This window comes from Mesorhizobium sp. DCY119 (genome assembly GCF_003590645.1).
Lineage (GTDB): Bacteria > Pseudomonadota > Alphaproteobacteria > Rhizobiales > Rhizobiaceae > Mesorhizobium_M.
On record NZ_CP031834.1, the window covers coordinates 2,882,831 to 2,996,135 of the forward strand.

Consider the following 113,305-nt stretch of genomic DNA (forward strand, 5'->3'; position numbering starts at 1 on the left):
ATTCGCAACGCGAGGCGGTGTAACACGCCGGCAAAAGCCATGCTGTTGCCTCATTTAGCCAACAGGTAGCGGTTACGAACGGCACCATGAGCCGGTTCCGGGAACATTTGAGAGGAAATTGATAGATGACGAGCTTGAAAACCGACACTGCCCGTCTTTCGGTCATGGCCGCAGGCGTGGTCGGCATGCTCGCCGCTGGTCTCGTGCCGGCCGCGGCACAACAGCAGCAGCCGCAGATTCCGCAGGGCTGGTTCAAGGCTTGTTCCAAGCAGGAAGACGTGGACATCTGCAATGTGCAGAACATTTCCACCGCCGCTTCGGGCCAGCTCGTCACCGGCATCAGCCTGATCGAGCTCAAGGGCAAGGTGAACCGCAAGGTGTTTCAAGTCACGGTTCCGACCGGCCGCCTCGTGCCTCCCGGCATCGGCCTGCAGATCGATGGCGGCAAGGCGCAGAAGCTCGACTACGTCATCTGCTTCCCGGACCGCTGCGTTGCCGAAGCCCAGCTTTCGGACCAGCTCATCGCATCCTTCAAGAAGGGTTCGGAGCTGACGCTGACGTCGGTCAACTTCCAGAACCAGCCGAACCCGATCAAGGTTTCGCTGTCCGGCTTCACCGGCGCCTATGATGGCCCGGCGATGCAGCAGTCCGATCTCGAGGATCGCCAGAAGAAACTTCAGGAATTCGTGTCCAAGAACAACGAGGACTTCGCCAAGAAGCTCAAGGAAGAGCAGGACAAGGCGAAGACGGCTAATTGATCGCCGTCACTCTCTGATCAGAAAAAGCGGGGTTTTGGCCCCGCTTTTTTATTGTGCCGGATTAGAAGCCGATCGGCATCAATGGCGCGCGTGATGTTTCGGCGAATAACGGCCGTCCGCGGTCTTGTCGAAGAGTTCTCGCAGTTGCGGATGCCGAACAGGTTCGCCGGATTCGTCTTCGAGCAGGTTCTGCTCCGACACGTAGGCGATGTATTCGGTTTCCTCGTTCTCGGCGAGCAGATGGTAGAATGGCTGATCCTTGCGCGGACGCACGCCCGCGGGGATGGCCTCATACCATTCCTCGGTGTTGTTGAACTGCGGATCGACGTCGAAAATGACGCCCCTGAACGGGAACAGACGGTGACGCACCACCTGGCCGATCGCAAATTTTGCTGTCTTCATTTCAATCACGCTTTCAACTCTCACACATTATTTGGCGCAGGCTGAGGCGCAATTCAATCCCAAACGGGTTGACGCATTGAGGAACAACGGGTTAGCGCGGGCCTGAGTTTCGGATAAGCAATCATCATGTCGGATGTCGTCGGTCTGGTTCTGCCCTTTTTCGGGCTGATATTCATGGGGTTTCTGGTGGCGCGGATAACGCGCCAGCCCCTCGAAGCGCTCGGCTGGATGAACACCTTCATCATCTATGTCGCGCTGCCGGCGCTGTTCTTCCAGCTTCTAGCCAAGACGCCTGTCGAGAAGCTGACGGAGTGGAGCTATATCTTCGGCTCGGTCTTTTCGACCTATCTCGTTTTCTCCCTGATGTTCGTCGGATCGCTGATCCTTTCGCGTGGAAAGATCGCGGAGGCGACGATCAAGGGGCTCGCCGCTTCATACGGCAATATCGGCTATATGGGGCCGGGCATCGCACTTCTGGCCTTCGGCGAGGAAGCGGCGGTGCCTGTCGCGCTGATCTTCTGCTTCGAAAACACCATTCACTTTGCCGTCGCGCCGATGATGATGGCGCTGGCCGGCAGCGAGAAGGTTCCGCCGCTGCAACTGGCGTTCGGCGTGGTCAAAAAGATCCTGCTGCATCCGTTCATCATCTCGACCATCATCGGTGTGGCGGCTGCTTACGCCGAGTTTCGCCCGCCGATGCCGATAGAGCGCTTCCTCGACTATCTGTCGCGCGCGGCCGCACCTTGTGCGCTGTTCGCGATGGGCGTGACGCTGGCATTGAGGCCGCTGAAGCGGGTTTCGACGGAAATAGCACCGATCACCGCGCTCAAGTTGATCCTGCATCCGTTGATCTGCTACGTCGTGCTGAGCTGGGTCGGGAATTTTTCCGAAGTCTGGCTGTTCTCAGCGGTTCTGCTTGCCGCCTTGCCGACCGCCACCAACGTCTTCGTTATCGCGCAGCAGTACAACACCTGGGTCGAGCGCGCTTCGGCCAGCGTGCTGATTACCACCTGCTTCTCTGTAGGGACGGTGACGGCGCTGCTCTACATGATCAAGACCGGAATGCTACCGCCGGATCTGTTCCCGTAGCGAAGACGCGAGGGACGAAAGACCGCTTCCGGGGCGCAGGCCTTCCCGCATGAACAGCGTGCGAAGGGGGGCGAAGCTTCCGAGAATGCTAAGGCCGGCGCTGCGCAGAAGCTGTGCCGGAATGATATTCGACAGCAGCGACTGGTTGAGCAGGCTGACGGCGCCCGACCGGGCCAGGATATCCGGCCGACGCTTCGCATCATAGGCCGAGAGTGCATCGGTCGAGCCCGGGTCGGAACGATTAAGCGAGGCGATCTCAATGAGTTGCTGGATATCCCTGACGCCGAGATTGAGGCCCTGCGCGCCGATTGGCGGGAAGACATGCGCGGCCTCTCCGACCAGCGCCACGCGATTTTGCGCGAACCGCTTCGGCAAGGTCGCTGACAGCGGATAGATTTGGCGGCCCGGCTCGACCGAAACCCGACCCAGCATCGATTGCATGCGTTCTTCGACACGGCCAGACAGCGCTTCGTCATCCAGCGCCGCAAGTTGTTCCGCCGTTTCGGGCTCGACGACCCAGACCAGGCTTGACCGGTCGCCGGGCAGGGGAACCTGCGTGAACGGGCCGGTCTCTGTGTGGAACTCGGTCGAGGTGTTGGCATGGCCGCGCGTATGGCCGAAATTGATCACCAGCGCCGCCTGCGGATAGGCTTGTGTCGAGGTGGAAATGCCGGCTGCTTCGCGGGCAGGCGAGGTGCGGCCATCGGCGGCGACAGCCAGTTTTGCCGCGATTTCCGTTCCGTCGGACAGAGTAGCCAGCACACCATCCCCATCAATCTGCCAGCGCTCGACCAGCGAGCGATGCCAGGCAATGCCCGCATGGCTCGTAACAGCGTGCTCCAGCGCCTCGTTGAGGTCGCGATTGGGAATGTTCAGCCCGAAAAGTGCCTCGCCGATCTCGCTGGCGTGGAAGGTGACGATCGGGCTTCGGATCAGTCGCCGCGTCGCGTCGATGATGCGCATGATGCGCAAGGGCGCGGCCTTCGGCTCGATTGCAGCCGTGATGCCAAGTGTGTCGAGGAATTTCAGCGCCGGCGTCATCAAGGCCGTGGTCCGGCGGTCCTTGCCGCTCACGGCGGGGCCGACGAGGCTTACCGCGAAACCAGCATCGGCAAAGGCCAGTGCTGCAATCAGCCCGGCGGGTCCGGTGCCCGCGACGATGACGTTGACTTGATCAGTTCGGTTCAAGGCTGCGATCCGGCTAATTGCGCGCTGCCGGCAACGCGCCGGACGTTTTCATATAGAGCAGCGCCTCGGGCTTGATCAACGTGGCGATTCAGCCCATCGCTTTGCCATGAGCACCAATCAGGACGGGTTCGACCATCTCGACCGGGCAGGGCGCGCGGCAGCAATCGTCGCGAAAAGTCCGCGCTGGGCGGTCTATGCAGTGCTTGCCGCTGGCATCGTCCTGTCATGGCTGGTGATCGCGGCCATGGCCATTCGCGGCGCCGAAAGCCGCGATCCGGGCAGTGCCGCGCCGGGCGACCGTGTCCTGCGGATGCTGCCCGACATTTCCCTGCCGAACTCTGTCGAGCGGTTTTTCGCGCTGTGCATGACACCTGCGCCGCTGGATGGAGCAGGATTCACCGCCTATGCGGCGCTTACGCTGATGTGGTTCCTGATGGCGCTGGCGATGATGCTGCCCTCGGCGGCACCTATGATCCGGACCTATTGCGAGATTGCCGATACCGCGCGGCAGAAGCGCGAGCCGGTGGTTCATCCGCTGGTGCTGGCCGCCGGTTATCTCACCGTCTGGCTCGCCGCATCGGCATTGTTCGCCGGCCTGACGCTTGCCGTTCAGGCACTGGCGGCAAGCGCTCAACCCCTGGACCCTGTCCGTGGCATTGCCGGCGCCTTGGCGCTGGGCATCGCCGGGCTTTACCAATTCAGCAGCCTTAAAGAGGCCTGCCTGAAGAAGTGCCGAAACCCTTTTTCGATTCTTTTCGCCCGATGGAGTGCGAAACCGTTCAAGATATTCAGGCTCGGCATGGAGCAAGGCGTCTGGTGCCTGGGCTGCTGCTGGGCGCTGATGCTGGTGATGTTTGCCGTTGGCACGATGAATTTGTTCTGGATGGCCTTGATCGCGGTGTTTACCGTGGTTGAAAAACAAGGGACAAAGCGTTTTCCAACGCGCCTCGCGGGTGCGATACTGCTTGTCTGGGCTGTGGCGCTTCTAGTAAGTTCCGCCTGACCGGGAAGGGGACGTTCCATGGCCGACCAAAGCTGGGCAATGAAAGGAGAGCTTGTACTCTCCTGCAATTGCACGGTTTTTTGCCCTTGCGTGCTTTCGCTTGGGGGGCATCCGCCAACGGAAGGCTATTGCCAGACATGGGCCGGCTTTCGCATCGATGCCGGTCACTATGGCGATGTCGATCTGTCCGGCCTCAACCTCGGGTTGATCATGGAGATTCCCGGCTATATGAGCCGCGGCAACTGGACGGCCGGATTGTTCATCGACAGGCGCGCTTCCATCTACGCCACAAAGGCCTTCACCAAGATTTTCACCGGCAAGGCCGGCGGCACGACCTCGCTGCTGTCGATCCTCGTCGGAAAGTTTCTCGGGGTCGAGCAGGTGCCGATCAGCTACGAGACGCAGGACAAGACGCGTATCTTCCAGATACCCAAAATCATCGACGGTGCGGTGACGCCTATCCCCGGCAAGAACCGGGATGGCGACACGGTGATCACCAATTCCGAATACTGGATCGCGCCTGAAATCATCGTGGCCAAATCCGACAAGAGCAAGATGCGCGCCTTTGGCCGAAACTGGAATTTCGCCGGCCGTTCGGCCGAAATCTGCAAATTGGACTGGCGCGGCCCGTGAAACGAAAAAAAGTCACCTGGCCGCAAGCAAAGGCCTTTTCCGTCCATCTCCTCACCGCATCCGGCTCGTTCCTGGCCTTTCTATCGCTGGTCGCGGCAAGCGAGGGGCGTTGGACGGCCATGTTCTGGTGGCTGGGGCTGGCGCTTTTCGTCGATGGCATCGACGGTCCGATCGCGCGCAAGCTCGAGGTCAAGGAAGTGCTGCCGACATGGTCGGGCGAACTTCTCGACAACATCATCGACTACGTCACCTACGTGCTGATACCCGCTTTTGCGCTCTACCAGCGCGGTTTCATGGGCGATAATCTGTCATTCATCTCAGCAGCCCTGATCGTCGTTTCCAGCGCCATCTACTATGCCGACACGGGCATGAAGACGAAGGAGAACTTCTTCAAGGGTTTCCCCGTCGTCTGGAACATGCTCGTGTTCACGCTGTTCGTCATAGAGCCGGGCGAATGGGTGTCGTTCGCCGTAGTGGTGATCGCTGCGATCATGACGTTCGTGCCGATGAATTTCCTGCATCCGGTGCGGGTCGAGCGCTTGCGCGATCTCAACCTCGCCGTGTTTCTCGGCTGGTGCGCCTTCGGCGCGATCGCACTGGCGCAGACCATGCATGCCAGCGAGTGGGTGAAGATCGGCATTGCCGTGACGGGTGCCTATCTGTTCTTCATCGGCGGCGTCATGCAATTCTTTCCCAATCTCGGTGCCAAGAAAGCCTGATCAATGTCCAAAGCCATTCGAGTCCATGCCCATGGCGGGCCGGAAGTCCTGACTTATGACGATGCTCCCGCCGGCAAACCCGGCGCAGGGCAGGTGTTGATCCGGCATACGGCGATCGGCCTGAATTTCCTGGATACCTATTATCGCAGCGGGCTCTACCCGGCGCCGGCAGGACTGCCGTTGATCCCGGGCGGCGAGGCGGCCGGCGTCGTGCTGGAAACGGGCGACGGCGTTGAAGGCCTGAAGAAAGGCGACCGCATCGCCTACTCGACCCCCTTCGGCGCTTATTGCGAAGAGCGCGTCATCCCGGCGGAAAAGCTGGTCAAAATCCCCGACGGAGTGAGCGACGAGCAAGCCGCCGCCATGATGCTGAAGGGCATGACGGCGGAATATCTGCTGCGCCGCACCTTCCCGGTGAAAGCCGGCGACACGGTGCTTTACCACGCTGCCGCCGGCGGCGTCGGCCTCATCTTCGGCCAATGGGCAAAGCATCTGGGCGCAACCGTCATCGGCACGGCAGGCTCCGCCGACAAGATCGCGCTCGCCAAGGCAAATGGCTTCGACCACGTCATCAACTACCGCGACGACGACTTCGTCGCGAAGGTCAAGGAAATCACCGGCGGCAAGCTCTGCGACGTGGTGTACGATTCAGTCGGCAAGGACACATTTCCTGGCTCGCTCGACTGCCTGCGCCCGCGCGGCATGTTTGTCAGCTTCGGACAATCGTCAGGACCGATCCCGCCTTTCAACATGGCGCTGCTCTCGCAAAAGGGCTCGCTCTATGCAACGCGGCCCACGCTGTTCACCTACATTGCCAAGCGCGAGGATCTCGAAGCGTCTGCCGCTGCCTTGTTCGACGTGGTTTCGAGCGGCGTGGTCGACATCAAGATAAACCAGCGCTACGCGCTGAAGGATGCCGCCAAGGCGCATGCCGATCTGGAAGGTCGGCGCACGACGGGAACGAGCATCCTTATCCCCTGATATCCCCCTGAAATTCTTGAAGCTCTTTCAAGTTCAGCGCCGCTTTGCGTTGTGCGTCGCACGCGCCTACGATACTCGTGGGAACATAAAAGAATAATCATCAATGGGGGCGTTGTGACAGCAACCCTTGAGACGCATGGCGCGAACCTGCTTGAGGTGCGCGGCCTGACCAAGATATTTGGCACGCTGAAAGCGTGTGACGGCATCGACCTGACCGTCGGCAAGGGCGAGATTCATGCTCTGCTGGGTGAGAATGGTGCCGGCAAATCCACGCTCGTGAAGATGCTGTTCGGCTCGCTGGAGCCGAATGCCGGCGAAATCCGCTGGAATGGCGAGCCCGTTCGGATTGCCAATCCGCATGCCGCAAGAAAACTCGGCATCGGCATGGTTTTTCAGCATTTTTCGCTGTTCGATGCGCTGACCGCCGCTGAAAATATTGCCCTGTCTCTGGACGACGACACGCCGATCGCCACCATTGCAGCGAAGGCCAAGGCGCTGTCCTACAGCTATGGCCTGCCGCTCGATCCTTATTCGCTCGTCGGCGATCTTTCCGTTGGCGAACGCCAGCGCATCGAGATCATCCGCTGCCTGCTGCAGACACCCGAACTCATCATCCTGGACGAGCCGACCTCCGTGCTGACGCCGCAGGAGGCGGACAAGCTGTTCGAGACGCTGGAGCGGCTGCGCGCCGAGGGTAAATCGATCCTCTACATTTCGCACCGGCTGGAAGAGGTCAAACGCATGTGCGACCGTGCCACCGTGCTGCGGCACGGCAAGGTGGTCGGCCATTGCGACCCGCGCAAGGAGACCGCATCCTCGCTGGCGCGCATGATGGTCGGCAGCGAGGTGCTGTCGGTCGTCCGCCCGCCGGCCGAGGGCGCCGACAAGGCGGCCACGCTTCTTGAGATTCGCAATCTGACGCGAAAGCCGGCAACGCCGTTCTCGATTCCGCTGCGCAACATCAACCTCTCGGTCAAAGCCGGCGAAGTGATCGGCATTGCGGGAGTGGCCGGCAACGGGCAGGGTGAGTTTTTCGAGGCCGTATCGGGCGAGGCGACACAGCCGGACGCCGTTACCGTGCGCATTCGCGACAAGGATGCGGGCCATCTGTCGATCACCGGCCGCCGGATGCTGGGGGCAGCCTTCGTGCCGGAAGAACGGCTGGGGCATGGTGCTGCGCCGCGCATGAAGCTTTCTGAAAACCTGCTGCTGTCACGCTATGCCACGGACCGCAAGGCATTCCTGGGCAGCTTTGGGCTGGTGCAGGGCTCCGCGATCGTGAAAGCCGCACAACGCATCATCGAGGCCATGGATGTCCGCAAGAGCGCGCCCGATCCCGAGGCTGCAGCACTTTCCGGCGGCAACCTGCAAAAGTTCATCATCGGCCGCGAGCTCGACCGCCAGCCGGCGGTGATGGTGGTCAACCAGCCGACATGGGGCGTCGATGCGGGTGCTGCCGCACGCATCCGCCAGGCACTGATCGAGCTTGCCCGCAGCGGTTCGGCCGTGCTGGTCATCAGCCAGGATCTCGACGAACTGTTCGAAATCTCCGACTCGATCGCCGTCATGCACAATGGCGAGTTGTCGAAGCCGCTGCCGATAGCCGAGGCAACACTCGAGAAGATCGGCTTGCTCATGGGCGGTGCCGAACCCGGCCATGTCGAACCAGTGGCGGAGGTGGCGTGATGCGCATCGAACTCGTCAAGAGGCCGCAGCAATCCGCTCTCTACAGCGCGCTGTCACCGTTCTTCGCGCTGGCGCTGACGCTTATCGCCGGCGCGATCATGTTCTCGCTGCTCGGCAAGAACCCGCTCGATGCGCTGTATTACTATTTCATCGATCCGCTGCGCGAAATGTGGTCGCTGCATGAGCTGGCGGTGAAGGCCGCGCCGCTGATCCTGATCGCGGTCGGGCTTTCCGTCTGCTTCCTGTCCAACAACTGGAACATCGGCGCCGAAGGACAGTTCATCATCGGCGCGATGGCCGGCTCGATCCTGCCGGTGATGTATCCAGACTTCCAATCATGGATCGTGCTGCCGCTGATGCTGATCATGGGAATGGTCGGAGGTGCTGCCTATGCCGCGATCCCGGCCTTGCTGAAGACCCGCTTCAACACCAATGAAATCCTGACCAGCCTGATGCTGGTCTATGTCGCGCAACTGTTCCTCGACTGGATGGTGCGCGGGCCGTGGCGCAATCCCGCCGGCATGAACTTTCCCGAAACGCGCAATTTCCACGAATACGCCATCCTGCCGGAAATCTGGCCGGACTCCGGCCGGGCGCATTGGGGTTTCGTCTTCGCGCTGGTTGCCGCGCTCCTTGTCTGGTTCATGCTGTCGAAAACCTTGCGCGGCTTCGAGGTCAAGGTCTTGGGGCAAAGCCCGCGGGCAGGGCGCTTTGCCGGCTTCTCGGCATCGAAGATGGTGTTCTTCGCATTCATCGTGTCTGGGGCACTGGCCGGTCTTGCCGGCATTTCCGAAGTCTCCGGGGCAATCGGCCAGCTTCGCCCGACCATCTCGCCGGGCTACGGCTTTGCCGCGATCATCGTCGCCTTCCTCGGCCGGCTCAATCCGCTCGGCATCGTCGCCGCCGGACTGGTTCTGGCACTGTCCTATCTCGGCGGCGAGGCGGCGCAGATTTCGATCGGCGTCTCCGACAAGGTCGTGCGCGCCTTCCAGGGCATGCTTTTGTTCTTCGTGCTCGGCTGCGACACACTCATTCACTATCGCATCCGTATCGTTCGTTCGGCGCTGAACAAGGCGGAGGTTTCCCATGGGAATGCTTGAAGCCATCCTGATCACCATCGCGACGGCAGCCACACCGTTGCTGATCGCAGCCGTGGGAGAACTGGTCGTCGAGCGCTCCGGCGTGCTCAATCTCGGCGTCGAAGGCATGATGGTGATGGGTGCCGTCACCGGCTTCGGGGCCGCTCTTGCCACCGGCTCGCCGTGGCTCGGATTCCTGGCGGCAATCGTCGTCGGCGCCTTGTTCTCGCTGCTGTTTGCCTTCCTGACGCTGACGCTGGTCACCAACCAGGTCGCGACGGGCCTGGCATTGACGCTTCTAGGGCTCGGCCTTTCGGGCATGCTTGGCGAGGGCTTTGTCGGCTTTCCGGGCGTGAAGCTCGCCAATATTTACATTCCGGTGCTGACCGACATACCGGTCGTCGGAAAACTGCTGTTCGGCCAGGACCCGATCTTCTACCTGTCGATTCTGCTCACAGCCGGCGTTGCCTATTTTCTCTTCCGCACCCGTGCCGGTCTGACTTTGCGTTCGGTTGGCGACAATCATACATCAGCCCACGCGCTCGGCATCAACGTCGTCCTGATCCGCTATCTGGCGGTGATGTTCGGCGGTGCCTGCGCGGGTCTTGCCGGCGGCTATCTCTCGATCGTCTATACGCCGCAATGGGTGGAGAACATGACGGCGGGGCGGGGCTGGATCGCGCTGGCGCTGGTGGTCTTCGCCTCCTGGCGGCCATGGCGGGTGCTGGCGGGCGCCTATCTTTTCGGCGCTGTGACGATCGGCCAGCTCCACGCGCAAGCGCTGGGGATAGGCGTGCCGTCGCAGCTACTTTCTTCGCTTCCCTATCTGGCAACCATCGTCGTTCTTGTTCTAATCTCACGGAACCGGCGACTGACGATGGTAAACACACCGGCTTCTTTGGGGCGGCCGTTTGTGCCTGATCGCTAACTATAAAAAACGGGGTATTGCCCCAGGCAACCTAAGAGGATGAACTCAATGAAGAAAACCATTCTGTCGATCGCCACGGCAGCCGCAGTGCTGTCGTTCGGCACCCTGGCTGCCGAAGCCAAGGTAAAGGCCTGCTGGATCTATGTCGGGCCGATCGGAGACTTCGGCTACTCCTATCAGCATCACCAGGGCTTGCTGGAGGTGCAGAAGGAACTCGGCGATCAGGTCGAGACCGCCTATCTCGAAAGCGTGCCGGAAGGCGCGGACGCCGAGCGCGCGCTGGAACGCTTCGCCCGTTCCGGCTGCAACATCATCTTTGCGACCTCTTTCGGCTTCATGGACCCGACCAATAAGGTCGCCGGCAAGTTTCCGGACGTGAAATTCGAACACGCCACCGGCTACAAGCGCGAGCACCCGAATGTCGCGACGTACAACTCCAAGTTCCACGAAGGCCGCTATGTGCAGGGCGTGATCGCGGCCAAGATGTCGAAGGCGGGTGTCGCCGGCTACATCGCCTCGTTCCCGATCCCGGAAGTGGTGCTCGGCATCAATGCGTTCATGCTCGGCGCGCAGTCGGTCAACCCGGACTTCAAGGTCAAGGTCGTTTGGGCCAACACCTGGTTCGACGCCGGCAAGGAAGCCGATGCTGCCAAGGCGTTGATCGACCAGGGCGTCGACATCATCACCCAGCACACCGATTCGACGGCACCGATGCAGGTTGCCACCGAACGCGGCATCAAGGCATTCGGCCAGGCCACCGACATGATCAAGTTCGGCCCGCAGACGCAGCTCACCGCGATCGTCGATGACTGGGGTCCGTATTATGTTCAGCGCGTCAAGGCTGTCATCGACGGCACCTGGAAGCAGCAGGACGTTTGGGACGGCATGAAGGAAGGCAACGTCGTCATGGCGCCCTACACCAACATGCCCGACGACGTGAAGAAGCTTGCCGAAGAGACCGAAGCCAAGATCAAGTCCGGCGAATTCAACCCCTACACCGGCCCGATCACCAAGCAGGACGGCACCGAGTGGCTGAAGGCAGGCGAAGTGGCCGACAATGGCACGCTTCTTGGCCTGAACTTCTACGTCAAGGGCGTGGATGACAAGCTGCCGCAATAATGGCGCAAGCCGATATCGGATAAGGGAAGGGCGCCAATTGGCGCCCTTTTCGTTTAAGACTTGAAGCTGATGATGCCTCACACGGCCGAGCCGTAGAGATCATAGGCGTCGGCGCTGTCGATCTTGACGGTGACGATATCGCCGGCACGCAGCGGACGGCGCGACTGGATGTGGACCGAGCCGTCGATCTCGGGCGCGTCGTATTTGGTCCGGCCCTTGGCGGACGTGCCGTTGGCTTCGTCGATGATGACGGGCAGGCGCTTGCCGACCTTCTTCTGCAACTGTGTTGCCGAAATCTTCTGCTGGCGCTGCATGAAGCGGTGCCAACGCGCGTCCTTGACCTCGTCCGGCACCTGTTCCAGGCCCAGATCGTTGGAGCGTGCACCCTTGACCGGTTCGTATTTGAAGCAGCCGGCGCGATCGATCTTGGCCTCGTCGAGCCAGTCGAGCAGCATCTCGAAATCCTCGTCCGTCTCGCCGGGAAAACCGACAATGAAGGTCGAGCGCACCGCGAGATCGGGGCAGACCTCGCGCCAGCCGCGGATGCGGTCGAGCGTCTTTTCGCCATGGGCCGGCCGGCGCATGTTCTTCAGCACCTGCGGCGAGGCGTGCTGGAACGGGATGTCGAGGTAAGGCAGGATTTTTCCTTCCGCCATCAGCGGAATGACATCGGCAACATGCGGGTAGGGGTAGACATAGTGCATGCGCACCCAGATGCCCATCTCGCCAAGCTCCTTCGACAGGTCGAGGAACTTTGCCCGAACCTCGCGATCCTGGAACGTGCTGGTCTGGTATTTGATGTCGATGCCGTAGGCGCTGGTGTCCTGCGAGATGACGAGAATTTCCTTGACGCCGGCCTTGGCCAGCTTCTCGGCTTCGCGCAACACGTCGGCGGCCGGCCGTGAGACGAGATCACCGCGCAGGTCAGGGATGATGCAGAAGGTGCAGCGGTTGTTGCAGCCTTCCGAAATCTTCAGATAGGCGTAGTGGCGTGGCGTCAGCTTCACGCCTTGCGGCGGCAGCAGGTCGACATAAGGATCGTGCGCCGGCGGCGCTGCCTCATGGACGGCGGCCATGACGCTCTCATAGGCCTGGGGGCCGGTGATGGCGAGCACGTTGGGGTGCGTTTCGCGGATCAGCTCTGGCGTTGCGCCCATGCAGCCGGTGACGATGACCTTGCCGTTTTCCTTCAGCGCGGTGCCGATGGCGTCGAGTGACTCGGTGCGTGCCGAATCGAGGAAGCCGCAGGTGTTGACGACGACCAGATCGGCGCCGTCGTGCTTGCGCGAAATCTCATAGCCCTCGGCCCGCAGCCGAGTGAGGATGCGCTCGGAGTCCACAAGGGCTTTGGGGCATCCAAGGCTGACAAAACTGACGCGGGGCGCTGACATAGGTAATTTCCGAATTCTGCAGCAGAGCCATCATGGGGCAGGCCCCGCATATGGCAATCGTGCTGAAACGACAAAAGAGCCTGCACCGACCGCCTCCGGCAGCATCAGGCTCACAAGTTGCGGCGCAATATCACAGTTTTTGCCGATTGGATATCGGCGTCGTGCGACGCCGATATCATCTGCGGTCCTTGCTGCCGTTACAGCGGGTCCGGCAGGAGAGGCGACACTTCCATATAGCCGCGATAGATCATGTCCACCGCCACATAGAAAATGATCGCAAGGCCGATATAGGCGATCCAGGGATAGCGATGAAGCACTCTGGCGATAAAGCTGGCGGCAAGGCCCATCAGCGCGATCGAGAGCACCAGGCCGATGATGAGCACGGTGAAATGATCACGCGCGGCACCGGCAACGGCCAGAACATTGTCCAGCGACATGGAAACGTCGGCGATCACGATCTGGATCGCCGCCTGCATCAGCGTCTTGCGCGGCGCACCCTTTGCCACTGTGCCGTCGGCATTCAAATCCGAATTGGACAGCGCTTCGTTGGCTGCGTCCTGTTCCGCATGCGACGTGCGCAGTTCGCGCCACATTTTCCAGCACACCCACAGAAGGAGAATGCCGCCTGCAAGCAGCAACCCGACGATGGCCAGGAGTTTCACCGTGACGGCCGCAAACCCGATGCGCAGCACGGTTGCAGCGATGACGCCGATCAGGATCGCTTTTTTTCGCTGTTCGGCGGGCAATCCTGCAGCCGCAAGGCCAATGACAATGGCGTTGTCGCCGGCAAGCACGAGATCGATGGCAATGACCTGCAACAGCGCAGCAAAACCCGCGGCCGTGAAAATTTCCATCCGTCGGCGCCTTTCGCTTATAAGCTTTGGTGAAGCACGCCCCTAGCGTGTGTAACCCTTATGCGTCAAGGGCTCAACGGGCGTGGCTGCATGAGCTGGCTTGTGGCGGAGGGAGTGGGATTCGAACCCACGGTGAGCTTGCACCCACGCCGGTTTTCAAGACCGGTGCCTTAAACCGCTCGGCCATCCCTCCAAACCGTTGAAACCATTGCAATTTTCTCTATCCCAATTCGCGGAGTAGATACTTGCAATCCAGTTTGCAACCATACGGTCAGGCGGGCTTGCTTATAGCCTTCTTTGGCGTGCCGTCAACTTTCCTGTCAGCGTATTTCAGTGGCAGGCCCGGCTCTTCGCGCGGGTTTGGCAAAAGTCACCCCGTCAGCCACATCATTGAGAAAGTCACAGAGGGACGCTGCTTCTTCGGCGTGCAAACCGATCAGCGGCTTGCCGGAAAGGGACATGATCTGCTGTCTGTCGTGGTTCCATATCATCCAGGTATCCAAAGGTTCACGCACGCACTCAAAACGCTCTTTCACCGTCGACATTACCAAACCCGATGCTCTGCCCGTCATCAGATTGAAACGCAGGAAAGGGACGCAAAGTTTCACACGCCGAGAGTGAAACTTTGCAGATCACTCCGCCGCGCGTGGCCAGGACACGCAAAGACTGGCGGCGGTTCATCGAGATCAAGCCGGGGGCAGGCCAAGGCAGCCTCTGTTCCCCGGCGAATGTCTATTGCTTGTCTTGCCGCAAATAGACCCTGCCGAGGAAGGCCGGCTCGCCCGAACGCCGACCGCTCAATGAGCCCGCTACCAGCACGACAAGCGTCAGCAGGTACGGCAACGTCATCATGAGATAGACGGGAACGTCGGCACCTATGGCTTGCAGCCTGGGCACAAGAGCATCCGCACTTCCGAAAAGAAGCGCTCCCCAGAGAGCCCGGGCCGCATTCCAGCGCGAGAAGATGACGAGGGCGACCGCGATCCAGCCGCGCGAGGCGACCATTCCCTCCACCCAGACATGGCTTGTGGCGACCGAGAGATAGGCTCCGGCGAGACCGCAGAGCAGGCCGGACGCCAGGACAGCCCCGAACTGCACCAGCTGCACGTCGATACCCGCGACGTCTGCTGCGGCCGGATTTTCCCCGACCGACCGCAGCCTGAGACCATGTCGGCTTTTGGAAAGCCACCACCAGACGGCGCCGACAAGTATCGGCAGCGCCAGCGTGACAGGGTCCTGCACCGCGAAAATGCGACCCAATGCCGAACTGCGATCTATCCCGAAGATATCGCCGAGGGTGGAAATGCCAGAGAAGGTCTTCTGCACGTAGGGTCGCCCCACGACGCCGGTAATGCCCAGTCCGATCGCGACGACGGCGAGACCGGCGAGCGTATGATTGGCACGCAAGGCGACGGTCGATATTCCAAACAGCAGCGCCAGAGCCATTGCCGCCGCTGAACCGGCGGCAAGGCCGAACCAGGGATCAGCCCCGGAAAGTACAGTCACCGCGCCGGTCATGGCGCCGACCGCCATCAACCCTTCCGCTCCAAGATTGAGAACGCCCGCCTTTTCGCAGATGATGAGGCCGAGACTTGCCAGCAGCAGCGGCGTCGCATAGCTCGGAATGATGGCAATCCAGCCAATCAGAAAATCCATCCAGCCACCCTTCCTTAGTTCGGCCGCTTGAGCGAGTAGGTGCTGAAGAACTGCGCCATCAAAATCGACATCAGTACCGCGCCTTGCATGAGCACGATCATGGCTTCCGAGATCGAGTAGAAAACCTTCAGCACGTTTCCGGCGGTGAACACCGCGCCGAGCGCGAAAGAGACCACGACCACCCACAACGGCTTCGCGCGGGCCAGATAGGCGATCACGATCGCGCTGAAGAGATAGCCGTTGCCGACGGACTGGTTGAGGCGGTGCTCCGTTCCCGCCACGATCATCATGCCGGCAACGCCTGATAGGGCGCCGGATAGGAGCACGAGCCCCACGGCGGTGCGCAGCACCGGCAGGCCGGTGGCGAGCGCGGCCTTGGTGTTAAAGCCTACCGCATCCGCGTAGAAGCCGACCCGGCTGTGTTCCATGATGAACCAGACGCACAGTGCGATGCCGGCGACCAGAAAGATCCCGGTGTGCAACTGCCCCCAGCCCAGAACAGCAAACCAACTCGCCTCGGGAAAGGTGGCGGTCACCGGAAAGCTGTTGGCGGGGTCTCTCCAGACGCCGAACAGAAGATGCTGCACGAGCAGAAACGCGACGCTTCCCAGCAGCAGTGTCGAGATGACTTCGTTGACGCCCCACTTGAGCTTCAGGAAAAGCGAAATCGCTATCCAGGCGGCTCCGGCAAGCGCCGCCAGCACGAACATCGTTGGCAGCCTCAGCGCTTCAGGCCCGATCCCGTTTAGCGCGACCCAGGTCGACGCGATCGCACCGAGCCATAGCTGGCCCTCCACGCCGATGTTCCAGAACCGCACGCGCATGGCAACGGCGGAGGCGAGACCTACCAGCACCAACGGCAAAGCGGCCGTCGTCGTCTGGGAGAGACCGTCCGTGGTGAGAAACGTGGCAATCAGGAACTCATCGACAAGGGCGCTCGCCGGCACGCCAGCATGCACGAGCAGCAGCGCCGAAACCGTCAGTCCAACAAGCAGCCCGCCTGCATAACTGAGACTGGTCAAAAGGAAGCCGGGATTTTGCCTGCGAACAAGGAAAGCTGTATCAAGCATGGCCTGCTAAAAGGCCTCCGATCCATTCAGACGTGACATCGCCGACCTGACGGCAGCCGACGATCCTGCCCCTGTTCATGACGGCCACCCGGTGGGACAAGGACATGACCTCCTGGAGATCCTCGCTGATCAACAGGCAGGCCGCGCCGGCTTCCACAGCGTTGCGGATCGACGATCGAACGAACTCGGTCGCCTTCATGTCCAGCCCGCGGGAAGGGGAGTGCGCGATGAGAACCTTCAGGCCGTGACCCAGTTCCCGCGCCAGCAGCACTTTCTGCGCGTTTCCTCCCGAGAGCAAAGAGGCCGGTCGGTCTGGCGTCGCTCCGCGGATATCGAACGCGTCGATGGCCTCGGCCGCCTTCTCGCGCATCGCTCGGCGTCGCAGGAGAAACGGCCCACCGAAGCTGCCGCCCGGGACGGTTGTGAGCGCTAGGTTGTCGGCAATGGAAAGCTCCCGGATCAACCCGCTGTCAAAGCGGTCAGAGGGGATGACGCGCAGGCCGGCCTCACGGCGCTTGCCTGGCCGGGCGGCGGAAATGTCCTCGCCATCCAGCAGGATCGCGCCGGTATCGGTTCCTTCGAGCCCGAGAAGGCAGGCAACAAGTTCCTCCTGTCCGTTTCCGCCGACGCCGGCAATGCCAAGGATTTCCCCGGCATGCAGCTCGAACCCGAGATCGTTCAGGTTCTGCCTGTGAGCGATCGCCCGTGCAGAAAGCCCTTCCACGCGCAAACACGCATCGCCCGGCCGGGATGACGGCCTGCCGGAAACCGTCAAGGTATCGCCGACCATCAACCGCGCTACCTCGGCTTCGGTGACGTCCGCGACACGCGCTCCGTCAAGCACCGTCTCGCCGTGCCGCATGATCGTGACCCGGTCGCAGAAGGCGGCAACCTCGCGGAATTTGTGCGTGATCAAAACCACGGCGTGACCTTGCCGCGACAACCGTTGGGCAAAGGAGAGGAGCGTTCGCGCTTCCTCGTCGGTCAGCACCGCCGTCGGCTCGTCCATGACCAGAATTCGTGCGCCCAGAAGCATGACCTTTACGATCTCGGCACGCTGGCGCTCGGCGATCGAAAGGTCTGCCACCAGCCTATGCGGATCAACGGGCAGGCCGATTTCGCGCGACTTGGCGGCAACGATCGCCGCCGCATCGGCCAGCGTTTTCACGGCAGCCTTGCGGCCGAGGCCGAGGAGCACGTTCTCGGCAACGGTAAAACTCTCGACCAGCCGGAAATGCTGATGGACCATGCCGAGACCGGCGGCAGCGGCCTCCAGCGGACTGCGCAAGCTGATTGCCTCACCGTCGATCGACTGATCGCCACCGTCAGCCACATAGACGCCGGCGGCCACGTTCATCAAAGTGGACTTGCCTGCGCCGTTCTCACCGACGATGGCATGCACTTCCCCCCATTCGAGGCAGAAGGATGCATCACGAAGTGCTGCCTTGCCGTCAAACGACTTGCCGATGCCGCGCATTCGCAGAGCCGCCGGTGCACCCGGCGGTCGTTGCGTATGGTCGCCTGCTTGCTGCAAAGCTGTCGTCATTACTTTGCCGGCATGGTTCCGATGACACCTTCGACGAAATAGTCCATCGACCAGAGTGCTGCATCGTCAACCTTCCCGCCGGCGTCGACGACGGCGGTGCCGTCCTGCTTTTTCAGGGGACCCTGGAACGGATCGAGCTTGCCGGCGATGATCTCCTGCTTTGCAGCCTCGATCTTTGCCTTGGTCTCCTCGGAAACCGTGGGGCCAAAAGGTGCAAGCTCGACCACGCCGGTTTCGAGGCCTTCGAAGGCACCGAATTCCTCAGGCTTCCAGCTGCCATCGATGATTTCCTTGATCGTCGGCACCAGATATTTTTCCCAGCGGAAGACGACCGAGGTCTGGATCGTCTTGGGCGCGGCATGCGCCATGTCGAGCTGGAAGCCTATCGACGGCACGCCGGCCTTTTCGGCGGCATCGAGTGCGGAGGTCGCGCTCAGATTGGTGGCGAGCACGTCGGCCTTCTGGTCGAGGATCGCCTGGGCGATCTGCCCTTCCTTCACCGGATCCCACCAGGAGTTGGCGAAGACGGCGACCGTTTCGATCGCAGGATCGACGGAACGGGCGCCGAGCGCGAAACTGTTGATATCCCAGTTCACCACGCCGACGGGAAAGCCGGCGAGGATGCCGATCTTCTTCGTTTTCGTAGCCTGACCTGCCGCGATGCCTGCAAGGTACCAGCCCTGGTAGGTGCGGGCATAGAAGCTTTCCATGTTGGGCCCGTTCTCCGTGCCCGAGGCGCTGAGAAACGCCACGTTCGGATAGGCCTTGGCCGCTTCGGCCATCGGGGCGCTATAGCCATAGGTGGTACCGATAATGATGTTGAAGCCGCGCTTGACATAGAGGTCGATCGCTGCACGCAGCTTCGTGGCTTCTTCCGGAATGTTTTCCGTCACCGCGACGGGCACCTTTAGCTGTTCCTCCACGGCCTTGCGGCCGGCCTCGAGGGCCTCGTTCCAGCCGCCGTCTTGCGCCGAACTTGCGTAAATGAACGCGACCTTGGGCGAGCCTTCCAGAGTAAAGGCATAGGCGCCCGAGGCGGCGCAGGAAGCAAGAACTGCGGCCGTCGCGGCGAACAGACGAGCTGAAGCGGACGGCTTCGTTTTGCGCTCTTTCATTTCGTGGTTCCCCTTTGTTTTTATTTGATTTTCTCAGCCGAAAGCATGCCGCGTCCGCGCGGCTTCCCTGCACGGTGACGGTTGCCGCCGGAGCGTCTTTTTTGATTTGGCAAAAGCGAATTGGCTCTTGTGCAGCGCATAACAGCCGATTACGTTCGTTCATGCAACAAAAATAATCATGCCTGTTTTTTGGGCATTTTGTACATAAATGTGAACGATCAAATGAACACCGATGCGCTGGCATCATTTGTCAAAATTGCGGAACTGCGGTCATTGTCCGCCGCGGCGAAGCTGTACGGTTTGCCGAAATCCACGCTCAGCCTCCGGCTCAAGCAGCTTGAAGACGATCTGAAAGTCGCTTTGTTCGAACGATCGGGCCGCGTGCTGTTGCTGACTGACGCAGGACAGACCCTGCTCGGGCATGCCCGGCAGATCCTGCAAGGCTGCGATGCGGCGCGTGCCGCCGTGACGGAACTGAGCGACGACGTGACCGGAACCTTGCGGATCGGCGCAACGGGCGAGTTCGGCACGGCCTATTACACGCAGATGCTGATGGCGTTCAGAAAGCTCTATCCCAAGGTGGAGATCGAACTCACCTTCTTTTCGCCGCACGTTCTCTACGCGCCTGAGAGCCTCGACATGCTCGACGCCGTGATTTCATGGGACGAGGGCATCGAAGGTGGCGAAACGCTCTCGACCGCGAAGTTCGCACTCTTCGCCAGCAAGAGCTATGTCGAGCGCGCCGGGATGCCGCGAAAACCTGCCGATCTGGTGGACCACCAGGGCATCGTCTATCGCACCTCTGCGGGCCTGCAGCACTGGCGGCTGCAGAAGGGGACCGCGCAGGAAAGCATCCTGCCGCGCAGCAACCTGATCGCCAACGACTACTGGACGATCAAGTATTTTGCCGTCGCGGGCGAGGGGATCGCCTATCTGCCGCACTTCTTCACCACGATCGAGTGTGAACGCGGCCACCTCATTCCGCTGCTCGATACGTGGGAATCTGCGGAAAAGCGCGTCAGCATCCGCATATCGCGCCCGCACGCTCCGTCGCGCAAGATGGCCGCCTTCATGGATGTCTGTGGCCGCTACTTCTCGCCCGGCTTCGTTTTCACGGGGCCGCGCTACTACGTCGAGACAATCTTCGATGCAAACATCCAAAAAAGGGAACAGAAAAATGAAGGTACTTGAAACCGGCAACGGCGCGCGTGCAATGAAGGGGGGAGGGCTCGACCCGCAGCGTGTCAGCTTCGACAAGATCCCGATCATCGACCTCGAACCCATGTTCACGGGCGACGAGTCCGCCCGGCAAAAGCTCGCGCAGGAACTGCGCAAGGCCTGCACGGAAGTCGGCTTCCTCTATATCAAGAACCATCACGTCCCAAAGGACGTCATAGACGCCACGTTTGGGGTGGCGGAGACGTATTTCGCCGAATCCGACGACGTGAAGATGGAGAACCACGTTTCCAAGTCGAAGAACAATCGCGGTTATGCGGCGCTGCTTGAGGAGAATACGGACCCGACCGCGCGCGGCGACCTGCACGAATCCTATGATATTGCGCTCGACGTTCCAGCCGACGATCCGGACGTGAAGGCCGGCAAAGTGCTTTACGGTCCCAACCAGTGGCCGGCGGGCAAGCCGGAGTTCCGAAAGGCACTGGAAACCTACCATGCCGAGATGCTGACGCTGAGCGGCCGTCTGCTCCATGCCTTTGCTCTGGCTCTTGATTTGGAGGAGACATATTTCGACCAGCTGGTGGGCAAACCGCTCGCGACTTTGCGGGTGCTGCACTATCCGCCGCAGTTTGGCGAGATCGATGACCGCCAGATCGGCATCGGGGCACATTCGGACTACGAGTGCTTCACGATCCTGGCCCAGAAGGAAGGTATTTCAGCCTTGCAGGTATTGAATGCGTCCGGCGAATGGATTGCGGCCGATCCGATTCCCGGCTGCTTCGTGGTCAACGTGGGGGATCAGATGGCCCGCTGGACCAATGACCTTTTCGCCTCGACCGTCCACCGCGCGGTCAACCGCTCCGGAAAGGAACGCTATTCGATCCCGTTCTTCTTCGGTCCGAACTACGATGCCCTTATTGAGGTGCTTCCCAGCTGCATCGACGAGGACCATCCCGCGAAGTACCCGCCGATTACGTCGGGCGAGTACGTCAACGGCCGTTTCATGGCGACATTTGCGCACTATGCCGCGCAAAACGAGGCCAACGCCGATACTGCCGTCTAAAACTAATACTGCTGGTATGCGCGGCCATTCCTATGGCCGCGCATCGAAATCTACCCTTAAAAATAGCGCTCAAGGTTCGCGCGGATGCGATCCAGCACGGTGTGCCCGGAAACGTCCGGAACGAATTTATTGCCTGTGATCGCCTCATAGGCCTGCGTGTAGACCGCCGAGGCTTGCTGAACTATCTCGTCGGGAATCTTCGGGATCGGCTCCTTGTAAGGATCGCACCGCGCCGAGACCCACGACCTGATGAAATCCTTGTCGAAGCTCTCCGGCCGGCTGCCGCTTGCCAGGGCCTGTTCGTAGCTCGCCGCGATCCAGTAGCGGCTGCTGTCGGGCGTGTGGATTTCATCGGCCAGGATTATGTTGCCGTTCTTGTCGGAGCCGAATTCATATTTGGTGTCGGCAAGAATGAGGCCGCGTTCGGCGGCGCGCGCCTGGCCCCGGGCGAACAGCTGCAAGGCATAGTTCGACACGGTATCCCACTGCGCTTGCGTGAGAAGACCCTGCTCGATGATTTCGGCCTCGGACAGGGGCTCATCATGACCGCCGTCGAAAGCCTTGCTCGTCGGCGTGACAATCGCTTCCGGCAGCTTCTCGTTGTCGCGCAACCCGTCCGGCAGGGTGATCCCATACATATCCCGTTCGCCCTTCCTGTATTTGGTCAGGATCGAGGTGCTGGTGGTTCCCGCCAGATAGCCGCGCACGACGATCTCGACCGGCAGTATGTCGAGCCGTGTTCCGACCACAACGTTTGGGTCGGGGTATTCGAGGACATGGTTCGGGCAAATATCAGCAGTTTCCTCGAACCAGTATCGAGCCGTCTGCGTCAGGATTTCTCCCTTGAACGGGATCGAGGTCAGAATGGTGTCGAAGGCGCTGAGACGGTCCGTGGCGATGATGATGCGTCGCCCGTCTGGCAAGTCGTAGTTTTCGCGGACTTTACCCTGATAGCGGCCCGGCAATTCGGGGATGAAAGCATCGGACAGGACGCGCATGTGATTTTCTGCCTTCCGGAAAGCGGGGAACGCCCGTCGCATACACCTTCGGTCGTGATCATATCAATCGGGAAAAGCACCGCGATGAATTTGCGGGGAATGACCAGCCATCCACCACCGGGCAATCTTGCCACGTTCATCCAGGTCGATATGGGAGTAGGTGCGTCTGATAACCCATTGAAATCATTTGCATGTCGCACTTGAAAATAGAATGTACCCGGCAATATGCATAAGTCGCATAAGATAGATTATGGAACTGACCTATAGCTGAATAGCTCGTTTTCCGGCTTTCAGATGGTCTTAGCCCGACGTCTGGTCGTCTCAGATCTCAACGGAAATCGCGACCAACGCATCCCTCAGACGATCATTGAGTGGCTTCGGCCGGCGCGTTTGCCTGTCGACGTAGACATGGACGAAGAAGCCTTCGGCTGCGGCCAGATCATCGTCGTTGCGGAACAGTCCGACTTCGTAGCGCACGGACGACGAGCCGAGCTTTGCCACGCGAATGCCGGCAGTCACCATGTCGGGAAATGCAAGCTCTGAAAAATACCGGCAGCCGGTTTCGACCACCAGGCCGATCTGTTCGCCAGCATGAATGTCGAGCACGCCGACATCGATCAACCAGCCATTCACAGCGGTGTCGAACAGCGAATAATGCACGACATTGTTCATGTGGCCGTAGATGTCATTGTCCATCCAGCGCGTGCCGATGATGCGGAACGCCTTGTATGAGTCTCGCGAAGATGGTGAGGCTCGTTCGCTCATGCTGCTCACCATGCCGCCCGGTAGATCGTCAGCGCGTCGGTCTCGCTGACTTCGCGCGGATTGTTGACCAGAAGCCGCTGCTGCTTCATCGCGTCCGACGCCATCCTGGCAAGATGTTCTTCGCCAATGCCGACATCGCGCAGACGCGGCTGAAGCCCAAGTTTGTGCGAAAGCGCTGCCAGTTCCTCGATGAAGCCCATACAACGGGTCTGCGTGCTTTCCTCGCGTGCCAGATGAGGAAATGCCTCGGCAGCGATCTCGGCATAGAGATGGGCTGCCTCCGGCGCGTTGAAGCGCAGCACGTGCGGCAGCACCAAGGCGTTCGAAAGCCCGTGCGGAACGTGAAACGTGCCGCCGATCGGATAAGCCAGCGCATGAACGGCAGCCACCGGCGAGTTGGCGAATGCCTGTCCGGCAAGCATGGAGCCAAGCAGCATTGCGCCGCGGGCCTCGACATTCCCGCCGTCGAATACCGCTCTTTCGATATTGGCACCGAGCAGCTGAAGTGCCTGTTTCGCCAGCATTTTCGATAGCGGATTGTTGTTCGCGTTCTTCGATGCATAGGCCTCGATGGCGTGTACCATCGCATCGATGCCGGTTGCAGCCGTGATTGCCGGCGGCAGGCCGAGCGTCAGCTGCGCATCGAGCACGGCGATGTCAGGCAGGATGACCGGACTGGAAACGCCGCGCTTTTCTTCATCACCGACGGTGATGATGGAGACCGGCGTCACTTCCGAGCCGGTGCCGGCTGTGGTCGGTACCAGCACCAGCGGCAGCCTTGGACCCTTGGCATTGCCGACGCCCCAGGCATCGTCGATGTCTTCGCCGGAACCGATCAGCAGCGCGGCCAGCTTGGCGACGTCGAGCGAAGACCCGCCGCCGAAACCGACGACGCCGGTAGCACCAACTGAGCGTCCAGCGTCCACGGCCTTCATCACCGTCGCCAGCGACGGATCGGCCTCGACCGCGTCAAAAATGGCGACTGACGTCCCCTCTCCCTGCAACGAAGCGATTGCCGGGTCGCACAGGCCGAGCTTGCGCAGGCCCGGATCGGTCACGAACAGAACGGAGCCGCCCAACTTCCTGCCGGCGATCTTTCCCAAACGCGCGGCCGAGCCGGGTTCAAAGACAATGGAGGCCGTCGTGTTGAAAATAAAGGGAGACATTACAATGACCTCGGCTGCATTTCTCACCCTTTACATGCCTGCTTTGCTAGCCCGCCGCAAGGTCGGCAGTGGTTGCGCGTGCAGCAGTCAGCAAGGCCTCTGGTTCGGCGGCGAAGACGGCATCATGCGCGCCGGCTGCTGCCCAGACCTGGCGGAAGGACAACAGTGATCTGTCGGCAAATGCCGGGATTGCCGCCTTGTGGCCGATCGGCGAAACGCCACCAATGGCAAAGCCGGTTTCGTCGCGAATGTAGCGTGGATCGGCGCGTTTGAGTGGCTCGGCGGCCAGTACAGCCGCCTTTGCAAGGTCAAGCTGGTTGGATCCGGAAAGCAGGAAGAGATAGAGCCGCCCGCTGTTCTCGCCCTGGAAAATCAGCGATTTGACGATCTGCGCAACGCTGCAGCCGCATTGTTCGGCGGCTTCTTCCGCCGTGCGCGTGGACGCGCCCATGCGGCGGACTTCGATCTCGAGTCCGGCGGCAGCAGCTGCCTCAGTTACACGTTCGATGCTGCCGGCCATGTCAGGTTTCTCTGCCTTCAGTTTGATTCCAAAGGAATTTCCAGTTTCATGCCGTCATATGCCGGCTCGATGTGAGCCGGTGTTTCGGCATTGACCGTTTCGTAGTCCAGCGGCACGTGCATATGCGTAAGCACCGCGCGTCTCGGCGCCAGCGTCTCGATCCACTCCAGCGCCTCGGCGAGCGAAAAATGGCTCGGATGCGTGCGGTATTGAAGCGCGTCGATCACCAGCAGATCCAGCCCTGTCAGCCGCTCGGCGGTCGCCGGCGGAAAATGGCTTACATCGGGGCAATAGGCCAGATCGCCGATCCTAAAGCCCAGTGAGATGATGTCGCCATGGATTTGCGGCAACGGCATGAAGGTGAGGGCACCCCCCTCTCCTTCGATCACCACTGGGTCGGAATGCTCGATCTCATGCGCGCGCAGGATCGGCGGATAGGAACTGCCCGCCGGTGTCTTGAAGCAATAGCCGAAAGCCTCGTAGAGGCGGTCCAGCGTCGGCTGGTCGGCATGGATATCCATGAGCTTCCGTTGCTCGAGGACATAGCCGCGCAGGTCGTCGATGCCGTGGATGTGGTCGGCATGGGCGTGGGTGTAGATCACGCCGTCGATGCGCTTCACGCCGGCCATCAGCATCTGTTCGCGAAAATCGGGACCGGTGTCGATCACCACCCGCGTCGTGGCGCCATCCGGCCTGATACGCTCAACCATGGCGGCGGTGCGCATGCGACGATTTTTCGGATTCTGGGGATCGCAGTTACCCCAGTCTCCGGTGATCCGCGGCGTGCCGGGCGACGAGCCGCAGCCGAGGATCGTCAGGCGAAGCGTATCCGCCATGCGTCAACCGCCCAGCGCGGCTGGCCGCGGCATTTTCGTGAACAGCCGAAAGAAGTTATCGGTGGTGATCGCCGCGATTTCTTCGCTATCAACGCCGAGCGTTTCGCCAAGAACCTTCGCCGTATGCGCCACGTAAGCCGGCTCATTGCGCTTGCCGCGAAACGGGATTGGCGCGAGATAGGGCGCGTCGGTTTCCACGAGCAGACGGTCGTGCGGTACACCGGCCGCGATCGCCCGCAATTCCTCGGATTTCTTGAAGGTCAGAATGCCCGAGAATGAGACGTAGCCACCAAGCTTGACGCCAGTCTCGGCAAGCGCTTGGCCTGATGAAAAGCAATGGAGAATGAAGGGGAAGGCCCCCTTCCCTGTTTCCTCTTCGAGGATCGCCGCCATGTCCGCATCGGCATCACGCGAATGTATGACCAGCGGCAGGCCGGTTTCGCGCGCCGCTGCAATGTGATTGCGAAAGCTCCGCGCCTGAGCGTCGCGCGGCGCCTTGTCATAGAAATAATCGAGACCCGCCTCGCCGATGGCCACCACCTTCGGATGCGCCGACAGCTTGACCAGCTCTTCGGTGGTCACGTCCTGCTCTTCGCCGGCATTGTGCGGATGCGTGCCGACGGAGCAGAAGACCGATTCGAATTGTTCGGCGATTTCCAGGATCGACGGGAACCGCTTCACGCGGGTCGAGATCGTGACCATGCGCTCGACGCCGGCGGCCTGGGCGCGCGCGATGATGGCCGCGCGCTCCTCGGCGAAGTCCGGAAAGTCGAGATGGCAATGACTGTCGACCAGCATCTCAGAACGGCCTCACGCTGCCGGTGCTTCCGGTTCGACATAGCGCGGAAACACCGGTTCCGGCGCCGGCAAAAGCGTGCCTGCGACCAGCGCATACTCATCCGACACCTTGTCGAAGCCGCGTGCATCCGCCGGCACAGCCAGCAGGTCGAGCAGTTTTCCGGCTGATGTCGGGATGTAGGGCTGGCACATCAGGCCGACGCGCCGGATCGTCTCGGCGGTGGTGTGCAGCACCGTTTCCATACGCGCCGGGTCCGTCTTCTTCAGCGCCCACGGCTCCTGCCCGGCGAAATAGCGGTTGGCCTCGGCGACAACCCCAAAGATCGCGGCAAGGGCGTGGTGAATCCCCTGCTCCGACATCGCCTTGCGCGCCGTCACCAGTGCTGCATCCGCCTGATCGAGGATCGCCTTGTCCGCATCGGTCAAGGCCCCGCGCGTCGGCACGACGCCACCGCAGTTCTTGGCGATCATCGACAGCGAGCGCTGCGCCAGATTGCCGAGATCGTTGGCGAGGTCGGCATTGGTGCGGTTGACGATGGCGTCATGGCTGTAACTGCCGTCCTGTCCGAACGGCACTTCGCGCATGAAGAAATAGCGCACCTGATCGAGGCCATAGCGCTCGATCATCGCAAACGGATCGACAACATTGCCGACCGATTTCGACATCTTCTCGCCGCGGTTGAACAGGAAGCCGTGGGCGAAGACGCGGCGCGGCAATTCGATGCCGGCCGACATCAGGAAGGCGGGCCAATAGACGGCGTGGAAGCGCACGATATCCTTGCCGATGATGTGCGTTGCCGGCCAGTAGTCCCATTTCGGGTTTTCCGTGTCGGGGAAGCCGGCAGCGGTGATGTAGTTGGTCAGCGCATCGACCCAGACATACATGACATGCTTGGGATCGCCCGGCACAGGCACGCCCCAGTTGAACGTCGTGCGCGAGATCGACAGGTCGCGCAGGCCGGATTTGACGAAGCTCATCACCTCGTTGCGGCGCTCGGCGGGCGCGACGAAATCCGGACGCTCCTCATAAAGGGCCAGCAGCTTGTCCTGATAGGCCGACAGGCGGAAGAAATATGTTTCTTCCTCGGTCCACTCGACGGGCGAGCCAAGCGGCTCGCGGCGCACGCCGTCTTCGCCGACTGTCGTTTCGCCCTCGTCGAAATAGGCCTCCTGACGCACCGAATACCAGCCGCCATAGCGATCCAGATAGATATCGCCGTTCGCGGCCATGCGCTCCCAGATCGCCTGGCAGGCCTTGTAGTGCCGTTCCTCGGTCGTGCGGATGAACTCGTCATTGGCGCAGCCGAGCGCCTTCAGCATCGACTGGAAAACCGCCGAGTTCTTGTCGGCAAGCGCCTTTGGCGTGATGCCTTCCTTCTCGGCGGTCTGCTGCATCTTCAGGCCGTGCTCGTCGGTGCCGGACAGGAAGAAGACGTCCTTGCCGTCAAGACGCTGGAACCGGGTCAGTACGTCGCTAGCGATATCCGTATAGGCATGCCCGATATGCGGGTTGCCGTTGGGATAGAAGATGGGCGTGGTCAGATAGAATTTTTCGCGTGACATGAGTGCGCCGTCAAAAATGTGCATATGGAAAGATGTCGCGGTCAGATAACGCATCGGAACGGCGATTGCCATCCCGGCGCGGACAAGCGTCACATTCGCATTGCGGCATTCAAGCGGTCGATCATGGTCAGTGCGTGCTGTTTCTTGTCGAGGTTGTAGGTTTCCGTCTCAGATATAGCCATTAGCGCTTCCTGCCAAGCATCGGAGAGCTTTTTTGCGCGCGCAAGGTCGCCGGCGCGGGCCGCATTGCTTGCGGAATCCGACAGCCTGTCAAGGGCATGCCGGTTGAAGATGTCGAACTGGATCGCCTGATCGCGGCCGGCGACAACGTCGGCAAGCTTGTGCGCCGCGCCGACTTCCAGTCCGGGCGCATCCGCCAGTTTGTCGATCGCCTCGGCTATTTCCAACCCGCCATATTGCGTCAGAAGGATTGCGGCGCGTGCGCTGCCTCCGGCGCGCTCGGCAAGGGCTGCGCGAGCCTGCTCGCCCTCCGGCGGCGTCGATTCAGCGCTGGCAAGGACCGCCATCAGGTCTTGCGGCGTCAGCGGCGAAAGCCGGATCGTCTGGCAGCGCGAGCGGATGGTCGGCAGCAGGCTGCCCGGCGAATGCACGATGAGGATAAAGACAGTCCGCGACGGCGGCTCCTCAAGGTTCTTTAGCAGCGCGTTTGCGGCATTGGTGTTCATGTCGTCAGCCGGATCGACGATGACGACGCGGTAGCCGCCATCGTGCGACGTCATCGACAGGAAGCGGTTCACCTTGCGGATTTCGTCGACGGTCAGAACCGTCTTGAAGTTCTTCGTCTTGTCGTTGAGCGGCCGCGCCAGGTGCAGGATCGCCGGATGCGCACCCGTGGCGATCTGCCGAAACAGCGATGATGCCGGATCAGGAATGGCCAGTGCGGACGGAGCCGATTGGCTCGACGGGTACTTCAACAGGTGATGTGCGAGATGGAAGGCAAGCGTCGCCTTGCCGATGCCTTGCGGGCCGGCGAGCAGCAGGGCGTGCGGCAGCTTGCCGGCGCGGTAGGCCGAGGCAAGCATCTCGGCCACCTCGCCATGTCCGATGAGTTGCGGGTTTTCGGAAGGTTCCGGGACGCCATCGAGCGTGTCGTGCTGTTCGGGTGCAATGCGTTCGAACATCAAGCCTCCTGCGCCCGGTCGCCAGCAGCCGTCGCATGGGCTTCCAGTGCCGCGAAAACGGCAGCCGTAACCACGTCCTCCACGTCATGCGGCTTTTGCGCCGCATCGATGACGACGCAGCGTTCCGGCTCGTTGCGGGCGATCTCCAGATAGGCCTCGCGGCGTTTTCGGTGAATTTCCAGCGTTTCCTTCTCGAAGCGGTCAGCGACTTCGTCACCGCGCCGCACCGTCGCGCGTTCCAGTCCCATCGCTGGATCAATGTCGAAGATCAGGGTCAGGTCTGGCATCATGCCGTTGACCGAGACACGTTCGATCGTGGCCATGAATTCCGGTTCGAGATTGCCCGCGCCGCCCTGATAGACCCGCGACGAATCGACGAAACGGTCGCAAAGCACGATGTTGCCACGCTCGATTGCGGGGCGGATCACCTGCTCGATGTGATCGGAGCGCGCGGCCGCAAACAGCAGCGCCTCCATTTTCGGACCAAAGGATTCGGCCGCGCCCGACAGGATGACATGGCGCACTGCTTCGGCTCCGGGCGAGCCGCCGGGCTCGCGCGTCACGGTCAGGCCGTAGCCCTTGGCGCGCAGTTTGTCAGCCAGCCGCTTGATCTGCGTCGACTTGCCGGCCCCCTCGCCGCCTTCGAAAGTTATGAAAAGTCCGCGCGCCAATTCAGTCCATTCCTCGCTCTAGCCGGACGAATTGATCCGAACCGGCCGAACCTGTCTTATGCCGCGCACGCCGAAACGTCTATGTCTGCGGTGCCTTGCGCAGCCAGCCGACGAGCAGTTCGCCGACCGCGTCCAGCGCGCGCTGATGCAGCGAGCCGAGGCCGACGCTTTCGCCCGCATAGAGCGGCGTTTCCTGGCTGAGCGTATCGCCGATCGAGACACGCAAGGTGCCGATCTGTGCGCCCTCCTCCACCGGCGCGACGATCGGGCCATTATAGATGATGCGCGCGCTGAAACGGTCCTTGTTGGTGATCGGCACGAGGATGGAGACCGGTCCCTTGGCCTTCAGTTCGACACCGGATTTGGCGCCGCCGTAGACGCTCGCCTCGGCAACCACTTCGCCATCGGCGAAAAGTTCGGTCTTCTCGAAGGAACGCATGCCCCAGTCGAGCAGCTTTCGCGCTTCCTCGGCGCGTTCGCGGTCGCTGGTCATGCCGCTGAGAGCGGCAAAGATGCGCCGGCCGTCGCGGCTGACCGAGCCGACGATGGCGTAGCCGGATTCTTCGGTGAAGCCGGTCTTCATCCCGTCCGCGCCGATATCCATGGCCAGAAGCGGATTGCGGTTGCGCTGGGTAATCTTGTTCCAGGTGAAATCGCGCTGCGAATAATATTTGTAATATTCCGGGTAGGTCTTCCAGATGTGCATGCCGAGCTGGACGAGTTCGCGCACCGTCACGACCTGCCCTTCGGCCGGCAGTCCGGTCGAATTCACGAACACCGACTTGGTCAAGCCGAGTTCGCGCGCACGGTCGGTCATCAGGGCGGCGAAATTGGCTTCGGAGCCGGCCATGCCCTCCGCGATGATGATGCAGCCATCATTAGCCGACTGCACGACGACGCCCTGAATCAGGTCTTCAAGGCGGATCGTCGATTTCAGCTTGGCGAACATGGTCGAGCCGCCCGAGCTCGCGCCACCCGTGCGCCAAGCATTCTCGCTGACCGCAAAGGTGTCGTCGAGCGTATAGCGCCCTGCCTTGATCGCGTTGAACACGACTTCCATGGTCATCAGCTTGGCCAGCGATGCAGGTGGAATCAGCGCGTCGGCGTCTTTCGAGAACAGGATCGAGCCGGTTTCGGCATCGACCATGAAGGCCTGTTTCGCTTTTGTTTCAAAGAGTTGCGCCTGCGCTTGCACAACCAACGCGAAGATAATCGCGAAGCCGAAAAACGCGGTGCGGAAAGACGGTCGGCTATACTGCATGACGAACCCCGTTGCCCGGAGGATTACAACAGAGGCTAGCAGGGTTCGCACAGGTGGAGCAACCGCAATTGGCGAGCGGACGCCGTGACGCGATCAGTTGCGGATCGTCATCGCATCCGGCGCGCCGTGCGACCATGCCATTTCGAGCATGTCATCCAGCGAGGTGCGCCCGTCGCTGAAAAGGCTGACCGTGTAGAACGTTGCACCATCGGCCGTCGATTTCTCGACTGTCGTCTTGCCGACTGACGAAAGCGTGCGCACCAGGCGGTTTGCCTCGTCCCTGGAATGGAAAGTGCCGACCGCGATATAGGCGGCGGAGGCTTCAGGCTGCGTCAGGCTTGGGTTGAGCCGCTTCCAGGACTGCGCGACGTCGCCCGCCGACATGCGCGTGCCGTCGAGGGCTGCGAAGGCACTGACGGCGCTGTGGATACGCTCGTCGGCATAGGACATGGTGGCAAGGGCAAGCTGCGTCGGCGCGCCCTGCGGACGTTCCGGAACGATCGGACCGAATTCCGGCAGGACGATATTGCCGAACGCAACGGATTGCGTTGCCGAGCCGGAAGCCACCGCAAATGGCGGAGCGTCGGTCATCACGCCGGGGAACGGAGTTGCTGCAGCGCTTTGGCTGCCGCTTGGCGTTGCACCGTTCATGGCGATCATGACGCCCGTGGGCAGGCCGTCTGAAGGATCGGGCGCGGCATTGCCTGGCCGGTAGGAAGCCATCAGGTATTGATCGTCACGCCCCTCGAGCGGCGCGCGGCCGACATATTCCACCTGCACCTTGGCAACGCCGACATGCGAATAATCCAGCATGTCCGCTGCCTGCTTGGACAGGTCGATGATGCGGCCATCCGAATAAGGTCCGCGGTCGTTGACGCGGACAATCACGGAGCTGCCATTCTTCAGATTGGTGACGCGGGCATAGCTCGGCAGCGGCATCGTCGGATGCGCTGCCGTCAGGTGCGTCATGTCATAGATTTCGCCGTTCGCCGTCAGGCGGCCATGAAAGGCGTCGCCGTACCAGGAGGCAGCGCCGACCTTTTTGTAGTTCTTGTCTTCCTTCGGATAGTACATCTTGCCGCGAACCATGTACGGCTGCCCGGTCTGGTCGCGGCCGCCACCGCGCGGCAGGTTGGTGCGCAAATTGGAGACGCGGGGGCTCGCCTTCACGCCATATTCGGATTCGGCGAAGTATTCCTTGGACCGTTTTTTCCCGGCCACAGGCTTCGACGGCGCAGACGCGCAGGCTGCAAGAGCTGCTGCGGAAAGTGCCAGAATGGCAATGGTGGAAGCGCGGCGAAAATGCCCGCGCGCCAGAATAAGCATTACTGATGGTCCCCAGACGTTCTCATGCACCTACGCAGAACATGTAAAGGGACACCTCGAACAACGCCGCACAGCGTCTGGCATCCCTACCCCAACTCTCCTTTTACGCAGGAATTGATTAGCACGCTATTAACCGATTGTGTTCGCAAACGGGCAGGAATGTGGCGCGCGCCGGTCACGATATATTAGCGCGTGTCTTGAAAGCTCTTGCGATACTCGCGCGGTGTGAGGCCTTTCAATGCCTTGAATTGCCTGTTGAAATTGGCAAGGGTTTCATATCCGACCGCGTCGGCGATATGGGCGACAGGTCTTTCCGTGCCCGAGAGCATCGCGCAGGCTTCGCCTACTTTCAGGCGCATGATGTAGTCCGATATGGAAACATGCGCATGCCGCCGAAACAGGCGGTGGAGGCCCGACGGGCTGAGGGCGGCGACCTCGGCCAGTTCGCCAAGCGACAAGCCGGAAGCGTAGTTCAGGTGGATATGGTCGAGCACGCGGTCAAGCCGCGAGCGGTCGACGCCGGCGCGCGCAGGAACGCTCCTGGCGCTGGCAAGAGGCTCGGCGCCGGCATCCTGCGCCAGCATATTGAGCACGCGCATCAGGCTTAGCAGGCGCTCGTCAGGCGGCCGCGAGAACAGGTCTTCGATCAACGGCCGCGCGCGCGCGGCATAGGACTGCGTGAACTTCAGGCCGTTTGCGGCGCGTTCCACCATGGACGCAATGGCGCTGAATTCGACCAGTGTCGCGCTCAGGGTGCTTGCCCAGTCAGGCAGAAACCACATCACAAGCGCGACGTGCGGCGCGCTGTCTTCGATCTTCTCGGTCGAATGCCATGTGTGCGGCAGGTTCGGTCCGATCAGCACGAGATCGCCATCGTCGTAGCTTCCGATGTGATCGCCGATGAAGCGCTGGCCGCGCGAATTGCAGGTCAGCGTCAGTTCGAGCTCGGGGTGGTGATGCCATTGAAACGGAATCCCGTCGTCAAGGCGACGGTTGAGCATCGCCCAGGAAGTACCCGGCTCAGGCCGCAATCTTTCCAGAAACGGCTTCATTCTGGCTCCGTTCAAACTGGAACGCCAAGATAGTATCAGTATGTGCCGTGCGAGTACAACATTGGCACCCTGCAGGCGGTATCCTTCAGCATCATCACGGCATGGATGGAGGAGAAACTCATGGCGCATGCAACGGATTTGAAACAGGACGCCCACCCGACCTCGAAAAAGGTCACGACGCAGCTCAAGGACATCGAGAAGAAACTGCCATTGCGGGTTCTGAGCGAAGCCGACTGGCAGCACTGGATCACTAGGGGCTATGTGATCGTGCGCAACGCGGTGCCGCAGGAGAATGTGCAGCAGCTCGTCGATCTACTTTGGGAGTTCGACGAGAAGGATCCGAAGGACCCCTCCACCTGGTATGCACCGCAGCGGCGCGACCACCAGATGAAGGAGCTCAACGGCGCCGGCATGGTGGAAATCTACAATCACCAGTATCTGTGGGACAATCGACAGATGCAGCGCGTCTACGACGCCTTCGTCGACATCTGGGACATGGAAGAGCTTTGGGTGGCGATCGACCGCGCCAACCTCAATCCGCCCAAGAAGACCCCCGGCAATGTCAACGGCTTCATCCATTGGGATAGCGACACGTCGCTGCGCCCGCTGCCGATCGGCGTTCAGGGCGTGCTGTCACTGGTCAAGCAGGATGGCGATATCGGTGGCTTCCAGTGCATTCCCGAACTGTTCTCGAATTTCGAGGAATGGGTGAAGACCCAGCCGGAAGACCGCGATCCGCACCACCCGGACCTGGACGGACTGACCATAACCAATATCGAAATGAACCCGGGTGACCTTTTGATTTTCAACACACTTCTGGCACACGGCGTGCGCCCGAACTACTCCAAGGATCGCGTTCGCATGGCGCAGTATATCTCGATGTTCCCGGCCGACGAGGACGATCTTGTCGAGCGCACGGCGCGCGTCACCTCATGGCGCGAACTGGAAGCGCCGCAGCGCGCCTCCTTCCCCGGCGACCCCCGCGACTGGGAGAAGAAGAACGCCAAGACCGCTGAACTGACCGAACTCGGCAAGAAGTTGCTCGGCCTGAAGAACTGGCACTGACCTGAAACAGAAACAGTGGCTTCGCGTCAAGCGAGGCCGCCGTTTGTTCGTTAGCCGTCAGCCCTTTCCGTCGATAAACCGATCGTAGTCTGAGACAAGCAGGCGTAGCGCCGCTTCGTCTTCCTCGATGTTGGAAAAACGGCCGATCGGGTCGGCGAAGATGTTGTCGGTGAGGTCGTCATTGACGGTCGAAACTTCGCCGATCAGCACATCGCCGCCCTCGCCCCAGAATGCGTGCCACACGCCCGGCAGCAGCGTTACGCTCTCGCCCGGATCGAGCTTCAGCAGCCCCCCTGCCGGCAATTTTCTCACCACGCCGTCGGTTGGCACCTCGACTTCCTTGTGGCGATCGATGCCACCGTCTTCGGCCGGCATGAAAAGTTCCAGCACGAGCTTGCCGCCGCCGCGGTTGATGATGTCCTCAGCCTTCACGATATGGCGGTGCATCGGCGAAAGCTGGTCCTTGCGCGAGATCATGATCTTTTCGGCGTAGAGCATGCCGGTCCCGCGCGTAAGATCCTCTGCGCGGCCATTGCGGACGGTGAAGAGGAACAGGCCAAGCTCGTCATACTTGCCTTGCCCATAATCGGTAATGTCCCAGCCGAGGCGTGAATCGACGATGCCGGATGGCCGGCGCGTCTTCAGTTCCTCCGGCGACCAATAGGCAAAGGGCGGCATGACATAACCGAAGGAGCGGATGAAGGCGTCGCCCTCGCGGATGATCTCATTGATGCGGGAGCGTTTCATGTCGAAGTTCCTTCATGTGACGAAGCACCCAGCCTGGATGCGGAAATCCTGTAGCGCGTCGTCCATCGCTCGCCGGCAGTGAAAGCGCTGCCGAGTGACAGCCAGTCAGGCGCGTGGGGAGCAAAGCGCGTGTCGTCGAAATAGGCGTTCACCGGCTCGATGCCGATCCCGCGAAAGCTGTTCAACCAGGGCGGCGCGCTGCGCCCGCGATCGGACATCCAGATCAATGCCGAGGGAAAATCGTCTCGGTTCCAGTCGAGTTGAACGCGATAGCCATCGTCGGGATAGAGAAGCTGCATCCTGCCGGACACACCGTCGATCTGAATGATCTCCTCGGCCAGACCGCTTGGCTGACTGGAAAGATCGGCAAAGCCGCCATCCTCCAGCGGAACGCGTTCGAGCGAGGCAAAGGCAATGCCGGGCGTCAGGCGCGACACGCCCGGTTCGACGGGCTCAGGAAATGTGTAGCCTTGTGAGAAAACACCCGGATCAAGCAGCAGCCGCTTGCCCTGCTCCGGCATCCGAAAAATCGGATGGAGACCGACCGGCAGGAGACAATCCGCCCGCGCTTCAACCGTCAGCGTGATTTCGACGGCTGCATTGCCCGACCCACCGGCAATGCGGCGTTCCGCACGTCTGATCGGATGATCCGGTGGATAATCGATCGCCAGAGCGATCTCGCCCAGCGCTTCGCTCGTGACGTGCCAGGCATTGTCCGTGGCATAGCCGTGGTGGTGCGGGTCGAGCGCCGTCTTGCCGAACGGCACGCAGGCCCATTCTCCGCCAAGCTGGCGCAGGTGAGCGGGAATGTCCGTGTTGGCGGCTATTTCCGGATCATCGATCCACGGCGCCTCGGCAAAGGGCGTCACAGACGAGCCGTCATCCAGAACCAGCGTCAGGTGATGGAGAGACCCGCCGACGGCGAAGATTTCCCCATGGCCGCGATCCCAGGACAGCGCCCAGCGAGAACGCTCCGCAGATCGAGCGGATTCATCGCCTGACAGGGCCTGATCGGTGGGCGCCAACACCGGCTTTCTCCTCAGAGTATCCGTTGGCCGTTGGCGGGGTCGAAGAACACCGCCTTGTCGAGATTGAAGGCCAGTTTCGTCTTCTGCCCTGCAACCACGCTGACGTCGGCGCGCAGTCGCGCGGTTACCTGCTTCTTGCCAAGACGGGTGACGGCAAATGTGTCGGAGCCAGCGGGCTCAACAACCTCGATCAGGCATTCGCTTTCGGCGATGTTTTTCGCGTTGCGGTCGGCGCCATCGCGGTCGGTCAGCGCCTCGGGGCGAATGCCAAAGATCACTTCCTTGCCGTCATGTGCGGCAAGTCCCGCCGGCGCGTTCGGAATGCCGAGCGCCAAGGGCTCCATCTCGTCGCGATTGGTCGAAATCGACACGCCCGAACCGTTCTTCGTAATCGTCACCGGGATCAGGTTCATCGCCGGCGAACCCATGAAATCGGCAACAAACAGATTGGCCGGGTTGTTGTAGATCTCGGCCGGCGTGCCCGATTGCTGCAGCAGCCCGTCTTTCAGCACGGCGATCTTGGTCGCCAGCGTCATCGCCTCGATCTGGTCGTGGGTGACATAGACGATGGTGGTACCCATGCGCTGGTGCAGCCGCTTGATCTCGGTGCGCATGTCGACGCGCAGCTTGGCGTCGAGGTTCGACAGCGGTTCGTCGAACAGGAACACCTGCGGATCGCGTACCAGCGCCCGGCCGATCGCCACGCGCTGGCGCTGGCCGCCGGAAAGCTGGCTCGGCTTGCGGTCGAGCAGATGGCCGATCTGCAGCATGTCGGCGACTTGAGCGATCGCCTTGTCGCGCTCCGGTTTCGGCACGCCGCGGATTTCCATGCCGAAGGCGATGTTCCCGCCGACCGTCATGTTCGGATAGAGCGCATAGGACTGGAACACCATGGCGATGTCGCGCTGCGACGGGTGCAGCCCGTCAATCACCTTGCCGCCGATGCTGATCGTGCCGCCGGTTGTCGTCTCCAGGCCGGCGATCGAATTGAGCAGCGTGGACTTGCCGCAACCCGACGGCCCGACCAGCACGAGGAAGCCGCCCTCCTCGATTTCCAGGTCGATGCCCTTCAGCACCTTCACATTGCCGAAGGTTTTTTCGAGATTGCGGATTTCGAGAAACGCCATGCCTTACCCCTTGACCGCGCCGGCCATCAGCCCGCGCACGAAATAGCGTCCCGCGATAATGTAGACGAGCAGCGTTGGAAGGGCTGCGATCATCGCCGCAGCCATGTTGACATTGTATTCGACGACGCCGGTCGAGGTGTTGACGACGTTGTTCAGCGCCACCGTCATCGGCATCGCGTCGCCCGTGCCGGCATAGGCGGAAGCGAACAGGAAGTCGTTCCAGATGTTGGTGAACTGGTAGATCACGGTGACGACGAAGATCGGCAGCGAGTTCGGCAGCATGATGCGCCGGAAAATCTGGAAGAAGCTCGCCCCGTCGATCTGCGCGGCCTTGATCAGCTCGGTCGGAAACGCCTCGTAGTAGTTGCGGAAGAACAGCGTCGTGAAGCCCAGACCGTAGACGACGTGGACGAAAACCAGGTTGACGGTCGGATTGCCGAAGCCGAACGAGAAACCCGTGGCGTTGCGCAGCGTCATGCCGAAGCGGCCGAGGCTGCCCAGTATCGTCGCCATCGGCAAAAGCACCGACTGGAACGGAATGAAGCAGGCAAACAGCATCAGCCCGAACACCAGCGTGTCACCGCGAAAGCGCCATTTGGTCAGCACATAGCCATTCAGCGCACCGAGCAGCGTTGAGATCAGCACTGCCGGAACCACCATCTTGATGGAGTTCCAGAAATAACCCTTGATACCGGCGCAGGTCAGGCCGACGCATGTCTCGCCCCAGGCTTTCACCCATGGCTCGAAGGTGGGGGATTGGGGCAAAGCGAGCATGTTGCCGCTCTGGATTTCGTCCATGGTCTTGAACGAGGTGACCAGCATGACGAACAGCGGCATCAGATAGACCAGCGCAAAGAACGCCAGCAGGCCGTATATGACGACGCGGTTGAGCGTCCGCGAACCGCCCGCCCCGGTTTTCGGCCGCTCGGAGATGGCTGCGGCGCTCATCGCGGCCGCTCCTTCAGTTCGGAATAGAGGTAGGGAACGATGATCGCGGTAAGGGTCATCAGCATGATCACCGCGCTGGCGGAGCCAACCGCCATCTCGTTTCGCTTGAATGTGTATTCATACATGAAGTTGGAAGGCAGCCAGGCCGAGCCGCCCGGTCCGCCGCTGGTCAGCGCCACCACCAGATCGTAGGATTTGATAGCGAGGTGCGCCAGGACGATGAACGCCGAGAGGAAGACCGGCCGCAGCATCGGGATGATAATGCGCCGGTAGAGCTGGAACGACGAGGCGCCGTCGATCTGCGCTGCTTTCATGATCTCGCCGTCGATGCCGCGCAGGCCGGCCAGGAACATCGCCATGACGAAGCCCGACGCCTGCCAGACACCGGCGATCACCACCGTGTAGATGACGAAATCCTTGTTCTTGATCCAGTCGAAATGGAAGCTCGTCCAGCCCCATTGATGCAGCGTCTGCTCGAGGCCGAGTCCGGGATCGAGGAACCATTTCCAGGCAACGCCGGTGACGATGAAGGACAGCGCCATGGGGTAGAGATAGATCGGCCTCAGCACGCCCTCGCCGCGAATCTTCTGGTCGAGCAGGATCGCCAGGAACAGACCCAGCGCCAGGCAGATGCCGATATAGAGAAAGCCGAAAATCCCCATATTGGTAATCGACGTGTACCAGCTCGATGGCGGATCGTTCTCGAACGTCCAGCGCCAGAGGCGCTGATAGGCGCGCGGTCCGGTGAGAGTGTAGGACGGGAATGTCTTGGAATTGGTGAAGGACAGATAGACCGTCCAGAGAATGAAGCCGTAGACGAAGACGATGGTGATGGCAAAGCTCGGGGCCAGAACGAGCTTGGGCAGTGCATCCTGCAACCATGCCCGCCCGGACACTCGCGTGCTGTGCACCGGCGTCAGGTCTGTCTCGGTCTTGGCAACCGTGCTCATTGGTCCGTCCCCTCCCAGGGCCGTCTTGATCCGGAGACGGTGCCTCCCCCGCCAGTGGCGGGAGAGGCTTCGTCGTTCAAAGGCTTACTTGGCGTCGTCGATCGCCTTCACGAGCTCTTCGACAGCCTGGTCGGAGGTCGTGATCTGGCCGTGGACGAATTTGGAGACCACGTCCTTGTAGGCGTTGGCCACTGCCGGCGGTGCACCATAGCCCTGGGCGAGCGAGCCGAACAGCGTGCCGCCATCATTGGCCTTCTTCAGGTCGGCGATGCCCTTCTTGCCGCAAGCATCGAAGTCGGTATCCGGAACGTCGGTGCGGGCCGGAACCGAGCCTTTGACGACGTTGAATGCCGACTGGAAGCTCTTCGACAGCGTGGCGGTTGCCAACGCAACCTGGGCTGCCTTGCGGTCATCCGGAACGTTGAACATGCCGAACATGTCGGAGTTGTAGATCACGCTCCCGTCCGTGCCGGGGAAACGATAGCAGTAGAAGTCGGTGTCCGGGGCTTTCTTGGCGGCAACGAATTCGCCCTTGGCCCAGTCGCCCATGACCTGCACGAGCGCGTCGCCCTTGATGACCATAGCGGTGGCGAGGTTCCAGTCGCGGCCCGAGAAGTTCGGATCGACGTATTCCTTGATCTTGGCAAGGTTGTCGAAGGACTTCTTCATGGTGTCGGACTTCAGCGATTCATCGTCGAGGTCGTTCATCGCCTTCTTGTAGAATTCGGGGCCGCCCGTCGACAGGACGATCGAATCGAACATGGTGGCTTCCTGCCAGTTCTGGCCGCCGAGCGCGAGCGGAATGACGCCAGCTGCCTTGGCCTTGTCGAGCAGCGCGATCAGTTCGTCGAAGGTCTTCGGCTCGGTGCCGCCGATCTTGTCCATCACCGCCTTGTTTATCCACAGCCAGTTGACCGAGTGGACGTTGACCGGAGCCGCCACCCACTTGCCGTCATAGACGGAGAATTTCTGCAGGGCCGCCGGTACCGACTTGTCCCAGCCTTCCTTGACGGCGGTTTCGGTCAGGTCGCCCATCACGCCCGCCTGTGCGTAGTCGAGCACCGTATAGCCGAGCATCTGTGAGGCGGTCGGATAGGTACCGGCTGCGACCATCGCCTTCAGCGCGGTCATGGCAGCGTCGCCGCCACCGCCTGCCACCGGCACGTCTTTCCAGGCGTAACCTTCCTTCGCCAGATCGCCCTTGAGGACATTCAGTGCAGCTGCTTCGCCGCCCGACGTCCACCAATGCAGCATTTCGACTTCCTTGACGTCGGCAGCTTTGGCGCCGCCAAGACTTAAAGCAATCAGCGCCACACCCGCGGCGAGCTTCGTAACCATACGCAGTGACATAGAATCCTCCCAGATGGCTTGGCGATTGATCGCGCCAGCTGCAAATTTATAACGATATAAATCCCATCCCTGTCAAGGCATTCGTTCGATTGAGTTCGAATGTTGGGACATCACATTGAAAAAACACCGTTTATTCACGATTGTCGAGATATCGAGAATCACTGTTCAGTGTATTGATTTCCATTTATAACGATATAAATTGGCCGGTTTTCGGCGCATCGAAAGGCTGAGACGATGGACGGTGCCGACAGAAGCGGCAAACGCGACGCGGGCGACGGCACCACGGCCAAGCCGACGCTTCGCACGATCGCCGAGATAACGGGGCTCGCCGTCACCACCGTATCGCGTGCACTCGGCGGCGCGCCGCAGATCGCGCTCGAAACACGCGAGAAGGTGCAGCGGGTTGCCGAGGAGATCGGCTACCTGCCCGATCGCGCCGCGCAGCGCTTGCGCACCGGGCGCACCAACGTCATCTCGCTCGTGCTCGATCCGCACGACGAAATCCTCGGCTTCGGCACGTCGCTGGTCAGCGGCCTGACAGCAGCGCTTCGCGGCACGCCCTACCATCTCGTCATCACGCCGCATTTCGCCAATGTGCCGAGCATCGACCCTATTCGGTACATCCTGCGCAACCGCATGGCAGACGGCATCATCTTCTCCCGCACCGAGCCTTTCGACGAGCGGGTGAAATTGCTTCTCGAACATGGCTTCCCGTTCGTCTGCCACGGCCGCACCGAACTCGGCACCCCTCACCCCTATGTCGACTACGACAATTTCAGCTTCGCCTATGAGGCGACCAGACGCCTGATCGAAAAGGGTCGCAAGCGGCTGGCAATCATCCTGCCGCCGCGCCGCTTCACATTCTTCCAGCATATCCAGTACGGCTTCATGCGGGCTGTGCGCGAAAGCGGCGTCGAATTCGAGATTGCCGAAGGCATCGACCTCGACAGCACGTCCGCCGATATCAAGGCGCAGGTGTTTGCGCGAATGGCACAACCCAACCCGCCAGACGGTTATGTCTGCAGCGGTGAAGTGTCGGCGCTGGCAGTGATGGCAGCGCTGAGCGACCGCGGGCTCAAGCCCGGAACGGATGTCGGCATCGTTGCCAAGCAGACTTCCGGCCTGTTCAGCCTGATCCGCCCCCAGGTCGATACGATCTATGAGGATCTTGCCGATGCGGGCCTGCAGATGGGGCGCTTGCTTCTGGATGCCATCGGCGACCGCAATCTGGGCGAACTCCAATTGCTGCAGCAACCGAAGCTGAATTTCGGCAACGACGCCTGATCTGTGGACAATGCGCGTGGGCATCGCAAGGCCCATGTCGGCAATATCGTCAACGCGCTAGCATCACTCCATGCAGCCATCCAAAGACATTTCGCGCCTCATCGAAATCATGGCAGCGCTTCGCGCGCCGGTAACGGGGTGTCCGTGGGACATCGAGCAGAATTTCGAGACGATCGCCCCATACACGATCGAGGAAGCCTATGAGGTTGCCGACGCGATCGCGCGGGCCGATCTCGACGATCTGCGCCAGGAACTCGGCGACCTGCTGCTGCAGGTTGTTTACCACGCGCAGATGGCCAATGAAGCCGGCGAATTCTCCTTCGGCGACGTCGTGGAGGCCATCACCACCAAGATGATACGGCGCCACCCGCATGTCTTCGGCGACGACAAGGCGCGCAGTGCCGGCATGGCCAAGGGCATGTGGGAGAAGATCAAGGCCGAAGAGAAGGCCGAGAAGCGCAATGCGCGGCTCGCCCGCGGGCTTGACGCGGAAGACCATGGCAGCGGCTTTCTCGACGGCATTCCCGTCGCCTTCCCCGCGCTCACCCGCGCACTGAAGCTTCAGGAAAAGGCTGCGCGCGTCGGCTTCGACTGGGGTGAAGCCGGGCCGATCCTCGACAAGATCGAGGAGGAAATCGGCGAGCTACGCGAGGCGATGGATAAGGCCGACGAAGCTTCGATCAAGGATGAATTCGGCGACGTGCTATTCGCGCTGGTCAATTTCGGCCGCCACCTGAAGATCGATTCAGAGGCTGCGCTCAGCGGAACCAATGAAAAATTCCGCAGCCGCTTCCATTACGTCGAGACTGCCCTGAACGCATCGGGACGAAGCCTTGAGGCAGCCAGTCTGGAGGAAATGGAAGAGCTCTGGCAACAGGCGAAGAAAACGAAGTAAACGCCGTTACCCGTTGTTTTTACGCCGTAATCTGCTTTCGATCTCGTCGCGCGCGACAGCGGTGGCTTTCATCGAAATCGACACACTGCCGTCCTCATTGTCCGTCCGCTTGACGATGTCGCCATTGCGGTAAAGCCAATCGACCATGCCGAGCTGGCTCGGCGACAATGTCACATTCACCGGCTCCAGTTCTCCCGACAGCCGCTCTTCGATCAGTGCCGCAAGCGCGTCGATGCCCTCGCCGGTGATGGCGGAAATTGCGACGGGCGGAGCCGGCTTGCCGCTTGCGCTCTCGGCCAGCAGCCGTTCGCGATTGCCCTCGTCCAGCCTGTCGATCTTGTTCCAGACTTCGACGATGCGCTTGCTGTCAGCGGCGTCGACGCCCAGATCGACCAGAATATGCTCGACATCTTCCGCCTGCGCCGCCGTATCCGGATCGGATATGTCGCGCAGGTGGATGATCAGGTCGGCCTCGACCACCTCTTCCAGCGTGGCGCGAAACGCCGCGATCAGATGGGTCGGCAGATCGGAGATGAAGCCGACCGTATCGGACAGGATGATCGGCGTGCCATGTGGCAGTCGCACGCGCCGCAGCGTCGGATCGAGCGTCGCAAACAACATGTCCTCGGCAAGCACGCCTGCTCCGGTCAACCGGTTGAACAGCGTTGACTTGCCGGCATTGGTGTAGCCGACGATGGCGACAACCGGAAACGGCACCTTTTTGCGCTTGGCGCGGTGAAGGTCGCGGGTCCTGCGGACCGTCTCAAGCTCGCGTTTGAGCTTGATGATCTTTTCCTGCAGCGCGCGTCGGTCCGATTCGATCTGCGTTTCGCCGGGGCCGCCGAGGAAGCCCGCGCCGCCGCGCTGGCGCTCAAGGTGGGTCCAGCTGCGAACCAGCCGGCCCTTCTGATAATTGAGATGGGCAAGCTCGACCTGCAGCGTGCCTTCCTTGGTGCGCGCCCGCCGGCCGAAGATTTCGAGGATCAGCCCGGTGCGGTCTAGCACCTTGGCGTTGGTCTCTTTTTCCAGGTTACGCTGCTGTACCGGCGTCAGCGGATGATCGACGATCACCAGATCCGCATGGGTTTCGCCAACGATTTCAGCGAGTTCTTCCACCTTGCCGCTGCCCAGCAGCGTTGCCGGGCGCGGATCGTTGACGGTGACGATGGCGGTGTGCACGGGATTTAGATCGATCGCGCGCGCCAGACCGACCGCTTCCTCCAGCCGCGCCTCGGCTGAGCGCGTCAGGCGCGGACGGTTCGAGTCCTCGTCATTGCGCTGCTGGCGTGAAAGCACCGGCACGATGACGACGGCGCTGGTCGGTTTTTCCGCAGTGGAGCGCTCCGAGCCATCAGCCCGTGATCTATGCGCCCCGTTGCCGGCGTGTTTTTCTTGAGCCAATCAGGCGCCCTGGTTGCTTTCCTCACCATCGAACATCTGAACCGGCTGGCTCGGCATGATGGTGGAAATCGCATGTTTGTAGACGAGCTGGGAATGCCCGTCGCGGCGCAGCAACACACAGAAATTGTCGAACGACGTCACCACGCCGGTCAGCTTTACGCCGTTGATCAAAAAGATTGTAAGTGGGTTCTTGCTCTTCCGAACCGAGTTCAGGAATAGATCCTGAAGATTTTGCGACCGTTCCGCCATTTTTCTTATCTTTCGCCGATCCCCCGTCGATTTGCGAGCCACTGCGCCAAAATAATTGACCCATGTCAAGCGCGCAAACCACCCCTTGTCGTAAGCCACGACAAGCGGAACGAGACATATTGAAGTAAATTCCTGCTAAGCCGTTATCAGCCTAACCTTTTTTCCGCAACGTCAAAAACACCTGATGCTGCGAAAGCACAGGCCATACCACCGAAGGTTGATCGCTACATTGCAAATTGCAACGATTTCAGAGCGTTTTTGCCGACATTGCCGATCGCCGGCAAACTTCAAAAAAATTCGAGGCTGACGCGAAACATCTGCTCCACATGCCGAACGGCGTCGGCGAGAGCGAAGATAACGACGCGATCCTTCGGCCTGATTCTCATCGCGCCGTTCGGCTTCAGCACCTGTCCGTCCCGATAGATGGCGCCGATGCGCATGCCATCCGGCAGGTCGAGATCGCGCAGATAGCCGCCGACGAGCGGCGAGGTTTCGAGCGCTTCGGCTTCGATGATCTCGGCAGCACCGCGCTGGACGCTGTGAACGGCGCGGATGCGGCCGCGCCGGACGTGCTGCAGCACGCGGGAGATCGTTATCGAGCCCGGATTGACGTAGGCGTCGATGCCGAGCGACTTGGTAAGATCCTGGTAGGCCGGATTGTTGATCAGAACCAGATTGGCCTTGCAGCCCAGCCGCTTGGCCATGACGCTCGACAGGATGTTGACCTGATCGTTGTTGGTCAGCGCGACCATCAGGTCGGCATCCTGGATGTCAGCCTCCAGCAGAAGCTTCTGGTCAAGCGCGCTGCCATTCAGCACAACCGTGCGCCGAAGCTGGTCGGCAACGGTGACGGCGCGTTCGCGCGAGGACTCGATGATCTTGATCTTGGTGCGGCTCTGGCGCTGCTCGATGGTCTTGGCGACATACAGGCCGATATTGCCGCCGCCGGCGATAACGATGCGCGTCGCCTCCTCCTCATCATGCCCGAAAAGGCCCAGGGTGCGGCGAACCTGATCCTTGGGCGTGACGACATAGGCGAGATCGCCCGGCAAAAGCTGGTCTGCCGAATGCGGTATGAACAGGTTCTGACCGCGGGTGACGCCAACCACGGTCGACAGCAGGTCGGGAAACAGCTCGCTCAACTGTGCCAGCGGCGTATGCACGACCGGGCAGTCCTCCAGGCATTCGATCGCCACCATCGCGATCTTGTTCTCGGCAAAGCGCACGACGTCAGTGGCACCCGGCAGCGCGATGCGGCGCAGCACCATTTCGCCGACTTCCATCTCCGGCGAGATGATCACGTCGATCGGCAGATGCTCGCGCGAAAACAGGTCCTGATAATGCGGCTTGAGATAGGATTGTGCGCGAATGCGGGCGATCTTCATCGGCACGTTGAACAATGCGTGAGCCACCTCGCAGGCGACGATGTTGACCTCATCGTGAAGCGTAACCGCGATGATCATGTCGGCGTTCTGCGCGCCGGCAGCTTCAAGCACTTCGGGGTGCGAGCCGTGCCCGACAAAGCCGCGCACGTCCAGCGTGTCGCGCACCGCCTGAATGAGTTCCGGCGCGGTATCGATGATCGAAACGTCGTTCTTCTCGGCGGCCAGGCGCTCGGCAATGCCGTAGCCGACCTGACCCGCACCGCAGATGATCACGCGCATTTAGCGCGCCAGCCGGTTTAGTGGATCGAACACGCTTAGACCCCGAGCGATTTGAGTTTTCGGTGAAGTGCCGATCGCTCCATACCAATGAACTCGGCCGTGCGCGAGATGTTGCCGCCGAAACGGTTTATCTGCGCGATCAGATATTCCTTCTCGAACATTTCACGCGCTTCGCGCAGCGGCAGCGCCATGATGTGCTGGTCGGACTGATTGGGCGCCCGCGGCATGACGTCTCCGATCTCCGAAGGCAGGAGGTCGGCCGTAATCGGCGCGTCGACATCGTCTGCGCGAACCAGAATCATCAGGCGTTCGATGTTGTTGCGAAGCTGGCGCACATTGCCCGGCCAGTTGTGCGCCTGCAGCACCGCCATGGCGTCATCGCCGATGCGGCGCGGCTTGATGCCGGCCTGTCGCGCAATCTGCTTGATGAAGCCGTCGACCAGATAGGGAATGTCCTCGCGACGCTCGGCAAGGCCTGGCACATGGACCGGGACCACCGCCAGACGGTGATAGAGATCCTCTCGGAAGCGTCCCTCGGCGATCATGCCTTCGAGGTTCTGGGCGGTCGAGGAGATGATGCGCACGTCGACCTTGACGCGCTTGGTGCCCCCTACCCGCTCGAATTGCTGATCGACGAGCACGCGCAGGATCTTGCTCTGCGTTTCGCGCGGCATATCGGCCACTTCGTCGAGATACAGGATGCCGCGATGGGCTTCCTCCAGCGCGCCCACCTTGCGCTCACCGCCGCCATTCGATTCCGTGCCGAACAGCTCGACCTCCATGCGTTCGGGCGTGATCGTTGCCGAATTCACCGAAACGAACGGTCCGGTCTTGCGCGCTGAAAGCGCATGGATGGCGCGGGCCGCCTGCTCCTTGCCGGAACCCGAGGGGCCGATGATCATGACGCGGCTGTTGGTGGGCGCAACGCGCTCGATCGTCTGCCGCAACTGGCTCATGGCCGACGACATGCCGATCAGGTCGAAGGATTCGCCGCTGCGCATCTTCAGTTCGGAAACTTCGCGTTTGAGCTTCGATGTTTCGAGCGCGCGTTCGGCGATCAGGATCAGCCGGTCGGCCTTGAACGGCTTTTCGATGAAGTCATAGGCGCCGCGCCTTATCGCCGACACCGCGGTCTCGATATTGCCATGGCCCGATATCATCACGACCGGGAGGCTTGGGTGCATCACCTTGATCTGATCGAGCAAGGCCAGCCCGTCGAGGCGTGAACCCTGCAGCCAGATGTCGAGGAACACCAGCCTCGGCACGCGATCGGCGATAGACGCAAGTGCGCTGTCGGCATCGTGGGCCGTTCGGGTTTCATGACCCTCGTCGCTCAAAATTCCGGCGACAAGTTCGCGGATATCTTCTTCGTCATCGACGATGAGAATGTCAGACGCCATTATCGACCTTTTCAGTTTCTCGTTCGTTTTCAACGTTCCCGCCACCTTGCCCCTTAGCCGAAGCTTCGGTGGCGGAAGGAAGCAGAATGCTGATCATCGCGCCGCGCCCGCCGTGGAAATCGGCGGGTGCGTCATGAAGTTCCAATTGCCCGCCATGGTCCTCGATGATCTTCTTGACGATCGCGAGGCCAAGGCCGGTACCTTTTTCACGTGTGGTCATATAGGGCTCGAGAAGCCGTTGGCGATTCTCGCGTGGCAGGCCCTTTCCGTTGTCGATCACGTCGACGCGAATCATCGCGCCCTGGCGCTGCGCCTGTATCCGGATGACCCCCGGTTCATTACCCTCCCGCTCCGTGGATTCGATCGCCTCAGCCGCATTCTTGATGACGTTGCCGAATGCCTGGGACAGAAGGCGGCTGTCGAAAGTGCCCTTCAGCGACTCGCTGCCGAAATCACGCTCGAAAGCGATATCGGAACGGCTGACCTCGACCAGGAAAGAGGCTTCATGCAGCGCCTCGCGCAGGTCGATGTTCCGCATTTCCGGTTTAGGCATGCGTGCGAAGGCGGAGAATTCGTCGACCATGCGGCCGATATCGCCGACCTGCCGGATGATCGTGTCGGTGCACTGATCGAAAACCTCGCGATCCTCGGTGATGACCTTGCCGTAGCGGCGCTTGATGCGCTCGGCAGAGAGCTGGATCGGGGTCAGCGGGTTCTTGATTTCATGGGCGATGCGCCGCGCGACATCGGCCCAGGCAGATGTGCGCTGCGCCTGCATCAGGTCGGTAATGTCATCGACGGTCACGACGTAGGATTTCTCGCCATGCTCGTTGTCGTCTTCTTCGATCGTCACCTGCACATTGAAGGTGCGCTCCGCGCCGGCGCGGTAGAACGTCACCTGCTCACGATATGCAGGGCGGCCTGAGCTGCGGCAGATTTCGAATACGCGGCCGACATGCGGCAGAATGGCGGACAGGTTCTGACCCATCGAGGTTTCGGCCGATATCGCCAGCATGGTCTCGGCGGAGCGATTGACGATGGTCACGATGCCGTAAGGATCAACGCCGATGACGCCGGCCGTTACGCCGGACAGAACGGCTTCGGAAAAACGCCGCCTCTCGTCCACCAGATCCTTGGCTTGCAGGATTTCGTTACGCTGCGACTTGAGCTGCAGGATCATCTTGTTGAACGTGTCACCCAGCGAGGCAACATCGCCATCGGACTGACGCACCGGCACGGAAACATCGAGATTGCCTGTGGAGACGTCGTCGGCAGCACCGATCAACTGCCGGATCGGACGTACGAGGCGATCCGCGACCGCGATACCGGTCCAGATAGCCGACAGAACGACGATCAGCGTGAGCGACAGATAAGGAAGCGCGAGTGCTACCTGCGAGGTGCGGCGGTTTACTTCCAAGCCGCGATACTCGTCGGTGTTGGCGCGCACGATTTCCCGGGCCTTGATGACCTCCGGATCGACGAGGCGGATCGTGTAGAGGTAGACCCCTTCGATCTCCTTCAGCTTGATGATTGCCCCGACGATGTTGCGGGTGCGCGGCTCGATCATCTGCGGCGTTTCATTTGCCTCTGCCGCCGCTCCGGGCGGCGGCTCCGGCATGGGAAAATCGGCGGTCGTCTCCGCCGTCATCACAAACGATCCGTCCGCCTTGATCAGTGCCGCATGTGCCAGCGAACGGCCGGCGGCCTGCTGGCTCATGAAATTGCGAAAGCCTGTCCGGTCGAGGCTGTAGAGTGCTCTTGCATTGTCTAGGTCGTAGGCCATCGACAGCGTCGTGCCCATGAGATTGCGACCGTTTTCCAGGACATAGGCATCGGCGATCGAGAGCGAGGAATTGACGATCGTCTTGGTGCGGATTTCGAACCAGCGATCGAGGCCGATGTTCAACGTGATCGAAGCAATGATCGCCACCGCAAGTGCGGGCACCGCTGCAACCAGCGCGAACATCGTGACAATGCGCACATGAAGGCGTGACGCCGCCTTGCCGGTCCGCCGCGCATTGAGAATGCGGTGAACCTCGCGCACCACCAGCGCGGCAAGGAACAGGATGAACGCAGCATTGGCGCCAATGAGAATCAGCGTCGTCGTCGGATTGGGCGTGAGCGGGGTCGCACCGACCAGAATGGCGAACGACACTGCTGCGGTCAGCAGCGCGCCAACCACGGCTATGACGCCGGGCAAAGCCAGAAGCCGCCTGCCGTCTGCGCGCGCTGCCGGGAAGACAGATCGCGAGAATATTGAACTCTGAGTCGTCATGCCGCCGCTTGCAAAGCCTACAATTGCGTTGAATCTATGCAACACATTGTGGCGATTATGCAACAAAAGTGGCGGCAGTGGTAATGTTTGACGCGATTGCGGCGGAAATCCACCGCGAAATCATCCCTGCTTGGAAGCCCGGTAGACGTTGACGCCGAGTTCGCGGATTTTCTTGCGCAGCGTATTGCGGTTCAACCCCAGCAATTCCGCGGCCTTGATCTGATTGCCGCGGGTGGCCGTCATCGATGCCAGCACAAGCGGGAATTCGACCTCGGCAAGAATGCGCTGATAGAGCCCTGGGGGCGGCAATTCGCCACCGAAGGAGGCAAAATACCGCTGCAGGAAATGCTCGACGGCCTGGCCGATCGACAGATCGTCGGGAACGAGGGTCCCGCCGCTCATCGTCTGCTGGTCGCCGGTTTTCAGTTCGGTCTCGATGATCTCGGGCGAGATTTCGTCCTGCGCGTAAAGTGCGGCCAGCCGGCGAACCAGATTTTCCAGTTCGCGTACATTGCCCGGCCATGGGTAGCGCTTCATCAGTTCGAGACCACCGCTCGAAATGCGCTTGACCTGCAAGCCTTCGCTTTCGCCCTGCTTGAAGAAGTGCCGGACGAGGTCGGGAATGTCCTCCGAGCGCTCACGCAGCGCCGGAAGCCTTAGTGGCACGACGTTCAAGCGGTAGAAAAGGTCTTCACGAAACAACCCTTGATTGATCAGCGTGCGCAGATCCTTGTTGGTCGCGGCGACGATGCGCACGTCCGTCTTGATCGGGGTGCGGCCACCGACGGTCGTGTATTCGCCCTGCTGCAGTACGCGCAGCAGCCTCGTCTGCGCCTCCATCGGCATGTCGCCGATCTCATCGAGGAACAGCGTGCCGCCCTCTGCCTGTTCAAAACGGCCGGTCGAACGGTTCTGCGCGCCGGTGAAGGCGCCTTTCTCGTGCCCGAACAGTTCCGATTCGATCAGGTCGCGCGGGATGGCGGCCATGTTGATGGCCACAAAGGGACCGTTACGGCGACGGCCATATTCATGCAGCGCCCGGGCCACCAGTTCCTTGCCGGTGCCCGATTCGCCGGAAATCATCACCGTCAGGTCGGTCTGCATCATGCGGGCGAGCATGCGGTAGATGTCCTGCATGGCCGCCGAACGCCCGACCAGCGGCATCGTCTCCGGCTGGTCGTCATGCCGCGGCTCGATCTTCGGCCGCTTGGGTTCCGACAGGGCGCGGTTGACGATGTTGAGGAGTTCGGTGAGGTCGAACGGCTTGGGCAGATATTCGTAAGCGCCTGTCTCCGAGGCGCGGATGGCGGTCATGAAGGTGTTCTGCGCGCTCATGACGATGACCGGCAGTTCCGGCCGCGCCTTCTTGATGCGCGGCAGCATGTCGAAGGCGTTTTCGTCGGGCATCACCACGTCGGTGATGACCAGATCGCCCTCGCCCGCCGCCACCCAGCGCCACAAGGTTGCGGCGTTGGAGGTGACGCGAACTTCATGCCCGAAGCGCGACAGCGCCTGATTGAGCACGGTGCGGATGGCGGCGTCGTCGTCCGCTACGAGAATATTGCCGCGGACCGTCATTTCCGGTGTCCTTCGCTTGCGCCGTCATGGTGCGGCGCCGTTTCCTTCCACGCCGGCATCAGCACACGGAATGTCGTGCCGCGCGGGGTGGATTCGCATTCGATGATGCCGCCATGCTCGCCGACGATCTTGGCGACCAGCGCCAGACCGAGACCCGAGCCGTTCGGCTTGGTTGTGATGAAGGGATCGAACAGGATCGGCAGTATGTCTTCCGATACGCCCGGCCCGTTGTCGTGAACGCAGAACTCCAGCGGCAGCGAAACGCGATCCTGCGATCCCGCCACCGAAACGCGCATGCCGGGGCGGAAAGCTGTGGAGAGCGTGATTTCACCGTCGGGCTTCGAGCCGATGGCTTCGGCCGCGTTCTTGATCAGATTGAGGAAGACCTGGATGAGCTGGTCACGGTTTGCAAAGACTGAAGGAAGCGATGGATCATACTCTTCCAATATATTGATCTTGTTTGCAAAACCGTTCTTGGCCAGCGCCTTCACATGGTCGAGGACAATGTGAATATTCACCGGGTAGCGGTCAATCGGACGCTCGTCGGAAAAGACCTCCATGCGGTCGACCAGCGAAACGATGCGGTCGGTCTCGTCGGTGATCAGCCGCGTCAAGGCACGATCCTCGTCGGACACTGCAGTCTCGAGTAGCTGCGCTGCCCCGCGAATGCCCGACAGCGGGTTCTTGATCTCATGCGCCAGCATCGCCGCAAGCCCGGTCACGGAGCGCGCTGCCCCGCGATGGGTCATCTGCCGGTCGATCTTGTCGGCCATAGAGCGTTCCTGGAACATCACGACGACCGAGCCCGGCAGTTCCGGCACCGGCGCGACATAGATGTCGACCACCTTCTCGATGCCGAGGCGCGGCGAAGACACATCGACCCTGTACTCGTTGACCGGCGCGCGCCGTTCACGAACCTGCTCGACCAGCGCCAGGATCGGGCTGCCGAAAGGCACGAACCGCGCCAGCGTGTTGCGCGCCAGAACGGTTGCGCTCGAGCGGAAGAAGTCCTCCGCATCGGCGTTGGCGTAGGAGATAAAATCGTCCGGCGCGATCATGACGACCGGTCGGCGGATCGTGTTCAGCACGATCTGTGCCGCATCCGCAGCGCTCACCGGTGTGTCCATTATGCTCATGCAGCGTTCCTCGCAGGCATTTCGGCTTGCGCCGTGAAAGCCTGTCTCAATGTACGGATTACGATCGCCGGGTCGAAGGATGTCAGGATTTTCGCCCGCAGCTCTGCCGCAAGGCCGTCGGCATGGCGATCCAGATACCAGCCAAGATGCTTTCTGGCCTGACGCAGGCCGCTTTCCACGCCGTAATGCGCCAGCATGTCCTCGTAATGCGAGACGACGTAGTCGGCGAGCTGTTCGGATGTTTGCGGCAGCCCCGGCGCGCCAATGTTTGCCGCCGCAGCAGCAATCATTCCCGCGGCCCACGGCGCGCCATAGCTACCGCGCCCGACCATCATGGCATCGGCGCCGGATTGCGCGAGAATGCCTGCCGCATCGGCGGCTGAGCAGACATCGCCATTGGCGACGACGGGTATGGATACGGCTGCCTTGACGCGCGCAATTGCCCGCCAGTCGGCTTTGCCCTGGTAGAACTGGCAGCGGGTGCGGCCATGGATGGTGACCATTTTCACGCCGGCCTGCTCCGCCCGGCGCGCAAGGATCGGCGCGTTGAGCGCGCTTTCGTCCCAGCCGAGGCGCATCTTCACCGTAACCGGCACATCGACAGCGCCGACGACCGCCTCGATCAGCGTCAGCGCATGGTCGAGATCACGCATCAGTGCCGAGCCGGAATAACCGCCGGTGACCTTCTTGGCCGGGCAGCCCATATTGATATCGACGATATCAGCGCCCTCGCCCGCCGCTATCCGCGCGCCTTCGGCCATGTGCACAGCCTCGCGGCCGGCAAGCTGGACCATGTGTACCGGCAATCTCGAATGCCGTATGCGCCGCGCTGACTCGGCATGGCCTTTAGCCAGTTCGCCGCTGGCTACCATTTCGGAGACGACGAGCCCTGCCCCATGCGCGTAGGCGCGCTCACGGAATGGCAAATCCGTGACACCGGACATCGGCGCGAGAAAAACGCGATTGCGGATTTTGACGCCACCGATTTCGAGCGGTTTGGCAAGGTCCGTGAAATCAGGCATGCACAAATACCAAGCAATCCTTCTTGTTGCACATTCTCTAGCCAGTTTTGGCTGCGCATGCAACGCTGAAGTGGTTCAACAATGTGGCGGTTTCGGGAAATCGCTGGCCTTCGGGCCGGGCTGCGACTATGCGTCTCGCATGGCTATAGAGCAACCTGAATCAACCGGAAAGCGGTCCATCGCGGCGATCATTCTTGCCGCCGGGCGTGGCGAGCGTGCCGGGCAAACCGACGGGCCCAAGCAATATCGCAGGATCGGCGGACGAGCCGTCATCGCCTGGACGCTGGATGCTTTCATCGATCACCCTGGCATTGGACCTATCGTCGTTGCGATACATCCTGATGACGATGCGCTTTTCGCAGAAGCGGCAGGCACGCTCCCCAACCGGGTGGTGACGGTGAAAGGCGGCAGGACACGGCAGGAATCGACCTGGCTTGCGCTGCAGGCGCTTGACGGCCACCAGCCGGAAGCCGTGCTCATTCATGATGGCGTGCGCCCATTCGTCGATGCCGCAACGATGGACCGGGTGATTGCCGCCATCGATGAAAAGCACGGCGCTCTGCCCGCTTTGCCCGTTTCCGACACGCTGAAGCGCGAAGCCTCGGACGGCACGATCGCGGAGACCATCCCTCGGGCCGGCCTGCATGCGGCACAGACGCCGCAGGGTTTTCCGTTCGAACTCATCCGCGAAACGCATCGCCGTGCATTCGAGGCTGGGCGTATCGACTTCACCGACGATGCGGCAATCGCCGAATGGGCGGATATCCCGGTGCGGATCGTTCTCGGCTCGCCCGACAATGTCAAACTCACCTGGGCAAGGGATATTTTCATGGCAGATCAACGCCTTGGCGGACGCAGCTCGAGCTTTCCCGATGTCCGCACCGGCAATGGCTACGATGTGCATTCCTTCGAAACAGGCGATCACGTCACGCTATGCGGCGTCGCCATCCCGCATAACAAGCGGCTTTCCGGCCATTCCGACGCCGATGTCGGGCTCCATGCCCTGACCGATGCGCTGCTGGCAACCTGCGGTGCGGGCGATATCGGCACGCATTTTCCGCCCTCCGATCCACAATGGAAGGGTGCTGCATCGCACATCTTCGTGGAGCATGCCGCAAAGATCGTTCGCTCGAACGGCGGGCGGATCGCCAATGCCGACATCACGCTCATTTGCGAAGCGCCGCGCGTCGGCCCGCATCGCGAGGCGATGACGGAGGCGCTGTCGAAAATGCTCGGAGTCACCAAAAATCGCATTTCCATCAAGGCGACCACCAATGAAAAACTCGGGTTCGTCGGCCGCGAGGAAGGCATAGCGGCAATCGCGACCGCCAGCGTGGTCTATCCAGGGGAACTGCCCGAATGAGCGATCTTCAGCAACTAGCGATCGCCTTTCTCAAGGCATGCCGCGACCACGGCATCATGGCCGCCACGGCGGAATCCTGCACCGGTGGTATGATCGCCGCGGCTTTGACCGACATAGCGGGATCGTCCTCGGTGGTCGATCGCGGCTTTGTCACCTACTCCAATGAAGCCAAGATGGAGATGCTCGGCGTTTCCGCCGCCACGCTCGACGCTTATGGCGCGGTTTCGCGCGAGACCGCATATGAGATGGCAGCGGGAGCGCTTGCGCGTTCCAGGGCAGGCATCGCCATGGCGGTTACGGGCGTCGCCGGGCCGGACGGCGGTTCGCCGGAGAAGCCGGTCGGCCTCGTCTGGTTCGGCCTTGCGATAAAGGATTGGCCCATCATCACGGAAAGCCACGTCTTCGAGAACAACGGCCGGGACTTCATTCGCCGTGAAACCGTGCGGACCGCACTGGAAATGAGCCTGAGGGAACTTGGCTGAGGCTAGCCGCCTACAGCTGCAAAGCCATGCCTATCGAGGCAGGCGCCGTGGGCTCAAAGCCGAACTTTTCATACAGATGCCGCGCCGGGCCGTCCGCTATAAGGCTGACATAGGCAGTCTCGGGAGCCGTGGCGCGCAGATGGCCGACCAGCGCCTCCATGATTTTCTTGCCCAGGCCCTTGCCCTGATGATCCGGATCAACGGCAATGTCGGTGATTTGATAGAAGCACCCGCCATCCCCGATAATCCGCCCCATGCCGACCGTCTCGCCGTTCCATATCAGCGTGACCGCATAGATCGTATTGGGCAAACCGAGAGCGGCGGCTTCTAGTGTCTTTTCGCTTAGCCCCGAGATGCTGCGCAGCCATCTGTAGGTTTTGATATCGGGCGTACCGACAACCAGCAGATAGTCGTCGGCTTCAGGATTGTTGTTATCCAACTGCTTTGACCGATTCTGGCTTGCCATAGATTACTTCCGCCCGCTTCTCGAACGCTTCGACGAACATGCGGAAGGCGCGGTCGAACATTGCGCCCATCAGCGCGCCGAGAATGCGGCTCTTGAATTCGTAGTCGATGAAGAAATGGATATCGGTGCCTGCCCCGCTCTCGGCGGCATCAAAGCGCCAGATGTTGCTGAGGTAGCGAAATGGGCCGTCGAGATATTTCACGTCGATGGCATTCTCGTCCGGTTTCAGATGAACCTGGCTGGTAAAAGTCTCGCGGATCGCCTTGTAGCCGACGGTCATGTCGGCAACCAGCAGCGTGCGCCCGTCACGTTCCTTGCGGGAGCGGACGCTCAATGCTTCGCATAGCGGCAGGAACTGCGGATATTGTTCGACATCCGCAACGAGCGCAAACATCTGGTCGGGCGTGTGGCCGACGTGGCGGATGGTCTCGAATTTCGGCATAGTCTAGGCGGAAGCCTTGGCCGACTTCTTGAGATGCTCTTCACGCGCTGCCCGGAGCTTGGCGAAATCGTCGCCGGCATGGTGCGACGAGCGCGTCAGCGGGCTGGAAGCCACAAGAAGAAAGCCCTTGGTCATGCCGACCGTCTCATAGGACTTGAACTCGTCCGGCGTCACGAACTTCTTGACCGCGTGGTGCTTCTTCGACGGCTGCAGATACTGGCCGATGGTCATGAAGTCGACATCGGCGCTGCGCAGATCGTCCATGAGCTGAAGCACTTCGTTACGCTCTTCGCCCAGCCCGACCATGATGCCGGACTTGGTGAAGATCGACGGATCGAGCTCCTTGACCCGCTGCAACAGCCGGATCGAGTGGAAATAGCGCGCGCCCGGACGCACCGTCAGATAGTTCGACGGCACCGTTTCGAGGTTGTGGTTGAAAACGTCAGGCTTGGCCGCAACAACGATCTCCAGCGCGCCTTCCTTGCGCAGGAAGTCCGGCGTCAGGATTTCAATGGTGGTCGCAGGCGTTGCCGCGCGGATGGCACGGATCACGTCGGCGAAATGCTGTGCGCCGCCATCGTCGAGATCGTCGCGATCGACCGAGGTGATGACGACATGGGTGAGGCCCATCTGCTTGACAGCCTTGGCCACGCTTTCCGGCTCGTTCGGGTCGAGCGGCAGCGGCCGTCCCGTCGCGACATTGCAGAAGGCGCAGGCGCGGGTGCAAATCTCGCCCATGATCATGAAGGTGGCGTGCTTCTTCTCCCAGCACTCACCGATATTGGGGCAGCCGGCCTCCTCGCACACCGTCACCAGCTTGTGCGATCGCACGATCTCGCGCGTTTCGGCATAGCCCTTGGAGACAGGCGCCTTGACGCGAATCCAATCGGGCTTGCGCAGAACCTCCTGATCAGGCCGATGCGCCTTCTCGGGGTGCCGCACGCGCGGCGTGGTCGAAACCAGATCGAGGACGGTAACCATTTATCTTCCTAGCTCGCACGCTGCGTGCGGCCGAATATCCAGAGAATGACGATCGCGCCGACGATGGCGACGAGCAGATTGCCGAAGAAGCCGTAGTAGTTGACGTTCAGCAGTCCGGCCAGCGTTCCGCCGACGAAGGAGCCGGCAATGCCGACCAGGATGTTGGTGAAAAAGCCGTGGTCGCGGTTCATCGTCTTTTCGGCGACATAGCCGGCAAGAAAGCCGATGATCAACATGCCGAAAAAGCCGGTTCCCGGCATTCCCATAATTCCGTGGCTCGGTTCCATCACCGCCTCCTCGCGACCCTTGGTTCACCCCATATAAGTCAGAACGTCGCGCTGCAACAGACCCGCCAGAGACCAGCTGTCATGCGTTCAGCGCGCGGCCGTAAGCGTCGAGCACACTTTCCTTCATCATTTCCGACAGCGTCGGATGCGGGAAGATCGTGTGCATCAATTCTTCCTCGGTGGTTTCGAGGTTCATGGCCACCACAAAACCCTGGATCAGTTCGGTCACTTCAGCGCCGACCATATGCGCGCCGAGCAGCTGCCCGGTCTTCTTGTCGAAAATGGTCTTCACCATGCCCTGGTCCTCGCCAAGTGCTATCGCCTTGCCGTTGGCGACGAAGGGAAAGCGGCCGACGCGGATGTCGTGGCCCTGCTCCTTGGCCTTCGCTTCGGTGAGACCGACCGAGGCAACCTGCGGATTGCAGTAAGTGCAGCCGGGAATCTTCAGCTTGTCCATCGGATGAACATTAGGCAGGCCGGCAATTTTTTCGACGCAGATGACCGCCTCATGCTCGGCCTTGTGCGCCAGCATCGGCGGGCCGGCGACGTCGCCGATGGCGTAGATGCCCGGCACATTGGTCTTGCCATAGCCATCGATGACGATGGTGCCGCGCTCCACCTTCACGCCGAGCGCTTCCAGCCCGATGTTCTCGACATTGCCCTGCACGCCGACGGCCGAGATCAGCCGGTCGGCGGTGATCTTCTCGACCTTGCCGTCCTTCATCTCGACATGGGCAGTGACCGAGTTCGCACCCTTCTCGACCTTGGTCACTTTCGCCTCGAGGATGATCTTCATCCCCTGCTTCTCGAACTGCTTCTTGGCGAATGTCGAGATTTCGGCGTCCTCCACCGGCATAACCTGCGGCAGCAGCTCGACCACCGTTACCTCGACGCCCATGGTGCGATAGAAGCTGGCGAATTCGATGCCGATCGCGCCCGAGCCCATCACCAGCAGCGACTTCGGCATTTCCGGCGGCACCATCGCCTCGAAATAGGTCCAGATCAGCTTGCCGTCCGGCTCGATGCCGGGCAGCGCGCGCGGGCGGGCGCCGGTGGCGACGATGATGTGCTTGGCGGTGTAGGTGCCCTCGCCCTTGGTGTTCTTCGGCAATGGCGCCTGCGGCTGCATCGGCTTCTTGGCGGTCTTGGAAACCACGATCTCGCCGGGCTTGGAAAGCTTTGCCTCACCCCAGATCACATCGACCTTGTTCTTCTTCATCAGGAAGCCGACGCCGCCATTCATGCGCTCGGCAATGCCGCGCGAGCGGGCGACGACCGCCTTCAGGTCGGCCTCGATCTTGCCGTCGATCTTCAGGCCGTAGCTCTTGGCGTGTTCGGCATAGTGGAAAATCTCGGCCGAGCGCAGCAGCGCCTTGGTTGGGATACAACCCCAGTTTGAACAGATGCCGGCTAAGTGTTCGCGTTCGACGATTGCCGTTTTCAGGCCAAGCTGCGCCGCGCGGATCGCCGCGATGTAGCCGCCGGGACCCGAACCGATGATGATGACGTCATAGTTTTCGGCCATGTGTTTCCTGCCTTCTTCTATGCCACGTTTCGGGTGAGCAGCACCCATTCGTGTCTCTTGCTGTTTTCGGACAACGGCACCGCCTCGATGCGCTCGGCTTCGGCGAAGCCGTTCATGCGATATAGGTTCTGGGCCGTTTCATTGTGGCTTTCGGTAATCAGGCTGACCGGTCCATCGGCCATGTCGATTTCGCGTTCAAGCAGTGCGCGACCGATGCCCTTGCCGCGATGATGCTTGTAGACGCCGAGACTGTCGATGAACCGGTTACCGACCACCTTGCGCTGGAGCGCCAACAGCGGCTCGATCACCGGGTGCGGGGCGACGATCTCATGCACGCTGTCATCCAGATCGTAGGCGATGGATGTTCCGGCGACTTCACCGTCCCATTCGGCAAGGACGGCGCTGCGCCATGCGCCCGGCTCGTCTTCCCGCATCTTGGCGCGCCCGCGCTCCAGTGCCGTGTCCGTTGTTCCGTTGATGACGGCGCCATACCAGAGCCAACTGGCAAAGCCGTGCGAAGCGACATCGACCAGAACCGCGAGCTCGGCAGCATCGCGCCGTTCGGCGGGCCGAATGGCAAGACGCGCGCTCATTTAAGCTCCAGCATGACCCGCGCCACCGGCGCGATCGCCTCGCCGACCCTGCGCGTGTTTTCAGCGTCGAGATGTACGCCGTCGAGCGGGGTGGTTTCGGCGACGGAGCCGGCATCGAAAAAGCCGCAGCCAAGTTCGTCGGCCAGTGCCGCATATTGCCCCGCGAGTTCGCGTGAAGCCTTGTCGCCGCCAGCAAACATCCCGGCAAAGTCGGCGTCTTCCGTGCGACTGACGGATGGCGGCGAAACCAGCAGGATCTCCGGCGCTTCGGCTTCAAGCGGGTATGGATGGCCCTGTACGATCCTGACAAGGCGCGCCATGCCCTGCTTGGCCGCGATCGGATTGCCGTGGATCCACGGCTTCATGTCGTTGGAGCCGAGCATGATGATGATCAGGTCGAGCGGCGCGTGCGTGCCGAGCAGCGTCGGCAGGACGCGCGCACCATTGCGGTCCTCGCCGGCGAGATGATCGTCGAACGCCGTCGTGCGGCCATTGAGACCTTCGGCGATGACCTTCACACCGTCGCCGAGTGCCGCCTGCAGAACGCTCGGCCAGCGATCCTCATAGGCATGACGCGAAGGACCCTCGGCGTTGTAGCCCCAGGTCAGTGAATCGCCGAAGCAGAGGACGGTTTTCATAATGCCGTGCTCCCCGAGGCAACTTCCCCTCCCCCTTGCGGGGAGGGGTAAGGGGTGGGGGTGGCTCCGCCAAGCGCCAACCTGACCGAATTGAGCACGCGTTCCCGGCCCAACAACACTTCGGCATTGGAAAACCGCAAAATCCGAAACCCTTCAGCACGCAAATATTCGTCGCGTTGCCGGTCATAGCTCATGGCTTCGTCTGTCTTATGAATTTCGCCGTCCACTTCAATGATCAGCCGATGCTTCAGGCAGCAGAAATCAACTACATAAATACCGATCGCGACCTGTCGGCGAAAGTGCGTCTGCCCCAGGTCGGGCATTTCGCGAAGGTGCTGCCAAAGCCGCTTTTCCGCTTCGGTCGTCGCCTTGCGCAGCCTCGGCGCATTAGCGCGGGCGTTGGCCGACTGCACTTTCTCCGGCGGCTTATTCCAGGGCAAGTCCATTCTCCTGAAGACTTGGTGTTAGCGGATCGACCCCCACCCGGTCGCTAACGCGACCACCCTCCCCGCAAGAGGGAGGGTTTTCAGCGTCAGACCAGCATTCCCATCGGGTTTTCGATGTGGCGCTTGAAGGCCGTCAGCAGTTCGGCTCCGAGCGCGCCATCAACGGCGCGGTGATCGGTCGAGAGCGTCACCGACATGATGTTGGCTATTCTGATCTCGCCGTTCTTGACCACGGCCCGCTCCTCGCCCGCGCCGATCGCCAGGATGGTGGCGTGGGGCGGGTTGATGACGGCGGCAAAGTCCTTGATGCCGAACATGCCGAGATTGGAAACGGCCGTCGTGCCGCCCTGGAACTCTTCCGGCTTCAGCTTGCGGTCGCGGGCACGCTTGGCCAGGTCCTTCATCTCGTTGGAAATGACGGACAGCGTCTTCTCGTCGGCCTTGCGCACGATGGGCGTGATCAGGCCGCCGGGGATCGACACGGCAACGCCGACATCGGCATGCTTGTGCTGGACCATGTTCTGCTCGGTCCACGACACATTCGCCGTCGGCACGTCGCGCAGGGCCAGCGCCATCGCCTTGATGATCAGGTCGTTGACCGACAGCTTGTAGGCCGGCACGTCGCCCTTCTCGGTCTTGCGCATCGGTGCGGCAGCGTTGAGCTGCGCGCGAAGTCCCAGCAGCGCGTCGAGTTCGCAGTCGAGCGTCAGGTAGAAATGCGGGATCGTGGTCTTTGCCTCGACCAAACGCCGCGCGATGACCTTTCGCATATTGTCATGCGGAACGAGTTCATAAGTGCCTTCGGCAAACAGCTTGAGCACGGCGTCGTCCGACATTGCCTTCGGTGCCGGTGCAGCTCCTGCGGGTGCCGGCGCCTTGGCTTCGGGCGCAGCCTTTGCGCCACCGCCGGCAATCGCCGCCTCGACGTCCGCCTTGACCACGCGGCCATGCGGGCCGGTGCCGGCAATACCGGCAACATCGACGCCGGCATCCTTGGCAATGCGACGGGCAAGCGGCGAAGCGAAGGCCCGGTCTCCCGATGCTTCACTCTTTGCGGCGGGCGCGGCTGCGCCGTTTGTCGCGGGAGCCGCCGCTTTTTGGGGCTCAGCCGCGGCAGCCTTGGGTGCCTCAGCCTTTGCCGCTTCCGGCTTCGCTGCCTCGGTCTTTTCGGGCGCGGCCTTTGCCGGAGCGTCGCCGCCCTTGGCGGCAGCGCTTGCATCCTCGCCTTCCGCCGCAAGCACGGCGATCAGCGCATTGACCTTCACGCCTTCGGTGCCGGCCGGAACGACCAGCTTGGCGACGATGCCTTCATCGACGGCTTCGACTTCCATCGTCGCCTTGTCGGTCTCGATCTCGGCGATTACGTCGCCCGGCGAAACCTTATCGCCTTCCTTGACCAGCCACTTGGCGAGATTGCCCTCTTCCATCGTGGGCGAAAGGGCCGGCATGGTGATGTTGATCGGCATAGCGTCCTCCCGCTTAGCGATACGTGACGGCTTTCACCGCCTCGACGACCTCGCCGACATTCGGCAGCGCCAGTTTCTCAAGGTTGGCCGCGTAAGGCATCGGCACATCCTTGCCGGCGATGGTGATCACCGGCGCATCGAGATGGTCGAAGGCGCGCTGCGAAACCTGGTTGGCGATGAAGTCGCCGACCGAGCTCTGCGGGTAGCCTTCTTCAACGACGACTAGACGGTTGGTCTTCTTGACCGAGGCGATGATCGTGTCGAAGTCGAGCGGGCGAATGGTCCTCAGATCGATGATCTCGACATCGATACCCAGGCCGCGCAGTTCGGCTTCCGCCTTGACCGCATAGGTCATGCCGATGCCGAAGGAGACGATGGTCACGTCCTTGCCGGTCTTGTGGATGCGTGCCTTGCCGATCGGGAGGACAAAATCATCGAGCTTCGGCACGTCGAAGGACTGGCCGTAGAGAATTTCGTTCTCAAGGAAGATGATCGGGTTCGGATCGCGGATCGCCGCCTTGAGCAGGCCCTTGGCGTCGGCAGCCGTATAAGGCATCACCACCTTCAGGCCCGGAATATGGCTGTACCAGGCGGCATAGTCCTGGCTGTGCTGGGCGGCGACGCGGGCGGCAGCACCGTTCGGGCCGCGGAAGACGATTGGCGCACCCATCTGGCCGCCGGACATATAGAGCGTCTTGGCGGCGGAGTTGATAATCTGGTCGATTGCCTGCATGGCGAAGTTGAAGGTCATGAACTCGACGATCGGCTTCAAGCCGGCCATTGCCGCACCGACGCCGACGCCTGCAAAGCCGTGTTCGGTGATCGGCGTATCGACGACGCGACGCGCACCGAATTCCTGCAGCAGCCCTTGCGTGATCTTGTAGGCGCCCTGGTATTCGGCAACTTCCTCGCCCATGACGAACACGTCCTCGTCGCGGCGCATTTCTTCTGCCATCGCATCGCGAAGCGCTTCGCGGACGGTGGTCGAGACCATCTCGGTGCCGGCCGGAATATCCGGGTCGGCTGCGACTTCGATCTTGGGAGCGGCTGCGACGGGCGCGGGCTTGGTTTCGGCCGGCGCTTCTGCGGGGTTCTCTGCTGGAGCCTTGGCAGACACTTCCTCTTCGCCAACGCCTTCGCCGAGCTTGTCGATGTCCTCGCCTTCGACCGCAAGGATTGCGATCGGCGTGTTCACCTTGACGCCTTCGGTGCCTGCGGGCACGAGAATCTTTCCGAGTACGCCTTCGTCAACGGCTTCGACTTCCATCGTCGCCTTGTCGGTTTCGATCTCGGCGATGACGTCGCCGGCGACGACCTTGTCACCTTCGTTCTTCAGCCATTTCGAGAGGTTTCCCTCTTCCATGGTCGGCGAGAGCGCGGGCATGAGAATTTCGATCGGCATGTCCAGCCCTCCCCTTAGTGCGTGATGTCGGTGTAGAGCTCGGAAGCATCCGGCTCGGGATCGGTCTGCGCGAATTCGGCTGCATCGGCAACGATGTCGCGCACCTCCTTGTCGACCGCCTTAAGATCGTCCTCGCTCGCCCACTTCTTTTCGAGAACGCGCGCCTTCACCTGCTCGATCGGATCGTGCTCGGAGCGCATCTTCTGCACCTCCTCCTTCGACCGGTATTTCGCCGGGTCGGACATGGAGTGGCCGCGATAGCGGTAGGTCTGCATTTCAAGGATGATCGGGCCCTTGCCCGAGCGGCACCATTCGGTCGCCAGGTCGGCTGCGGCCTTCACCGCGCGCACATCCATGCCGTCGACCTGTATGCCGGGAATGCGGAACGAGGCGCCGCGCTGCGAGAAATCCGTCTCGGCCGAAGAACGCGATACCGACGTGCCCATGGCGTAACGGTTGTTTTCGATGATGTAGATCACCGGCAGCTTCCACAGCGAGGCCATGTTGAAGCTTTCATAGACCTGGCCCTGGTTGGCCGCACCGTCGCCGAAATAGGTCAGCGAGACATTCTTGTTCTCGCGGTAGCGGTTGGCGAAGGCGAGACCGGTGCCGAGCGATACCTGCGCACCGACGATGCCGTGCCCGCCGTAGAAATTCTTCTCCTTGGAGAACATGTGCATGGAGCCGCCCTTGCCCTTGGAGTAGCCTCCACGGCGACCGGTGAGCTCTGCCATCACGCCGCGCGGCGACATATCCATGGCCAGCATATGGGCGTGGTCGCGATAGGCGGTGATCATCTGATCGCCTTCGATCAGCGCCATCTTGAGGCCGGTAACCACCGCCTCCTGCCCGATATAGAGATGGCAGAAGCCGCCGATGAAACCCATACCGTAGAGCTGGCCGGCTTTCTCCTCGAAACGCCGCATCAGCAGCATGTCGCGGTAGGCAGCGAGTTCCTGCTCCTTGGTGAAATCGACGGGCTTGGGCGCCACCGGCGCGGAACTGGATTTGCCGTCCGTTTTGGATCGAACGGACGCCTTCTTGGCGGCAGCAGCCATGCATCACTCCCTGGCAATGTCTCTTGTCGGACATGGAAGGGGATGTGCTTCCCCCTCGAATTGGAATGAGGCTAGCATGCAATTCAACGTTCGGCCATGCGGAAAAATGCATGGCTGGCATGCACGTAACCGACTAGAAACATTGAAGATATTGATGATTAACCGACTTACGGTTAATTCGTCTCGTCCGAGGAACGGATGATCGTGATCTCATCGGAATGGGACAGGTTCAACGCCTTGCGCGCCTGTTCGTCCAGCATGTCCTTTTCGAGCGTGCCGTCATGCAGGAGTTGCACCCTGCGCTCAAGCTCGATGCGCTGCGATCTTACAGTATCCAGCTTGGCCTGCAACTCGACCGTCCGGTCCTGCAGCCGGTACTTGGAATAGATGCCGAATTCGCCGTTATAGGCATGAAAACCGAAATAGGACAGGAACAGCACGGCAAGGGCCGGCACGATGAGCCGTCCGGTTTTTCTTTCTTTGTGCTGACGTGTCCACATGGCGCAGATTCCTTCTGCCGTTATCTCGCGCCATCATGCTTAATGTCCGGTTACGAGGGCGAGAAAATCAGCATCCCGGAATCAAAAAAGGCGAGGATCACTCCCCGCCTTTCCGTGAAAACCAAGCGATAGAAACAGAGGGCAATCAGCCCTTCAGGATCGAGCGTCCTGCAAAGCGCGCCTGCGTGCCGAGCTCTTCCTCGATGCGGATGAGCTGGTTGTACTTGGCGGTACGGTCCGAGCGTGCCAGCGAGCCGGTCTTGATCTGCCCGCAATTGGTGGCGACGGCGAGATCGGCGATGGTCGAATCTTCCGTCTCGCCCGAGCGATGCGACATGACGGCGGTGTAGGCCGCCTTATGCGCCGTCTCTACCGCGTCCAGCGTCTCGGTCAGCGTGCCGATCTGGTTGACCTTGACCAGGATCGAGTTGGCGACGCCCATGCGGATGCCGTCGCGCAGGCGGGCCGAATTGGTGACGAAGAGATCGTCGCCGACCAGCTGGACCTTCTTGCCGCAAAGATCGGTGAGATACTTCCAGCCTTCCCAGTCGTCCTCGGCCATGCCATCCTCGATCGAGATGATCGGATAGTCGCCGGCGAGCTTTGCCAGGTATTTTGCCTGCGTCTTGGGATCGCGGCTCTTCTTCTCGCCTTCATAGACGTAAGCGCCGTCCTTGAAGAACTCAGTCGCAGCGCAGTCCAGTGCGAGGGCGACGTCCTCGCCGGGCTTGAAACCGGCCTTCTCGATCGACTCCATGATGAAGTCGAGCGCTGCCGGCGCGCTCTTCAGGTTCGGCGCGAAACCGCCCTCGTCGCCGACATTGGTGTTGTGGCCGGCATCCTTCAGGCGCTTCTTCAGCGTGTGGAAGATTTCCGAGCCCCAGCGCACAGCGTCACGGAAGGTTGGCGCGCCGACCGGCATGATCATGAATTCCTGGAAGTCGATCGGATTGTCGGCATGCGCGCCGCCATTGATGATGTTCATCATCGGCACCGGCAGAACGCGGGCGTTGGCGCCGCCGACATAGCGATAAAGCGGCAGGCCGGCAGATTCGGCTGCTGCCTTTGCGACCGCAAGCGAGACGCCGAGAATGGCATTGGCGCCGAGACGGGCCTTGTTCGGCGTGCCGTCGAGGTCGATCATGATCTGGTCGATGCCGGCCTGATGCTCGGCCTCAAGACCGCCGACAGCCTCGAAAAGCTCGCCGTTCACGGCTTCGACAGCGCGCTCGACACCCTTGCCGAGATAGCGCGGGCCGCCGTCGCGCAGTTCGACCGCCTCATGCGCACCCGTCGAAGCGCCCGAAGGAACCGCTGCGCGGCCCATCGAGCCGTCTTCCAGCACCACGTCCACTTCCACGGTCGGGTTGCCGCGGCTGTCGAGAATTTCACGGCCGATGATGTCTACGATTGCGGTCATAGGGAGGGTTCCTCGGTGCTGGAGGGTTGGGTCGGGCCTCTCTTAGCGGAAGCCCCACAAAAGGCAATCAGAAGGCTGGCGCATAGAGACTGTTTGATAATTCGCCCTGCCGAGGCATATGGCGTGGTTTTCGAGAGCCGGAGCGGAGCGTACATAAAGTACGTGAGCACCGGAAGCGCAGAAAACTACGTCAGATGACCGGCAGGGTAGAGTTTCCAAACTGTCTCTCAGGCCTTGGCGATGCGGTCGAAAGCCATCAATCTTTCCAACAGTGCCGGCAGGTCCTTGAGCGGTATCATGTTGGGGCCATCCGACGACGTCGAATTGTCCGGGTCCTGATGCGTCTCGATGAACACGCCCGCGACCCCGACGGCAACCGCCGCACGCGCCAGCGTTTCGACGAAGCGGCGCTCGCCGCCCGATGTCGCGCCCTGCCCGCCCGGCTGCTGCACGGAATGGGTGGCATCGAAAATCACCGGCGCTCCGATCTCGGCCATGATCGGCAGCGCGCGCATGTCGGAGACCAGCGTGTTGTAGCCGAAGGAAGCGCCGCGCTCGGTGACCAGCACATTGGCGTTGCCCGAACCGGTGACCTTTGCGACCACGTTCTTCATGTCCCAAGGCGCGAGGAACTGCCCCTTCTTCACATTCACCACCTTGCCCGTATTGGCGGCGGCGATGAGAAGGTCGGTTTGGCGCGACAGGAACGCGGGGATCTGCAGGACATCGACATGCGGGGCGACGATCCGGCACTGCTCTTCAGAATGCACGTCGGTCAGCACCGGCAGGCCGAATTCCTTGCGCAGGTCGTCGAACACCGGCAGCGCCGCGTCGAGCCCTGCCCCGCGCGTCGATGACAGCGAGGTGCGATTGGCCTTGTCGTAGCTCGTCTTGTAGACGAGGCCGATACCGAGTTTCGTCGTCAGTTCCTTGAGCGCGCCGGCCATGTCGAAGGCGTGCTGGCGCGATTCGAGCTGGCACGGCCCTGCGATCAGCGACAGCGGGCTGGCATTGCTGAAAACGGCATTGCCGACGGTGACGGTCGAATTCGGCGCGGTCATGAGAACTCCTCGAAAGCGAAAATGGCGCCCTGCCCTGCGGCTGGCGGTACGATCAGGCGGCTGCCGCGCCTGTGATAATCCACGGCGTCGGCAATGAGAAGCGCTTCCGTCCTGGCCAGGTCTTTGACGCCGAAGACGATCGCGGCAAGCCGCAGGCTGGATGCGGACGGAGCCTCAACCCCGAAAGCTGCCTTGAGGCCGGTAGGATCGGTCAGCGCGATGGTGGCGTTCGGCAATTCGAACTGAATGGTTTCACCGCTGGCGATACCGGCTTCAGTTCCGGCCACGACGTTGAAAAAGCCGCTATGAGCTTCTGGATCGGCGCTGGCCGCCATGACGCCGACAATGCGTCTTGCACCATTGGCATGGGCCTGCAACGCCGAGCGGTCAACCTTGGGAGCATTCACCCGCTCGCAGGTGAAGAAAAAAGCATCCGGCATGTCTGCTTCGGCGGCAAAGGCGAGCCGGAACGAAGCCGTGTCCGCCTTGCCGGAGGCATCAACGAAAGGTCGCGAGAAATCGAGCCGCGGGCCGGCCGAAACGGCGGCACGAACAAAAACCGCGTGGTCCGCATCGGCATCTTCCGTGCCGAACACCAGCGCCGAAAAGCCCTCGCCGCCGTTGCGCTCGCGAAACAGGCGGTCACGTGCGACGAAGACATTTTGCGCTGCGATCGCTTCATCGACCTTGCCGGCATCGCCGATCGCCAGCGGCTCCAGAAACGTGCCGTCCGAAAAATAGACGCAGGCGTTTTCGGTGCCGAAAGGATGGATGCCGACCGGCGCAACCGTGAAGCCAAGCGCAGCGAGCCGCGCGCGCGCGACGCCGAGATCGGCTGTCGGCAGGACGAGATGGTCAAGCGAACGCGCTTTTGCGGAAATGCTCATCGCGCCGCCATGTGCCCGAAAACGGACTGCGGTTCAAGCTTTGGGTTTATTTTGCGTCTTTGTCTTGCTGCGTCGATCCTCGTGTCTTCCAGCGTCGATCCTCGGCGCTTGGCGAAGGCAGCCTTGACGTCGTCATCCCGGAAAACGCAGCGAAGGTTATCCGGGACCCATTCCGAGCATCGTCATGCACGGCCCTGTCCTGATGTTGGCGCGCGTTCAGTACCGTTGAAGCTCTTCTCCGTTCCGGCATGGATCCCGGGTCTCCGCTTCGCTCCGCCCGGGATGACGAAGAGAGGGGGTGTCGCAGCCAATCGCAAACGTTGTTGCTGGCCAAAGACGCAACTGCCGCGAGCCAGCATTGACGATTAGCGAAGGCTAAACATGCAGTTCGTCATCCCGGGCGCAGCATGAGCGAAGCGCATGCGGAGACCCGGGATCCATGCCGGAACATCAATGAAGTTCACTACGGTGCAGAACTGCCGAAGCTGAAGCTCGCGAATTGGGGGAAAGATTCACCGCAAATTTCCAACCAACCCATTGATTCCATTCACCCCACACATTTTTTAACACCCAATCTTTCCCCACCCCAAACGACGCCCGCATAATCCGGTCATCGCTCTTGCGGGACCGGGTTCTGGAACCGGGATCGGGGAGAGCGGCGGTGACCTCCCGCCCTGGTGTGGTAGCCAGGAACCCGAGGGCCCGACACAGGCCGGCGTCCTGCGGCCGCATGCCCTGGCTGGAAGCTTCAGGCGAAAACCTGCGGCGGAAGGACCAAGGGTAGATCGCGCAGGATGCGGAGAACCCGCGGCGTCTTGTCCATGGAATGTACATGGAGCGGGCGTTGTGACCGGCCAACTTCGGGACAGACACCGAGCGGGGCGCGGAAGCTGCGCCACGTACTAAACACTAGGAAGGCACGGCCAAGCGCCCCGCTTCCCGATCTTTGACAATGGCCAGACGGTGAAAACCGGGCGTGGCGATGAACAGGTGCGTCCTTCGAGGCTCGCTACCGCTCGCACCTCAGGATGAGGGAGGGTGGCGATGAAGTGCGCCAGAGCTCACCTCCCCCTTGAGGGGAGGTCGCGGACTGAGCGAAGCGAAGGAAGCGGGTGGGGTCATTGCGGCAGCACTCGGCACCAAGAAACGTCGAGCACTGCCGCAGCGACCCCACCCGGCGGCTTCGCCGCCACCCTCCCCTCAAGGGGGAGGGAGACGCCGGGCGTACCGACTCAGCAAGTATTCCAAAGGCCAAATTCATGACTGCCGAAGACAACAATCATCGTTCACGTTGAATGTCTTTCTTCCAAAAGCCGGCAAATGACTGATTGCCGCTTCCCCAACGGAAGGCCTAACCTGTCCAGTTAACGTCCGGGGGGCGGGCGTTAACGAGAGGGGAATTTCAACATGACCATCAAAGGCGCATCGCCCGATTTATACAATGAGGATCTTGCCCCGGCAAAGGTTCGAAACTGGGGACCGTTTTCGATCTTCAACGTCTGGACTTCCGACGTTCACAGCCTGTGGGGCTATTATCTCGCCGCAAGCCTGTTCCTGTTCTGCGGCGGCTTCGTCAACTTCATCATCGCCATCGGCATCGGTTCTCTGATCATCTATGTGCTGATGAACCTGATCGGCTATGCCGGCGTGAAGACTGGCGTGCCCTACCCCGTGCTGGCGCGCGCCTCCTTCGGCATATGGGGCGCCAACGTCCCGGCAATCGTGCGGGCTATCGTCGCCTGCTTCTGGTACGGCGCACAGACGGCTGCCGCTTCCGGCGCCATCGTGGCGCTATTGATCCGCAACGAAGGCATGCTTTCCTTCCACCAGAACAGCCACATGCTCGGCCATTCGACGCTGGAAGTGATCTGCTTCGTCATCATATGGGCGCTGCAACTGCTGATCATCCAGCGTGGCATGGAGACGGTGCGCCGCTTCCAGGATTGGGCCGGACCCGCGGTGTGGGTCATGATGCTGATCCTCGCCATCTATCTGTGCGTGAAGGCCGGCACCTTCGCCATCACCAGCGATATCCCGATGGATGTGCTTCTGGAAAAGACCAAGGATGCGGGCGTGCCCGGCGTTCCGGGCTCGTGGACCTCGCTGTTTGCGGTCGCCGCGATCTGGGTGACCTATTTCTCGGCGCTCTATCTCAACTTCTGCGATTTCGCCCGCTATTCGCCGGATAAGGCCTCGCTGCGCAAGGGCAATATCTGGGGCCTGCCGATCAACCTCATTCTGTTCTCGCTGGTTGCCGGCGTTACCACCATCGCCGCCTATGACGTCTACGGCGAGGTGCTGCTGCATCCCGACCAGATCTCGGCCAAGTTCGACAGCTGGTTCCTGGCGGCACTTGCAGCGCTGACTTTTGCGGTAGCGACCCTCGGCATCAACGTGGTGGCAAACTTCGTCTCGCCGGCCTTCGATTTCTCGAACGTCTTCCCGCGTCAGATCGACTTCAAGAAGGGCGGCTATATCGCAGCACTTATCGCGCTGGTGCTCTACCCCTTCGCACCGTGGGAGGGCAATGCGGCGACCTTCGTCAACATCATCGGCGCGACGATGGGGCCGATCTTCGGCGTGATGATGGTCGACTACTACCTGATCCGTAAAAGCGAAGTCGACGTGGAGGCGCTCTACCGCGAGAATGGCGAATTCCGCTTCCAGAGCGGCTGGCACGTCAACGCCTTTATCGCGGCCGGTATCGGAGCACAGTTCTCGTCGATCCTGCCGAATTTCACCAACTGGCTGCCGTCATGGTGGGGCGTCTATGGCTGGTTCTTCGGCGTCGCGATCGCCGGCGCGATCTACTACGTGCTGCGCTCAGCCGCAGTCAGCGCCGGCGCGAAGACGGCGAAGGCTTGAGCCACGTTCCACCTTCTCCCCTTGTGGGAGAAGGTGCCTGAACGAAGTGAAGGCGGATGAGGGGTGTTGGACGGAGCGCCAAGCTGGAACACCCCTCATCCGACTCGCAAGGGGTGTGCCACCTTCTCCCACAAGGGGAGAAGGAAGAGCTGCAGTTAGACCAACCGCGACTGCTCCACCGCCGCTTCGATGAAGCTGGCAAACAGCGGATGCGGTTCCAGAGGGCGGCTCTTCAGTTCGGGATGGTACTGGACGCCGATGAACCAGGGATGGTCGGGATATTCGACCGTCTCGGGCAGCACGCCGTCCGGCGACATGCCGGCGAACACGAGGCCGCAATCCTCGAGCCGCTCCTTGTAGTCGACATTGACTTCGTAGCGGTGACGATGACGCTCCGAAATGTCGGTGCTGCCGTAAATCTCGGCGATCTTGGACCCCTCGCCGAGTTTTGCCTCATAGGCACCGAGCCGCATCGTGCCGCCGAGATCGCCGGTTTCGCGGCGCTTTTCCAGCATGTTGCCGCGCAGCCATTCGGTCATCAGGCCGACCACCGGTTCATCGGTCGGACCAAACTCGGTGGAGGAAGCATGTTCAACACCGGCCAGCGAGCGCGCCGCCTCAATGCAGGCCATTTGCATGCCGAAGCATATGCCGAAATAAGGCACCTTGCGTTCGCGGGCGAACTTGGCTGCAAGGATCTTGCCTTCGGACCCACGCTCGCCGAAACCGCCCGGCACCAGGATGCCGTGGACCTTTTCGAGCCAGGGCGACGGGTCTTCCTTTTCGAAGATTTCCGATTCGATCCAGTCGAGTTTTACGCGAACGTTGTTTGCGAGGCCGCCATGAGACAGCGCCTCGATCAGCGATTTATAAGCGTCCTTGAGGCCGGTGTATTTGCCAACGATGGCGATGGTGACCTCGCCTTCGGGATTGTGAATAAGATTCGACACGTTTTCCCACGGGTCGAGGCGCGGCTTCGGCGCCGGGTCGATGCCGAAAGCGGCAAGCACTTCCGAATCGAGGCCTTCCTTGTGATAGGCCAGCGGCACATCATAGATATGGCCGACATCGAGCGCCTGGATGACTGCCGATTCGCGGACATTGCAGAACAGCGACAGCTTTCTGCGCTCTTCCTTGGGAATAGCCCGATCGGCGCGCACCAGCAGGATGTCGGGCGCGATGCCGATGGAGCGCAACTCCTTGACCGAATGCTGCGTCGGCTTGGTCTTCAGCTCGCCGGCAGTCGGGATGTAGGGCATCAGCGTCAGGTGGACGTAGACCGCGTTGTTGCGCGGAAGGTCGTTGCCAAGCTGACGAATGGCTTCCAGGAACGGCATCGCCTCGATATCGCCGACCGTGCCGCCGATTTCGCACAGCACGAAGTCGTAGTCCTCATTGCCGCCGAGGATGAAATTCTTGATCTCGTCGGTGACGTGGGGAATGACCTGCACGGTCGCGCCGAGATAGTCGCCGCGGCGTTCGCGTTCGATGATGTTCTTGTATATGCGACCTGTCGTGATGTTGTCGCTCTGGTTGGCCGAGCGGCCGGTGAAGCGCTCGTAATGGCCGAGATCGAGATCAGTCTCGGCGCCATCGTCGGTCACGAAGACTTCGCCGTGTTGATAAGGCGACATCGTGCCGGGGTCGACATTCAGGTAAGGGTCGAGTTTTCGAATGCGCACGCGATAACCGCGTGCTTGCAAGAGAGCCCCAAGGGCCGCTGCAGCAATGCCTTTTCCGAGCGAGGAAACCACGCCGCCTGTGATGAATACATATCGCGCCATGGGAGTCATCGCTTAACGCTACAGGATTGATTCCGCCAGTGGAAAATCAGCGTAGCGTGCTTTTTCCCGGCAAGGTTTATTGCGGCGAACAAACGCCCAAACAAAAAGGGCCGGCTGGGCCGGCCCTTTTTGCCGTAAAATCAAAATTTTACAGGACGACTACGTCCGTACCCATCTTGACCCGACGATAGAGGTCCATGACGTGGTCGTTGACCATACGGAAGCAGCCGTTCGACGAATTGGTGCCGATGGTCTGCGGCTGGTTGGTGCCGTGGATGCGGATATGGGTGTCGGTCTTGCCCTGGTAGAGATAGATCGCACGAGCGCCGAGCGGGTTTTCGGGGCCGCCGGGCATGCCATCCTTGTACTGGCCGTACTTCTTCGGCTCGCGCTTCTGCATGTCGAGCGTCGGAATCCAGCGCGGCCATTCCTGCTTGTCGCCGACCTTGGCCGAACCCTTGAACTCCAAGCCTTCGCGGCCAACCGCGATCGCATAGCGGCGGGCGGTGGAGGACGATTCCATGAGATAGAGATAGCGGGCGCGGGTATCGATGACGATGGTGCCGCGCGGATAGCCGGAGAACTCAACCGACTGCGGCTCGAAGTCCGACTTCACCTTGAACTTCTTATTGGCCTGCTTCTGCTCCAGCACGGCGTCGAGCGCGCGGGTCTGCGGCAGCATGTTCGGGGAAGACGGGTCACCGCCGAAGAGTACCGAGAGGAACCCGCCCTGCGGACGATCCTGTGCTTCGCTGCGCAATTCGCCGTTGTTGCCGGTCATCGCGATCGCAGAGGGATCAGCGAGCGGCACGGCAGCCACGGTTTGAACTTTCGCTTTGGCTCGCGCCTGCTTTTCGTCGGCCTTGGCCTTCGCTTTGGCGATTGCCTTCTGCTGAGCTGCCTTTTCCTTGGCGGTCAGCTTCTTTTTTTCAACCTTTTCTTCCTTGGCGTCAGCCTCGGTGGCCTTGCTCTTGAGCGGGAAAAGGTAGGTCTTGGCCGGAGTGGTTTCGGCATAGGCCGGAGCGGACACGCCAATGGCGGCGCAGAGGCCCAGGAGAATAAGGCTGCGAATAAGCATGATTGCGATCCCGAAATAAATGCACGTCGGCACCGCATGGTTTATGCGATGCGAATGCCGACATTGCCGCTGCGGGATTTATAAGCAATTAACGCTGAAAATCACAAGGAGGGCTTGCTTCACGAAGCCGCGATTCTTAGCCGAAGAATCACCATTTGCGGCAGGTGTGTTCAAACAACAACAGGTTGCAGCCCGAAACGCGAAAAGCCCCTACTCCTAATGACTTAGCCCCACCTGCAAGGGCGGGGCTAAATCGCGAAGGGGATTATAAGGAGATTACTGGTTCGGAACCTGGGGCGTTGCCGGCTGAGCCGGTGCAGTCGCCGGCGGCGTGGCCGCATCGCTGCCCGACGGAGGCGTGGTCGTCGGAGCGGGCGTCGTGGCAGGCGGAGTGCTCGGAGCACTACCAAGCTGGTCGAGGACGCCACCACCGCTGCCGGTGCCGCCCGTACCGCCATTGTTGTTCGTGCCGCCCTGCGTCGTCGGCACGCGGTCGAGAATGTCGATCGGGCGCTCGCCGTAACGGGCGATGATGGAAAGGATCAGCGACGTAGCGAAGAATGCCGCAGCCAGAATGGCGGTGGCGCGCGTCAGCGCGTTGGCAGCGCCGCGTGCGGTCATGAAGCCCGAGCCACCGCCGATGCCAAGGCCACCGCCCTCGGAGCGCTGCAGAAGCACGACGCCGACAAGCGCGAGAACGACCATGAGATGGATGACGATGATTACGGTTTCCATGGATTTCCTGGCAAAATCTGGTTCGAGCGCCAAACGGCCCGTTATTTGGAGCGGGTCAATACAATGCTTTTGCAGCATTTCCAAGCCCGCGCCCGAATATGGGGCGCGAAGCAGGGTTTACAACGCATTTTTCAGTGAAAGTCACATCGCCTGGTAGGCTTCGGCTATGCCGAGGAAATCGGCAGCCTTCAGGCTGGCTCCGCCGACCAATGCGCCGTCGACATTGTCGATGGCGAGCAATTCGACCGCATTCGACGGCTTCACCGACCCGCCGTAAAGTATGCGCATCTTTCCGGCACCGGCGCCCAGCCTTTCAAGCAGGCGAGAGCGGATATGGGCATGCGCCTCTGCAATATCGGCCACAGTCGGCGTCAAGCCGGTGCCGATCGCCCAGACAGGCTCGTATGCGATCACTGCGTTGGCCGGCGTTGCGCTGGCGGGAACCGAGCCTTCGATCTGACGCGACAATATGTCGAGCGTCGCGCCGCTTTCACGTTCTGCCCGCGTTTCGCCGATGCAGATGACGGCGACGAGCCCTGCCCGCCATGCTGCCTCCGCCTTGGCCCGGACGGCCGCGTCATCTTCGCCGTGGTCGGTACGCCGTTCGGAATGGCCTACAATGACGTGGCTGGCGCCAGCATCCCTGAGCATTTCAGCCGAAACGTCGCCTGTATGGGCGCCGCTTTCCTTGGCATGGCAATCCTCGCCGCCGATGCGCACCGGTGTGCTGGCCGCGATTTCCGCGGCACGGAAAACAAGCGTGGCAGGCACGCAGACCAACGCTTCGGTGTCGGCATCGAGCCCGTGCATGAAACCATGGGTGATGGCACGAAGTTCGTTCAGTGAGGCGCTGGTTCCGTTCATCTTCCAGTTGCCTGCGACCAGCGGGCGAATTCCTGGTGTCATTGTTCTTCCCATCTTTATTGTAAGGGCGACCCGCGCCCTCCCTACCAAAATCAGGCCACAAAGCAATCGACAGTGAGGCGGAAGGACGCTATTGCCCTTCGTTCAAACACCAAACATGCCAAAATACGCCAAGACCGGAACCGATCATGCTCAATAGCTTGCGAAATGCCGCTGGAACCTGGGTTGCGAAGCTTTTGCTTCTCATGTTGGTCGTGAGCTTTGCCGTTTGGGGCATTTCCGGGGAAATGATGAGTGGCGGTGGCGGCAACAAGGTGCTGACTGCCGGCGGCACATCGGTCTCCGTCAACGAGTACCGTCTTGCCTATGACCGGCAGATCAATGCGCTGTCGCAGCAATTCGGCCAGCGCATCACCCGCGAGCAGGCAACCGCATTCGGCATAGACAACCAGGTTCTGGCGCAGCTTGTTGCCGGCGCCGTGCTGGACGAACAGGCCCGCAAGATGGGCCTCGGCCTGTCCAAGGATCGGCTCGCAGCCCTGACTGCTGAGGATACGGCCTTCCAGGGACCGGACGGCCGCTTCAACCGCCAGCAGTTCGACTATGTGCTGCGCCAGGTCGGCATGCGGCCGGACGACTATTTCGCTTCGCGGGGCCAGGTGGCGATCCGCCAGCAGATCGTCGAGGCGGTGTCCGACGGCATGAAGGCGCCGGATACGTTCCTGCGCGCCTATGCGCTCTACCAAGGCGAAGATCGCACGGTCGACTATCTGTCGTTGCCCAAGTCACTGGTCGAGCCGATCGCCGCTCCGTCGCAGGATGTGCTGGCGAAATGGTTCGAAGAAAACAAGAAGACCTATGCAGCGCCCGAATACCGCAAGTTTTCCTACGTGAAACTCGAACCTGCCGACATTGCCGACGAGGCATCGGTGGGCGACGATCAAATTCGCGAGGATTACGAGAAGAACAAGGCGCGCTACACCACGCCGGAAACCCGGACCATCGAGCAGCTTGTCTTCAAGACGCCTGAGGCGGCGAACGCAGCGCTTGATTCGATCAAGGGCGGTGCGACCTTCGACAAGGTCGTGGTCGCTGAAGGAAAGACGCAGGCCGACACGCTTCTCGGCACTGTCGCCAAGGACCGGATTGCCGACAAGGCCGTCGCGGACGCCGCCTTTGCGCTGGGCGCCAACGAGGTGAGCCCGGTCGTGCAGGGTGCATTCGGCCCTGTGCTTTTGCGCGTCACCGAAATCAAGCCTGCGGTGGAAAAGCCACTCGCCGAGCTGTCGGCTGAAATTCGCAAGAACCTGGCGCTGACCGAGGCCAGCCGCGTCCTGATCCAGACGCATGACGCTTATGAGGATGCTCGTGCCAATGGCGAATCGATGAAGGAAGCCTCCGACAAGCTTAAGCTCAAGGTCGTGACCATCGACGCCATCGATCGTTCAGCCCTGCGTCCGGATGGTTCGATCGTCAACACATTGCCCCAGTCGCGCGAACTGATTCAGGCCGTCTTCCAGGCTGACGCCGGCATCGAAAACCCGCCCGTCACCATCGGCTCGAGCGGCTATGTCTTCTACGAGGTCGAAAGTGTTACCGCCGCCCGCGATCGCACGCTGGACGAGGTGCGCGAAAAAGCAGTTGCCGACTGGACCAAGCAGGAGACGGCGGCACGGCTTGCCGCCAAGGGTGCGGAATTTCAAAAGCGCCTGAAGGACGGCACATCGCTGGATACGCTGGCAAGCGAACTGTCGCAGGAAAAGCAGACCAAGCGCGGGTTGAAGCGCGAAGCTGACGATGCCGATTTCGGCAAGCCGGGCGTCGCCGCAGCCTTTGGCGTCGGCGAAAACGGCGTCGGCGTATTCCCTGCCCCGGCCGGGGATGCACAGATCCTGTTCAGGGTTGCTGAGGTGTTCGAGCCGGCCGGCGCAGGCGCCGATACAGTGCCGGAAGATGCGCGCAAGCAGTTTGCGGCCGGTATGTCGGATGATCTTCTCGACCAGTTGGTGGCGCGGTTGCAGACGCAGTATACCGTCGAGATCAACCGAAACGCTGTCACCCAGGCACTCGCCTTCTGACGATGACCACGCTCAAACCGCATCTCGCCAAGGTCGCCACGGGAGCGGCCCTGACTTTCGAGGAGGCCAAGGAGGCCTTCGACATCATCATGTCGGGCGATGCCACGCCCGGCCAGATCGGCGCTTTCCTGATGGCGTTGCGCGTGCGCGGCGAAACCGTCGAAGAAATCTCCGGCGCGGTCGCAACGATGCGCGAAAAGATGCTGCGGGTCGATGCTCCTGCGGGAGCCATCGACATCGTCGGCACCGGCGGGGACGGCTCGCACAGCGTGAACATTTCCACCGCTTCTGCCTTCGTCATTGCCGGCTGCGGCGTGCCGGTGGCCAAGCACGGCAACCGTGGCCTGTCCTCACAGACGGGCGCGGCCGACGTGCTGATGGCGCTTGGCGTGAAGATCGACCTGACGCCCGAGGCGATCGGCCACTGCATTCATGAAGTCGGCGTCGGCTTCATGTTCGCGCCGGCGCATCACCCCGCGATGCGCCATGTCGGACCGACGCGCGTCGAACTCGGCACCCGCACGATCTTCAACATCCTTGGCCCCCTTTCCAACCCGGCCGGCGTCACCCGCCAGATGGTCGGCGTGTTTGCAGCGGAGTGGGTGGAACCGGTTGCCGAGACGCTGAAAGCACTGGGCGCGGAAAATGCCTGGGTGGTTTATGGCGACGGCTTTGACGAGATCACAGCGACCGGCGAAACCAATGTGGCGGAACTGGCGGACGGCAAGCTGAGGAGCTTTGTGGTGACGCCTGAGCAATTCGGCCTCAAGCGGCATATCAAGGATGATCTGCGCGGTGGCGATGCGGCCTTCAACGCCAAGGCGCTGCGGGATATGCTGTCGGGAGCGCCCGGTGCCTATCGCGACACGGTGCTGATGAATGCAGGTGCCGGCCTGGTCGTTGCCAGCAAGGCCGCAACGCTGGCGGACGGCATTAAAGCTGCAGCGGCAGCGATCGACAGTGGCCACGCGCTCGGTGTTCTCGACGCGCTGGTAAAAGTTTCGAACGGATAGAACGATGGCCGATATTCTAACCAGGATCGAGGCCTACAAGCGCGATGAGATCGCAGCCGCCAAGGCCAGCACACCGCTTGCAGAACTCAAGGCACGCGCCCGCGACGCAGATGCACCGCGCGGCTTTCAGGCTGCCTTGCAGGCCAAGCGCGATGCCGGCGGCTTCGCGCTGATCGCCGAAATCAAGAAGGCAAGCCCGTCCAAGGGCTTGATTCGGCCCGATTTCGACCCGCCGGCGCTGGCACAAGCTTATGAACAAGGCGGCGCGGCCTGCCTTTCAGTGCTGACCGACACGCCGTCGTTCCAAGGCGCCCCGGAATTCCTGACCAAAGCGCGCGCAGCCTGCAAACTACCGGCCCTGCGCAAGGATTTCATGTTCGAACCTTATCAGGTCTATGAAGCACGCGCCTGGGGCGCGGATGCCATTCTGATCATCATGGCCAGCCTGACGGACGACGATGCCAAGGCACTGGAAGATGCGGCCTTCGAACTAGGCATGGACGTTCTGATCGAAGTGCATGACGAGGCTGAGACAGAGCGGGCACTGAAATTGTCCTCGCAACTGGTTGGCATTAACAACCGCAACCTGCGGACCTTCGAGACAAGCCTTGAGACGTCGGAAAGATTGTCATCGCTGGTGCCCGACGACCGCTTGCTGGTCGGCGAAAGCGGGATCTTCACCCACGAGGATTGCCGGCGGCTGGAGCGTTTTGGCATCGGCACATTCCTGGTGGGCGAAAGCCTGATGCGGCAGCAGGACGTGGCAGCGGCAACGCGGGCGCTGCTGACTGGCAAGGCCGCGCAAGCGGTAAACGGCTAGGCCATGAGCGGCAAACCCGCCCTCACCCATCTCGGCGTCGAAGGCCAGGCGCATATGGTCGATGTCGGCGAAAAAGCTGAAACAGAGCGCACGGCGATCGCCGAGGGCTTCGTCACCATGTTGCCCGAAACGCTGAAACTGATCCGGGATGGCAATGCCAAGAAGGGCGATGTGCTCGGCACCGCCCGCATCGCCGGCATCATGGCGGCCAAGCGGGCACATGAGCTGATCCCGCTCTGCCACCCGCTGCTCCTAACCAAGGTTTCGGTCGACATCGAAGCTGACGATTCCCTGCCCGGCCTGCGCGTGACCGCACTTGCCCGCGTCACCGGCAAGACCGGTGTCGAAATGGAAGCGCTGACGGCGGCTTCCGTCGCCTGCCTGACCATCTACGACATGGCCAAGGCCGTCGATCGCGGCATGGTCATTTCCGGCATCAGGCTGGTCCAGAAGACCGGCGGCAAATCCGGCGACTACCGGGTGGACGCATAGATGGCACTCCTTCCGGTCGCCGAGGCCCTACAGCGACTGCTAGATGGCGCCGGTCCCGGCAACGCGGAATCCGTAGCGTTGGCCGAGGCTGCCGAGCGCGTGCTGGCCGAACCTGTACGAGCGCTGCGCACGCAACCGCCGTTCGACGCATCGGCCATGGATGGATATGCGGTGCGCAGTGCTGACGTCGCCAATGTCCCGGCAACGCTGCACGTTATCGGCGAAGCTCCGGCTGGGCGGCGCTTTGCCGGCAAAGTAGAGCCGGGTCAGGCCGTCCGCATCTTCACGGGAGCGCCGATGCCGGATGGTGTCGATACCATCGTCATTCAGGAGAACACCCGAAAGCTCGATGGCAGAACCGTAGAGGTCACCGAAACGGTGGATGCCGGTCGCCACATAAGGCGCCGGGGCCTCGATTTTTCCACAGGCGACCTGCTGCTGGACAAAGGCAGGGTCCTGGACGCGGGTGCGCTTTCGCTTGCAGCCTCGGCCAACCACCCTCGCCTTCCCGTCGTGAAAAAGCCGCTGCTGGCGATCATCGCCACCGGCGACGAGCTTTTGCCGCCGGGCAGCGAACCAGGCCCCGACCAGATCATCGCCTCGAACAGCTTCGGCGTGGCAGCGATCGCCGAATCGGTTGGCGCAAGGGTGCTCGACCTCGGCATCGCGCCCGATCGCAAGGAGGCCATCGCGGCGCTGATCAAGCGAGCCATGGAGGCCGGCGCAGACGTGATCGTGACTCTGGGCGGCGCATCCGTCGGCGATCACGACTTCATCCACGACGTTTTGACCAGCGAAGGCGTAAAGCTCGATTTCTGGAAGATCGCTATGCGGCCCGGCAAGCCGCTGATGTTCGGCCGACTCGGGCACACCCGCTGCATCGGCTTGCCCGGAAATCCGGTGGCGAGTCTTGTCTGCTCGCATCTGTTCCTGAAGCCGCTGCTGTCGCGACTTGGCGGGCGGCACCATGTGTCTGATATCCATGAGGCTTTCCTCGGCGCAGCAATGCAGGCCAACGATCTGCGCCAGGATTATGTGCGCGCCGTTCTTCGAGACGACGATGCCGGGCTCGTAGCGACGCCGTTCGAGATCCAGGATTCCTCAATGCTGAGGACATTCACCGAGGCCAATGCGTTGATCATCCGCGAACCTTTTGCGCCGGCGGCCGAGGCTGGTGCGCCATGCACCGTCCTGAGGATTCGCTAGGTCAGGCCTATCGATCGGCACATATCCGATCGACTGGTTCCAATATCGGCGCGTTCGCGTATTGTTTCCAGTACCTTAAGATATTCATTAAAATTTAAACGGTTGCAGAACACAAATGGAACAGATAGTGTTTGTTCTGGTTTTGTTTTTGGTTTGATTCTTCGGGGGTGGCCATGCTGACGCGCAAGCAACACGAGCTTCTAATGTTCATCCACGAGAGGATGAAAGAAGCGGGAATCCCGCCTTCCTTCGATGAAATGAAGGAAGCGCTCGATCTGGCATCGAAATCCGGCATCCACAGGTTGATCACTGCTCTTGAAGAGCGCGGGTTCATTCGCCGGCTACCGAATCGCGCTCGCGCACTCGAAGTTCTCCGCCTGCCCGACTCCATGGCCCCCGGGCTGGCACCGCAGCGCGCGAAATTCTCGCCGAGCGTCATCGAGGGCAGCCTAGGTCGACGCCCCCCGGAACCTGCGCGCGGCCCTGTAGCCGGGAATGATGATGTCGGCTCCGCCGTTTCGATCCCCGTAATGGGCCGGATCGCTGCCGGTGTGCCGATCGAAGCCATCCAGCACAAGACGCATTCAATCTCCGTGCCGCCGGAGATGATCATGGGCGGCGAGCACTATGCGCTTGAAGTCAAAGGCGATTCGATGATCGAGGCCGGTATTTTTGACGGCGACACGGTGATCATCCGCAATGCCAATACGGCAAACCCCGGCGAAATCGTCGTTGCGCTGGTAGATGAAGAGGAAGCCACGCTCAAGCGCTTCCGCCGCAAGGGCGCTTCCATTGCGCTGGAAGCCGCCAATCCAGCCTATGAAACGCGGATTTTCGGACCTGACCGTGTGAAGGTCCAGGGCAAGCTGGTGGGATTGATCCGGCGTTATTGACGACACGCGGCAGCGCCTGACTATGGTTTGGCGCTTCGCGAATTTGAGTATCTCGACTTTTTTAACTGATTGTTCGCCGGCTTACTTTCTCTCCGCTGATAAGGCGGCAGTCCTCTCGCCTCTCGAGAAAATGCTCGTTGTGTATGCCAGGGGCGGTATGGTTGTGTCAGCGCGAAACGAATTTCGGCACGACGATCCGAAATGTCGCCATAGAGATAGACGGCGGCGCTGCCGAACTTGGCCAGTTCGCGCTTGGTGACAACCAGCGGGACGGCGTCTTCGCAGACATCCTCGGCAGTCGCGTCGTCGATCACGATGAGGCTGGCATAGTCGCACGCGCGTCGCGCGGAACGCCAATCGGCAGCGTGAGCGATGATTGCGCCCGATCTGTGCGTCGCCAGACACAGACCGTTATGGCAATCGAAACCAGCAGCGAGCGAGTTCACCGGCTTTTCGCGAGATTGTCCCGACGAAACGGCCGTATCGCTTGATGCAAGGTCGGCCGCTTCAATTTCCGCGGAATCATCGAAGGACGCGTCGGTTGGTGAATTACGGCGCCCAGCCCGGCTCGACCTTTTCTTGCCGGCATCATTGATCGTATCGACCGGCTTGATCAGATATTCCGACAACAGCGCCCGCTTCCAGTTTTCGATGGTGAATTCGTTCGGCCGACGACGCAGATCAACACCCCCACCGCCGCAAAACGGAACAACTGTTGATGCGAAGGCAGCAGCAAAAGCAAAGCTGACAGGACGGCGCTGCCACCAAACATCGGCAGGAAATCCGGCTCAGCCTCGAGCCCGTAATAGATGATGGCACCGAGCGCCAGAAACACCGGAACGAGAAGAAACGGCGTGCCGCGCTCAAGTTCCAGGACGATTGCCGACGCGAAGGAGCGCGTGGCGCGTGCGCGCGACGGGACAACCTGAAGCTTCTTGCGCCAGGCTGCCGGCAGAAGCGGCGGTCGAGATTTCCAAGGTGCCAGCGGTGTCGGAGCCGGTTCGGCTGATGGTAATCGCGAGGGAGGCGAAACAAGCGGCGCGTCGAGCGGATAGGCAAATTGCGCCCGCTCGCTCACCTCGCCTGTGGATGTCTCGCGCGCCATCCAGGTTTCCCCAATTCGGGGCCTGGCCGGCGCGCGCGCACCTCGCGCCGTTCTCGGCTTGCCCCTGCCCCTTGCACCCCTGACCAGCCATGCTACATGAACGCTACCAAATTGCCATGCGTGCCATCTTCGGCTCTCGCCGGCCCGTCCCTGCCTTCTGGAAATCCTATGTCCGACACAGTCATTACCCGCTTCGCCCCCTCGCCCACCGGCTATTTGCATATCGGCGGCGCCCGCACGGCCCTGTTCAACTGGCTCTATGCGCGCCACACCGGCGGCACGATGCTGCTGCGCATCGAAGATACCGACCGCGAGCGTTCCACGGATGCGGCGACCGCAGCTATCCTGGACGGCCTTGCCTGGCTCGGTCTGCACTGGGAAGGCGAGCCGGTATCGCAGTTCGAGCGCGCGCCGCGCCACCGCGAGGTAGCGGAGGAACTGGTGCGCGCCGGCAAAGCCTATTATTGCTACGCCTCGCCCGAGGAGCTTACGGAAATGCGCGAAAAGGCCCGCGCCGAGGGCCGCCCGCCGCGCTACGACGGCCGCTGGCGCGACCGCGATCCTTCCGAGGCACCGGCCGGGGTGAAGGGTGCGATCCGCATCAAGGCGCCTGCCGAAGGCGAGACGATCGTGCGCGACCGCGTGCAGGGCGATGTTCGCTTTCCCAACAAGGATCTCGACGATTTCATCATCCTCCGCTCGGACGGCAACCCTACCTACATGCACGCAGTCGTGGTCGACGACCACGATATGGGCGTCACCCATATCATCCGCGGCGACGACCACCTGACCAACGCTGCGCGCCAGACGGTCATCTACAACGCCATGGGCTGGGATGTGCCTGTCATGGCGCATATCCCGCTGATCCACGGCGCGGACGGCGCCAAGCTTTCGAAACGCCACGGCGCGCTCGGCGTCGAGGCTTACCGCGCCATGGGCTACCTGCCGGCGGCGTTGCGCAACTATCTCGTCCGCCTCGGCTGGAGCCATGGCGACGATGAGGTGATGTCGCTCGACGACATGATCCGGTGGTTCGACATCGATGACGTCAACAAGGGTGCGGCGCGCTTCGACTTCCAGAAACTGGAGGCGCTGAACGGCCTCCATATGCGCAAGATGGACGACGCAGATCTGCTCGACATCTTCATTGCGACGCTGCCTTACCTTGAGAATGGCGCGGCGATTTCCGAGGGGCTGAACGAAGACCGCAAGAAGCAGCTTCTGGCAGCACTGCCCGGCCTGAAAGAGCGCGCCAAGACATTGGTCGAGCTCGCTGACGGTGCGGCATTCCTGTTTGCCGCGCGCCCGCTTGCGATGGACGAGAAAGCTGCCGTTCTGCTCGGCGAAAAACCGCGCACGACCTTGCGTGGCGCGCTGGACGCTCTCAAAAATGTGAATGACTGGAATGCGGCCACGACAGAGGCTGCGATCCGCGAATTTGCCGTCGCCAACGAGCTGAAACTCGGCGCTGCAGCGCAGCCTTTGCGAGCCGCCTTGACCGGAAAAAGCACCTCTCCCGGCGTGTTTGACGTGCTTGCCGTGCTGGGTCGCGAAGAAAGCCTGGCACGCATTTCGGATCAAATCGATTAAGGCGTTCTGGCCTCATCGACGGGCATTGAAACCCGTCTGCTGCGGTGCAACATTAGCATCACTGCCTAACTTGGCACGCCTTGAGAAATGCGATAGCAAAAGCGCGCATTTCGATATGCCTTACATATTGCGTTGCAAGAAACCGCGTTTGACGCGGGATGGAAACGAAGGGAGTTTGCAATGACCGAATCGACAGCGAAACTGGAATTTGGCGGCAAAACCCACGAGTTCAAGGTGCGAAGTGGCTCCGTCGGACCAGACGTGATCGACATCGGCGCACTCTACAAGGATACCGGCGCTTTTACCTACGACCCCGGCTTTACCTCCACGGCGAGCTGCGAGTCGGAAATCACCTTCATCGATGGCGATGAGGGCATCCTGCTGCATCGCGGCTACCCCATCGACCAGCTGGCCGAGCACGGCGACTTCCTTGAGGCCTGCTATCTGCTGCTTTACGGCGAATTGCCGACCAAGGCGCAGAAGGACGACTTCGATTACCGCGTCACGCGCCACACCATGGTGCATGAGCAGATGTCACGCTTCTTCACCGGCTTCCGCCGCGACGCGCACCCGATGGCGGTAATGTGCGGTGTGGTCGGGGCACTGTCGGCCTTCTATCACGACTCGACCGACATTTCGGACCCGCACCAGCGCATGGTCGCTTCCATCCGCCTGATCGCCAAGATGCCGACCATTGCGGCCATGGCCTACAAATACCACATCGGCCAGCCCTTCATTTACCCGAAGAACGAGCTGAATTTCGCGGCCAACTTCCTGCATATGTGCTTCGCCGTGCCGTGCGAGGAATACAAGGTCAATCCGGTGTTGGCGCGCGCCATGGAGCGCATCTTTATCCTGCACGCCGACCACGAGCAGAACGCCTCGACCTCGACCGTTCGTCTGGCCGGCTCGTCGGGCGCCAATCCCTTTGCGTGCATCGCTGCCGGCATTGCCTGCCTGTGGGGTCCTGCACATGGCGGCGCCAATGAAGCTGCGCTCAACATGCTGGCCGAGATCGGCCATGTCGATCGCATCCCCGAATTCATCGCTCGCGCCAAGGACAAGAACGATCCGTTCCGCCTGATGGGCTTTGGCCATCGCGTCTACAAGAACTACGATCCGCGCGCCAAGATCATGCAGAAGACGACGCACGAGGTTCTGGGCGAGCTCGGCATCAAGGACGATCCGATGCTCGACGTGGCGATGGAGCTGGAAAAGATTGCCCTGACCGACAGCTATTTCATCGAGAAGAAGCTCTATCCGAACATCGACTTTTATTCCGGCATTACGCTGAAGGCGCTCGGCTTCCCCACCACCATGTTCACGGTGCTGTTCGCTGTTGCACGCACGGTCGGCTGGATCGCCCAGTGGAAGGAAATGATCGAGGATCCGCACCAGAAGATCGGCCGCCCGCGCCAGCTCTATACCGGCTCGCCGGAGCGCGACTACGTGCCGATCGCCAAGCGCTGATCGTTCAGATATTCCGCATTAAAAAAGCGCCCTACCGGGCGCTTTTTATTTCGCTTTTTTTCTGGCGATCTCAGCAAGAACTACATCTGCGGCAATGTCGCCGGACGGTCGTTCGGTCGCCATGCGCTTTGCCACTTCGGCAAAACCATCCTTCTGCCAGGTCCGGAATGCGGTATCCGAAAACAGCGCCTCGATATGCCGGGCGAGGTTTTGCGGCCGAACATACTTGTCGTAGAATTCCGGCACGATGGGTCGATCGGCAATAAGATTGGGCAGAAGGGCAGACCAAACCGTGACCATGCTTAAAATCAAACGCGCGATGGCGTCGAGCTTGTAGCTCGACACCATTGGCACGCCGGAGAGCGCAAGTTCCAGTGAAACTGTTCCGGATGCTATCAAGGCAGCGTCGGCTTCAGCAAATGCCCGCCATTTTCCGGCCGGATCGAGAATGATTTCGGGCTGCTGTTCCCAGCCGGCGACCGCAGCTTTCACCATATCCGCAGCATGCGGAACCGTCGGCAGCAGGATGCGCAATTTATGGCCACGCGCACGCAATGCAGAGACGGTCTGGCCGAAAGGCTCGATGAGCCCCTTCACCTCACCCCTTCGTGAACCGGGCAGAAGCAGCAGTGTCTTTTCGCGACCGTCCGAAAGATCGCGCGGATGCGCCTGCGCGCTGGCGGTTGCCTGAACGTTGGGGTCCTGCGTCAGCCGATGCCCGACATAGGTGCCGGGCGGGCCACCGAGGCGTTCAAGTTCGGCAGTTTCGAACGGCAGGATGCACAGCACATGATCGACATGCGGCCGCATGGCGCGTGCCCTGCCCGGCCGCCACGCCCACACGCTCGGGCAGACGTAATGGACAATCGGGATGGCCGGATCGGCAGCACGGACCTTTTTGGTAACGCGCAAGGCAAAGTCCGGGCTGTCGATCGTGATCAGGCAATCCGGCTTTTCGGCAACGATCATCTGCGCTGTCTGGCCGATGCGCTTATACAAGCGCGGCAAATCGCGAAGGATCGCCGTAACGCCCATCAATGCGATATCACTGCCGTCGAACAGCGGCGTCAGCCCGAGCGCCTGCAGGTGCCTGCCGCCGATGCCGACCAGCTCGATTTCACGGCCAGTCGCCTTCCGCAAGGCGTGGATGATGTCCGCACCAAGGAGGTCGCCCGACTCTTCACCGGCAACGATCGCTATCTTGAGCGGCGCAGCGGTCATTTGCCTGAACCCTTGGGTAGGCCGACGACGAAGAGGCCGAGCGCGTCTGCCCGCTCGATCATCTTTGCATAATCGAGCACCAGCGAGCCGCCTGCCTCCACACCGATGCCGGCAAGGCCGGCCGCATGCGCGCCTTCGACTGTTCCCGGCCCGATCGTCGGCAGGTCTGCCCGCATCTCCTGGTCCGGCTTGGCGCATTTGACCAGAACGCCGCGCTTCTTGCCGGCTATGCGCCCATGGCCGCGCATACCGGCGACGCGGGCAAGGAGGCCGTCGGTGCCCTCTATGCCTTCCAGAGCGATGACACGGCCACCGATAGCAACAGCCCCCTGCCCAACGTCCAGCGCGCCGATAGTGCGCGCGGCCTCAAGTGCTGCATCCAGATCGCGCCAATCCGCCTTCAATGGAGCCGCGCGCGTCATCGCACCTTCGACCGCCAGCAGGTCAGGCACGATCTCATGCGCACCCACGACCTTCATGCCGTAGGCCTCCAGCCCGCCGACCAATGCCTTCAAAAGCCCATTGTCGCCACGTGCAAGCCCTGCCAGGGCTCTCGGCAGGATCGCAAGGAGTGCGAGGCGCGGTTTGATCTTGCGCCATTCAGGACGGCGCGCGATGCCCCCAGCCAGAACGACATGGGAGACACCGTGGCGCTTCAGTGTCGGCACCAGCACTGCAAAGTCTTCGAGCTGAAGATACTCGTGTTCGCAGGATGTCAGCGCCGGATCCTGGTCCACCTCGCCCTCGATCATGGCCACGAATGGCGCGTGACCTACGGCCGTGAGACGTTCGGCAACATTGATCGGCAGTCTGCCGCTTCCCGCGACGATGCCGACCCTGTCGCCGGGCGCAAGCTTTATCTGGAGTTTTGGCTCAATCCTCGTCGGCGTCGTCATCGACGGCACCCTTCAGCGGCGGAACGGCATAGTGACGCTTGCCGCGCGCGCTGAGAAAATCGACGATTTTCATCGCGGTCGGAGAATCGGCAAACTCGACGCGGGCAATCTCCAGATTTTCACTGAGCGGGCGCGCGCGATCGAAAATCGTCTTGTAGGCCCGCCGAAGCGTCATGATGTCGGCCTTGGACATGCCCGAACGCCTCAGGCCAACGACATTGAGGCCGCGCAGCTTGGCGCGATTGCCCATGGCGATCGCATAGGGAATGACATCGCCAACAAACATTGAGCCGCCGGCAAGAAACGCATTCTGGCCGATTCGGACAAACTGATGCACGGCACTCAAACCGCCGATGCCGACATTGTCGCCGACTTCGCAGTGACCGCCGAGCGTAGCGCCATTCGTCAGCGTGACGTTGTTGCCGACGGTGCAGTCGTGGGCGACGTGCGAATAGGCAAGGAAGGTGCCGTTGTCGCCTACGATGGTCGCGCCGCGCGCATTGTCGGTGCCGACATGCATGGTCACGAACTCGCGGATGGTGCAGTTCTTGCCGATCGTCAGCGTGGTGCGGCCGCCCTTGTGGCTGGTGTTCTGCGGCGGTCCGCCAAGCACGGCCTGGGGCCATACGGTGCAACCCTCGCCTATGGTCGTTGCGCCGATGACCGTTACGTGGCTGACGAGCCTGACGTTTTCACCGATGACGACATCGCTCCCGATGTAACAGAGCGGGCCGATATGCGCTCCCGCGCCAATGCGGGCGCCTTCTTCAATGACGGAGGACGGATGAATGAATGTTTCAGTCTGCATGTATTCTCGCTGGTCAGGCCACGGGCGGCGACATCATCGCGGAAATTTCCGCTTCCGCTGCCTTTGCGCCGTCAACCATCGCTTCGCAAGCGAAACGCCAGATATTGCCTCTTTTTTTCAGCTTTTTCACATGGATGTGAAGGCGGTCGCCAGGCACGACGGGCCGCCGGAACTTCGCATTGTCTATGGTCATGAAATAGACGAGCGACGGCTTGTCGGTGTTCTGGCTCTTGATGCAGATTGCGCCCGCCGTTTGCGCCATCGCTTCGATGATCAACACGCCGGGCATGACCGGCTGCTCGGGGAAATGTCCCTGAAAGTGCGGTTCGTTGATGGTGACGTTCTTGATTCCGATCGCCGAATTGTCCTCATCGATCTCGATGATCCTGTCGACCAACAGGAATGGGTAGCGATGAGGCAGAAGCTTCATCAATCCCAGAATGTCCACGGCTTCGAGCGTGGTCGGGGCGTTGTCAGCCATTATGGTCTCACCCCTTCTTGGGCTTTGAGGACAATTTTCGAATTGCGGCAACGTCGCGCATGAATTCCATCATTGGCCGCGCCGGTAGACCGGCCCAGACTTCACCGGCCGGCACGTCATTCATGAAGCCGCTGGCAGCTGCAAGACGTGCGCCGCTGCCGATAGTGAGATGATCGGCCAGGCCAACACGCCCGCCCATCATCACGAAGTCGCCGATGGTGACGGAACCTGAAATGCCGCAATGTCCGGCAATGACGCAGCCACGCCCAATGCGAACATTGTGTGCGATCTGGACGAGATTATCGATCTTGGTACCTTCGCCGATGACGGTGTCAGACATAGCGCCGCGGTCCACGGTGGTGTTGGCGCCGATCTCGACGTTGTCCTGGATGATGACGCGGCCGATTTGCGGAATGCGCTCCGGACCATTCGCGCCGCCGACGAAACCGAATCCTTCGCGGCCAACGCTCGCGCCGCTATGAATGACCACGCGATTACCCACGAGCGCGCACTGCACGCTGACATTCGGCCCGATGAAGCAATCCCGGCCGATCTGCACGGACCGCGCAATGACTGCGTTCGGCGCGATGATAGTGCCGCTACCGATGGCGACATCCGCACCGATCACCGCACCCGGTTCGACAATGACGCCGGACTCGAGCCTGGCGCTAGGGTCAATATGAGCGCGGGGTGAAATGCCGGTCTCACCCGTCATGGGCGGCGGCGATGCCGCAGCTGGGAACAGCAGGCGTCCGATCTGAGCGAAGGCTGCCTGCGGCCTTGGCGTAACGAGAACAGCGACGCCAGGAGGCGCCTGGTCGGCTATATCGGGTGTGCAAAGAAGTATGGCGGCGTTGAGCGTTCTCAGGGGGCCGGCGTTCTTCCGCCCCTCGATGAAAACAAGCGCGTCCTTCCCACCCTCGCTCGCCGGAGCGATGGTGGAGATGGACGTTTTGCCATAGCTGGAATCGACAAGCTCCGCGCCCGTCAGGCCGGCTATCTCAAGTGCCGTATAGCGGCGTGACGGCGCGAAGAAAACCGGATCGGACATGTGCACCTTCTCTTCCGGGCACGATGGCCCGGAAGTGTCGGCCCGCTCGATCAGAAGCGGGATGAGATACCGAAGCTGAAGTTCTGGACGTCGTCGTTGTCTTGCTTGACGACTGGAACAGCGTAGTTGACGCGAAGCGGTCCGAACGGCGAAGCCCAGATAAGACCGGCACCGACCGAAGCGCGCCACTCCATGCTCTTGCCGGCAACGGTAACATCCGCAGCATCGATCTTGCTGCCGTAGAGCGTCGCCGCATCGGCAAAGACTGCGCCACGCAGACCGAAGCTTTCAGGGATAACTGGTACCGGGAACTGCGCTTCCAGAGAGGCGTTGAAATAGGTGGTGCCGCCGAGATGATCGCCTGTAGCGGCATCATACGGGCCGAAACCATCATATTCAAAGCCGCGAATCATGCGCTCGCTGCCCTTGAAGTGATCGAATATGCGCAGGCCATCGTCTCCGTAGCCTGCAATATGGCCACCGCCGACGCTGGCCAAGCCAACGATATCCATTTCTTCCGAAAGGGTCTGATAGTAGGAACCACGCCCCGTCAGCTTGACGAACTTGGCATCACCGCCGAGACCGGCAACTTCCGTCGTGAAGGTCGCATAGAGACCCGCATGCGGGTTCTTCATATCATCAATGGTGTTGTAGAGAATTGTTCCGGAAACCGACGACTTGTTCCAAGGACTTTCGGCAATGCCTTCTTGAATCGCGTTGGATATATCATCGCAGTTGTTCTTGGTCGGATCGTATTCGCCATCCGTCAAGCAACGATCACGGTATTTATATTTTTCCTGCGTGAAGTTGTAGGCAAGCTGCGTCGACAGAGCTTCTGTGATTGGCAGGCCGAAACGAATGGTCGCGCCGTTCGCCTCGCTCTCATACTTGTCGTAGGTTCGCGTCTGCCGGAAGATGTCGAAACCGGCGGCGATGCGACGGCCGAGAAAGTATGGCTCGGTGAACGAGACCATGAAGTCACGCGACTTGCTGCCGCCACCGGCAGACACCTTGATGTACTGACCGCGGCCGAGGAAGTTCCGCTCGGTAATGGAGCCTTCAACCGACGGGCCAGGCGTTTCGCCGCCCGACGTATAGCCTGCGCCGATCGAGAACTCGCCGGTCGACTTTTCAACAACATCGACGACGAGAACGACCTGATCGGGCTCAGCTCCCGGTGCCGTCGAAATTTCGACTGTTTCAAAGTAGTTGAGTGCTTCCAGCCGCTTCTTCGCGCGCTGGATGAGAACCTGGTTGAAGGCATCGCCTTCGCTGACGTCGAATTCGCGACGGATGACATAGTCGCGGGTGCGTGCGTTGCCGCGGATTTCGATGCGCTCGACATAGGTCTTCGCACCCTGATCAACGGTGTAGACAACCGAGATCGTGTGGTTTTCGAAGTTGCGGTCGCCGCGCGGCGTAACCTGAGCAAAGGCATAACCCTTGCCAGCCACGTCTTCAGTCACGGCGATGATGGAATCTTCGACATTCTTGGCGCTGTAGACGGCGCCCGGCCTGGTCTTGAGCTGCGACTGGAGTTCAGTCGTATCGACTTCCGGGATCGAGCTTTCGACCGAAACGTCGCCGAACGTGTACTTCTCGCCTTCCTCAACCGTGATGTTGACGGTGTAGGTATTCGAGGCCTCGTCCAATTCGCCAGAGGCCGACACAACGCGGAAATCTGCATAACCGCGGTTGTAATAGAAGCGGCGGAGCGCTTCCTCGTCGGCACGGAGACGCTGCTCGTCATAGACGTCGTCGCGCATCAGGAAGGACAGGATGGTCGACTTCTTGGTCGAGATAACATCGGCAAGGCGGCGATTGCTGAAGGCGTTGTTGCCGACAAAGTTGATCGCAGCGATTTTGGTACGATCGCCTTCCTTGATATCGAAGACGACGTTGACGCGATTCTCGCCAAGATCCATGACCTGCGTGTTGACCACAACGTCGTTGCGGCCGATGCGGCGGTAGGATTCGCGAATCGCCTCGGCGTCCGCTTCCATGGTCTGGCTCGAGAACGTTCCGCGCGGCTTCAACTGAACCGTGCCGGAAAGCTGCGCGTCCTTGATCTTCTTGTTGCCCTGGAACAGGACCTGATTGACGACCTGCAGCTCGCTGACCTGCACCACCAGAGTGGAGCCGGCCTGATTGATGCGGACATCAGAGAAAAGGCCAGTTGCGAAAAGGCGTTTCACCGCCTCGTCGATATCGGCATTGGAAAATGCCTTGCCGGGACGGATCTGCACATAGTCGCGGATCGTCTGGGCTTCGACGCGTTGATTGCCCCGCACGTCGATGCTGCTGATGACAGCCGCCGAAGCGACAGACACGGTGGCGAACTGCGCAACCACAGCCGCCGGCACTGCCAGCGACGCGGACAAAGCCACCGCAGACGCGGCGTTTAGAAAACTCGATGCTGCCTTCATAGGGCTATATAACCTTTTTCTCGAAGTCCCCACGGCGAGAAAACCGGACGTGCGGCTAATTTCCCATACCGTATTAACCGGATTTTCCCTACACGCAAGGCTTCTGGTTAATTTGCGTTTACTTAGCCATTCAGCGTGACATTCGCGTCACTCATATCGCCATTGATGGTAAACGCCGTCTCAATACCGCCCCTCATCGAGGCAAATTTCTTCATGATTTCAGCATCCAAAGAGATCGTTCCAGAACACGAACCCCATAAAGCCCAGAACCAGCAGCATGCCGAGGCGATAGAAGGCTTCCGTCACCCGCTCCGACACCGGCCGTCGGATGACGGCCTCAACTCCATAGAAAAGCAGATGCCCGCCGTCCAGTGGCGGAATCGGCAAAAGATTGAGAAAACCGATTCCGACCGACAAAAGCGCCACGAGTTGCACCAGCCATTCGAAACCGAGCTTGGCCGCCTTGCCGGCCATGTCGGCGATTTTCACCGGTCCGCCGAGCTGGCACTTGTCCTCACGCCCCACGACGAAGCGCTGAAAGAACTGGCCGGTTCTCGCGATTATGTTGCCGGTCTCATAGACCGCCTCAAGCAAGGCGCCGGGCGGGCTGTAGCTGATGACACGCGGCTGACCCACCTGCTCGTTGTTGACCACACCGATGACGCCGACCTTGACGTTGTTTCCAAGCGCGTCCTTCTGTTCCATGACTTCCGGCGTGGCATTGACGGTGACTTCCTTGCCATCACGCAGCATCACGAACTCGATCGCGTCGCCGGTGCGCCCTGAAACCAGGCGCTGGACATCCGCGAAGGTTTCCACGCGCGTGCCGCCAACCCTGACAAACCGATCGCCCGGCAGGATGCCTGCTCTTGCAGCCGGACTGTCGGGGCGCACTTCAGCGACCATCGGCTCGGCGACGAAGCGGCCATAGACGGAAAACATCACGGTAAAGACGGCAATCGTCAGCAGAAAATTGAACGCCGGCCCGGCGAATACGGTGAGAGCCCGCTTCCAGATCGGCTGGGTGTGAAAGGCTACCTTGCGTTCAGCGTCGGTGAGGTTGGCCGTCTCGGTAGAATCAGGCGCACTGGTGACATTCATGTCACCAACGAATTTGACGTATCCACCGAGCGGTATGGCCGATAACTTCCAGCGCGTGCCGTGGCGATCATTGAAGCCAAAAAGCTCAGGTCCGAAGCCGATGGAAAAGGCCTGTACCCCTATGCCGCACCAGCGCCCGACTAGATAGTGCCCCATCTCGTGGACGAACACGACAACGGTCAAAACGAACAGGAACGGTATGATGGTGCCGACGAGCAGACTGTTCACGCCGAACACCGCAGGAAGTATCTCGCTCAAACCATGCCCCCAATGCCCTCAACAAGATTCGGCGAAGCCCGCGCCGTGAGTGTGTGATGTGAATCCGGGCGAATCCAAGGCATCGTGCCGAGCGAAGATCGCAGCGCGGCTTTTTCGCCTCAGGCCGGAAACAGACCGCTGGCCGGATGATCCGCGCCACCGAGAAGTGCGCCGATGACGTACAGGGCAAAGGCAGCCGCGACAAGCCCGTCGACACGGTCCATCACGCCCCCATGTCCGGGGATGAGGTTGCTTGAGTCCTTTACCCCATGGCGTCGCTTGACCCATGATTCGAACAGGTCGCCTATCTGCGAGGCGACAGAGAGCAAGAACACCACGGGAATGAGCGTCAACAGGTTGCCACCGGCAAGGAAAGCCACCGCAAGCCCTGCGACCATGCCGCAAACTGTTCCACCAATGGCTCCGCTCCAGGTCTTTCCCGGCGAAATGGACGGCGCCAGCTTGGGCCCGCCGATAGCGCGGCCGACGAAGTAGGCGAAGATATCAGTGGCCCACACGGTTGCGAATAGAAACAGGATCGCCATCAGGCCGGATCTGTCTGCGTCGCGCAGGAAAGCGAGCGAAATACCCGACAAGCCTGCATAGGCTAGGCCTGCCGTTGTCCATGTGCCCTGCCCGCGAATAAGCCCCGTCAGGGCTGAGGCAACGACAGCGCACCCCAGGACGGCGAATACTGTGGCAGCCGGAAAACCTGCCACCAGCGCAATCAGCGCCGCAGCCAATAGGATCGCCGAAAGCGCGTGATAGGCAGAGTTGGTGGAGGTGCGGGACATCGCGCACCACTCATAAAAGACTGCGGCTGCGATCGCGGCCGACAATATCCGAAACGGCAAGCCGCCCAGCCACGCCAGGAGCAGCACGACAGCGGCCATGACGATGCCGGAGATCACCCGCAGCTGGAGATTACTCATGTTAACGCCGCTCAAGATGCGACGCCTCGCGCGTCCAGGCCGCCGAATCGACGCTCACGTGCCGCATACTGGCGAAGCGCTTCTGCGAGGTGCTCCCGGGTGAAATCCGGCCAGTAGCAAGGCTCGAAAACGAATTCGCTGTAGGCGGCCTGCCAGAGCAGGAAATTGGAAAGACGCATTTCGCCGCTGGTTCGAATGACGAGGTCCGGATCCGGAATGTCGTTTGTATCCAGAGCTTTGGCGACAGTTTCGGATGTGATTTCGCCGAGTGCGATCTTGCCCGCCAGCGCATCTGCAGCAATCTTTCGGGCAGCGCGGACGATTTCGTCGCGGCCGCCATAGTTGAAGGCGATGACCAGATTGATGGCCCGGTTGTTTTCGGTGAGCGATTCGGCCTCATCAAGCAGAGCTGCAATATCCGGCTGGAGATCGGCGCGTTCGCCAACGATGCGGACGCGCACGCCATTCTGGTGCAACTCGGCAAGATCACGCCGGATGAACAGCTTCAGAAGCCCCATCAGGTCGCTGACTTCCGACTTCGGGCGCGACCAGTTCTCCGAGGAGAAGGCGTAAACCGTCAGCCACGAGATGCCGAGATCGGCAGCGTTGCGCACGGTGCGACGCAACGCCTCGACGCCCGCCTTGTGCCCGGCAAGGCGTGGCAAGCCCCGCGCCTTGGCCCAGCGGCCATTTCCATCCATGATGATCGCGACGTGCGCGGGCGTTGTCATCGGTTCGCTTTCGGGCCGCCGGCTATGCCGAGCGCGCCTCAAACATGCATGATCTCGGCTTCTTTTCCTGACAGCAGGCTGTCGACCATGCTGATCGTATCATCAGTCAGTTTCTGAACCTTGTCGGACTGCACACGCGAGTCATCCTCGCTGATGTCGCCATCCTTCTGGGCTTTCTTGAGATGATCCATGCCATCGCGACGCACATGGCGCACTGCCACGCGGGCATTCTCTGCATAGTTATGCGCGATCTTGACCAGTTCCTTGCGGCGCTGCTCGTTGAGTTCCGGCAGGGGGATACGCAGCGTTGTGCCATCCACGATCGGGTTGAAACCGAGATTGGATTCACGAATGGCGCGGTCGACGGCGCCGACCATCGACTTGTCCCACACCGAAACCGAGATCATGCGTGGCTCCGGCACCGAAACGGTCGCGACCTGCGTGAGGGGCATCGCGGTGCCATAAGCCTGGACCTGGATCGGATCGAGAAGATTGCTCGACGCGCGGCCGGTCCTCAGCGAGGCCAGATCGTGCTTGAAGGCGTTAATCGCGCCGTCCATGCGCCGCTGGATGTCGTTGAAATCTGCCCCGTTGCTCATCTTTTCTTCTCCTTGACCTCTCGATAACAAGGTCAGTCCTTGCAGTTTATACGTCGGCGACGACCGTGCAGCGGCCACCACCCTTGAGAATTTCGCCGAAACCGCCCTGCTCGTGTATCGAGTAGACGATTATCGGGATGTTGTTTTCGCGCGCAAGCGCAATTGCGGCGATATCCATGATCGAAAGCCCGCGTTTGATGACTTCGTCGTGGCTTATGCGATCGAAACGCGTCGCGGTAGGATCCTTCTTGGGATCGGCAGAGTAGACACCGTCGACCTGCGTTCCCTTGAACAGCGCATCGGCACCAATCTCGGCGGCACGCAGGGCGGCAGCCGAATCAGTGGTGAAGAACGGATTGCCGGTGCCGCCGGCGAAAATCACGACCTTGCCTTCGTTCATGTAGGCGGTCGCCTGGCGCTGCGAGAAGCTTTCGCAGAGTTCCGGCATCGCGATTGCAGACAGGACCACAGCCTCGACGCCGAGCTTGACCAGAGAGGTGCGCAGCGCCAGCGAGTTGATGACTGTCGCCAGCATGCCCATATGGTCGCCGGTGACGCGGTCGCCGCCCTTAGAGGCAACGGCGACGCCGCGGAAGATATTGCCACCGCCGATGACCACGGCCACCTCGACGCCAAGCGCCCTCGCCTCGGCAATGTCGGAGGCGATACGGTCGACCACGGACACATCGATACCGAAATGCTGCTCGCCCATCAGCGCCTCGCCCGACGCTTTCAGCAAGACACGTCGATACAAGGGTTTTGCCGTCATATTTTCCTCATCATGTCTGGTGTGGTTACGGCATTCCAAGCGAGACACGAGGTTCACGCTTCCTCCGGAAGGTGGCGATACACGAAGGGCACCGCGTTGTCACGCGATGCCCTGTTCATAACGCTATAGAAGAGTTTGAAGCGGCGTTACTTTTTCACCGCAGCAGCGACTTCGGCTGCGAAGTCGGTCTCTTCCTTCTCGATGCCTTCGCCGAGGGCGAAGCGCAGGAAGCCAGTGACCTTGGCCGGAGCGCCGATTTCCTTCTCGGCAGCCTTGAGGGCAGCCTCGACCGTCAGGTCCGGATTGAGCACGAAAGCCTGCTTCAGAAGAACGACTTCCTCGTAGAACTTGCGCAGGCGGCCTTCCACCATCTTCTCGATGATGTTTTCCGGCTTGCCCGATTCGCGGGCCTGCTCGGTGAAGATCGCCTTTTCGCGAGCAACGGCGGCCGGATCGACCTCTTCGGCGGTCAGCGCGAGCGGGTTGGTCGCGGCAACGTGCATGGCAACCTGCTTGCCGAAGGCGCGTGCAGCGTCCGCATTGCCGGTCGTCTCGACGGCAACGAGCACGCCGAGCTTGCCGAGATTGTCGGCGACGGCATTGTGAACGTAGGTCGCGACAGCGCCCGACGAAACCGACAGCTTGGCCGAACGGCGGAACGACAGGTTTTCACCGATCGTGCCGACAGCGTCCTTGATCGCGTCGACGACGGACTTGTCAGAGCCCGGATAATTGGCAACAGCGACCGCTTCGGTCTCGCCGCCGACTTCGAGCGCGACCGCAGCCACGTTGCGGACGATTTCCTGAAAGCCTTCGGCGCGAGCGACGAAATCGGTCTCGGAATTCACCTCGACGACGACAGCGCTGGTCGCATTGCCGGCAACGCCGATCAAGCCTTCAGCGGCGGTACGGCCGGCCTTCTTGTCGGCCTTGGCAATACCCTTGGCGCGCAGCCAGTCAACGGCAGCTTCCATGTCGCCATTGGTCTCGGCGAGAGCCGCCTTGCAATCCATCATGCCCGCGCCGGTCATGTCGCGGAGCTGTTTAACCTGTGCAGCTGAAATGCTCATTTTTGCCTCTTTGTTCGAAATGCGCGGGCGCACCACCGAACAATCGATGATGCGCCTGACGCCAGCGCGACAATCCACGCCAAATTTCAGAAAAATGAAGGCCGGAACCGGCCTTCGCGGTATTAAGCCTCGGGCGCGGAGCCTTCGGGTGCTGCAGCAGGCGTCTCGTCGAGAGCCGGCTCGACCGGAGCTTCGATCGCAGCGCCAACGTCGACGCCGAGAGCGCCCTGCTGGCGAGCGATGCCGTCGATAGCAGCCTTGGCGATCAGGTCGCAATAAAGCTGGATGGCGCGTGCCGCGTCGTCATTGCCCGGGATCGGGAAATCGATCTTGTCCGGATCGCAGTTCGAATCGAGAACGGCAACAACCGGGATGCCGAGACGCTTGGCTTCCAGGATGGCGATCGCTTCCTTGTTGGTGTCGATCACGAACATCAGGTCAGGCGTCGAGCCCATGTCCTTGATGCCGCCGAGAGCCTTGTTGAGCTTCTCGCGCTCACGATCAAGGTTCAGGCGTTCCTTCTTGGTGAAGCCCTGGGCTTCGCCGGCCAGCATTTCGTCGAGCTTGCGCAGACGCTGGATCGAGTTCGAGATCGTCTTCCAGTTGGTCAGCATGCCGCCGAGCCAACGCGAGTTGACATAGTACTGAGCCGAACGCTGTGCAGCATCGGCAACGATGTCCGAAGCCTGGCGCTTGGTGCCGACGAAGAGGACGCGGCCGCCCTTGGCGACGGTGTCCGACACCTGCTTGAGCGCCTGGTGGAGCAGCGGAACCGTCTGCGACAGGTCGATAACGTGGATGTTGTTGCGAGCGCCATAGATGTAGGGCGCCATCTTCGGGTTCCAGCGGTGGGTCTGGTGGCCGAAGTGAATGCCAGCTTCCAAAAGCTGGCGCATGCTGAAATCAGGCAGAGCCATTCTTAGTTTCCTTTCCGGTTAGCCTCCACGGACAAACTGACGATCTTCCGGCCTTGTTCGAAAAGTCTCATGACTTTCGCGTTCGGGCCGTAAAACGCCACCGGAGGTTTCAGCCGGATTTCTCCCGGGCAGACACCAAAGTCCGTGTGTGGAATGAGCGCGCATATAGAGGGTGAAGCCTGGAAAAGCAAGCGCGCATGGTTTGATGCGCGCTTCAGGCCACTTCGGCGACCGGCACAGCGCGAACCTGCGCCGGTATTTTCTTGCCCGCGTGAACCTTCACGCGCCTGAAAACGGTGACGATTTCCTCGCGGCTGCAGGCGACCGCTCCAAGCCTCAGAGCCCGATCCCGCTCGAAGGCGGTGATATCGTAGTGAGGCGCGGTGGTTTTCGGCGGTCCCTGGTAGGACGAGCGATGCAGACCGAGCCGTGCTGCGAAACGATGGAGTTCGGCCATGTCATCCGCCATCAGATGGCACCAGCGACGGCCCGCCCAATGCCAGATCGCATCATCGACATAGACCGCCATCAGCCGAATACGCCTACTTGTCGCATTTCTGCTTGGGAGCCGGAAACAGCGACAGGTTGACCAGCTTGCCGGTCATCGAGAATTCGCCATAGTCCATCATCAGATCGCGGGTCAGGCCATTTTCGTGCAGCTTGAAGCTGATGCGGTATTCCGGCACTTCCTCGCCGCCATCGGCAGATTGGTCGTCGAAATAGGCGATTTCGACCGGCCAGTACTTGTCCTTGCCGAGCGTCTTGAGCGCGGGCAGTTCCGGATCGCTCTTGTCTGCATCCGAATCGGTCTTCTTGCCGACGATGACAGTGGTCGTCATCACCTTGTCGGCATCCTCGGAACCATCGAACAAATTGGTTTCGTAAAATGTCTCGCCGCTGTTGGCCTTCTTGATCAGCTCTTCCAGGTGCTGGGTCGGAAACTGCGTGGCCGACAGTTCGAGATCGCTCTTTTCAGGCTTGTCGATGGCGACCTTCAGCCCGTTATCCTCACGCGTGGCGGTGCCTTTCACTTCCTTGTCAAGATTCTGGTCGACAAAGGACTTCGTAACGAAGCTGAAGGTCTTGCCCTCCGCGTCCTCGAAAGTCGTTGTCTGCTGATCCGTGACCCTGGAGTTGTCGCCTGAGTCGATCTGCGTGACGAAGCGGAACTTGACCGTATAGCCTTCACAGGGCGAACCGTTGAACTCGTAGACCATGCGTCCGGCAAGACTGGTTATGCCGGAGCGATCGGAAGCCTTGTCGAGCACGAGATCGTAGACCGCGCGATGCGGCGCCAGAGGCGTTGCGGCAAAGGCGGGCACAGCAAGCAGCGCCGACGGTGAAACAAGGGCAAGCAAGGCAAGGCGCAGTGCGCGCATGAAGACGCTCCGATCGGCGCGGTCCGGATTGGCCGCTGGAAAGATGGTCACTTTAAAAAAAGTCGTGGCGGAAGCGAGGCAAAAATAGCAGTTTGCGCGCGACAACCGATTTCCACCATTAAAGACATAGGGAAAGACGATGGGCGAAACAATCGAAAACCGGCTCAAGGATCTGGGCGTCTACCTGCCGCAAGCTGCAGCCCCTGCCGCAAATTACGTGCCCTTCATGCAGAGCGGCAAGCTCGTCTTCACCGCCGGCCAGTTGCCGCTGAAGGATGGCAAGCTCGTCGCTTCGGGTCTGCTTGGCCGCGATCTCGACACCGCCGCCGGCAAGGAAGCGGCCAAGCTGTGCGCCATCAACATCCTGGCGCAGGCCAAAGCAGCAGTCGGCGATCTCGACAAGATCAAGCGGCTGGTGAAGATCACCGTCTTCGTCGCTTCATCGCCGGACTTCACCGAGCAGCACCTCGTTGCCAATGGCGCATCGGATTTTCTGGTCGCAGCGCTCGGCGATGCTGGCAAGCATGCGCGCTCGGCGGTCGGTGTGGCGGTCCTGCCGCTGAATGCCGCCGTCGAGATCGAAGCCATCATCGAAGTCGCCTGATAGCGAGCAAAGCCATGACCGACCTTTCCTGGCTGACGGCCCGGCCGATCGCCCATCGCGGCTACCATGACCAGAACAAGACCGTGTGGGAAAACACGCTCTCTGCTTTCCAGCGCGCCGTCGACAAGGGCTTTGCCATCGAATGCGATGTGCATCTGTCGTCGGACGGCGTGCCGATGATTTTTCACGATCAGGGCCTGGAACGCCTGACCGGCACAGACGGCTTCATCTGGCAGCGAACGGCCGGCGAACTGGCAGCCTTGCGGATCGGCGGCACCGCCGATCACGTGCCCACCCTTAGGGAATTGCTCGACCTGGTCGACGGGCGCGTGCCGCTGGTCGTCGAACTGAAGGGTATTCCCGGACGTGACGACGGGCTGGTGAAGCGCGTGTGCGACATGCTGCATGGCTACAAGGGCAAGGTGGCGATCATGTCGTTCGACCACTGGCTGGTCCGCCAGTTTCCGGCGCATGCGAAGAAGATACCGACCGGGCTGACTGCCTACGGCACGAAGAACCATGAGGTCGAGCCCCATTTCTCGATGCTCGCCTACGGCATTTCCTTCACCTCCTACAGCGTGACGGAACTACCCAACCGCTTTGTCGATTTCGTGCGGGAAAAGCTCAGCATGCCGGTCATCACCTGGACCGTTCGGGATCGGGCGATGGTGGAGCATACATTCGCCCATGCCGACCAGATGACCTTCGAAGGCTTCGATCCGGATGCCAATCTTACATCGTGAGCCAAAATCCTCTTGCACTGCAAAAACGGCGACGTATCTAAAGCTACATGGACAGCGAAAGCGACGGGCAGGGAAAGCAGGCGGATGGCCAATATGTCATCCGCACCGTCGACAGTATCAACGCTTTTTCCCGCGATGAATGGGACAGGTTTTCAGGCGCCTCGCGCTGCGTATCCGAAAAGCCGTACAACCCTTTCGTTTCGTTCGATTTCCTGAACATTCTCGAAGAATCCGGTTGTGCCTCACGCCGCGCCGGTTGGCAGCCGCACCATCTGCGGCTCGAAGCGCCGGACGGGGCAGTTCTCGGGGCCGCCCCGTGCTACGTGAAATCGCACAGTCAGGGCGAATATGTCTTCGACCATGGCTGGGCCGATGCGTTCGAACGCGCCGGCGGGCAGTACTACCCGAAACTGCAGGCATCCGTACCGTTTACGCCCGCGACCGGACCGCGACTGCTCGCGGCACAAGGGGTGAGTGCCGACGCGGCACGAGCCGCCCTCGCCTCTGGCCTGAAACTGCTGACCGACCGGCTCGGCGTTTCCTCGTCCCATGTCACCTTCGCGGAGCAGGATGACATGACCGCGCTCGAGAGCGCAGGCTTTCTTGCGCGCACCGACCAGCAGTTTCATTTCTTCAATGAGAACTTCTCGAACTACGACGATTTTCTCGCCACACTCGCTTCACGCAAGCGCAAGGCGATGAAGAAGGAACGCCGCGAGGCACTTGCAAACGACATCTCGATCGACTGGCTGACCGGCAGCGATCTCACCGAGCGCGCCTGGGACGATTTCTTTGCCTTCTACATGGATACGGGTAGCCGCAAATGGGGCCGGCCCTATCTCAACCGGAAATTCTTCTCGCTGATTGGCGAGCGCATGCGTGACGATGTGCTGCTGGTCATGGCCAAGCGAAACGGCCGCTACATCGCCGGCGCGATCAACTTCATCGGCTCGGACACGCTATTCGGACGCAACTGGGGCTGCATCGAGGACCATCCGTTCCTGCATTTCGAGGTCTGCTACCATCAGGCGATCGACTTCGCGATCCACAAGGGCCTGAAGGTGGTGGAAGCCGGCGCCCAGGGCGAGCACAAGCTGGCGCGCGGCTATCGGCCAGTGACGACCCACTCGGCCCACTACATCGCCCACCCCGGCTTGCGGAACGCCATCGCCGAGTATCTCGAGCGCGAACGCCGCGAGGTCGAGCGCATGAGCGAGTATCTCGAAGAGCACGGACCGTTCCGCAAGACCGACAACGATCCCGCCTCCTGAAGCAATTTTCCTGCACTCCGTATCGCCGCCTTGATTGCAGGCCCTTCATCAAACGAATATGACCGCTCTATCGGATCACGAGAGGCAGATGATGGCTTACGACGACAGCAACGTGTTCGCGAAAATCCTGCGTGGCGAGCTGCCGTCACATAAGCTCTACGAGGATGCGGATACATTCGCGCTGATGGACATCATGCCGCGCGGCGACGGTCATTGCCTTGTCATCCCGAAAAAGCCGTCGCGCAACATTCTCGATGTCGATCCCGACAGTCTCGCCGCCGTGATGCGCACGGTGCAGAAATTGTCGCGTGCGGTGATGAAGGCTTTTTCGGCCGACGGCGTTACCGTCCAGCAGTTCAACGAGACGGCGGGCGGTCAGGTGGTGTTCCATCTCCACGTCCACATCCTGCCCCGCTTCGAAGGCGTGGGTTTGAAGCCGCATACGGGCGCGATGGAGAAGCCTGAAATTCTGACTGCCAATGCCGAGAAGATACGCGCCGCCCTCGCCGACAGCTAAAGCATGTAGAGCCCTGCCAGGAGGGCAAGCTCGGCTGCGATGATGCCGACAAGCACGCGCCGGCCGAGCAGCATGTAGGCAGCGAAACCGATAGCGGCCGCACCGATGCGCAAGCCGACAGGCGTGCCTGCCAACTCGCCGCTTGGAAAGATGATCAGATTGCCGATGACCGCTGCCACCAGCGCCGTGGCAACTGTGCGCACCAGAACAAGAACGTCTGATTCTTCCGAGATACGGCCGCCGAAATAGACACCAAGAAAACGCCAGGCGTCCGTCGCCAGCCATCCGGCGACGAGGATGAACAGGAACGGCCACCACCAGGCGTCTATCGACCCGAACGTCATCGGGCTGCCCTTTTCCGCGTCATATGATGGAAGATATACGCACCGCCGCCGCCGATGAGGCCGGCGAGAAGCAGGTCGAAGCCCGGCCAAATCAAGTGGAAGGCCGGTCCAAGCACCAAACCCAGAACCATCGCGACGTGCCCTGCCCGCTCGCGCGCCGAGCCCCAGAGGGACATGAGAAAATACATCGGCGTGAGCAGGAAAAGGGCAGCCGCGACCGCCGGCGGCAGGCTGTCGGCCAGCAGGAAGACGACCGCCACCACGATCATGTTGAACAAGACCAGGGTCGGCCCCAATCCAGCATAATAGCTGGTACGCATTTCACGCGGGATACCGCCAAGCCGCTCCATCGCCAGAACCCAGGAGGTTACGGCGACGAAATGGGACAGGAAATAAAGAAACCACTTCGATGTGCGAGGGCCCTTCAATTCCGGCACAAGCGCCACGACCATCGGCATAAGGCGAACCGAAGACAGCGCGACGGCAAAGGCTGCTGCCGGCAGCGAAGCACCCGATAGAATGCCGCCGATAAGAACGACGTTGGCCGGCAGCGCCCAGACAGTACCGGTCATGAAAACGGTCTGAACCAGCGTCAGTCCCGCTTCCTTTGCCAATCCGGCAAAGCCGATATGGGCGCTGGCAAGGAGCACGCCCGGAACGGAGAAAGCAGCCCAGACGCCGCGCAGATACCAGACCAGGCGCCCGGCAGTGTCGGCGTCGGAATCGATGGAAATTGCGGTGGCTTCGTCGGACATCGCTTTGCCGCTTAGCACATGCAAAAAGCCGAGGCGACGTGAAATACGTGGGCCAGAACATGCCGGCCGACGCCGATCAGAGTGGCAGGAGATAGCAACAGACACGCCTGCTATGCTTGAGCCGACCAATGTCCTGCGCTATTCTACCGACGTCGAAAAAGGCGGATCGGTGTGGTTAGCCCGGTCGTTTCCTGCGGGAAACTCTGTCTGGCGCTTGCGCCAAGTCCCATGACGTAGCTCTGTCGCATGGTGCGTCAGCGCAAACGTTAGGGATATGAACAATGCAACAGCAAGTCTCGGTACTCACCCTGGGCGTCGCCGATCTGGCGCGGTCACGGCGCTTCTATGTCGAAGGTTTTGGCTGGCAGCCGATTTTCCAGAACGAGAATATCGTCTTCTACCAGATGAACGGTTTCGTGCTCGGAACCTGGCTGGAAACGTCGCTTTCCGCGGATATGGGGCGCCAGCTGGTCAAGCCGGGCGCCTTCGCCATGGGCCATAATGTTCCTGCCAGAAATGACGTCCAACCGACCATGGATCTTCTGGTCAAAGCCGGCGGTCGCCTGCTGAAAGCCCCGACCGAGCCGCCACATGGCGGCTTCACCGGCTATGTCACCGATCCGGACGATCATGCCTGGGAAATCGCGTGGAACCCTGCCTGGGTTATCAGCCCGTCCGGCCTGGTCACCTTCGGCCTTTGAGTAATAGAGCTACCGGTCGCGCTCAAGCGCGGCCGGTTCCCTGCACCCATATCCTTTCAGATCAGAAGGTTGGATCATTTTCCTCCAGAGAAAAACATTTGCATTGCCTCTTTTTTTTGCATAGCGTGAAGCTGCCCGTTTTCAAAGCAGGGGGAGCATTGAAGCTGGGATATTCGCAGCATAGCGGACCGCCGAAGGCGGCATAATCAAAGGGAGAAAGTCCGGGAAGGTTGGGGAGGTGTCGTCACAACAACACCGAGGGGTAACAACTAATGGAACCGGCAGAACTGCAAACCAAGATAGAGGCGCTGGAGGCGTCTCTGAAAATGGCCACGGCGGTCAACACGGAAGTATTCTACTGGTGGTGCACCGCCTTGATGCTTTCGATCCATGCGGGCTTTCTCGCTTATGAAATGGGAGCTTCACGCGCCAAGAACGCGCTTGCTTCCGGCATCAAGAATCTCGTCGCCTTCGCCTTCCTGATACCGTTCTTCTATTTCGTCGGCTGGTTTATCTACAACGCCTTCCCGACAGGCTTCACCATGTCGGAAGCCGGCGCCAACAACCTGCCCTGGTCGTCCGCCATGGGACCGAACCTTGCCGACAACGCAACCGGCATCTTCTGGGCCGCATTCACGCTGTTTGCCGCAACCACAGCTTCCATCATGTCGGGCGCCGTCATCGAGCGCATCCGCATCTCCGGCTTCACGATCCTGGCGATCGCGCTGGGCTCGGTGGTGTGGATTCTCGGCGCGTCGTGGGGATGGCACCCGGAAGGCTGGCTCACCGCAAGCTGGGGTCTTCATGACATTGGCGCGGCGGGCTGCGTCCACATGGTCGCCGGCTTCTTCACACTCGGCGTGCTGATCAATCTCGGACCGCGCATCGGCCGCTTCAACGCCGACGGCAGCGTCAATGAGATCAACGGCCACAACATGCCGATGTCGCTGATCGGCCTGATGCTGATCGTCATGGGCTTCTTCGGCTTCCTTGGCGGCTGCATCATCTACACCGGCGACACCTGGATGACGATCTACAACACGCCGACAACGCTTTCGGCCTTCGCCTTCAACACGCTGATGGGCGTCGCCGGCGGCATGCTCGGCTGCTATCTCGTCACCCGCGATCCGTTCTGGATGATGTCCGGCGCGCTGGTCGGCGTCATCTCGTCGGCGCCGGGCCTCGATGTCTATTATCCGCCGCTCGCCTTCATGATCAGTTTTGCCGGCGGCTGTGTCATCCCGAAACTCAACGAATTGCTGCTCACCAAGTTCAAGATCGACGATGCAGTCGGTGCGGTCGCCGTGCACGGCTTCGGCGGCGTCTGGGGCCTGGTGGCTTGCGGCATCTTCGCGTCGGGCTATCCGAATGCCGAAGGACCTGCCATCTCGTTCCTTGGACAGGTCCAGAGCATGCTGGTGTTCGCCGTCCTCGGCTTCCTGCCGGGCTACGTGCTTTCCTATGTGCTCAAGATGTTCGGCCTGCTGCGCAGCAGCGAAGCCGCTGAGCTTGCCGGTCTCGACCTCGCCGAGGTTCCGGTGAAGGCCTATCCGGAATCGCGCATCCCCGCCTTCGGCGACGGCGCCCTCAGCCCTGCAGAATAATGAATGCAATCAATGATATAAGCGGAGAAGTTTTATCATGAACAGCGCACCGATCACCGCCTGGGAAGGCGCGGAGGCTTATTTCACCTTCGCCGACAAACCAGCCCTGCTCGTCGTCTTCTGTCTCGCTGCCCTTGCCACCTGCGTCTACACCATCGTCAGCATGGTCAAGCATGAGAACTCGAGCACGAAGAAACTGAGCGGCAAATAAGACGGCTCAATCGTCTGCCAAAAAGAAACCCGCCGGCTTTCGCCGGCGGGTTTTTCGTTTCAGGACTTAGATGTCTGGCCGCTCAGCCCTTGCGCGGCAATTGCGGCACCAGGCTGCGCTTCGTCCCGTCCTTGCCCTTGGGCGGGGACTTCGGCTTCGGCGCCGCCGCCGGTTTCTTGGCGACTGCCTTCTTGGCGGCCGGCTTCTTTGCCGGAAGCTTCTTCGGCTCTTCCTTCTTCGGCTTGACCGGCAGTTCATCGGCAAGCGATTCGAGCTTCAGGCCGGTTTCGCCGGTCTCCTTCTTCTCGACCGTCACGCGGACGGTGCCACCCTTCTTGAGCTTGCCGAAGAGAACCTCGTCGGCCAACGGCTTCTTGATGTGCTCCTGGATGACACGGCCAAGCGGCCGGGCACCCATGCGCTCGTCATAGCCCTTCTCAGCAAGCCAGGCGATGGCATCCGGCGACAGGTCGAAGGTCACGCCACGCTCCGAAAGCTGGGCTTCCAGCTGCATGACGAACTTCTCGACCACCTTGTGCACGACTGGAACCGGCAGTGTACCGAACGGGATGATCGCGTCCAGACGGTTGCGGAATTCCGGCGTGAACAGCCGGTTGATCGCCTCAACATCATCGCCTTCGCGCTTGGTCGAGCCGAACCCGATCGCCGCGCGCTGCGCGTCCGATGCGCCCGCATTGGTCGTCATGATCAGGATGACATTGCGGAAGTCGATCTGCTTACCGTTGTGGTCGGTCAACTTGCCGTGATCCATGACCTGCAACAGGATGTTGAACAGGTCCGGATGCGCCTTTTCGACCTCGTCGAGCAGCAACACGCAATGCGGATGCTGGTCGACACCGTCGGTCAGCAGGCCACCCTGATCGAAGCCGACATAGCCGGGAGGCGCGCCGATCAGCCGCGAGACCGTGTGGCGTTCCATATATTCCGACATGTCGAAGCGGATCAGCTCGACGCCGAGCGACAGGGCCAGCTGCCGTGCGACTTCGGTCTTGCCGACGCCGGTCGGACCTGAGAACAGGTAGGAGCCGATCGGCTTTTCCGGTTCGCGCAGGCCGGCACGTGCCAGCTTGATCGCCGAAGACAGCGCGGTGATCGCCGTATCCTGACCGTAGACGACACGCCGCAGCTCGGTCTCGAGACCGGCCAGAACCTGCTCGTCATCGGCAGAAACGGTTTTCGGCGGAATGCGGGCCATCGTCGCGATGGTCGCTTCGATTTCCTTGATGCCGATCGTCTTCTTGCGCTTACCTTCGGGCAGAAGCATCTGCGAGGCGCCAGTCTCATCGATCACGTCGATCGCCTTGTCCGGCAGCTTCCGGTCGTTGATGTAGCGCGCCGAGAGCTCCACCGCAGCCTTGATGGCTTCGTTGGTGAACTTCACCTTGTGGAAGTCCTCATAATAGGGCTTCAGGCCCTTCATGATCTCGATCGCATCGTCGACCGTCGGCTCGTTCACGTCGATCTTCTGGAAGCGCCGCACCAAAGCGCGGTCCTTCTCGAAGAACTGGCGGAATTCCTTGTAGGTGGTCGAGCCAATGCAGCGTATCGCGCCGGAGGACAGCGCCGGCTTGAGCAGGTTCGATGCATCCATCGCGCCGCCCGAGGTGGCACCCGCCCCGATCACCGTATGGATTTCGTCGATGAACAGGACCGCACCCGGATACTCTTCGAGTTCCTTGACGACCTGCTTCAGCCGCTCCTCGAAATCACCGCGATAGCGGGTACCTGCAAGCAGGGTACCCATGTCGAGCGCAAAGATCGTGGCGTCAGCGAGCACCGACGGCACATCGCCCTCGACAATGCGCTTGGCCAGCCCCTCGGCGATCGCCGTCTTGCCGACGCCGGGATCGCCGACGTAGAGCGGGTTGTTCTTCGAGCGGCGGCACAGCACCTGGATGGTGCGGTTGATCTCGGATTCACGACCGATCAGTGGATCAATCTTGCCGGCCCGCGCCTTCTTGTTGAGATCGACGCAATAGGCAGTAAGCGCGTCCTGCTGCTTCTTCTTGCCGCCCTCCTCCTGGGCGTCGCCGCCACCGGAGGAGCCGCCGGACTGATCGTCCTCGGCACCGCGCGGCGTCCTGCTCTCACTGGCGCCAGGCCGCTTGGCTATCCCATGCGAGATGTAGTTGACCGCGTCGTAGCGGGTCATCTGCTGTTCCTGCAGGAAGTAGGCAGCGTGGCTCTCGCGCTCGGCAAAAATAGCGACAAGCACGTTCGCACCCGAAACCTCGTCGCGGCCCGAAGACTGGACGTGGATAACGGCGCGCTGAATGACGCGCTGGAAACCGGCGGTAGGCTTCGAATCTTCGTCGTAGCCGGTGACCAGATTGTCGAGTTCAGTGTCTATGTAGGTGAGCACAGTGTGCTTCAGATCGTCGAGATCGACGTTGCAGGCACGCATTACGGCGGCCGCTTCGGCGTCATCGATCAGCGCCAGAAGCAGATGCTCAAGGGTTGCATATTCATGGTGGCGCTCATTGGCGAGTGTCAACGCCTGGTGCAGCGCCTTTTCCAGGCCTTGGGAGAAAGCCGGCATTCAGTACCTCATTTCTTCTCCATCACGCATTGCAGCGGATGTTGATTCTGACGGGCAAAATCCATGACCTGGGACACTTTGGTCTCGGCCACTTCAAATGTATAGACCCCGCATTCACCGACGCCATGATTGTGAACATGCAGCATGATGCGGGTAGCGGCTTCGCGATCCTTCTGGAAAAACCGTTCCAGAATATGGATGACGAATTCCATCGGCGTATAGTCGTCGTTGAGGATCAGAACCCGATAAAGGCTGGGCTTCTTTGTCTTGGTCTTCGTGCGCGTGATTACGGCTGTGCCTCGGCCGGGGCCATTGCCCCCGTCCTGGCCATTTTGCATATGCGCCACTCGCTTGGTCGTGGCATCCCCGCCGTTCGTCACTTGTACCATGCCTTTCGCGGGATCCTCACCCGAAGCTCGAATGTAGGTAGTCGACACCAGATTTTAAGCCCTTCTTTCTTGGTGACAATATGCTTGCTCGTTTCAGGGGCGACGATTTCAGTCAATCGTGATCGGATAACGAGCAAGAAGAACGAAAAAACCCGGCTGCGCAAGGCAACCGGGTTTATGGCAGAGCGATGAGCTCCGCGAATAGGTCAATCGCGAAAAATTACTTCGCCTTGGCAACGATCGATTCGAAAGGCTTGTAAGCCTCCTTGGCGAGATCGGCATAGAGTTCCCCGAGCTTGGTAGCCTCGGCAACAAAGCCTTCATAAGCCTGCTTGGCGTAGTCGGTCTGGATCTCGAGAGCCTTTTCCAGGGAACCCGACGACATCACTTTTTCAAGCGCAGCAGAACCACTCTCGAACGACTTCTTGGAATACTCGCCCGCTTCGGCAGCGATCGCCTGCGCGCTCTTGGAGACGGACGCAAAGCTCTTCAGGCTGTTGTCCATGAATTCCTTGCCGAATTTGCTCGTGTCTTCAAACGACTGCATCATCTGCGCATTCCCTTTCGTTGTCGGTTGGTCTGGCGCTTTTTTGTGCGATGCCGCTAATTTATTGTGCGATGCACAAAAAGTCAATCAGCATTGCCCCAACGGCAGGCAATTTGCGCGTCGTCGAAAGATAAATTTATCCTAAATCCAAAACAAAATGGTGAACGTTACGGTTACCATAAACGGATTGGTAACGCTGTGACCCTACTGTGACCGGAAAGTGAGGCAGGAGCCTTTGCCGCCTCGGGTGCAACAAAAATCCAAAGGGTGTAACAGTGCGTCAAGCGTTTGCAGGCATTGCTCTCCGAAAAGTATTCTCCGCAAAATCCGCAATCGCAGCCTTTCTCGCCATTACGATGTGCGTGGCGGCAGTCGGCTCGGCGGCGGCGGATGCGAGATATGCTGCGATCGTCGTCGATGCGAATACCGGCAAAACGCTGTTTTCGGCGAATTCGGAATCGCGACGTTTTCCGGCATCGCTGACCAAGATGATGACGCTGTACCTGACCTTCGAAGCGCTCTCGCGCGGCAAGATCAACAAGGACACCCGCGTCCCCTTCTCCGCCCAGGCATCCGCGCAGCCGCCGACGAAGATCGGTGTGAAGGCAGGCGGCTCGGTCACTGTCGAAACCGCGATCTACGCACTCGTTACCAAATCGGCCAATGACGCCGCCACCGCGCTTGCCGAACTCCTCGGCGGCTCGCAGGACAATTTCGCACGTATCATGACCGCCAAGGCGCGCAGCCTCGGCATGAACAGCACCGTTTTCCGTAACGCCAACGGCCTCCCGAACTCGGCCCAGTTCACCACCGCTCGCGACATGGCCACGCTCGGCATCGCGCTGAAAGAGCACTATCCGCAGTATTACGGCTATTTCTCCACCCGCTCCTTCACTTATGGCCGGCAGCGCATGCCGAACCACAATCGCCTGCTTGGCCGCATTAAGGGCGTGGATGGCATCAAGACCGGCTATACGAATGCTTCCGGTTTCAATCTGGTCTCGTCGGTTTCCGACGGCAACCGCCGCATCGTCGCGGTGGTGATGGGCGGCGCCAGCGGTGCTGCCCGCGACAACCACATGGCCGACCTGATCAAGAAGTATCTGCCCCAGGCTTCCAACGGCGGCAAGGGCGGCCCGCTTATCGCCAGCGCCACCACCTCGCCGATCGGTGCGATTGCCAAGGTGCTGCTGCCCAAGCATGACGCGCCGACGCCGGATACACGCCCCGGTGCCGATATCGTGGTTGCGGCCGATGAAGCGCCGGCCGTGGTCAAGCGCAAGGTTGCACGCACGCCGGAAACAGTCGCCGCTCCTGTCATGCAGGCCTATGCCGATCCTGCGCCAAGGCCACAGGCTGAGGTCGAAGAAGTTGCTGAACAGCGTACGGCTGCAGTCGATCAGGCAGTTGCCATCCAGCAGGAAGTCGATCCGGCCCATACCGCATCTGTCGGCCCGTCCGGCTGGGCGATCCAGGTTGCTTCGTCGCCGAGCCGCGAAGAAGCCCAGGCATTCCTTTCCAAGGCCAGCCAGCAGGCTCCCAAGCTTCTTTCCGACGCCGCGGCCTTCACCGTCCAGTTCGAGAAGGGTGGCGTGACCTACCACCGCGCACGCTTCGGCGGCTTCGGCACCAAGACTGCCGCGTGGGACGCCTGCGCTGCTCTGAAGAAGAAGAAAATCGCCTGCTACGCAATTCAGAACAACTGAAACACTCCGGGTTGTTTCGTGTCGAAGGAGA

The 113,305-nt window shown here is 61.0% G+C and carries 110 protein-coding genes and 1 tRNA gene; 34 read left to right on the forward strand and 77 right to left on the reverse strand.

Annotated features, from left to right (window positions below; genetic code table 11):
• Positions 1-125: 125 nt before the first annotated feature.
• Positions 126-758, forward strand: a complete 633-nt coding sequence (locus DZG07_RS14040; RefSeq protein ID WP_091913660.1) for an invasion associated locus B family protein — start codon at positions 126-128, stop codon at positions 756-758.
• A 78-nt stretch (positions 759-836) separates the two neighbouring features.
• Here DZG07_RS14040 and hspQ read toward each other — a convergent pair whose 3' ends face one another.
• Positions 837-1,160: a heat shock protein HspQ gene (hspQ, locus tag DZG07_RS14045; protein WP_091913661.1), complete on the reverse strand. Its 324-nt coding sequence runs from the start codon at positions 1,158-1,160 to the stop codon at positions 837-839.
• A gap of 126 nt (positions 1,161-1,286) precedes the next feature.
• Between hspQ and DZG07_RS14050 the strand changes: the two genes are divergently transcribed.
• A complete protein-coding gene (locus tag DZG07_RS14050; protein ID WP_119817934.1) occupies positions 1,287-2,249 on the forward strand; it encodes an AEC family transporter in 963 nt (320 codons plus the stop codon).
• Here the strand turns inward: DZG07_RS14050 and DZG07_RS14055 are convergent.
• Positions 2,226-3,437 carry a UbiH/UbiF family hydroxylase gene (locus DZG07_RS14055; protein ID WP_119817936.1) on the reverse strand — a complete coding sequence of 404 codons (1,212 nt, stop codon included), beginning with the start codon at positions 3,435-3,437 and terminating at the stop codon, positions 2,226-2,228. The two genes, DZG07_RS14050 and DZG07_RS14055, sit on opposite strands and share 24 nt — an antisense overlap.
• A gap of 106 nt (positions 3,438-3,543) precedes the next feature.
• Here DZG07_RS14055 and DZG07_RS14060 point away from each other — a divergent pair, with 106 nt between their 5' ends.
• The 8 genes from DZG07_RS14060 (at position 3,544) to DZG07_RS14095 (ending at position 11,585) form a co-directional block, all read left to right on the forward strand.
• Complete coding sequence (locus tag DZG07_RS14060) at positions 3,544-4,440, forward strand: DUF2182 domain-containing protein (protein WP_119817938.1); 897 nt, start codon at positions 3,544-3,546, stop codon at positions 4,438-4,440.
• Positions 4,441-4,458: 18 nt separating this feature from the next.
• On the forward strand, positions 4,459-5,073 hold the full coding sequence (locus tag DZG07_RS14065) for a DUF1326 domain-containing protein (protein ID WP_119817941.1): 615 nt from the start codon (positions 4,459-4,461) through the stop codon (positions 5,071-5,073).
• On the forward strand, positions 5,070-5,792 hold the full coding sequence (gene pcsA, locus DZG07_RS14070) for a phosphatidylcholine synthase (RefSeq protein WP_280141834.1): 723 nt from the start codon (positions 5,070-5,072) through the stop codon (positions 5,790-5,792). The genes DZG07_RS14065 and pcsA overlap by 4 nt, the downstream gene beginning before the upstream one ends.
• A gap of 3 nt (positions 5,793-5,795) precedes the next feature.
• Complete coding sequence (locus DZG07_RS14075; RefSeq protein WP_119817944.1) at positions 5,796-6,773, forward strand: quinone oxidoreductase; 978 nt, start codon at positions 5,796-5,798, stop codon at positions 6,771-6,773.
• A gap of 114 nt (positions 6,774-6,887) precedes the next feature.
• Positions 6,888-8,459 carry an ABC transporter ATP-binding protein gene (locus DZG07_RS14080; RefSeq protein WP_119817947.1) on the forward strand — a complete coding sequence of 524 codons (1,572 nt, stop codon included), beginning with the start codon at positions 6,888-6,890 and terminating at the stop codon, positions 8,457-8,459.
• Positions 8,459-9,559, forward strand: a complete 1,101-nt coding sequence (locus tag DZG07_RS14085) for an ABC transporter permease (protein WP_119817950.1) — start codon at positions 8,459-8,461, stop codon at positions 9,557-9,559. The genes DZG07_RS14080 and DZG07_RS14085 overlap by 1 nt, the downstream gene beginning before the upstream one ends.
• The gene (locus tag DZG07_RS14090) at positions 9,546-10,466 is read left to right on the forward strand and encodes an ABC transporter permease (RefSeq protein WP_197716858.1); all 921 of its coding nucleotides are present in this window, start codon (positions 9,546-9,548) and stop codon (positions 10,464-10,466) included. The genes DZG07_RS14085 and DZG07_RS14090 overlap by 14 nt, the downstream gene beginning before the upstream one ends.
• 48 nt (positions 10,467-10,514) lie before the next feature.
• Positions 10,515-11,585 (forward strand): BMP family ABC transporter substrate-binding protein, encoded by a 1,071-nt coding sequence (locus DZG07_RS14095; RefSeq protein WP_091913668.1) that lies wholly within the window; start codon positions 10,515-10,517, stop codon positions 11,583-11,585.
• Positions 11,586-11,662: 77 nt separating this feature from the next.
• On the opposite strand, the gene rimO is transcribed toward DZG07_RS14095, so the two are convergent.
• From rimO to DZG07_RS14135, 8 genes are all read right to left on the reverse strand, one after another.
• Entirely contained in the window at positions 11,663-12,976 is a 1,314-nt protein-coding gene (gene rimO / locus DZG07_RS14100; RefSeq protein WP_091913669.1) for a 30S ribosomal protein S12 methylthiotransferase RimO, read from the reverse strand.
• Between the two features lie 197 nt (positions 12,977-13,173).
• Positions 13,174-13,830, reverse strand: coding sequence for a TerC family protein (locus DZG07_RS14105; RefSeq protein ID WP_091913670.1), 657 nt, complete (start codon positions 13,828-13,830; stop codon positions 13,174-13,176).
• A 103-nt stretch (positions 13,831-13,933) separates the two neighbouring features.
• A tRNA-Ser gene (locus tag DZG07_RS14110) sits at positions 13,934-14,023 on the reverse strand.
• A gap of 127 nt (positions 14,024-14,150) precedes the next feature.
• Positions 14,151-14,375, reverse strand: a complete 225-nt coding sequence (locus DZG07_RS14115; protein WP_133304742.1) for a hypothetical protein — start codon at positions 14,373-14,375, stop codon at positions 14,151-14,153.
• A gap of 187 nt (positions 14,376-14,562) precedes the next feature.
• Complete coding sequence (locus tag DZG07_RS14120; protein ID WP_119817958.1) at positions 14,563-15,486, reverse strand: ABC transporter permease; 924 nt, start codon at positions 15,484-15,486, stop codon at positions 14,563-14,565.
• A gap of 14 nt (positions 15,487-15,500) precedes the next feature.
• Entirely contained in the window at positions 15,501-16,508 is a 1,008-nt protein-coding gene (locus DZG07_RS14125; RefSeq protein WP_162931622.1) for an ABC transporter permease, read from the reverse strand.
• 40 nt (positions 16,509-16,548) lie between these two features.
• Positions 16,549-18,102 (reverse strand): ABC transporter ATP-binding protein, encoded by a 1,554-nt coding sequence (locus tag DZG07_RS14130; protein WP_119817964.1) that lies wholly within the window; start codon positions 18,100-18,102, stop codon positions 16,549-16,551.
• Positions 18,102-19,217: a BMP family ABC transporter substrate-binding protein gene (locus tag DZG07_RS14135; protein WP_119817967.1), complete on the reverse strand. Its 1,116-nt coding sequence runs from the start codon at positions 19,215-19,217 to the stop codon at positions 18,102-18,104. Before DZG07_RS14135 ends, DZG07_RS14130 begins: the two co-directional genes overlap by 1 nt.
• 222 nt (positions 19,218-19,439) lie before the next feature.
• Here DZG07_RS14135 and DZG07_RS14140 point away from each other — a divergent pair, with 222 nt between their 5' ends.
• Together DZG07_RS14140 and DZG07_RS14145 are read left to right on the forward strand one after the other, a co-directional pair.
• Positions 19,440-20,408, forward strand: a complete 969-nt coding sequence (locus DZG07_RS14140; protein ID WP_119817970.1) for a LysR family transcriptional regulator — start codon at positions 19,440-19,442, stop codon at positions 20,406-20,408.
• A complete protein-coding gene (locus DZG07_RS14145) occupies positions 20,365-21,456 on the forward strand; it encodes a 2-oxoglutarate and iron-dependent oxygenase domain-containing protein (RefSeq protein WP_245429491.1) in 1,092 nt (363 codons plus the stop codon). Before DZG07_RS14140 ends, DZG07_RS14145 begins: the two co-directional genes overlap by 44 nt.
• 56 nt (positions 21,457-21,512) lie before the next feature.
• On the opposite strand, the gene DZG07_RS14150 is transcribed toward DZG07_RS14145, so the two are convergent.
• The 12 genes from DZG07_RS14150 to DZG07_RS14210 form a co-directional block, all read right to left on the reverse strand.
• Complete coding sequence (locus tag DZG07_RS14150) at positions 21,513-22,454, reverse strand: phosphoribosylaminoimidazolesuccinocarboxamide synthase (protein WP_119817972.1); 942 nt, start codon at positions 22,452-22,454, stop codon at positions 21,513-21,515.
• Between the two features lie 321 nt (positions 22,455-22,775).
• Positions 22,776-23,219, reverse strand: a complete 444-nt coding sequence (locus DZG07_RS14160) for a thioesterase family protein (protein ID WP_119821731.1) — start codon at positions 23,217-23,219, stop codon at positions 22,776-22,778.
• Between the two features lie 5 nt (positions 23,220-23,224).
• Positions 23,225-24,385: an iron-containing alcohol dehydrogenase gene (locus DZG07_RS14165; RefSeq protein ID WP_119817975.1), complete on the reverse strand. Its 1,161-nt coding sequence runs from the start codon at positions 24,383-24,385 to the stop codon at positions 23,225-23,227.
• 46 nt (positions 24,386-24,431) lie between these two features.
• Positions 24,432-24,905 (reverse strand): YbaK/EbsC family protein, encoded by a 474-nt coding sequence (locus DZG07_RS14170; protein WP_119817978.1) that lies wholly within the window; start codon positions 24,903-24,905, stop codon positions 24,432-24,434.
• Positions 24,906-24,922: 17 nt separating this feature from the next.
• Positions 24,923-25,741, reverse strand: a complete 819-nt coding sequence (locus DZG07_RS14175) for an MBL fold metallo-hydrolase (RefSeq protein WP_119817981.1) — start codon at positions 25,739-25,741, stop codon at positions 24,923-24,925.
• 3 nt (positions 25,742-25,744) lie between these two features.
• Positions 25,745-26,539, reverse strand: a complete 795-nt coding sequence (locus DZG07_RS14180; protein WP_119817984.1) for a TatD family hydrolase — start codon at positions 26,537-26,539, stop codon at positions 25,745-25,747.
• 12 nt (positions 26,540-26,551) lie between these two features.
• Positions 26,552-28,102 carry a methionine--tRNA ligase gene (metG, locus tag DZG07_RS14185; RefSeq protein ID WP_119821733.1) on the reverse strand — a complete coding sequence of 517 codons (1,551 nt, stop codon included), beginning with the start codon at positions 28,100-28,102 and terminating at the stop codon, positions 26,552-26,554.
• 89 nt (positions 28,103-28,191) lie between these two features.
• A complete protein-coding gene (locus DZG07_RS14190) occupies positions 28,192-29,247 on the reverse strand; it encodes a DNA polymerase III subunit delta' (protein ID WP_119817987.1) in 1,056 nt (351 codons plus the stop codon).
• Positions 29,244-29,915 (reverse strand): dTMP kinase, encoded by a 672-nt coding sequence (tmk, locus tag DZG07_RS14195; RefSeq protein WP_119817990.1) that lies wholly within the window; start codon positions 29,913-29,915, stop codon positions 29,244-29,246. Before tmk ends, DZG07_RS14190 begins: the two co-directional genes overlap by 4 nt.
• Positions 29,916-29,994: 79 nt before the next feature.
• Positions 29,995-31,176 carry a D-alanyl-D-alanine carboxypeptidase family protein gene (locus DZG07_RS14200; RefSeq protein WP_119817993.1) on the reverse strand — a complete coding sequence of 394 codons (1,182 nt, stop codon included), beginning with the start codon at positions 31,174-31,176 and terminating at the stop codon, positions 29,995-29,997.
• A 93-nt stretch (positions 31,177-31,269) separates the two neighbouring features.
• A complete protein-coding gene (locus tag DZG07_RS14205; protein ID WP_119817996.1) occupies positions 31,270-32,502 on the reverse strand; it encodes a septal ring lytic transglycosylase RlpA family protein in 1,233 nt (410 codons plus the stop codon).
• A gap of 185 nt (positions 32,503-32,687) precedes the next feature.
• Complete coding sequence (locus DZG07_RS14210) at positions 32,688-33,554, reverse strand: AraC family transcriptional regulator (RefSeq protein WP_119817998.1); 867 nt, start codon at positions 33,552-33,554, stop codon at positions 32,688-32,690.
• A 120-nt stretch (positions 33,555-33,674) separates the two neighbouring features.
• Here DZG07_RS14210 and DZG07_RS14215 point away from each other — a divergent pair, with 120 nt between their 5' ends.
• Positions 33,675-34,619, forward strand: coding sequence for a phytanoyl-CoA dioxygenase family protein (locus DZG07_RS14215; RefSeq protein WP_119821735.1), 945 nt, complete (start codon positions 33,675-33,677; stop codon positions 34,617-34,619).
• Positions 34,620-34,676: 57 nt separating this feature from the next.
• Here DZG07_RS14215 and DZG07_RS14220 read toward each other — a convergent pair whose 3' ends face one another.
• The 6 genes from DZG07_RS14220 to DZG07_RS14245 all read right to left on the reverse strand — a co-directional run bounded on the left by DZG07_RS14220 (position 34,677) and on the right by DZG07_RS14245 (position 40,757).
• Positions 34,677-35,366 carry a D-lyxose/D-mannose family sugar isomerase gene (locus DZG07_RS14220; RefSeq protein WP_091913687.1) on the reverse strand — a complete coding sequence of 230 codons (690 nt, stop codon included), beginning with the start codon at positions 35,364-35,366 and terminating at the stop codon, positions 34,677-34,679.
• The gene (locus tag DZG07_RS14225; RefSeq protein WP_133304743.1) at positions 35,363-36,394 is read right to left on the reverse strand and encodes a hypothetical protein; all 1,032 of its coding nucleotides are present in this window, start codon (positions 36,392-36,394) and stop codon (positions 35,363-35,365) included. Before DZG07_RS14225 ends, DZG07_RS14220 begins: the two co-directional genes overlap by 4 nt.
• Positions 36,395-36,405: 11 nt before the next feature.
• Positions 36,406-37,521 (reverse strand): sn-glycerol-3-phosphate ABC transporter ATP-binding protein UgpC, encoded by a 1,116-nt coding sequence (gene ugpC, locus DZG07_RS14230; RefSeq protein WP_091913689.1) that lies wholly within the window; start codon positions 37,519-37,521, stop codon positions 36,406-36,408.
• Between the two features lie 3 nt (positions 37,522-37,524).
• Positions 37,525-38,469, reverse strand: a complete 945-nt coding sequence (locus DZG07_RS14235) for a carbohydrate ABC transporter permease (protein ID WP_119818004.1) — start codon at positions 38,467-38,469, stop codon at positions 37,525-37,527.
• The gene (locus DZG07_RS14240) at positions 38,466-39,419 is read right to left on the reverse strand and encodes a sugar ABC transporter permease (RefSeq protein ID WP_119818007.1); all 954 of its coding nucleotides are present in this window, start codon (positions 39,417-39,419) and stop codon (positions 38,466-38,468) included. Before DZG07_RS14240 ends, DZG07_RS14235 begins: the two co-directional genes overlap by 4 nt.
• Before the next feature lie 84 nt (positions 39,420-39,503).
• Positions 39,504-40,757 carry an ABC transporter substrate-binding protein gene (locus DZG07_RS14245; protein WP_119818010.1) on the reverse strand — a complete coding sequence of 418 codons (1,254 nt, stop codon included), beginning with the start codon at positions 40,755-40,757 and terminating at the stop codon, positions 39,504-39,506.
• A gap of 246 nt (positions 40,758-41,003) precedes the next feature.
• Here DZG07_RS14245 and DZG07_RS14250 point away from each other — a divergent pair, with 246 nt between their 5' ends.
• Both DZG07_RS14250 and mazG read left to right on the forward strand, forming a co-directional pair.
• Complete coding sequence (locus DZG07_RS14250) at positions 41,004-42,053, forward strand: LacI family transcriptional regulator (protein ID WP_119818013.1); 1,050 nt, start codon at positions 41,004-41,006, stop codon at positions 42,051-42,053.
• A 70-nt stretch (positions 42,054-42,123) separates the two neighbouring features.
• Positions 42,124-42,948, forward strand: a complete 825-nt coding sequence (gene mazG / locus DZG07_RS14255; RefSeq protein ID WP_119818016.1) for a nucleoside triphosphate pyrophosphohydrolase — start codon at positions 42,124-42,126, stop codon at positions 42,946-42,948.
• A 6-nt stretch (positions 42,949-42,954) separates the two neighbouring features.
• Here the strand turns inward: mazG and hflX are convergent, their stop codons facing one another.
• The 8 genes from hflX to dusB all read right to left on the reverse strand — a co-directional run bounded on the left by hflX (position 42,955) and on the right by dusB (position 53,673).
• A complete protein-coding gene (gene hflX / locus DZG07_RS14260) occupies positions 42,955-44,253 on the reverse strand; it encodes a GTPase HflX (RefSeq protein ID WP_245429645.1) in 1,299 nt (432 codons plus the stop codon).
• A gap of 96 nt (positions 44,254-44,349) precedes the next feature.
• Positions 44,350-44,598: an RNA chaperone Hfq gene (hfq, locus tag DZG07_RS14265; protein WP_091913695.1), complete on the reverse strand. Its 249-nt coding sequence runs from the start codon at positions 44,596-44,598 to the stop codon at positions 44,350-44,352.
• A gap of 287 nt (positions 44,599-44,885) precedes the next feature.
• On the reverse strand, positions 44,886-46,262 hold the full coding sequence (trkA, locus tag DZG07_RS14270) for a Trk system potassium transporter TrkA (protein ID WP_119818022.1): 1,377 nt from the start codon (positions 46,260-46,262) through the stop codon (positions 44,886-44,888).
• Positions 46,263-46,297: 35 nt separating this feature from the next.
• Positions 46,298-47,662 carry a sigma-54 dependent transcriptional regulator gene (locus DZG07_RS14275; RefSeq protein WP_091913697.1) on the reverse strand — a complete coding sequence of 455 codons (1,365 nt, stop codon included), beginning with the start codon at positions 47,660-47,662 and terminating at the stop codon, positions 46,298-46,300.
• Positions 47,652-49,937 (reverse strand): PAS domain-containing sensor histidine kinase, encoded by a 2,286-nt coding sequence (locus tag DZG07_RS14280; protein WP_119818025.1) that lies wholly within the window; start codon positions 49,935-49,937, stop codon positions 47,652-47,654. Before DZG07_RS14280 ends, DZG07_RS14275 begins: the two co-directional genes overlap by 11 nt.
• Before the next feature lie 120 nt (positions 49,938-50,057).
• Entirely contained in the window at positions 50,058-51,515 is a 1,458-nt protein-coding gene (gene ntrC / locus DZG07_RS14285) for a nitrogen regulation protein NR(I) (protein WP_119818028.1), read from the reverse strand.
• Complete coding sequence (locus DZG07_RS14290) at positions 51,512-52,651, reverse strand: nitrogen regulation protein NR(II) (RefSeq protein WP_091913700.1); 1,140 nt, start codon at positions 52,649-52,651, stop codon at positions 51,512-51,514. The genes ntrC and DZG07_RS14290 overlap by 4 nt, the downstream gene beginning before the upstream one ends.
• A complete protein-coding gene (dusB, locus tag DZG07_RS14295; protein ID WP_119818031.1) occupies positions 52,648-53,673 on the reverse strand; it encodes a tRNA dihydrouridine synthase DusB in 1,026 nt (341 codons plus the stop codon). Before dusB ends, DZG07_RS14290 begins: the two co-directional genes overlap by 4 nt.
• A gap of 139 nt (positions 53,674-53,812) precedes the next feature.
• Here dusB and DZG07_RS14300 point away from each other — a divergent pair, with 139 nt between their 5' ends.
• Positions 53,813-55,036 (forward strand): bifunctional 2-C-methyl-D-erythritol 4-phosphate cytidylyltransferase/2-C-methyl-D-erythritol 2,4-cyclodiphosphate synthase, encoded by a 1,224-nt coding sequence (locus DZG07_RS14300; protein ID WP_119818033.1) that lies wholly within the window; start codon positions 53,813-53,815, stop codon positions 55,034-55,036.
• On the forward strand, positions 55,033-55,518 hold the full coding sequence (locus DZG07_RS14305; RefSeq protein WP_091913702.1) for a CinA family protein: 486 nt from the start codon (positions 55,033-55,035) through the stop codon (positions 55,516-55,518). Before DZG07_RS14300 ends, DZG07_RS14305 begins: the two co-directional genes overlap by 4 nt.
• Positions 55,519-55,528: 10 nt before the next feature.
• Here the strand turns inward: DZG07_RS14305 and DZG07_RS14310 are convergent, their stop codons facing one another.
• The 15 genes from DZG07_RS14310 to DZG07_RS14380 form a co-directional block, all read right to left on the reverse strand.
• Positions 55,529-55,984, reverse strand: coding sequence for a GNAT family N-acetyltransferase (locus tag DZG07_RS14310; RefSeq protein WP_119818036.1), 456 nt, complete (start codon positions 55,982-55,984; stop codon positions 55,529-55,531).
• Positions 55,950-56,426: a type II toxin-antitoxin system RatA family toxin gene (locus DZG07_RS14315; RefSeq protein WP_091913704.1), complete on the reverse strand. Its 477-nt coding sequence runs from the start codon at positions 56,424-56,426 to the stop codon at positions 55,950-55,952. Before DZG07_RS14315 ends, DZG07_RS14310 begins: the two co-directional genes overlap by 35 nt.
• Before the next feature lie 3 nt (positions 56,427-56,429).
• Complete coding sequence (gene lipA / locus DZG07_RS14320; protein ID WP_091913705.1) at positions 56,430-57,407, reverse strand: lipoyl synthase; 978 nt, start codon at positions 57,405-57,407, stop codon at positions 56,430-56,432.
• Between the two features lie 8 nt (positions 57,408-57,415).
• Positions 57,416-57,694: a GlsB/YeaQ/YmgE family stress response membrane protein gene (locus DZG07_RS14325; RefSeq protein ID WP_119818039.1), complete on the reverse strand. Its 279-nt coding sequence runs from the start codon at positions 57,692-57,694 to the stop codon at positions 57,416-57,418.
• A gap of 79 nt (positions 57,695-57,773) precedes the next feature.
• On the reverse strand, positions 57,774-59,219 hold the full coding sequence (gene lpdA, locus DZG07_RS14330) for a dihydrolipoyl dehydrogenase (protein WP_119818042.1): 1,446 nt from the start codon (positions 59,217-59,219) through the stop codon (positions 57,774-57,776).
• Between the two features lie 17 nt (positions 59,220-59,236).
• Complete coding sequence (locus DZG07_RS14335) at positions 59,237-59,812, reverse strand: GNAT family N-acetyltransferase (RefSeq protein ID WP_091913708.1); 576 nt, start codon at positions 59,810-59,812, stop codon at positions 59,237-59,239.
• Positions 59,809-60,450, reverse strand: coding sequence for an SGNH/GDSL hydrolase family protein (locus DZG07_RS14340; RefSeq protein WP_119818045.1), 642 nt, complete (start codon positions 60,448-60,450; stop codon positions 59,809-59,811). The genes DZG07_RS14335 and DZG07_RS14340 overlap by 4 nt, the downstream gene beginning before the upstream one ends.
• Complete coding sequence (locus DZG07_RS14345; protein ID WP_245429492.1) at positions 60,447-60,890, reverse strand: endonuclease domain-containing protein; 444 nt, start codon at positions 60,888-60,890, stop codon at positions 60,447-60,449. The genes DZG07_RS14340 and DZG07_RS14345 overlap by 4 nt, the downstream gene beginning before the upstream one ends.
• A gap of 92 nt (positions 60,891-60,982) precedes the next feature.
• Positions 60,983-62,362, reverse strand: a complete 1,380-nt coding sequence (locus tag DZG07_RS14350) for a pyruvate dehydrogenase complex dihydrolipoamide acetyltransferase (RefSeq protein WP_119818051.1) — start codon at positions 62,360-62,362, stop codon at positions 60,983-60,985.
• A gap of 13 nt (positions 62,363-62,375) precedes the next feature.
• Positions 62,376-63,764 (reverse strand): pyruvate dehydrogenase complex E1 component subunit beta, encoded by a 1,389-nt coding sequence (locus tag DZG07_RS14355; RefSeq protein WP_119818054.1) that lies wholly within the window; start codon positions 63,762-63,764, stop codon positions 62,376-62,378.
• 14 nt (positions 63,765-63,778) lie between these two features.
• On the reverse strand, positions 63,779-64,822 hold the full coding sequence (gene pdhA, locus DZG07_RS14360; RefSeq protein WP_091913713.1) for a pyruvate dehydrogenase (acetyl-transferring) E1 component subunit alpha: 1,044 nt from the start codon (positions 64,820-64,822) through the stop codon (positions 63,779-63,781).
• A 173-nt stretch (positions 64,823-64,995) separates the two neighbouring features.
• On the reverse strand, positions 64,996-65,322 hold the full coding sequence (locus tag DZG07_RS14365) for a septum formation initiator family protein (protein ID WP_119818056.1): 327 nt from the start codon (positions 65,320-65,322) through the stop codon (positions 64,996-64,998).
• A 145-nt stretch (positions 65,323-65,467) separates the two neighbouring features.
• Positions 65,468-66,742 carry a phosphopyruvate hydratase gene (eno, locus tag DZG07_RS14370; protein ID WP_091913715.1) on the reverse strand — a complete coding sequence of 425 codons (1,275 nt, stop codon included), beginning with the start codon at positions 66,740-66,742 and terminating at the stop codon, positions 65,468-65,470.
• Between the two features lie 227 nt (positions 66,743-66,969).
• Positions 66,970-67,803 (reverse strand): 3-deoxy-8-phosphooctulonate synthase, encoded by an 834-nt coding sequence (gene kdsA / locus DZG07_RS14375; RefSeq protein WP_091913716.1) that lies wholly within the window; start codon positions 67,801-67,803, stop codon positions 66,970-66,972.
• The gene (locus tag DZG07_RS14380) at positions 67,800-68,690 is read right to left on the reverse strand and encodes a VOC family protein (RefSeq protein WP_119818059.1); all 891 of its coding nucleotides are present in this window, start codon (positions 68,688-68,690) and stop codon (positions 67,800-67,802) included. The genes kdsA and DZG07_RS14380 overlap by 4 nt, the downstream gene beginning before the upstream one ends.
• Positions 68,691-70,097: 1,407 nt before the next feature.
• On the opposite strand from DZG07_RS14380, the gene DZG07_RS14385 reads away from it, so the two are divergent.
• On the forward strand, positions 70,098-71,555 hold the full coding sequence (locus DZG07_RS14385) for an NCS1 family nucleobase:cation symporter-1 (RefSeq protein ID WP_119818062.1): 1,458 nt from the start codon (positions 70,098-70,100) through the stop codon (positions 71,553-71,555).
• Positions 71,556-71,710: 155 nt separating this feature from the next.
• On the opposite strand, the gene DZG07_RS14390 is transcribed toward DZG07_RS14385, so the two are convergent.
• From DZG07_RS14390 to tpiA, 4 genes are all read right to left on the reverse strand, one after another.
• The gene (locus tag DZG07_RS14390) at positions 71,711-73,348 is read right to left on the reverse strand and encodes a CTP synthase (protein ID WP_091916843.1); all 1,638 of its coding nucleotides are present in this window, start codon (positions 73,346-73,348) and stop codon (positions 71,711-71,713) included.
• A gap of 139 nt (positions 73,349-73,487) precedes the next feature.
• Entirely contained in the window at positions 73,488-74,417 is a 930-nt protein-coding gene (locus DZG07_RS14395) for a L,D-transpeptidase (protein ID WP_091916879.1), read from the reverse strand.
• Between the two features lie 276 nt (positions 74,418-74,693).
• Positions 74,694-75,152, reverse strand: coding sequence for a preprotein translocase subunit SecG (gene secG, locus DZG07_RS14400; RefSeq protein ID WP_119818065.1), 459 nt, complete (start codon positions 75,150-75,152; stop codon positions 74,694-74,696).
• Between the two features lie 141 nt (positions 75,153-75,293).
• Positions 75,294-76,058 carry a triose-phosphate isomerase gene (gene tpiA / locus DZG07_RS14405; RefSeq protein ID WP_119821737.1) on the reverse strand — a complete coding sequence of 255 codons (765 nt, stop codon included), beginning with the start codon at positions 76,056-76,058 and terminating at the stop codon, positions 75,294-75,296.
• 146 nt (positions 76,059-76,204) lie between these two features.
• Between tpiA and DZG07_RS14410 the strand changes: the two genes are divergently transcribed.
• The 6 genes from DZG07_RS14410 (at position 76,205) to lexA (ending at position 82,518) form a co-directional block, all read left to right on the forward strand.
• Entirely contained in the window at positions 76,205-78,094 is a 1,890-nt protein-coding gene (locus DZG07_RS14410; protein ID WP_119818068.1) for a peptidylprolyl isomerase, read from the forward strand.
• A 2-nt stretch (positions 78,095-78,096) separates the two neighbouring features.
• Positions 78,097-79,107, forward strand: a complete 1,011-nt coding sequence (gene trpD / locus DZG07_RS14415) for an anthranilate phosphoribosyltransferase (RefSeq protein ID WP_119818071.1) — start codon at positions 78,097-78,099, stop codon at positions 79,105-79,107.
• 4 nt (positions 79,108-79,111) lie between these two features.
• Positions 79,112-79,927: an indole-3-glycerol phosphate synthase TrpC gene (gene trpC / locus DZG07_RS14420; protein ID WP_119818074.1), complete on the forward strand. Its 816-nt coding sequence runs from the start codon at positions 79,112-79,114 to the stop codon at positions 79,925-79,927.
• Positions 79,928-79,930: 3 nt separating this feature from the next.
• Positions 79,931-80,419, forward strand: coding sequence for a cyclic pyranopterin monophosphate synthase MoaC (gene moaC, locus DZG07_RS14425; RefSeq protein WP_119818077.1), 489 nt, complete (start codon positions 79,931-79,933; stop codon positions 80,417-80,419).
• Positions 80,420-81,625 carry a gephyrin-like molybdotransferase Glp gene (glp, locus tag DZG07_RS14430; RefSeq protein ID WP_091916829.1) on the forward strand — a complete coding sequence of 402 codons (1,206 nt, stop codon included), beginning with the start codon at positions 80,420-80,422 and terminating at the stop codon, positions 81,623-81,625.
• A 173-nt stretch (positions 81,626-81,798) separates the two neighbouring features.
• Positions 81,799-82,518, forward strand: coding sequence for a transcriptional repressor LexA (gene lexA / locus DZG07_RS14435; protein ID WP_091916877.1), 720 nt, complete (start codon positions 81,799-81,801; stop codon positions 82,516-82,518).
• A gap of 20 nt (positions 82,519-82,538) precedes the next feature.
• On the opposite strand, the gene DZG07_RS14440 is transcribed toward lexA, so the two are convergent.
• Both DZG07_RS14440 and DZG07_RS14445 read right to left on the reverse strand, forming a co-directional pair.
• On the reverse strand, positions 82,539-83,147 hold the full coding sequence (locus DZG07_RS14440; protein ID WP_119818080.1) for a hypothetical protein: 609 nt from the start codon (positions 83,145-83,147) through the stop codon (positions 82,539-82,541).
• Positions 83,132-83,596 carry a hypothetical protein gene (locus DZG07_RS14445; RefSeq protein ID WP_162931624.1) on the reverse strand — a complete coding sequence of 155 codons (465 nt, stop codon included), beginning with the start codon at positions 83,594-83,596 and terminating at the stop codon, positions 83,132-83,134. The genes DZG07_RS14440 and DZG07_RS14445 overlap by 16 nt, the downstream gene beginning before the upstream one ends.
• A gap of 195 nt (positions 83,597-83,791) precedes the next feature.
• Between DZG07_RS14445 and gltX the strand changes: the two genes are divergently transcribed.
• The gene (gene gltX / locus DZG07_RS14450; RefSeq protein WP_119818086.1) at positions 83,792-85,213 is read left to right on the forward strand and encodes a glutamate--tRNA ligase; all 1,422 of its coding nucleotides are present in this window, start codon (positions 83,792-83,794) and stop codon (positions 85,211-85,213) included.
• A gap of 180 nt (positions 85,214-85,393) precedes the next feature.
• Positions 85,394-86,683 (forward strand): citrate synthase, encoded by a 1,290-nt coding sequence (gene gltA, locus DZG07_RS14455; RefSeq protein ID WP_091916823.1) that lies wholly within the window; start codon positions 85,394-85,396, stop codon positions 86,681-86,683.
• A 45-nt stretch (positions 86,684-86,728) separates the two neighbouring features.
• Here gltA and lpxB read toward each other — a convergent pair whose 3' ends face one another.
• The 15 genes from lpxB to DZG07_RS14530 all read right to left on the reverse strand — a co-directional run bounded on the left by lpxB (position 86,729) and on the right by DZG07_RS14530 (position 101,322).
• Entirely contained in the window at positions 86,729-87,904 is a 1,176-nt protein-coding gene (gene lpxB, locus DZG07_RS14460) for a lipid-A-disaccharide synthase (RefSeq protein ID WP_119818088.1), read from the reverse strand.
• Positions 87,901-88,800 (reverse strand): UDP-2,3-diacylglucosamine diphosphatase LpxI, encoded by a 900-nt coding sequence (gene lpxI, locus DZG07_RS14465; RefSeq protein WP_119818091.1) that lies wholly within the window; start codon positions 88,798-88,800, stop codon positions 87,901-87,903. The genes lpxB and lpxI overlap by 4 nt, the downstream gene beginning before the upstream one ends.
• Positions 88,778-89,608, reverse strand: a complete 831-nt coding sequence (gene lpxA / locus DZG07_RS14470; protein WP_119818094.1) for an acyl-ACP--UDP-N-acetylglucosamine O-acyltransferase — start codon at positions 89,606-89,608, stop codon at positions 88,778-88,780. The genes lpxI and lpxA overlap by 23 nt, the downstream gene beginning before the upstream one ends.
• A 13-nt stretch (positions 89,609-89,621) precedes the next feature.
• The gene (fabZ, locus tag DZG07_RS14475) at positions 89,622-90,089 is read right to left on the reverse strand and encodes a 3-hydroxyacyl-ACP dehydratase FabZ (RefSeq protein ID WP_091916815.1); all 468 of its coding nucleotides are present in this window, start codon (positions 90,087-90,089) and stop codon (positions 89,622-89,624) included.
• Between the two features lie 7 nt (positions 90,090-90,096).
• Complete coding sequence (gene lpxD, locus DZG07_RS14480) at positions 90,097-91,140, reverse strand: UDP-3-O-(3-hydroxymyristoyl)glucosamine N-acyltransferase (protein ID WP_091916813.1); 1,044 nt, start codon at positions 91,138-91,140, stop codon at positions 90,097-90,099.
• 50 nt (positions 91,141-91,190) lie between these two features.
• On the reverse strand, positions 91,191-93,566 hold the full coding sequence (bamA, locus tag DZG07_RS14485; RefSeq protein ID WP_119818097.1) for an outer membrane protein assembly factor BamA: 2,376 nt from the start codon (positions 93,564-93,566) through the stop codon (positions 91,191-91,193).
• 219 nt (positions 93,567-93,785) lie between these two features.
• Entirely contained in the window at positions 93,786-94,925 is a 1,140-nt protein-coding gene (gene rseP / locus DZG07_RS14490; protein ID WP_091916809.1) for an RIP metalloprotease RseP, read from the reverse strand.
• A gap of 119 nt (positions 94,926-95,044) precedes the next feature.
• A complete protein-coding gene (locus tag DZG07_RS14495; RefSeq protein WP_119818100.1) occupies positions 95,045-95,857 on the reverse strand; it encodes a phosphatidate cytidylyltransferase in 813 nt (270 codons plus the stop codon).
• 11 nt (positions 95,858-95,868) lie between these two features.
• The gene (locus DZG07_RS14500; RefSeq protein WP_280141848.1) at positions 95,869-96,630 is read right to left on the reverse strand and encodes an isoprenyl transferase; all 762 of its coding nucleotides are present in this window, start codon (positions 96,628-96,630) and stop codon (positions 95,869-95,871) included.
• A complete protein-coding gene (gene frr, locus DZG07_RS14505; protein WP_091916801.1) occupies positions 96,627-97,187 on the reverse strand; it encodes a ribosome recycling factor in 561 nt (186 codons plus the stop codon). Before frr ends, DZG07_RS14500 begins: the two co-directional genes overlap by 4 nt.
• Before the next feature lie 46 nt (positions 97,188-97,233).
• Positions 97,234-97,956 carry a UMP kinase gene (pyrH, locus tag DZG07_RS14510; protein WP_091916799.1) on the reverse strand — a complete coding sequence of 241 codons (723 nt, stop codon included), beginning with the start codon at positions 97,954-97,956 and terminating at the stop codon, positions 97,234-97,236.
• A 146-nt stretch (positions 97,957-98,102) separates the two neighbouring features.
• Positions 98,103-99,026 (reverse strand): translation elongation factor Ts, encoded by a 924-nt coding sequence (gene tsf / locus DZG07_RS14515; RefSeq protein WP_119821739.1) that lies wholly within the window; start codon positions 99,024-99,026, stop codon positions 98,103-98,105.
• A gap of 122 nt (positions 99,027-99,148) precedes the next feature.
• Positions 99,149-99,943 carry a 30S ribosomal protein S2 gene (rpsB, locus tag DZG07_RS14520; RefSeq protein WP_091916797.1) on the reverse strand — a complete coding sequence of 265 codons (795 nt, stop codon included), beginning with the start codon at positions 99,941-99,943 and terminating at the stop codon, positions 99,149-99,151.
• 214 nt (positions 99,944-100,157) lie between these two features.
• Positions 100,158-100,472, reverse strand: a complete 315-nt coding sequence (locus DZG07_RS14525) for a DUF4031 domain-containing protein (RefSeq protein WP_119818103.1) — start codon at positions 100,470-100,472, stop codon at positions 100,158-100,160.
• Between the two features lie 13 nt (positions 100,473-100,485).
• Complete coding sequence (locus DZG07_RS14530; RefSeq protein ID WP_091916873.1) at positions 100,486-101,322, reverse strand: cell envelope integrity EipB family protein; 837 nt, start codon at positions 101,320-101,322, stop codon at positions 100,486-100,488.
• A gap of 139 nt (positions 101,323-101,461) precedes the next feature.
• Here DZG07_RS14530 and DZG07_RS14535 point away from each other — a divergent pair, with 139 nt between their 5' ends.
• From DZG07_RS14535 to DZG07_RS14550, 4 genes are all read left to right on the forward strand, one after another.
• Complete coding sequence (locus DZG07_RS14535; RefSeq protein WP_091916795.1) at positions 101,462-101,926, forward strand: RidA family protein; 465 nt, start codon at positions 101,462-101,464, stop codon at positions 101,924-101,926.
• Complete coding sequence (locus DZG07_RS14540) at positions 101,926-102,669, forward strand: glycerophosphodiester phosphodiesterase (RefSeq protein ID WP_197716910.1); 744 nt, start codon at positions 101,926-101,928, stop codon at positions 102,667-102,669. Before DZG07_RS14535 ends, DZG07_RS14540 begins: the two co-directional genes overlap by 1 nt.
• A gap of 47 nt (positions 102,670-102,716) precedes the next feature.
• Positions 102,717-103,940 (forward strand): GNAT family N-acetyltransferase, encoded by a 1,224-nt coding sequence (locus DZG07_RS14545; protein ID WP_119818108.1) that lies wholly within the window; start codon positions 102,717-102,719, stop codon positions 103,938-103,940.
• 88 nt (positions 103,941-104,028) lie between these two features.
• Positions 104,029-104,457 carry an HIT family protein gene (locus DZG07_RS14550; RefSeq protein WP_119818111.1) on the forward strand — a complete coding sequence of 143 codons (429 nt, stop codon included), beginning with the start codon at positions 104,029-104,031 and terminating at the stop codon, positions 104,455-104,457.
• Here DZG07_RS14550 and DZG07_RS14555 read toward each other — a convergent pair.
• Together DZG07_RS14555 and DZG07_RS14560 are read right to left on the reverse strand one after the other, a co-directional pair.
• Positions 104,454-104,801, reverse strand: a complete 348-nt coding sequence (locus DZG07_RS14555; protein ID WP_119818114.1) for an AzlD domain-containing protein — start codon at positions 104,799-104,801, stop codon at positions 104,454-104,456. The two genes, DZG07_RS14550 and DZG07_RS14555, sit on opposite strands and share 4 nt — an antisense overlap.
• A complete protein-coding gene (locus DZG07_RS14560) occupies positions 104,798-105,556 on the reverse strand; it encodes an AzlC family ABC transporter permease (RefSeq protein WP_119818116.1) in 759 nt (252 codons plus the stop codon). The genes DZG07_RS14555 and DZG07_RS14560 overlap by 4 nt, the downstream gene beginning before the upstream one ends.
• Before the next feature lie 281 nt (positions 105,557-105,837).
• Between DZG07_RS14560 and DZG07_RS14565 the strand changes: the two genes are divergently transcribed.
• The 3 genes from DZG07_RS14565 to DZG07_RS23875 all read left to right on the forward strand — a co-directional run bounded on the left by DZG07_RS14565 (position 105,838) and on the right by DZG07_RS23875 (position 108,072).
• Entirely contained in the window at positions 105,838-106,257 is a 420-nt protein-coding gene (locus DZG07_RS14565; protein ID WP_119818119.1) for a VOC family protein, read from the forward strand.
• Positions 106,258-106,529: 272 nt separating this feature from the next.
• Positions 106,530-107,861, forward strand: a complete 1,332-nt coding sequence (locus DZG07_RS14570; protein WP_119818122.1) for an ammonium transporter — start codon at positions 106,530-106,532, stop codon at positions 107,859-107,861.
• 37 nt (positions 107,862-107,898) lie between these two features.
• On the forward strand, positions 107,899-108,072 hold the full coding sequence (locus tag DZG07_RS23875; RefSeq protein WP_162931625.1) for a hypothetical protein: 174 nt from the start codon (positions 107,899-107,901) through the stop codon (positions 108,070-108,072).
• 82 nt (positions 108,073-108,154) lie between these two features.
• On the opposite strand, the gene clpA is transcribed toward DZG07_RS23875, so the two are convergent.
• From clpA to DZG07_RS14585, 3 genes are all read right to left on the reverse strand, one after another.
• Positions 108,155-110,632 (reverse strand): ATP-dependent Clp protease ATP-binding subunit ClpA, encoded by a 2,478-nt coding sequence (gene clpA, locus DZG07_RS14575; RefSeq protein ID WP_091916787.1) that lies wholly within the window; start codon positions 110,630-110,632, stop codon positions 108,155-108,157.
• Positions 110,633-110,640: 8 nt separating this feature from the next.
• On the reverse strand, positions 110,641-110,970 hold the full coding sequence (clpS, locus tag DZG07_RS14580; RefSeq protein WP_091916871.1) for an ATP-dependent Clp protease adapter ClpS: 330 nt from the start codon (positions 110,968-110,970) through the stop codon (positions 110,641-110,643).
• Between the two features lie 271 nt (positions 110,971-111,241).
• Positions 111,242-111,571, reverse strand: coding sequence for a phasin family protein (locus tag DZG07_RS14585; protein WP_091916786.1), 330 nt, complete (start codon positions 111,569-111,571; stop codon positions 111,242-111,244).
• Positions 111,572-111,843: 272 nt separating this feature from the next.
• Between DZG07_RS14585 and DZG07_RS14590 the strand changes: the two genes are divergently transcribed.
• Positions 111,844-113,274 carry a D-alanyl-D-alanine carboxypeptidase gene (locus tag DZG07_RS14590; RefSeq protein WP_162931626.1) on the forward strand — a complete coding sequence of 477 codons (1,431 nt, stop codon included), beginning with the start codon at positions 111,844-111,846 and terminating at the stop codon, positions 113,272-113,274.
• Positions 113,275-113,305 lie beyond the last annotated feature (31 nt).

Excerpts from the sequence above, each read along its gene's own strand:
- DZG07_RS14040 (WP_091913660.1), top strand. The coding sequence starts at position 126 with ATGACGAGCTTGAAAACCGACACTGCCCGTCTTTCGGTCATGGCCGCA.
- hspQ (WP_091913661.1), bottom strand. The coding sequence starts at position 1,160 with ATGAAGACAGCAAAATTTGCGATCGGCCAGGTGGTGCGTCACCGTCTG.
- DZG07_RS14050 (WP_119817934.1), top strand. The coding sequence starts at position 1,287 with ATGTCGGATGTCGTCGGTCTGGTTCTGCCCTTTTTCGGGCTGATATTC.
- DZG07_RS14060 (WP_119817938.1), top strand. The coding sequence starts at position 3,544 with ATGAGCACCAATCAGGACGGGTTCGACCATCTCGACCGGGCAGGGCGC.
- DZG07_RS14065 (WP_119817941.1), top strand. The coding sequence starts at position 4,459 with ATGGCCGACCAAAGCTGGGCAATGAAAGGAGAGCTTGTACTCTCCTGC.
- DZG07_RS14075 (WP_119817944.1), top strand. The coding sequence starts at position 5,796 with ATGTCCAAAGCCATTCGAGTCCATGCCCATGGCGGGCCGGAAGTCCTG.
- DZG07_RS14085 (WP_119817950.1), top strand. The coding sequence starts at position 8,459 with ATGCGCATCGAACTCGTCAAGAGGCCGCAGCAATCCGCTCTCTACAGC.
- DZG07_RS14090 (WP_197716858.1), top strand. The coding sequence starts at position 9,546 with ATGGGAATGCTTGAAGCCATCCTGATCACCATCGCGACGGCAGCCACA.
- DZG07_RS14095 (WP_091913668.1), top strand. The coding sequence starts at position 10,515 with ATGAAGAAAACCATTCTGTCGATCGCCACGGCAGCCGCAGTGCTGTCG.
- rimO (WP_091913669.1), bottom strand. The coding sequence starts at position 12,976 with ATGTCAGCGCCCCGCGTCAGTTTTGTCAGCCTTGGATGCCCCAAAGCC.
- DZG07_RS14105 (WP_091913670.1), bottom strand. The coding sequence starts at position 13,830 with ATGGAAATTTTCACGGCCGCGGGTTTTGCTGCGCTGTTGCAGGTCATT.
- DZG07_RS14115 (WP_133304742.1), bottom strand. The coding sequence starts at position 14,375 with ATGTCGACGGTGAAAGAGCGTTTTGAGTGCGTGCGTGAACCTTTGGAT.
- DZG07_RS14120 (WP_119817958.1), bottom strand. The coding sequence starts at position 15,486 with ATGGATTTTCTGATTGGCTGGATTGCCATCATTCCGAGCTATGCGACG.
- DZG07_RS14130 (WP_119817964.1), bottom strand. The coding sequence starts at position 18,102 with ATGACGACAGCTTTGCAGCAAGCAGGCGACCATACGCAACGACCGCCG.
- DZG07_RS14135 (WP_119817967.1), bottom strand. The coding sequence starts at position 19,217 with ATGAAAGAGCGCAAAACGAAGCCGTCCGCTTCAGCTCGTCTGTTCGCC.
- DZG07_RS14140 (WP_119817970.1), top strand. The coding sequence starts at position 19,440 with ATGAACACCGATGCGCTGGCATCATTTGTCAAAATTGCGGAACTGCGG.
- DZG07_RS14145 (WP_245429491.1), top strand. The coding sequence starts at position 20,365 with ATGCAAACATCCAAAAAAGGGAACAGAAAAATGAAGGTACTTGAAACC.
- DZG07_RS14150 (WP_119817972.1), bottom strand. The coding sequence starts at position 22,454 with ATGCGCGTCCTGTCCGATGCTTTCATCCCCGAATTGCCGGGCCGCTAT.
- DZG07_RS14160 (WP_119821731.1), bottom strand. The coding sequence starts at position 23,219 with ATGAGCGAACGAGCCTCACCATCTTCGCGAGACTCATACAAGGCGTTC.
- DZG07_RS14165 (WP_119817975.1), bottom strand. The coding sequence starts at position 24,385 with ATGTCTCCCTTTATTTTCAACACGACGGCCTCCATTGTCTTTGAACCC.
- DZG07_RS14170 (WP_119817978.1), bottom strand. The coding sequence starts at position 24,905 with ATGGCCGGCAGCATCGAACGTGTAACTGAGGCAGCTGCTGCCGCCGGA.
- DZG07_RS14175 (WP_119817981.1), bottom strand. The coding sequence starts at position 25,741 with ATGGCGGATACGCTTCGCCTGACGATCCTCGGCTGCGGCTCGTCGCCC.
- DZG07_RS14180 (WP_119817984.1), bottom strand. The coding sequence starts at position 26,539 with ATGCTGGTCGACAGTCATTGCCATCTCGACTTTCCGGACTTCGCCGAG.
- metG (WP_119821733.1), bottom strand. The coding sequence starts at position 28,102 with ATGTCACGCGAAAAATTCTATCTGACCACGCCCATCTTCTATCCCAAC.
- DZG07_RS14200 (WP_119817993.1), bottom strand. The coding sequence starts at position 31,176 with ATGCAGTATAGCCGACCGTCTTTCCGCACCGCGTTTTTCGGCTTCGCG.
- DZG07_RS14205 (WP_119817996.1), bottom strand. The coding sequence starts at position 32,502 with ATGCTTATTCTGGCGCGCGGGCATTTTCGCCGCGCTTCCACCATTGCC.
- DZG07_RS14210 (WP_119817998.1), bottom strand. The coding sequence starts at position 33,554 with ATGAAGCCGTTTCTGGAAAGATTGCGGCCTGAGCCGGGTACTTCCTGG.
- DZG07_RS14215 (WP_119821735.1), top strand. The coding sequence starts at position 33,675 with ATGGCGCATGCAACGGATTTGAAACAGGACGCCCACCCGACCTCGAAA.
- DZG07_RS14220 (WP_091913687.1), bottom strand. The coding sequence starts at position 35,366 with ATGAAACGCTCCCGCATCAATGAGATCATCCGCGAGGGCGACGCCTTC.
- ugpC (WP_091913689.1), bottom strand. The coding sequence starts at position 37,521 with ATGGCGTTTCTCGAAATCCGCAATCTCGAAAAAACCTTCGGCAATGTG.
- DZG07_RS14235 (WP_119818004.1), bottom strand. The coding sequence starts at position 38,469 with ATGAGCGCCGCAGCCATCTCCGAGCGGCCGAAAACCGGGGCGGGCGGT.
- DZG07_RS14240 (WP_119818007.1), bottom strand. The coding sequence starts at position 39,419 with ATGAGCACGGTTGCCAAGACCGAGACAGACCTGACGCCGGTGCACAGC.
- DZG07_RS14245 (WP_119818010.1), bottom strand. The coding sequence starts at position 40,757 with ATGGTTACGAAGCTCGCCGCGGGTGTGGCGCTGATTGCTTTAAGTCTT.
- DZG07_RS14250 (WP_119818013.1), top strand. The coding sequence starts at position 41,004 with ATGGACGGTGCCGACAGAAGCGGCAAACGCGACGCGGGCGACGGCACC.
- mazG (WP_119818016.1), top strand. The coding sequence starts at position 42,124 with ATGCAGCCATCCAAAGACATTTCGCGCCTCATCGAAATCATGGCAGCG.
- hfq (WP_091913695.1), bottom strand. The coding sequence starts at position 44,598 with ATGGCGGAACGGTCGCAAAATCTTCAGGATCTATTCCTGAACTCGGTT.
- trkA (WP_119818022.1), bottom strand. The coding sequence starts at position 46,262 with ATGCGCGTGATCATCTGCGGTGCGGGTCAGGTCGGCTACGGCATTGCC.
- DZG07_RS14275 (WP_091913697.1), bottom strand. The coding sequence starts at position 47,662 with ATGGCGTCTGACATTCTCATCGTCGATGACGAAGAAGATATCCGCGAA.
- DZG07_RS14280 (WP_119818025.1), bottom strand. The coding sequence starts at position 49,937 with ATGACGACTCAGAGTTCAATATTCTCGCGATCTGTCTTCCCGGCAGCG.
- ntrC (WP_119818028.1), bottom strand. The coding sequence starts at position 51,515 with ATGACGGTCCGCGGCAATATTCTCGTAGCGGACGACGACGCCGCCATC.
- DZG07_RS14290 (WP_091913700.1), bottom strand. The coding sequence starts at position 52,651 with ATGAGCATAATGGACACACCGGTGAGCGCTGCGGATGCGGCACAGATC.
- dusB (WP_119818031.1), bottom strand. The coding sequence starts at position 53,673 with ATGCCTGATTTCACGGACCTTGCCAAACCGCTCGAAATCGGTGGCGTC.
- DZG07_RS14300 (WP_119818033.1), top strand. The coding sequence starts at position 53,813 with ATGGCTATAGAGCAACCTGAATCAACCGGAAAGCGGTCCATCGCGGCG.
- DZG07_RS14305 (WP_091913702.1), top strand. The coding sequence starts at position 55,033 with ATGAGCGATCTTCAGCAACTAGCGATCGCCTTTCTCAAGGCATGCCGC.
- DZG07_RS14310 (WP_119818036.1), bottom strand. The coding sequence starts at position 55,984 with ATGGCAAGCCAGAATCGGTCAAAGCAGTTGGATAACAACAATCCTGAA.
- DZG07_RS14315 (WP_091913704.1), bottom strand. The coding sequence starts at position 56,426 with ATGCCGAAATTCGAGACCATCCGCCACGTCGGCCACACGCCCGACCAG.
- lipA (WP_091913705.1), bottom strand. The coding sequence starts at position 57,407 with ATGGTTACCGTCCTCGATCTGGTTTCGACCACGCCGCGCGTGCGGCAC.
- DZG07_RS14325 (WP_119818039.1), bottom strand. The coding sequence starts at position 57,694 with ATGGAACCGAGCCACGGAATTATGGGAATGCCGGGAACCGGCTTTTTC.
- lpdA (WP_119818042.1), bottom strand. The coding sequence starts at position 59,219 with ATGGCCGAAAACTATGACGTCATCATCATCGGTTCGGGTCCCGGCGGC.
- DZG07_RS14335 (WP_091913708.1), bottom strand. The coding sequence starts at position 59,812 with ATGAGCGCGCGTCTTGCCATTCGGCCCGCCGAACGGCGCGATGCTGCC.
- DZG07_RS14340 (WP_119818045.1), bottom strand. The coding sequence starts at position 60,450 with ATGAAAACCGTCCTCTGCTTCGGCGATTCACTGACCTGGGGCTACAAC.
- DZG07_RS14350 (WP_119818051.1), bottom strand. The coding sequence starts at position 62,362 with ATGCCGATCAACATCACCATGCCGGCCCTTTCGCCCACGATGGAAGAG.
- DZG07_RS14355 (WP_119818054.1), bottom strand. The coding sequence starts at position 63,764 with ATGCCGATCGAAATTCTCATGCCCGCGCTCTCGCCGACCATGGAAGAG.
- pdhA (WP_091913713.1), bottom strand. The coding sequence starts at position 64,822 with ATGGCTGCTGCCGCCAAGAAGGCGTCCGTTCGATCCAAAACGGACGGC.
- DZG07_RS14365 (WP_119818056.1), bottom strand. The coding sequence starts at position 65,322 with ATGTGGACACGTCAGCACAAAGAAAGAAAAACCGGACGGCTCATCGTG.
- eno (WP_091913715.1), bottom strand. The coding sequence starts at position 66,742 with ATGACCGCAATCGTAGACATCATCGGCCGTGAAATTCTCGACAGCCGC.
- kdsA (WP_091913716.1), bottom strand. The coding sequence starts at position 67,803 with ATGACCGCGCCGAATTCGACCGTCACCGTCGGCAATGCCGTTTTCAGC.
- DZG07_RS14380 (WP_119818059.1), bottom strand. The coding sequence starts at position 68,690 with ATGAGCATTTCCGCAAAAGCGCGTTCGCTTGACCATCTCGTCCTGCCG.
- DZG07_RS14385 (WP_119818062.1), top strand. The coding sequence starts at position 70,098 with ATGACCATCAAAGGCGCATCGCCCGATTTATACAATGAGGATCTTGCC.
- DZG07_RS14390 (WP_091916843.1), bottom strand. The coding sequence starts at position 73,348 with ATGACTCCCATGGCGCGATATGTATTCATCACAGGCGGCGTGGTTTCC.
- DZG07_RS14395 (WP_091916879.1), bottom strand. The coding sequence starts at position 74,417 with ATGCTTATTCGCAGCCTTATTCTCCTGGGCCTCTGCGCCGCCATTGGC.
- secG (WP_119818065.1), bottom strand. The coding sequence starts at position 75,152 with ATGGAAACCGTAATCATCGTCATCCATCTCATGGTCGTTCTCGCGCTT.
- tpiA (WP_119821737.1), bottom strand. The coding sequence starts at position 76,058 with ATGACACCAGGAATTCGCCCGCTGGTCGCAGGCAACTGGAAGATGAAC.
- DZG07_RS14410 (WP_119818068.1), top strand. The coding sequence starts at position 76,205 with ATGCTCAATAGCTTGCGAAATGCCGCTGGAACCTGGGTTGCGAAGCTT.
- trpD (WP_119818071.1), top strand. The coding sequence starts at position 78,097 with ATGACCACGCTCAAACCGCATCTCGCCAAGGTCGCCACGGGAGCGGCC.
- trpC (WP_119818074.1), top strand. The coding sequence starts at position 79,112 with ATGGCCGATATTCTAACCAGGATCGAGGCCTACAAGCGCGATGAGATC.
- moaC (WP_119818077.1), top strand. The coding sequence starts at position 79,931 with ATGAGCGGCAAACCCGCCCTCACCCATCTCGGCGTCGAAGGCCAGGCG.
- glp (WP_091916829.1), top strand. The coding sequence starts at position 80,420 with ATGGCACTCCTTCCGGTCGCCGAGGCCCTACAGCGACTGCTAGATGGC.
- lexA (WP_091916877.1), top strand. The coding sequence starts at position 81,799 with ATGCTGACGCGCAAGCAACACGAGCTTCTAATGTTCATCCACGAGAGG.
- gltX (WP_119818086.1), top strand. The coding sequence starts at position 83,792 with ATGTCCGACACAGTCATTACCCGCTTCGCCCCCTCGCCCACCGGCTAT.
- gltA (WP_091916823.1), top strand. The coding sequence starts at position 85,394 with ATGACCGAATCGACAGCGAAACTGGAATTTGGCGGCAAAACCCACGAG.
- lpxB (WP_119818088.1), bottom strand. The coding sequence starts at position 87,904 with ATGACCGCTGCGCCGCTCAAGATAGCGATCGTTGCCGGTGAAGAGTCG.
- lpxI (WP_119818091.1), bottom strand. The coding sequence starts at position 88,800 with ATGACGACGCCGACGAGGATTGAGCCAAAACTCCAGATAAAGCTTGCG.
- lpxA (WP_119818094.1), bottom strand. The coding sequence starts at position 89,608 with ATGCAGACTGAAACATTCATTCATCCGTCCTCCGTCATTGAAGAAGGC.
- fabZ (WP_091916815.1), bottom strand. The coding sequence starts at position 90,089 with ATGGCTGACAACGCCCCGACCACGCTCGAAGCCGTGGACATTCTGGGA.
- lpxD (WP_091916813.1), bottom strand. The coding sequence starts at position 91,140 with ATGTCCGATCCGGTTTTCTTCGCGCCGTCACGCCGCTATACGGCACTT.
- bamA (WP_119818097.1), bottom strand. The coding sequence starts at position 93,566 with ATGAAGGCAGCATCGAGTTTTCTAAACGCCGCGTCTGCGGTGGCTTTG.
- DZG07_RS14495 (WP_119818100.1), bottom strand. The coding sequence starts at position 95,857 with ATGAGTAATCTCCAGCTGCGGGTGATCTCCGGCATCGTCATGGCCGCT.
- frr (WP_091916801.1), bottom strand. The coding sequence starts at position 97,187 with ATGAGCAACGGGGCAGATTTCAACGACATCCAGCGGCGCATGGACGGC.
- pyrH (WP_091916799.1), bottom strand. The coding sequence starts at position 97,956 with ATGACGGCAAAACCCTTGTATCGACGTGTCTTGCTGAAAGCGTCGGGC.
- tsf (WP_119821739.1), bottom strand. The coding sequence starts at position 99,026 with ATGAGCATTTCAGCTGCACAGGTTAAACAGCTCCGCGACATGACCGGC.
- rpsB (WP_091916797.1), bottom strand. The coding sequence starts at position 99,943 with ATGGCTCTGCCTGATTTCAGCATGCGCCAGCTTTTGGAAGCTGGCATT.
- DZG07_RS14525 (WP_119818103.1), bottom strand. The coding sequence starts at position 100,472 with ATGGCGGTCTATGTCGATGATGCGATCTGGCATTGGGCGGGCCGTCGC.
- DZG07_RS14530 (WP_091916873.1), bottom strand. The coding sequence starts at position 101,322 with ATGCGCGCACTGCGCCTTGCCTTGCTTGCCCTTGTTTCACCGTCGGCG.
- DZG07_RS14535 (WP_091916795.1), top strand. The coding sequence starts at position 101,462 with ATGGGCGAAACAATCGAAAACCGGCTCAAGGATCTGGGCGTCTACCTG.
- DZG07_RS14545 (WP_119818108.1), top strand. The coding sequence starts at position 102,717 with ATGGACAGCGAAAGCGACGGGCAGGGAAAGCAGGCGGATGGCCAATAT.
- DZG07_RS14550 (WP_119818111.1), top strand. The coding sequence starts at position 104,029 with ATGATGGCTTACGACGACAGCAACGTGTTCGCGAAAATCCTGCGTGGC.
- DZG07_RS14555 (WP_119818114.1), bottom strand. The coding sequence starts at position 104,801 with ATGACGTTCGGGTCGATAGACGCCTGGTGGTGGCCGTTCCTGTTCATC.
- DZG07_RS14560 (WP_119818116.1), bottom strand. The coding sequence starts at position 105,556 with ATGTCCGACGAAGCCACCGCAATTTCCATCGATTCCGACGCCGACACT.
- DZG07_RS14565 (WP_119818119.1), top strand. The coding sequence starts at position 105,838 with ATGCAACAGCAAGTCTCGGTACTCACCCTGGGCGTCGCCGATCTGGCG.
- DZG07_RS14570 (WP_119818122.1), top strand. The coding sequence starts at position 106,530 with ATGGAACCGGCAGAACTGCAAACCAAGATAGAGGCGCTGGAGGCGTCT.
- DZG07_RS23875 (WP_162931625.1), top strand. The coding sequence starts at position 107,899 with ATGAACAGCGCACCGATCACCGCCTGGGAAGGCGCGGAGGCTTATTTC.
- clpA (WP_091916787.1), bottom strand. The coding sequence starts at position 110,632 with ATGCCGGCTTTCTCCCAAGGCCTGGAAAAGGCGCTGCACCAGGCGTTG.
- clpS (WP_091916871.1), bottom strand. The coding sequence starts at position 110,970 with ATGCAAAATGGCCAGGACGGGGGCAATGGCCCCGGCCGAGGCACAGCC.
- DZG07_RS14585 (WP_091916786.1), bottom strand. The coding sequence starts at position 111,571 with ATGATGCAGTCGTTTGAAGACACGAGCAAATTCGGCAAGGAATTCATG.